Raw genomic sequence first — 115343 nt, 5'->3', positions numbered from 1 at the left:
AATCAGTTTACCCAAGATTTGGAGTGGGAGGCTGATAATTTCGCGTTGGAACAATTGCCCACATTGGGTCTAGAACCCAAGCTGTTTGCAGATGCTATGGAAAAATTTGCCGAAGAATATGGCAAAGGGGGCGGCAAATTGGAAGAGTTTTTGTCTAGCCACCCTTTGGTGCGACAACGCATAGAAAACGCCTTGAATGCTGAAGAGATTAAAGAATCCGCAGTTCAATCCCAAGACTAAAACGCTGTTGGTGGCGATTGTAATCAATCAATGAGTCACCATAGCCGTTGAAGTATTGAAATAAAACGTTGTATCTATCACTTATGGGATACAAGAAGTTGAGCGTTAAGCCACTTCTATTATTGTCAAAGGAAAGATTATTGCGAATTTGGGTCACTACTTTGATATCGTTCCAACGATAAATAAATCCTAGTTCAGCGCGCCCGTAATAATCGCTAATATCTGGGTTGTCGTCTCCTCTGGGATCTAATTCGTCAGCTTTGGCATCTTCCGGTACTCGCCACCAAGTCTTAAAATAATAGCCACTATTATTATCACTAAATAATATGGAGGCGAATATGCGGTTCCAACTTCTTGATTTTAAACCGTCTTGGCCGTTGGAGTGGTGATTAAACCCAAAGCGCGCCATATTAAATTCATAGCCTAAAACATCGAAATTCGGTGTCCATTGATAAAATATTTCAGGTTCGTAATTGGTTTCACGAAATGGTTTAGAAGCTTCAGAGTTATAAACTTGCCAATGGGATACAGTGGTAAATCCAAAAAATACGCCGCTAAGATCATCTTCTTGTAAAAACAAAGGCGTTTTGATGCTGATTTGAAATTTGGCTTCAAATTTGTCTATGTTTTCTTCGGTTAAACCGTCTACTGTAATGGTGTTAGGATTACTTGCTCGGCTAAACGGCAGTAGATAGTTTTGTCTGTGTTGTGTAATAGCAAACAGATTACGATTAGATTGTTTAGCCTCTTCTAGTCTTTCTTTGAACAAGGAGGGTTTATCTTGTTCTTTTTCTTCACTAGGGCTTTGTTCTTGAGACCACGCAAGGTTAGGCAAAGTAGATAAACTGAAAAATATTGTCAGAAGGGGAAGAATTCGTTTCATGATTTATTTTTGTTGTAGGTTAAATCTTAGCTAAAGGTTAGTTTAAACAATGATTTTTAAATTGGAAGTGTTAAACCTTCATATGCGGCTATGCAAATGGCCTGGTCTGCACCGCCGATGTGTAAAATGTCGTCAGCATGCTGAGTAATAGATTCGACGTCTTTGTCAGTGCGTTCTGGATCGTGACTGTATAATGCTAGAGTTTTCGTTTGCGCCGCCATTGCTAGTTTTACGGCTTCTTCAGCCACTGAGTGGCCCCATCCATGCTTCGCCGGCATGTCTTGCACTATGTATTGCGCATCATGAATCAATAAATCTGCATTCTTTACAAAGTTAACAAACTCCTGAAAATCTCCTTCTTTTTGATAAGGCGGATAGAGTTCATTATCTGTCACATAAGCCAGTTTACTGTTGCCTTCCTGAATACAATAGCAGCTACCGCCACCAGGATGATTCATCGGCATTCGACTGATTTTAGCCTCACCTATCATCCAATCTGATTTGTCATTGTCAGGAATATGAAATGAAATGTCGGCGCCAAGTGCTTCTCGTGGAACAGGGAAAAAAGACCCTGTCATTTGCTCTAAAATGGCTTCAGGACGGTTTTCTTTTGTCTGACCTGGCGTAATGATTATCTTGCGATCTTTTTGGTAAGCTGGGGCGAAAAAGGGAAATCCTTGAATGTGATCCCAATGATTGTGGGATAGCAAAAAGTAAATTGGAGTATCTTTGCCTAACAGCTTTTTTCCAAGCAGGCGAGCACCAGTACCAGAATCCAAGACGATATCCGTGCCGTCATTTAGCTCCACATGCACACATGCTGTGTTGCCGCCGATTTTGGAATATTCTGGTCCAGGGGTCGGGATCGACCCCCTTACACCATAAAACTTTACTTTCAATTCGCACCTGTAGCATTGGTAACGAAAGCAACTACTTCATCAATATTCAGCAACTGCTTTTCGCCAGTATTACGATTTTTATACTCTACTTGCTGATTATCTAAGTTTCTTTCGCCAATAACAATGCTGTGAGGTATGCCAATTAATTCCATGTCATTAAACATAACACCTGGACGTTCCTTTCTGTCATCAAACAATACTTCTACACCTGATGCTAAAAAGTCTGCGTGCAGTTTGTGCGCGACTTCAGAAATACGCGGAGATTTATGCATATTCATCGGAATTATTGCCACAGTGAAAGGCGCTATAGCTTCTGGCCATTTTATCCCGTAATCATCATGATTTTGTTCAATAGCCGCTGCAACAATACGGGTAACACCAATGCCGTAACAACCCATTTGCAAGACTTGATGTTTACCACTTTCGGTTAAAACGCCACAGTTCATTGCGCTGGAATATTTATCGCCTAATTGGAAAATATGACCAACTTCAATGCCTTTTCGAATTTCTAACGTGCCTTCGCCATCAGGAGATGGATCTCCTGCAACCACGTTTCGTAAATCTGCAACTTCGTATTCAGTAACATCTTTGTCCCAGTTTGCGCCAGTAAAATGCAGGTCGTTTTTATTCGCGCCACAGACAAAATCGGCGATTACTGCTGCACTACGATCGACTATGATGGGGCATTCTAAGTTGACCGGACCAATAGAACCGATAGAGACACCAAAGGTTTGCTCAATACTTTCTTCTGACGCCATTTCAAATGGTGAAGCAATTAACGGGTGCTTAGCAGCTTTAATTTCATTAAGTTGATGATCACCACGTAAAACAACTGCAACAAAATTAGCGTTTACATCTTCTGCTGCTTTAACAATTAAGGTCTTAACACATTGTTGTGCAGAAACGTCTAACAAATTAGCCACTTCCTCAATGGTTTTTGCGTTAAGGGTTTCTACCGTTTCTAAGCTTTGTGTGCCGGGTTGTTTTTCACCTACAGCAATAGCTTCAGCAGATTCAACGTTAGCTGCAAATCCAGAACTAGTAGAAAATGCGATGTCATCTTCACCTGAGGCTGCAAGTACATGGAACTCATGTGATACAGCACCACCGATGCTGCCTGAATCAGCAATAACAGGTCTAAATTCAAGCCCTATGCGCTCAAAGATATTGCAATATGCTTGATGCATGCGTTGATAAGTTTGTTCTAACGAAGACATATCCAAATGGAAAGAATAAGCATCTTTCATGATAAATTCACGGCTTCGCATGATGCCGAATCTTGGTCTTACTTCGTCTCTAAATTTAGTTTGAATTTGATACAAATTCAGGGGTAGCTGTTTATAGCTACTTACTTCATTTTTTACTAACGAGGTAATGACTTCTTCATGGGTTGGACCAAGTACAAAGTCACGTTTATGACGATCTTTGATTCGCAACAATTCTGGCCCATAGGCTTCCCAACGACCAGAGCTTTCCCATAAGTCTGCAGGTTGCACTACCGGCATGCTAATTTCGATTGCACCGGCTTTGTTCATTTCGTCGCGCACTATGGCTGCAACTTTGTTCAGCACTCGTAAACCCGTAGGTAACCATGTGTATAAGCCAGAAGCTAGTTTTCGCACAAGACCCGCACGGATCATTAATTTGTGACTAACAATTTCAGCCTCAGCTGGCGATTCTTTTTGTGTGGCAATTAAATATTCTGAAGTACGCATTCTTTCTTTTTGTCATTTGCACGAGATTAAAATTTGCCGCAATCATACCAGTCATATACTCGCGACCCAAGCATAAATAGTTTTGACAGGTTTTCCCGTGACATTTATTTAGCTTGTAAATCCAAGACGATGGCTTTGTCATCAACCACTTTCCATGAGATGTCGTTGTTATCTAATTGAATTTTATATATTTTATCGTCTTTCGTGTTACGTTTGTATGCGGGGCGGGGATCTTGAGATAATATTTCTATCAACAAAGGTAATTGCACATTTGCGGCCAATAACTTGCGCTCTGTTTGAGGGGATATCTCAACTGTTAAGCTATTTTCTGGGGGGAAGTTGGCATATCCAGCTTCTGAATGTTCAATTTTATCCGCATATGCCACATAGGGTTTTATATCAATGATGGGCGTATCGTTAAGCATATCCACGCCTTCAACCTGCAAGATGCCGTTACTGAATCCTAAATTTTTTACCACAGACATGCCAATATGATTAGGGCGGAAGCTAGAACGTGTTGCAAATACGCCCATCTTTGTATTTCCTCCAAGGCGAGGAGGTCGCACACTGGCTTTAATTTCAGAATGAATATGCTCGCTGAAAATAAAAAGTAACCAAAGATGACTAAATTGATCGATCCCAATACAGGCTTCTTCAGAATTGATATGATGGCAGAAATGAATTTCACCTCGAGCACTACTCAAACTTATCCCTTGTCGAGGGATCCCGAACTTTTGGTGAAAAGGCGTTTTAATGCTGCCTATCGGGGTTAAAGAAAATGATGAAGTCTGAGACATAAAATGATGTAAAAATCCTGTTGCATGTATTGAAAAATGAAGAGTCGTATCCATATATTTGCACAAATATAAAAAGACGACAATTACACATAATTGCATACTGTTAACACTTAATCCTGTAAGAGTTAAAACAAGGAAAAGCGATGATTAAGGTGGATAACTTATCCCGCGAATTTGGACACCAAAAAGCGGTAGATAACCTTTCTTTTGAAATAAATCCTGGGGATATTGTAGGGTTTTTAGGACCTAACGGTGCCGGTAAATCAACCACAATGAAAATGATTACCGGATTCTTGCCTGCAACTGCTGGTAAAATCCAAGTGGCAGGTCATGATATCGAAAATGCACCATTAGAGGCGAAAAAACGCATAGGGTACTTGCCTGAGGGCGCGCCAGCCTATCCGGATATGACGGTGTATCAATTTTTACACTTTATTGCAGCGGCGAGAAAAATCCCAAAATCTTCAAGAGAAGAAGCCATTAAACGTGTGGTTTCTCAAGTAGATTTAACCGCAGTACTGAATAAAACCATAGACAATCTGTCGAAAGGGTTTAAACGTCGCGTTGGTATTGCGCAAGCGCTAATCCATGATCCTGATATTTTGATTTTAGATGAGCCTACAGATGGCTTGGATCCTAATCAAAAACACCAAGTCAGAGAGCTTATCGCCAGTTTAGCTGAAAATAAAATCGTGATAGTTTCTACCCATATTTTGGAAGAAGTTACTGCGGTGTGTAACCGAGTAATTATCATTGCCAACGGGCAGAAAAAATTTGATGACACCCCTCAGGCATTACTTAGAAGATCCCGTTATTTTAATGCCATTACCATTGGTTTAAGTTATATCGCGGATATCTCTGGTTTGCTAGAACTCGAAGGTGTTGCGGATATGCAGCATGATAGAAGTAATAATCTTATTACTGTATTTCCTCGAGACCAACAAGATATCTCTGCTGTTTTGCATGAATATGTGCAAAAAAATAAGTTACCGATTGAATATATGTATCCTGAACAAGGACGATTAGATGATGTGTTTCGGGAAATAACCACTAGCACGGATAACAAGGAGGTAGCCTAATGCACGAGATTATGACTATCTTTAAGCGGGAATTCGCTAGTTTTTTCTCAACGCCAGTGGCTTATATTTTTATCACTATATTTTTAGTCATGTCAGGTGTGTTCACTTTTTTGATTGGTGATTTTTATGCTAGGGGACAAGCTGATTTACTGAGCTTTTTCAATTTTCACCCTTGGTTATATTTGTTCTTGGTGCCGGCAATTTCCATGCGTATATGGTCAGAGGAGCGAAAGTCGGGGACTATTGAACTACTTATGACACTTCCTATCACCACCTTTCACATCATGCTAGGCAAGTTCTTGGCGGCTTGGCTGGTGCTCGGTATATGTTTGGTCCTGACCTTTCCACTGTGGCTTACGGTAAATTATTTAGGAAATCCTGATAACGGCATCATAGTCGCTGCATACCTTGGCAGTTGGCTAATGGCTGGCGCTTTCCTTGCGGTAGGTATCTGCATGTCAGCCTTTACCAAGAATCAAGTAATCGCTTTTATGTTGGCGATAGTTTTATGCTTTTTGTTTGTGTTAGCGGGCTCTCCAGTGATCATAGATGTGGTTCAAGGTTGGGCGCCTAATATTGTCATTGATACTGTTGCTTCCTTGAGTTTTATGACGCATTTTCAAGATATGTCTAAGGGAGTTATTGCCCTTAATGATGTGTTGTTTTACGTGATTAGTATTCTAGTTTGGCTTTACGCTGGCTACCTAGTGATCGAACAAAAGAAGGCGAATTAAACAATGCAAAAATCATTATCAAACGCTTTATTTTTTATTCTTTTAGTAGCTTTGTTTTTTGCTGCAGTCTTGGTCAACAATTTATTGTTTAAAGGCGTCAACTTAGATCTAACGGAAAACCGTGTGTATTCTTTATCAGCGGGCACTGAATCTATACTGACCGACTTAGAAGAACCGATAAATCTGTACTTTTTCTTCTCCGACTCAAGCAGTAAAGGAATGACGAGCTTGCGCAATTACGCCGAACAAGTAGAAACTATTCTGCGAAAATATGAAGCGCGAGCTCAAGGTAAAATTAACCTTGAAGTGATAGATCCTGAACCATTTTCAGAAGCAGAAGATAGAGCTTCAACTTTTGGTTTAACTGGCGTATCAGCAGGCGCGGCAAATGACGCTATATATTTTGGCTTAGCCGGCACCAATGCTTTGGATGATACAAAAGTTATCGGTTTTTTTGACCCGTCAAAAGAGTCATTTTTAGAATACGATATTTCAAAATTAATTTATCAGTTGAGTAATCCTGCACCGGTAAAAGTGAGTGTGGTTACAGCTTTACCACTTGAAGGCGGGCAAAATCCACTCACTGGTCAGCCTGAGCCTGCAAACGTAGCTTATACGCAACTAACGCAGTTGTTCGATGTGCAATTAGTTGACGTATCCGCTGATAAATTACCAGAGGAAACTCAGGTATTGATTTTGTGGCATCCCCAAGGCTTAGGTCAGGATCTATTATATGCGGTTGACCAATATTTAATGGCAGGGGGCAAAGCCTTAGCTTTTGTTGATCCCCATTATGAATCTGATCAAATGGCCATGCTAGGAGGCGCGGGCGCTAACGCATCAAGTCTGCCCTTATTATCCTCTTATGGTATTCAGGTCAATTTGGACAAGGTAGTGTTGGATGCTCAATTAGGCTTAGAAATTCGCGGCCAGCAGGGTAATGTTATTCGACATCTAGGTTATTTGGGGCTTGGCGAAGCGCAAATTAATGATAAAGACATTACCACCGCGGATCTAGATTCAATCAACGGTGCTTCTTTTGCTGATATTACTGTGGATAAGCAGTCCGGTTTGAGAATGGTGCCCTTGCTAAGTTCTTCTGTTAATACAGCGACTATAGACAGTGAAGAATATGCGCTACAAAGAGATCCGCAAAGTTTGTCGAATAATATAGAAATTCAAGAACAGAAGCATACCTTGGCAGCAAGAGTTGTCGGTTCGGTTAAGTCTCACTTTGCACAAGATGAAGAAGTGCAAGGAGCAGATTTTAAAGAGTCTACTGATAGTTTGAATCTTGCGGTTTTTGCCGATGCTGATATTTTATCCGATCGATTTTGGGTACAGCAAAGTAACTTTTTTGGTCAAATGGTATTTAATCCTTTTGCCAATAACGGTGATTTGCTCACTAATTTAGTGGAAAACTATGGCGGTAGCGAAGGTCTTATTGGGATCAGAAGCCGCGGTACATTTGCACGCCCCTTTATTAAAGTGCAAGAGTTATCCGTTATTGCTGAAGAAAAGTTTCGAGAGCAAGAGCAACTGTTACAGCAACGTTTACAGGAAACTGAAGCACAGCTTGCACAATTGCAATCTCAACAAACTGAATCCTTGACCCTGACGCCTGAACAACAAGCCACTATTAATAATTTTGTTGAACAACGCGTAGAGATTCGAAAGGCATTGCGTGATGTGCAGTTTCAGTTAGATAAGGATATTGATTCTTTGGGTAATATCTTAGCTATTATCAATATTGTCGTTGCTCCCGTTAGCTTGGTATTACTTTTATTTGTAATTGCGCGGTTGAGTAGACGAAAAGCTCGTCTGGGGTAAAAGGATTAAGGCTTATGCAAAAACAATTATTTGCTGTTATCGCGGTACTCATTTTGCTCGCTGGTGCGGCGGTATACTTACTTTCTAACGAACAAAAAGAAAGCTCAGCGCAAACCATGGAGCCATTAATTTCAGTTGCTGGACAAGTTGAAATTGAGCAAGTGGTTATAGAAAATTCCGACGGTATATTGTTGTCCGCAATCAACACGCCAGAGGGTTGGATGGCAAATCAGTTGTCGAGTTTTCAGACCTATCCGGTAGATCAATTGGCCTTATCTGAGTTAGTTAGAGGCCTTGTGTCGGCGATAAAAATAGAAGCTAAGAGTGGACAAGCAAAAAATCACGCACGCTTGGGATTATTGCCGATTAGTGATTCAGCTTCTACTGCTACTCAAGTATCTTTGAGTATAGGTGGAAAAACTCAAAATATTCTGATTGGCAATACAGCCTCTAGTCAGCAAGGTCATTATGTGCGAGCGGCTACAGAAGACCAGATGTGGCTGGTGGATAAAACTTTTAATCTACCGGAAGACGAAAGCGATTGGTTGGCTCAAGGCATATTGGACTTATCTGAACAAACAGTGGTTGAAATATCCAATCAAGATCCAAAAAATGGCTTTTCAATTAGTAAACAGCAAGATCAAGGCGATGCTAACTGGCGTTTGAATGATGTAGACCTAGATAATCAACCATTGAAGTACGCCCAAGTGGTTGATGATTTTGTGAATACACTATTAAACCTGCGCTTTACTGAGGTCAATGAGTTTGACCCGATTCAGTGGGCGCAGTATGAACCTATCTCAGAAATTAGCATTACTGACGCCTCCGGGCTGGAGCATAGTATAACCTTAGTAAATGCAGACGGTCGCTATTTGTTGCATGTGAGTGGGCAAGGGGAGCAAGCATTTTACGCTTACTGGGTGTATCAAATTGAAGAATATCAAGGGCAAGAATTGCTTGCCGGTAAGGATGACTTTTTGGCGACAGCATCTGATGAGGAATAGGGTTGAGGGTTCAGTTTTCGCGCGGACGCTTAATCATTTTGGGGTAAAAACTGTTTAAAAAATGCAATGCCTAGTTGCTCAGCATGGGCAATATTGCGTTCAGGAATCATGTCAGGGTGTTTAAAGGTACTAAGCACCCTAGTAATACTATCTTCGCGAATAATATGAATGAGCGGAATTGGTGACCGATTGGTGTAGTGACTCGAGGACGACTCAGGCTCTCCAGCAAACAAATATTCTGGGTGAAAACTGGCTAATTGATAAGTACCTTCGTAATGGTGGTGACTAATACAGGCGTTCGCGCTTTCAACTAGGGCTAAATAGTCATCGAAGGATGTAAAACCTTCAGAAAAGCCTAAAAGTGTGGTGTCAATTTCAGGATGATTATCTAAAAATTCACATTCTGCCAAGACAGCATTTAATGCATCTATCTCGTCTTTTATTTCGGTAATATTCAGACGTATCTGTTGTTTCATTCGAACAAGTTTTGCAAATGGGCAGAAATTCTCGCCAATAATGACTTTATCTAACCAGGTCCAAACTTGGTCGGCTATGGTGTTATCTTGCATGATTACGACCTCTTTAGTCAGTAGTCACTATGATACTTCACATAAGCTTCTAACGTGTTCTCTATTAAACTTGCCACTGTCATTGGACCTACGCCACCAGGAACGGGTGTTATCCAGCCAGCGTGCTCTTTTGCCACTTCAAATTCGACGTCGCCAGTTAAGCTACCATCGCCTTGTCTGTTTATACCTACATCTATCACTATAGCGCCTGGTTTAATCCAATCACCGGGAATAAAATGCGGTTTCCCTACAGCGACTACCAATAAATCAGCTTGTTTTACATGAGAAGACAAGTTACGGGTAAATTTATGACAGGTAGTGACGGTACAACCTGCTAATAGTAATTCAAGTCCCATTGGACGACCAACAATGTTTGAAGCGCCGACGATCACAGCGTGCATGCCTTTGATCGGCTTTTTGGTTGACTCAATCATGGTCATGATGCCTTTCGGCGTGCAAGGGCGAAGCGCTGGAATACGTTGGGCAAGGCGACCAATATTATAAGGATGAAAGCCATCAACATCTTTATGCGGGTGGATTCTTTCGAGTATTGGCTCTGCGTCCAAATCTGCTGGCAGGGGCAGTTGTAATAAGATGCCGTCAACGTCTTTATCGTTATTTAATTCATCAACTAAATTTTCCAAGCTTTCTTGGCTAGTGTCAGCTGGCAATTTATATTCTTTGGACACAAAACCCACCTCTTCACAGGCTTTGGTTTTGTTGGCGACGTACACTTGAGACGCAGGGTTTGCACCTACTAAAATTACTGCCAGTCCAGGTACTCTGCGACCTGATTCTTTTATGGTATCAACCGAAGTTTTTACTGTCTGTCGTACATTTTTGGCTATTTGTTTGCCGTCAATTAGCTGTGCACTCATCGCTTTGAATCTTGTCCAATTCTAGAAAGCCGCTAGTTTACCGTCATGCTTGCTAAAAAGACAATTTAAATGCCAAAAGCTGAATTAGCAGGACGATTAAATAGCCGAATTTTGCACGTATTTTGAGCAGTTGAAAAAAATCACTCAGAAGATGCAAAAAAGGTTTGACGATAATCCCTCAACTCGGTAATATGCGCCCCCCGTAGCGATGCTACAAATGATAGTTTTTCGGTGAGTGGCGCAGCTTGGTAGCGCACTTGGTTTGGGTCCAAGGGGTCGTAGGTTCAAATCCTATCTCACCGACCACTTTTTGCTAGAGTTGATTCGATGAGCGTCCGTAGCTCAGCTGGATAGAGCAACGGCCTTCTAAGCCGTGGGTCGCAGGTTCGAATCCTGCCGGACGCGCCAGCAAAAAGTACATGTAAGCAAGAAGCAGTGGTGGGCGTAGCTCAGTTGGTAGAGCCCCGGATTGTGATTCCGGTTGTCGTGGGTTCAAATCCCATCGTCCACCCCATCTTCTTGACCAAATTTGCGGAAGTGGTGGAATTGGTAGACACGCTGGATTTAGGTTCCAGTGCTTCACGGCGTGAGAGTTCAAGTCTCTCCTTCCGCACCATCTATTTTTTCTTGTATCGGTGAGTGGCGCAGCTTGGTAGCGCACTTGGTTTGGGTCCAAGGGGTCGTAGGTTCAAATCCTATCTCACCGACCATTAGATCGTTTTGTGAAAATCAAAGAGAGATGCAATTAGACACGGTTCCCGATTCGAGTCCCGTGTATAAAGGTATAGTGATATCTTGTATTTGGCTAACCTATATTAGCGTCGAAATTCTACCACATTAGCGACATTATTCACCTCTCGATCGTTTTCAACCACCTGGGGTTGATAATCGAAATAGGCTTTTCTACCGCAGAATTCGCTGAGTTTGTAATTTAGGTTGTGAAATGACTCATGCATCATTTTGCTGATTTCCATACAACACATATAAGGTCTATCTTTGTAGACTTCTCGTTTGGCGTCTATTTGGAATTGTAAACCACGTAAGCGTTGTTGAGTTGCTTCCGGGGCGCTTTGAATAACCTTCTCAATTTCACGTTCTCTATAGGCTTCAAACGCTTCTGGATCGGTCTTTAGTAAGTTACAAATGTAGTCAAAATCTAAATTTTCTGACATATACATCTCCTTGTGGAACAACACTCCAAGGTATCGATTTCCTGTCATTTCCCTTTGTTAAATAACGAAAAACGGTCGTGACAGAACACTTTTGGATACAAGAGCTTATTTTTATTGTTTTTATTCAAAGCACAATATATGCCTAAAATATAATTTTAATATTTTCATAAGGTTATGCCATTTAAAATTGCTTAATTAGAAAAACTGTAAAAAAATCGGACTATATTTTTAATTCAATACTTAAACTTAAGTCTAGTGTTTTGGTTCTGCTGGGATTGGAATTCTTGTTATCCCATTGAATCTTCGCGTAGACTACAATCAATATTTACATTAAGTAGAGTGTCGTTAAATGATTTTATATGGTTCCACCACTTCCCCATATGTTCGCCGAATTCGGTTATTACTAACTGAAATTGAACATGAATTTGTGAACTTAGACATTTTTTCAGGGCCAGGACGAGACATCTTAAGAGCGAAAAACCCGACCTTAAAGGTCCCTATGCTCGAAGATGGGGAATTGATGATTTATGATTCCAGAGTCATCTTTCGTTACCTGTGTAAAAAGTTTCAACAGCCCTCCTTAACTTGGGAGCAAGAAAACTTACTCACCCTCATTGATGCTGCTAATGATTCTTTTGTGCAGTTGCTTATACTCAGTCGTTCAAATATTGAATTTGACCCAGAGGTACTGGTGTTTAGATTGCAAAGCGAAAGACTGGAAAACCTACTTTGGCTACTAAATGAAGAAGTTGAAAATGGAAGTTTTGAGGATTGGGATTATTTGTCCATAAGCTTATATTGTTTAGTCGATTGGGTCGATTTTAGGGAATTAGCAGATTTAGAGGCTTATCCAGCATTGGTAGATTTTTGGCATAAACATAAAAACACAATCAATGTCGAAGCGACCGACCCAAGAATGTAAAAAGGACTTTTTTACTGTTCACAGTAATTTATTGCCCTAATAATCGTAAAATTGAAAGAAAGTCAGCATTTCTCTGTTCTTTTTAAGGTAAACAATAAAATAGGAAAATACTGAAATGCTGGTTCTTAAAAAAATAATACTATTATCTTTGTGTCTTTACTCAATTCAACTTTTAGCGCTAGATCGCACCCAAATTCGTGAAAATGCTCAAGATGTTACGCCGTTGCTCAACGGTATGACAGTGCCAAATGTGGTGGTAAAAACTGCTGAAGGCGATCCTGTTTCATTGCATGGGCTCTTGTTACAAAAGCCAAGTGTGGTGGTGTTCTATCGCGGCGGTTGGTGTCCGTATTGCTCCAGACAATTGGCTGAACTCAAAGATATTGAGCAAGAGTTAGTGGACGAGGGCTATCAAATTATTGCTATTTCCCCAGAAACGCCTGAAAAATTACAAGCGCAAAAATTAAAAACTGAGTTTGCAGCACAATTGATATCTGATGCTGATCTTAATGCTATCCGTGAATTTGGAATAGGATTTTATGTTCCTGGCGAAACAGCAAAATTATATAAAGATCGCATGCAAATAGAATTAACTGCGGACAAAAATAATCGCGCAGTGTTACCAGCGCCGGCTGTATTTATTCTGGATACTAAAGGGCAGGTACGTTTTAGTTATGTAAACCCAGATTTTAAAGTGCGACCTTCAGCAGAACTTGTGCTTTCAGCGGCTAAGTTAGTTAAATAAGTACTAAAAATAAATTACACAGTTGGTTAATTAACCAATTAAACGAATTTGTGGCAACTATCTCAAAACATATTAGTATACACATGGTATGGACATTCGGATAAGGAACCTATATGAAATCGTTATTATTGGTATTAGTTGTTGGCACACTGCTAACCGGCTGTGCAAGTTCTCGTTTAAGCGATAGTGAAATGGAGTCATTGATTGAAAATTACATTAAGGAAAATGCAATTGAGCGCAAACATACAGTACCGAGCTTTAAATTAATAAGTTACTCGTTATTATCTGACCAATATCTGATGATTAGAAGTTCACTATCACGCTATCTAGTTGTGAAGCTCTTTACTAGCTGCGACTCATTAAACTCAGCCCCTGGGTTGGTAATCAAACGCCAATTTGGTTCTAGTTTAAGTGAGGGGACGGATTACGTCTTTACACCTGACTCTATTCCTTACAAATGTACTATTAGTCAGATTTATCCATTTACTAAGGAACAATATAAGGATTTGCAATCTGTTATTAAAACAGAAATAGAAGAAAAAGAACTACTTGAAGAGCAAGATGAGCAAACGCAGCCGCAATAGGTATTCGCAGTTGTTATCTCAGGTTTGAGCTTTAACTTGGATAAAATATTACATCTATAAACTTGGTTAGACCGGCTTCATCTTTATAGCTATGAGGTTGGTCTGCTTTTAACAAAAATTGTTCGTTTGCGTTAACTTCATGCCAAATATCGCCTTGCAAAATATTCAATTTTCCTTCGATTACATGGATGTGTTCCAACACGCCTAGTTGATGGGCACTGGATTCTTGCTCATGAAAATGGGTCAGTGTGATTTCAAAGATTTCGCTCTTTGTTATTGGATTAAATGGGAATAAAGTCAGGACCGCCATGTTAGGATCTTCAGTAAAATCAGCCGCCGTTGGCGTATTGTCTGTCATCGCAGACGAAGCCTGATGAGTGGCTATAAACGAAGAGAAAGAGCAATTTAATCCAGTCGCAATTTTCCATAATGTAGCTATCGTAGGACTAGATTCCTGGCGTTCAATTTGACCTAGCATTGCTTTTGATACGCCAGTTTCCTTGGCTGTACGATCCAAAGACCAGCCTTTTTGTTTACGTTGTAATTTCAGTTGATGTGCAATTTGCTCATTTAGCTGCTGTGTCGAGTCCATTTAACTTAATTCAAGGTTTTTACCAAATCTAACACAAATAGGTGCTACGTAGCTTATTTAATCTTATTTTTAAATATATTGTGCGTTATAACGCACGATGGTAAAGTGTTTTTATCCTAGTTCAATCTGCTGCATAAATTTTACATTATTTTTAGGACCGCCAATGTCGCAAAAGTGGGAAATCAGTCATTTAGCCGCAGGCCTTACCGCGGTAGTCGTTGGATACAGTAGCGCTGTGGTTATTGTGATTGAAGCTGCTAAAGCCGCTGGTGCTTCACCTGATATGGTGACGAGCTGGTTACTCACATTGGGTTTGGGGATGGGCACAACCTGTATTATCTTTTCTTGGTTGTATAAGGTTCCTGTGGTAACCGCTTGGTCTACGCCCGGCGCGGCTTTTTTAATTGGAAGCGTGCAAGGGTACAGTTTACAAGAAGTGATTGGCAGCTTTGTGCTTGCGGGAGTGTTTTCCCTGATAGCCGCTCAAAATCGCTTTTTGACAAAAAAAATTGAGAGTATTCCAAGTTCAATTTCGTCCGCGATGCTCGCTGGTATTTTGTTACCCATATGTGTCAAAGTCTTCGCAGACGCAAGTAGTTACCCATGGCTTGTATTTGGCTTTGTCGCTATTTATTTAATTGGCGGTCTGTGGTTTCCACGGTTTTTAATGCTGATTTTACTGGGCCTAGGTGTGATTGTCAGTTTAGTTAGTGGCAGTTTTACTGAAGTCGAGTGGGGTAATCTAATGCCAACATTGGTGTGGGTTACGCCCGACTTTTCAATTTCCGCTACTATTGGATTAGCGATTCCATTATTTCTAATCACAATGTTGTCCCAAAACTTACCAGGTATCGCGATTCTTAAAAGTTATGATTTTCATCCAAATTTAAAAGTTGTATTGACTAGCATAGGTGGTCTGCAAATATTAACCGCACCTTTTGGCGGCTTCGCGTATAACTTAGCAGCAATTACAGCCGCAATTTGTATGGGCGAAGAAGCTGGGAGTGACCGCCAGCAAAGGTATAGAGCCGCAATTTTTGCTGGCGTGGGTTATGTCATTTTTGGTTTGATGGCATCGATTGTAGTGGTGGTGTTCACCTATATGCCACAAGTCGTGGTGCATTTGCTGGCTGGTTTGGCTTTAGTCGCCACTTTACAAGCATCATTACTTAAAGCCATTGATGAGCACACTTATCGACATGCTGCCACCATTACCTTACTTTGCACTGCCTCGGGAATGATATTGTTGCATTTAGGAGCGCCTGTTTGGGGTTTATTCCTTGGTCTCTTGGTTGTAGGGCTACAAAAGTTTAAAGCAAATACTCAGACGGGGTAGAACTTTGTTAAGGTTTAGCTTCTATAACACCTGATTCCGTTACGGGCGTCACCCAATACCTCAAAGGATGATCACTTCCGATTTCGCTAAATGCGTTTAGCGTCTTCTCAAGTTGTTCGTTAGATATCAAAATATCCACGCTGTATAAGTTGCGATAGCCTGCTACTTGTTCGGCAACGTCATATTGCGCATGCTGACGGCTAAACCCTTGTACTTGATTAATAGTAAATCCAGCGATGTCTTCATTACTCATTAGACAATCTACAAGGTCGTCGTATAAATTTTTAGAAAAGAACAGGGTAAGAATAGAGCTATGGTTTTGGTTCATATTTTTTTACTGCCAAAAAGGTAATAAAACAAAGGGAGTAGGTAAAGAGTAATGAGGGTTGAACTGACTAACCCGCCTATAACCACAATGGCTAATGGTTTTTGAATTTCAGCGCCTGGACCACTGGCAAAAGCCAACGGAAACAAGCCGAAAATAGCTGTGGTTGCAGTCATTAAAATTGGTCGAAGTCTATCTCCGGCGCCTTCGATGATAAGTTGTTTTAGATTAAGTTTACTTCCTTCGAGGTGGTTAAAGTGTGAAATCATGACCACACCATTTAAAACAGCTACGCCAAGAAGGGCAATAAAGCCAATGGAAGCTGGAATGGAAACGTACTCACCAGTGACCCACAACGCTAAAATCCCCCCCATTAGTGCAAAGGGAACATTGGCCATAATTAGGCCTGCGGTTTTCAGGGATTTAAAAAGACTAAATAAAATGATCACTATAATCCCAATTACTATGGGTATTACCACTAATAAATTATTGGTCGCGCGGATTTGATTTTCAAATTCCCCGCCATAGGAGACTGCGTAGTTAGCAGGTAGGTTGACTTGTGTTTCTACTGCGTTTTGAATGTCTGTTACAAAGGTCAATAAGTCTCTTTCTTCAACATTCATCGATACTACCGCAAAGCGTTGGGCATTTTCTCTTTCGATGATAGATGGTCCTTGTGTCCATTGAATATCTGCTATTTTAGACAAAGGTACTTGTTCTCCATTTGGCAAATTAATTAACAATCCTTGTAAATCTGCAATTGAAGTGATGGGTGCAACACCCGCTCGTTGTCCCGAAAAAGTAATAGGCGTGCGTATTTTACCTTGAATCAATTGCCCAACTTGTTTACCTGTAACTTGCATACGAAGATATTCAGATAGTGTAGAAACAGACATTTGCATGCTAGCAGCCGCATTGGCACGCGGAATAATACTTAAAAAATCACCGCCTTCTATCAAGGTCATTTGAATATCTACGGCGCCAGGAAGTTTATGTATTTTATCAGCAATGTCCTGCGCTACGTCAGATAGTGTATCTATGTTGTCGCCAAACACTTTTACAGTAACAGTTCCTGTACTGCCAGTAAGCATTTCAGAAACGCGCATTTGAATTGGCTGAGTAAAACCAAAGTTTATTCCTGGAAATTGTGTCAGTACCTCTCGAATGGCGTTTTCAAGTTGGTTTTTATTCTCGAAACGCCATTGCGCCATAGGTTTTAATTGCATAAAAACATCGGTTTCGTTCAAACTCATTGGATCCAAACCTAGTTCATCCGAACCAGTACGAGCAACGATTTGTTCAATCTCTGGTACCTGCTCAAGGAGTACTTTTTCTATTTGTTTGTCCAATTCTAATGACGCAGCTAATGAAATAGTCGGCGATTTTTCAAGCTGAACGATAATGTCACCTTCATCTAAGGTAGGCATAAAGGTTTTGCCTAGCTGGGTATACAAAAACAGGGTAAATAAAAGAACAATCAGGGTTAACCCAATCAGTAATTTTGGAAAGTGCAACAGTTTGGCTAAGGACGCCTTGTATCCAGATTGGAGAGCGGCTAGGTATCTAGGCTGTTTTACGTTATTTTGTCCTACTAAATAAGATGTTAATACTGGTATAAGAGTGAAAGCCGTGACTAATGCCGCTGACATAGCAAAGACTATGGTTAAGGCTACCGGTGTAAATAATTTTCCTTCAAGACCAGACAAGGTTAACAGGGGCGCAAAAACCACTAAGACTATAATGGTTCCTGCAATGACGGGAGCTGCTATAGATTTTGTGGCGCGGTAAATAATGTGTAATTTGGGTAAGTTTACGCCTTTGGATAATTGACTTACTGAATTTTCAACAATGACTACAGAAGCATCAACCAACATGCCGATAGCAATAACTAATCCTCCTAAGCTCATCAAATTAGCGGTAATTAGCGCTTGTTGCATAAGTAAAAAAGTCAATAAAACCGCAACTGGAATCACACAAGCTACAACTATTGATGCACCTATTTGGCCTAAAAATAGCGCTAATAAAATGATAACGATAATTACAGCCTGGCCTAAGGCACTGGTAATAGTGGCTACTGCAGTATCAATCAGGGTTTTACGGTTATAAAAAACATTTAGCTTGGTGCCAAGTGGTAAACTAGATTCTAGAGAGGCCAGTTTTTGAGTTACACCTTCTACTACTTCAGCTGTGTTGCTATCTTTCAATGCAACTACTAATGCTTCTGTAGCTTCTTGACCATTACGCGTCACACCTCCGTAGCGCGCCAGACTTCCGTATTCAATACGCCCGAGATCTTTTAATTTGATCGCAATACCATTTTGGTAAGCAATGACAAAATTGGCCAAAGCATCCAAATCCATTGCTCGACCTTGGGTGCGTATTATTACTGAATCGTTCCCTATTTGCATACGACCAACACTGCCGTTCATATGGGTATCTGAGAGTTTTTGTTCGATGTCAGTCAAACTAATGTTGTATGCTAATAAGCGACTATTATCGGGTGCAAATTGGACTGTACGGGTGTATCCGCCGAGTACATTTACGTCAGCAACACCATTGACGGTGCGTAATGCTGGACGAATTTGCCAATCCAGTAAATGCTTACGTTCACTAAGCGACAAATTTGGATTTTCAATAGTGAACATAAACATTTCACTAAGGGGAGTACTCATGGGCGCTAACCCCCCTTGCGCGACTGCAGGCAGATTTGCCCAAATATTATTTAGTCTCTCAGTAACTTGCTGGCGTGCCCAATAGATATCTGTGCCTTCTTCAAAATCTAAAGTAATAGAAGTAATGGCGTATTTAGTTGTGGAGCGCAATATACTTTGATTGGGAATGCCTAAAAGTTCGGTTTCTATTGGTTGAGTTATTTGGGCTTCGATTTCTGATGCCGTCATGCCTGATGCTTTAATAATGACATTCACTTGCGTTGGCGAAATATCAGGAAATGCGTCTACAGGTAACTTTAGCCAAGCCATGACACCTGCACTTAATAAAATAAGAAATGCAACAATGACAAAAAGGCGTTGTGTTAAGGAAAACTGAATAATGTTATTGATCACTTACTCAGCTCCCAGACCTAGCAAAATTCCTTGCAACGCACTAACCGATTGACTAAGAATTTCTGCGTTATTTAATGTGGCATTTTGTTTAATAAGTAGCTTTGAAGTGCCGGATTTGCCTATTACATCTACCCTAACAGGCATTAATTGTTGCCCCTGTTTTTTGGCTATCCAGGTTATGCCTTGTATAGAAAAAATGCTGTCAGAGGGAACTTCAAGTGCTGATATGCTTAAAACCGGCGTTACTTCTATTAAATCCCCCAAAGTTAACGCACAGTTATCGGTCAAGGATTCTGACCACACATTGACATTGAATCCTAAGGATTTGGGTTCAACAGACTCTACCTTAATTGCGCATTGGGATGTTTTTAATTGAACGATGGATTGACGATAATTTGCAGGTAACTTGGTCAAGAGTCGTAACTCTTTTATCTCAATAATACTGCCAAGCTCCATTTCTTCGGTTTGAGTTTCTGCCGTAGGGTAAATGAAAATGCCTGTTTGTTGGGCAACTAGAAACCCTTCATCATCATGCTCACCTGACTGAAACATTTCTGCAAAGTGTTGCAAATGGCCGAAGCTTATTTTTATGTCATAATAATGAGTAAGAATTTGTTGCCATTTTTCTTGATTAATCGCTTGCCTTTCAAATAGTTTTTTACTTTCAAAATAGCGATTTTCAGCCTGCTGCATCAATGCTTGTTGCGCTTCGTACCTTTCCATAAAATGATGAACTTCGCTGCCTGATAGCTGAGCAATACGCTGGCCTTTTTTTACCTTACTGCCGTCAGAGACTAAAAATAGTATTTGTTGAGGCGAAAATGGAGCCACTATTTTCATAGCACTTTTAGGCAAATAAGAAACTTCTGCCAATTGGGGAGGCATCGTCATTTCTTGTACCTCAGTTGCGGCAACAAAAGATAACTGATATTTCCCCATGGCTGCTATATCTACAGGTTCTAAGGCAGACAAACCTAGACTGGCTGACAAAGTTAATGTAAGAAATAGCGCTCTCATAATGCTTGTCCTGATATTTGATTTAAGATTGAAATTTGTTGGGCTTGCAGTAATTGGTTTTTTGAAAATTGGTAACTTATTTCTCGCTGGTTGATTAATTCCAACAATAAACTGCCTTGCTCCACTTCATTATTTCTGGTCAACAGTTGCAAGTGCTGAGTGATTTTTTCAGCGATGCCTGCTTGCTGTTCAAGTAACTCATTTTTGTGTTGTAAAAATACCAATTGAGATTGGCTATCTAAATATTGTTGGCGTATCTGAGTGTAGGCTTGAGCAGTCATTTGCTCGATTTCTTGTATGGTTTGACGCCATTCAATATGATTTGACAACGTGTTTTGAGATCCCCAAGTCAAAGGAATATCTATGGCAACACCGAGCAAATTCTCTGTTTGAAATGGCCCCCGGAGTTGCCTAGCAAGAATTTGCAGAGTCCAAGGCGTTTGTTTGGCATCTGATAAAGCGTAAGCCAGATTAGCTTGTTGACGAGTAAGGCTAAGCATTTGAAGTTGTGGGTGTGAATGCCAGCGCTGATTGCTTTCAATAACCGAAGTTTCAACGTAATGCTCTGGTAGTTCAGTCGTGCCAGTGACTGATTGATAATAATTTATGGCAGCATCAAGTTCAGATTTGGCCTTAGCGTAACTAATTTGACTTTGAATATGTCTTTGTTGCCACAATAACAATGCGTATTCAGATAACTCGCCAGCGCGAGTTTGTGTTTGTAAATCGGCTAATATATCACTCATCCACTGGCGTTTATCCAAGGCTATTTTTTCCTCTTGTTGTGCCAAAAGTCGCTGCCATAATACTTGTCTTAGTAAGCCTGAATAAAACAGTCGTAGTTGTTGGTCTTGGATGTGTTGAATTTGGGAGTCAAGCTGTCTCTGTTTTTCTTGCAATTGCAGAGCAGAAGGCGAATTAAATGGTAAACTAATGCCAACTTCGTATTCATCAGATCCCAGTGCCATGTTACTCTTCATTGCTTGAAATTGAACGCTAGGTGGTCCAGATAACCATTTAAAAATAGAGGTTTGGTATTTTTGTCCAAGTGCAGGCTCGGATGTGACTAACTGAGTATTGCGTTCTTGTACTTTAGTGCGCAAGTCTGCTAATTCAATTGCCTGAGCTTGGGTCAAAAACGCTAAGCCGAAGACTAGGCTTAAGCGTTTGATAGTTATTACCATAGAATTGTGGTTTGGCTTAAAAAGACTAGAAAATAATAATGGCATTTTCATTGTTCAAATGATCGGTAATAGTTAACCTTATTATTGGTTATTTAACCGATTACTGTCATCGGACATATGTCCTAAAGCTCGCTAACACATTGATCTGTATCATAAAAGGTATAAAAATTTGAAAGACAAAATTCTTACCCTAAGTCTATTGGTCATCATGGCGCTTAATCTGCAAGATGTCATATTTGATACCATGTTAGGCATTCCCATAGAGCATATTATTCAAGAGTTTCTGTTAACCGTACTGGCGGGTGTGCTTGCGATATATTTGATATTTGATATGCACAAACGAACACGGAAATATTTGGAAATAACGACTAATTTGAAAGTGACAAAGCATCAATTGGCCAAAATGTCTGATCAGTTTAGAAATGCTCGCCATCAATTTTCATTAGCGATTGCAGAACAGTTTGAGCAATGGATGCTGAGTGAAAGTGAAAAAGAAATAGCTATTTTTATGTTAAAAGGGCTGAGTCTAAAAGAAATTGCAGTTTTGCGCGATACAAAAGAAAAGACAGTCCGACAACAAGCCTCTGCTATCTATGCTAAAGCGGGAATTGAGGGGCGGCATGCATTATCTGCATGGTTCTTCGAAGATTTACTTGGCGAATCCGAACAGCCATCTACACTGTCATAAATCGCGTTAATGATTGTTTTGGCACTATGTATCTATATCACTTTAAAAAAAATCGAAAACAACAGGCTAAACTCTTTATTAACATGGGGATTGCCTGTTGGATTTATATACTTGGAGTATTTATATACGATACCCAATTTAATGGTCAGCTCTCTTCAGATTTTAAACAGATTTGTTATTTTGTAATGACAATAGCTAGCTCTCTACTATTTTTTGTGGCTTGGCGCTTTTATCAGCGAGACGGTACATATGAAATGTCTATCACAAATACAACTTTTTGTATTTCATATCCGGGTTCCAAGAAATGGTCGTTTTCAATCAATATTCAAGACATCGATAGAATTGAGCGTCGAATTTCTCACTCTCATGCGGGTAAGGGGATTCCCAAAGTTGGAGTAGTAACTAAAGATGGAAATTTTTACGAAATTTGCCTTAATTTTTTCAATGGAGAATTTAAAGCAGGTTTAAATCCAATAAAAGATATACATCAGGCACTAAACAGAGTGTACCCAAATATTAGCTACAAAGTTAATAACACCTACAGCCCTTGGTAATTACCACCTTACGCTTTAGTCGCGTGTTTTGAAATGTTTACATCTACGTTTCTTGATACTCATTTTTGAGCGCTTGTTTCGATACCCATTATTTTCTGCATTTCATTTATTTAAGCTGAAGATGTCACTCGGTCTTCACCGCCACTCTTGTCCTATAAATTTATAAACACTTATAAAGTATACAGATCTGTATATATATCTTTTAATTTCATAAGCTTAGCTCAAGCTAACAATATTCAAGCTATTTTTTGTTTGCAAAAAGTAGACAGATTGGTATATTTAATAGTGTAAGGCGTGATTAGCGAAGTGAAATTATGCTATTCAAATCATTAAGTAAACCTCTAGGAGAGCATTTTGTGAATTCTTGTTTTACTCAAAGCAAACGAAAAAAGAGCCGGATGATTAGGCTTTTTCACATATATACATGCAGAGTTTTATTTAGAAGAAATACTTGTGAAGGTAGAAAAAGGAAAAGTAATAAATTTCCTCTTGTCTATCCGATTTAAACATATTTAACCAGATTAAAGAGGATATTTAAGTGAACATGATTAACGAAATTAGACAACCTGTGCCCCCGTTTACATTAGAAAAAGCAATTGAAAAAGTTCGCTTAGCTGAAGATGGTTGGAATAGCAGAGACCCCGAAACAGTTGCTCTAGCCTATAGCGTGGATACTCAATGGAGAAATCGGTCTGAATTTTTACAAGGTCGAGATCAAGCTAGAAACTTTTTACAGAGAAAGTGGGCAAAGGAACTTGAATACAGATTAATAAAAGAGCTTTGGGCATTTAGTGATAATCGCATTGCTGTTCGTTATGCCTACGAGTGGTGTGATGATTCAGGCAATTGGTTTCGTTCCTATGGTAACGAAAACTGGGAATTTAATGGAAGAGGATTAATGGTAAATCGCTATGCGTCACTCAATGATTTGCCAATTAGTGAAAGCGAAAGACTATTCCATTGGCCGTTAGGAAGAAGACCCGACAACCATCCAGGTTTGTCCGATTTGGGTTTGTAATAAATTAAAATAAATACACAATTAGTGCATTTAAAATCTGCTTGTATTTTTGGGTTTTATTGAAGATGGTTTTTTAATTTTAATCGAGAAATTTAAATATACGAAGTGTGTATATTTATAGAGTTGGTAGAGCCGGGTGAAATTGGCGTTGTATTCATCATTGAATATTAACTAGTAAAGCGAGAAAACACATGGATAATTTAGGTGGCATCCTCAATCAACATAGTTTTTCAACAGTTGTTAATCATAATGGGCACTTTAAAGGTGTTAAACATTTCACCCAAAAAGGTCAATTACACCTGTTAAGGTCAGGCAAAGTTCGCATTCATAGAAAAGGAAAGTCGGAAATTTTGCTGGATCGACCTTCCATTGTCTTATTGCCCATAGGTTGCCAGCATCATCTTGAATCTGTAGGACAAGAAGCTGCCAGTATCATTAGTGCCAGTCTGTCTTTTAACATTCATGAATCGTCGATTTTGATGAATGCGTTGCCAGAAATCGTTTATTTGCAAATCAGCCCAGCTTGTTCTCTATCCTGTACGGTCCAATGGTTATTTGAAGAAGTATTTGAGCAAAGGTTTGGTAAAGAACTGATCATAGATAAGCTTGGCGAAATTTTTATGTTGCTGATCCTTCGTCATGCTACTGAAAACGGTAGTTTGCATCAGGGTGCGCTAGCGGCAATAAACCATCCTCAAATGCGCAGAGTGATTGAAGCTATACACAAAACACCAGGTCATCAATGGACATTAAATAATCTTGCAAGTATTGCGGCAATGTCACGGTCTAAATTTGCTGAGCATTTTAAAATGCTGGTGGGACAGACACCAAATGGATACATCACAGATCTCAGACTTGCCTTAGCGCAAAAACTATTATCCAAAAACAAACCCATTGGATTTGTTGCAGGTGAGGTTGGCTATGAACATGGTTCCGCTTTGGTAAGGATTTTCAAAAAGAAATTGGGTGTTTCTCCTCGACAATGGTTACAACAGAATCGAAGTGCCCAAAATGAAATGGCAACTTGTGATAGATAGCCTTTTAATTTTAATCAATGAAAAAAGAGCATTTAATGGAAAATATAACAGATATAATTCGACGGATATCCCTCAAGGCAGATGTTTTCTTCAGCGGTAAACTTTGCGGTATTCAGTCTTTTTCATCTGACCAAAAAGGTCACCTGCATTTACTTAAATCGGGTTGCCTTACTATTTTGATGCAAGATGGAAACAAACAGGTCATTAATGTCCCTTCGGTTATATTCATTCCAGGTGCAATTGAACACAGAATTTTAGCAGAGCAATCAGAGGGAGCTGAAATGGTGTGCGCCACTGTAAGCATGGAATCTGCGAACCAGAAGTTGTTATTAGAGGCTTTACCACCTTTACTCATCTTACCTTTAGATCTAGAACCCTACATTGCGCAAACCGCGCAATGGTTATTTGACGAAGCTTTTAGTCGGTCAGTGACAAGAGCTGTGATGGTAGATAAGCTGAGTGAGATATTTTTATTCCAGATATTACGCTATGTTTTAGAAAATGAATTAGTGAAAGGCGGCATTTTAGCAGCACTTACACATCCTATGATGGCGAAGGTTATCAGTGCTATGCACAATCGCCCAGAAGAAAATTGGACAGTAGATTCCCTAGCTGAAATAGCGGCTATGTCCCGTTCAAGGTTTGCCGCTACCTTTAAATCTGTTGTAGGCGTTACTCCAAATGATTACTTGACTGACATTCGTATTGCTATTGCACAAGAAATGTTAGAAGCACATAAACCCGTCAATCTGGTAGCGAATATGGTGGGGTATGAACATGGTTCTGCGTTAGCGCGATTATTCAGGAAAAAGCTGGGAATATCGCCAAAACAGTGGTTAAAAAAACCAAAGAGAGATAAAAGTCAACCCTTACAATTAGATCCAGAACCTAATGGGAATAATCTATACGATCAGCTATAAATCCAAGACAATCGGGTTATTTTCGCTGATTAATTCAAAGTACCTTATAGCTAATGGCGAATTGCCAGAATACTGAGTTTAGAGCTGACATTTAATAAGGAATTGTATTGTGAAACCATTAAGTTTAATCATAGTTAGATTGCGCGAGCTTTCTGCTACACTTTTTTTACCATTGCAAAGCGTATTAGCCATAATAGGGCGCTTTTATGTAGCTTGGGTGTTTTTTGCTTCTGGCTTAACCAAAATTGATGACTGGGAAACCACATTATTTTTGTTTGAATACGAATATCATGTACCAGTGTTACCCTTTGTATTGTCTGCATATTTGGCTACCATCGCTGAACTTTTCTTACCTGTATTATTAGCCTTAGGATTTGTAAGCCGGATTAGTGCTCTTGGTTTAGGTATAGTCAATATTGTGGCTGTCATAAGTTTAGAAGATATTGCAGCTGCAGCCTTGTATGGTCACATTATTTGGGGATTAATCTTGCTACATATTACGGTATGGGGTGCAGGTAAACTTTCTCTTGATTATTTTACATTTGGTAGAGTGCATAGCCAGGATGCACAACCTAGGTTAGCAACTGCTTAGGTGCGAATGATTTATGGATTGGGACCCTATTATCGGTGAGAGCCCCCTGACAAATGCTCCTAAGGTGCATCTTGAAAGTGGGGCTCAATGTATTCCGCAACATTATTTATCCTACCGACATACTTTAGCGTCAGTTCAGCAAATCATATTAGATTGTGATTTCGATGACGATTACATCATTATGGCAGGAGAGGATGGATTTGGACTTTTCGTTCAAATCGGTATCGTTGGCTATGACACCTTTAAACCAATTCATTCCCAAACTAAGAAAAAAATTGTGTATGGGCGACGGTGGCGAATAGAACCCGAGTTCCCAACCTCTGAGCTTATTCAAACTATTTTTCTTGCTATTAAAAAGGCACGCGAACACGAAATAAGAGAAAGGTTTAAAATACAGGTAAACAATAAAAAAAGCGCGCCTTTTAGCACCCATCAAGATTTACCACTCATTGTGGCGCAAGCTGAGTTTATGTCTTATCAACAACCAGCTCAAACTTTTACTCAATTTAGACGGGCGTTAGTAAACTTGTTGCAGGGGGTAAGTTTTGATCATGCTAAAATAGCGGTTATGAATATCGAACAACGCTATAACAACGAAATATTACTCGATTTTCGCCTACTGCTTTCAGAACACTCAGAATTGCCTGAAAATAAAAAAAGTGAATTTTCTTTATTATTGCCTGAGCCTGATCTGAATTTTCTCTTGTATCTTCTTATGGAACATTTCATTGCAAGAAGCGATAGCTATGTAAATGAGAGGTTTTGTTATCGAAAGGTTGCGCGTTTTAGCCGTAATCTTTCTATTAGTAAAATAGCCCAACTATCAGTGCATACACGACAAAAACTCTCGGAAGCTATATCCGAAGGTTTTTACACCACTTTAAAAGAATACAATGATTGTATCGACCAAAAGCGCGCACCTAAAATTCTCACAGAAGAATTAGCGAATACTATTAAGTCTCGTCTCACTCTGTTTGGCCCGTTAGAAGGTTACGAGCCAGAATAATTCAGTATGCTGACAGTTTAGTGTTGAGGTTGCGTGTGCAGAACTAGCATTGATTGCGCTATTTCTTTTGCTACTTGCGCTGCATTTTTGTTGACTGTTGTATGAGCGTTAACTATGGCGCCATCGGTAAGTACAGCTAATTGAACTGCTATCCCATGTGGGTCAGCTAACGACAATGGACTCAAAAGCTCTTCTATATATTGGATTACCAGACGTTTATGCATAGCACAAATAACATGCACTGGATGGTCGTGACGCGGATATTCAGCAGATGCGTTTATAAACATACAACCAGAAAATTGCTTAGAGGTTGTCCATTCGTCAATGGCATCGAAAAACGCCAAGATGCGGGCAAAAGCAGGATCTCCTTGTTGCTCAGTTTCAAATTTTTTTACGCCTGTTTTTAGCATGTTCATGAATTCTTCATCGCGCCTCTGTAAGGTTGCAATGACAAGTTCATCTTTAGATTTAAAGTGATTATATAAGGTTCTTTTAGCAACGCCGGCGTGTTCAAGTACTGTGTCTATACCTGTGCCTTTGATACCTTCACGATAAAATAAGCGTTGCGCCGTCTCTACTAAATGTTCGCGCTTGCTTTTACGTCCTTTAGTCATATTAATACTCATTATTTGTATACAGGTTAGTATACATTAATATCTGACTATTAACATCTCTTTGGTTATTTTTTTAAGCAGGCGATTCGACTGTACAATGATACTAGAAAAGGTACACAGTAGCTAAGAGCTGCTTTACCTAAATGAAATTCAGCAGTACCGACGAAAATATCAAATTGGTTAATTAAAATAAGTAAGGATCCAACAAGCAAAGAGGTTTTAAGTGCACTTATCAGTATCCCTTGTGTGATTAGGCTTAACCAATTGTGATTAAGGTTGGTAATCATATTTTTCATGGCGTAGGTTGCAAGGCTTGTTCAATCCCTTCTGGATACACATGCCCTCTATATAGCATTTTGCCTTGATCTGATATAACCACAAATACTGGGGTTCCAAATACGTTGTAAGACTGACTAACCGAATTATCATGGTCAAACATGATTGGAAATTTGATGTCAAACTCTTCAATGTACGCTTGGGTTAGTTCTACCGAGTCATCAATTCCCACGTTAATGCCCAATACTTCTATAACGTCTGAGTAGTTGTTGTGTAGCTCAACGATTTTAGGGGTAGCTTTCTTACAGTATGGACACCAGGTCGCCCAAAAATACAACAAGGCAGGTTTGCCGCTAACCTTTTCACTTAGGGTATATTCTTCGCCCGATATTTCACTGAATGTGAAATCAGGAGCGATTAGGCTTTGCTGTTTACCTTGTTGTGCGTCTGCAAGACTGGCTACCGCATAACACAAAAGTGCGAACACTATATATAGCCTTACTAAAATATAATGTTTAGATTTCATATCGAATTCTCCAATAATTCTGATTTGCTATAACAAGACCTGCTTAAGCAGTATATTTACTTCAACCTTGGCAAGTTCTTGCATCAGGGATGTAGTAAACGCGATAACTTCTGTTTGGAGCATGCCAAATAAGAAGCTGACAATTAGCTTGATAAGCCATTTAAATTTTAAGAGTAGATTCCTCATGTCGTTACCTTAATAACCTGTTTAAATTTGCGCGAAATTTTATACAAGCATCAAATTAAGAGTTGTCAGTTAGTACTAAAAACTTATCCGATTCACCAAATCATTTTAGGTGTGAGAAAAGTTGAAGAAAAAAAAGCGGTGCAAGGAAACACCGCATAGACCGGGGGAGGGTCGAATAAACTATTTAATGCCAGTAATCCAGTGACTCTGCATGGCCTTTGTCAGCCAATGTGCAAAATCAATATTTTCAAAACTCTCTAATAAAGCAGCTACGCTTAAGCCTTCAGAGATACCTTGAATGAATTGATATTCATCCTCGCTAACTTGGGTAATTTGTGGACTAGAATCAGTTTGTCCAACGATATAAAGTCCTGTTTCTTCAGTATTCATTGCATTCTCCAGTGATTGGTTAGTTAATCCATCTAAACTTCCACTGTTACGATGTAACTGCCAAAGAATGTGAATTGGAAACACACTGGATACAAATCGTAATGAAGGTTGTAATTCGAAATATCTATTGGTTAAGTCGTCTTCACTTAACGCTTGTAAACTTCCGATATTTAAGTCCTCAAAAGCTGCTCGGGAGGACTGATGAAAGGCCCATTCTAATGCTGCGATATCGGTTAAATAGGGATGATCTTCATGCATTTCGCTTTGTGCAATTAAGCTAGGTAAATTCGCTCCCCAATCAGCCCAGTCCCCTGATTTAGGCAATTCAATGTCCAATAAGCGTCGCGTTAAAATAAAAAGCGCTTGGTCTCCAATCATTTTTTCTAACACTGGATAGCTAATGCTTAAACTGCGCAATGCAGTCATGTGTAAATTATGCTGGTATATTTGCAGCCCTTTATCTTTTTCTGGGTTGTTAAAAGTAAACACTTGGGTAAGTAAGCCAGATTGATATTGCAATGCTGATTTGGTTAACTTAGGCATACGCAGCCTCCAAAGATTTTGCTTTCATATGCTTTTTGTTTGCGACTTCTCTAGCATGCTTTGCTTCATTGGTTAGTTCAGTCCAGCTAGGAAGATTATTGTCTCTCTCTATCAAGACAGCTGCGTTAGGAAACATTGAAAGGGTTGTTTCATACAATTCCCAACATTCATCAGATACAGGTTGACCGTGGTCGTCCACAATGTATGCATCAGATTGCACCGGAGTGCTGCCAGCTAAATGCAGTTCTTGTACTAGGTGTGGCGGAATATGTTGTAGCCATTTCTTCGCTGCTTGCAAAGGGTTGGCATCGGAAAAGTTATGGTAATTGACCAATATATTGTTTAAGTCAACTAGCAAGCCGCATTGTGTTTTTTCCGCGACCTTAGCTAGAAACGCTGCTTCATAGAAGTCTTCATTTTCAAAATGTTTGTAGGTGACAATATTTTCAATCAATATTTGTCGACCTAGTGCTTGCTGTACTTGGTCAATGTTATTTACCAGTACATTCAGAGTTGCTTGGTCATATTTGAGCGGTAATAAATCGCCCGCATGAACAGGATTATTGCCTAGCGCTCCCCAAGTAAAACAAGCGTGGTCAGAAACCAATATTGGATTTACGCGGTTCACTAGCTGGACAAATTTTCGTAGATAATTTGCACTGATCCCTTGAGCTGATCCCAATCCCATTGCAGTGCCATGAATACTGACTGGGTAGGTATCTACTATTTGATCGAGCAATCGGCTGATTGCTCCACCTTTTGCAAAAAAATTTTCTGCGTGAATTTCAACAAAATCAACAGAGGGCGATGACTTCAATAACGCCGTTGAATAATGCTCGTGTCGCAAACCAACTCCCACGGGGGCGGGTTTACGTACTGCTTTATGTGTTTGGTGTATCTCGGTCATCTTTGTTCCTCCGCTGTTTAGGGTTCTCGCTTAGTCTTTCTTTTGTTGCTGCTCTTTGTAACGCTTTTTGGCTTCAGCTTTTAGCATTCCGCCCATAGACTCACAGCTGCCTTTTGGCACCAATTTCCATTCGCCAGGATCTTTATCCACTGTCGATTGACCTGCACATGAATGGGTTCCAGCTAGATTGCCACAGTCATTTTGGCCAGCGGCAGCAATGCCATAACACTTCTCTTTGCTGGCAGCTTGTGCTGGACCTGCGACTACGCCAGTTAGCGCTATAGCTAGGGCGGCGGCTGCAATAGTTTGCGTATTTTTCATCTTTATTACCTCGTTATGCGATTAATGTAATGTTGCTTTGGAGCCACTGAGATAACTCAGCGAAACTTCCAGCCCCGATATGCGTATCGAGGCGCTTGTTACGATCAAGTAGAATCATGGTCGGAACGGCACGCACACCCATTTGTTGCGCTAACTCGACTTCTTCATCTACGTCAATTTTGACTATCCGGACAGTGCCGGCATACGCCTGTTCAAGCATATTGATAACAGGCGTAATTTGTTTACAGGGACCGCACCATTGCGCGCTGAACCACAACATGGCAATGGGTTCTGGAAATAAATGTCCAGTTTGCGAAATTCCCTGAATACCCGAACTCATTCGTGCTTACTCCTCTGCGTTAGTTTCAGCTACAGAAAGACCTTCGATGCCATCCCAAACGCGGTAAGCGGTTTTTAAGTTCGCAGGAACGTCTTCAAGCCATTTTTTCTGAACAGCTTTATTCAAGTTGAGGTATAGTTTGTCGTCTTCGATATAGAATGCGCTTGGGTCAACATCAAGTTTCTTATTTAACGCAACACCCATTGCACAGTAACCACCAAACTGAGGTGCATACTTGTCCGAATTGGCTTTAAATAAATCGCGATTTTCTGCACTTGCAAAACGATAAATTGCACCTTCATGAGTCGCTGTGAATTTTGCATTACCTTCGACGGCCATATTCTTAACGAAATACGCCACTGGGTCGTAACCATGAATTGCAACGTCGTTTTCACCTAAGTTCACTGAAGAAGCAAAAGTGAAGCTACTGAATAAAATTGAGCTGGCTAGTCCAGCAACTTTAATAAATTTAGAAATTCTCATTTTCATATTTCCTTTGGTTTAATTAATAACTAATGTGAACAACAATCTCGTAAGGGAATTTAGTGCGATTGCTTTCCCTGATGCATAAGGTAAGAAAAATTTGGTGGGCAAAGGAAACAGATACACCACAAATTAACGCTATTCGTCCAAAGGTGATAAAAAAGAGGTTTTTTTTGGTTGATCATCGTGCAAAGCGCAGTGGAGAAAGGCAATTCTTGCGATAAAACGCCTATTTTTTCTTCAGAATCAAAGGGAGCATTAAAAATAAGCAGAGTTTTTTAACCAAACTGCTCGACTCAGTTATAGTGTCTCTGTATAATCTGGCGTCCTTTTTTAACACAGGGCAAGAAATGCCCTCAGATGTAGCCTTGGCTACTGAGATAAATGATAAACAAAGCGCAGCGATAGCGCATAGTTGAGGTAGAAGAATGCAAGTGTCTGTAGAGACTACTCAAGGATTAGAACGCCGTATGACTATTACGGTGCCTGCCGAGTCAGTAGATTCAGCGGTTAAAGCTAGACTGCAACAGTTAGCTAAAACGCAACGTATCAATGGTTTCCGCCCTGGTAAAGTGCCGGTAAAAGTGATTAAGCAGCGCTTTGGTGCAGCTGTTAGGCAGGAGATTGCTGGTGATGTCATGCAGCAAAACTTCTACCAAGCAATTATGAAAGAAAAGATCAATCCAGCGGGCATGCCAGCGTTTTCTTTGATTAAAGATGAAGATGGTCAAGATTTCGAATTCGCTGCAACTTTTGAAGTTTACCCAGAAGTAGAAGTTAAAGGGTTAGACGAGATAGAAATCGAAAAGCCAGTTGTTGATATCAAAGCGAAAGATCTTGACGAAATGATGAAGACGTTGCAAAAGCAACACTCTTCGTACAGTGAAGTTAAGCGTAAAGCGAAAAATGGCGATAAAGTGGTTATTGACTTTGTTGGTACCATTGACGGTGAAGAATTCGAAGGCGGTAAAGCTGAAGATTTCCCATTAGAACTAGGTAAAGGTCAAATGATCCCTGGTTTTGAAGAGCCATTAGTAGGCGCGAAGACTGGTGATGAAGTTGTTGCAGAAGTTACCTTTCCTGAAGACTATCACGCAGAAACCCTTAAAGGTAAAGACGCTAAGTTCGCGATTACCGTGAAAAAAGTAGATGGTCTGAAGCTGCCTAAAGTTGACGAAGAATTCGCCAAATTATTCGGCGTAGAAGAAGGTGGTGTTGACGCGTTGAAAGAAGAAGTTAAAAAGAACATGCAACGTGAGCTTGATCAGACTCTTAAGAATGCTGTGAAAGAAGACGTTATTGCTAAGTTACTTGAAAAGAACGACTTAAATGTTCCTCAAGCACTTCTTGATCAAGAAATTAACGCGTTGAGAGAACAAGCTAAACAGCGTTTTGCTCAACAAGGCAATGGCGCTAACGTTCCTGAATTACCGGCTGAATTATTCGCTGATAATGCAAAACGTCGTGTTTCTGTAGGTCTTTTGTTAGGTGAAGTTATCAAACAAGAGAAATTAGAGGTTGAAGAATCTCGAATTGACGCCATTATAGAATCAACAGCGTCTGCTTATGAAGATCCAGCTGAAGTTATCGAGTATTACAAAAGCAACCAGGAATTAATGCAGCAAGTTCAAAACCTTGCCCTTGAAGAGCAAGCGATTGACGCCATTCTTGGTAAAGCGAAAGTAAAAGAAGTTAAAAAGTCTTTCGACGAAGTAATGAACAAAAAAGCGTAAATTACAAAGCAGTCATTGACTTTTAGTTCTTGAAACTGATTAAATGCTCGGAGATTCCGAGCATTTTTTTTATCTGACAGTAACAAGTTTACCGGTCACGCATTTTTAAAAAGAGACATAATGAATAAAGAAATCTTCGATCCGACAAATGCCCTAGTTCCTATGGTTATTGAACAAACGTCAAGAGGTGAGCGCTCTTTTGACATTTATTCTAGGTTGTTAAAAGAAAACGTTATATTTTTAGTAGGGCAAGTTGAAGACCACATGGCGAACTTAATCGTCGCCCAGATGTTATTTTTAGAAGCAGAAAATCCAGAAAAAGATATTTATCTTTATATCAACTCACCCGGTGGCTCTGTGACCGCTGGTATGGCAATTTATGACACCATGAACTTTATTAAACCGGATATCAGTACGGTTTGTATTGGTCAGGCAGCAAGTATGGGCGCTTTTTTACTTTCAGGTGGCACTAAAGGCAAACGTTATTGTCTACCTAATTCAAGAGTAATGATTCACCAGCCGTTAGGTGGTTTCCAGGGGCAGGCGTCTGATTTTGAAATACATGCAAAAGAAATCCTGTCAATTAAAGAGAAAATGAACAGATTAATGGCAGAGCATACTGGTCAAGATTATGAAAAAGTAGCTAAAGATACTGATAGAGATAACTTTCTTAGTGCCCAAGAAGCGGTAGACTATGGACTTGTCGACAGTGTGTTAACAAGTCGAGCAGAAGTCGGTAAAAACGACAAGTAATGTAAATCCATATAGGATAGGCAATAATTATGAGTGATGATCATACCAAGGACAGTAGCAATAAATTATTATATTGTTCTTTCTGTGGTAAGAGCCAGCATGAAGTGAGAAAGCTGATTGCGGGTCCTTCAGTATTTATTTGCGATGAGTGCGTTGAATTATGTAACGACATTATTCGTGAAGAAATAAAAGAAATTTCGCCTAAGGGCAAGGTTGACGCTTTGCCTACACCAAATGAAATTCATAACCATCTAGACGATTACGTCATTGGTCAAGAACACGCGAAAAAAGTGTTATCGGTTGCTGTATACAACCATTATAAGCGCCTCCGAAATGGAGACGTACATAATGGCGTTGAACTCGGTAAAAGTAATATCTTGTTAATTGGGCCTACAGGTAGTGGTAAAACCTTACTTGCAGAAACCTTAGCTCGATTTCTGGATGTGCCATTTACAATGGCTGATGCGACTACTCTTACGGAAGCCGGGTATGTGGGCGAAGATGTAGAAAACATCATTCAGAAACTTTTGCAGAAATGTGATTATGACCCGGAAAAAGCACAGCGCGGCATTGTTTACATAGACGAAATCGATAAAATTTCGAGAAAGTCAGACAATCCATCGATTACCCGCGATGTGTCGGGGGAAGGTGTGCAACAAGCACTACTTAAATTGGTTGAAGGTACTATCGCTTCGGTGCCTCCTCAAGGTGGACGTAAGCATCCGCAGCAAGAGTTTTTGCAAGTAGATACCAGTAAGATTCTATTTATTTGTGGTGGTGCTTTTGCGGGGCTGGATAAGATCATCGAGCAACGTTCTGCTAAAAGTGCTGGTATAGGCTTTGGTGCCGAAGTGAAAACAGCTGAAGAGAAGAAAAACCTTTCTACTTTGTTTAAAGAAGTGGAGCCAGAAGATCTGGTTAAATATGGTTTGATTCCCGAATTCATTGGCCGTTTACCTGTAGTCACTAGTTTGGAAGAGTTAAGTGAAGATGCATTAATTCAGATTTTAACTGAGCCAAAAAATGCCATTACTAAACAGTTTGCGGCGCTATTCTCACTAGAAGATGTTGAACTAGAATTTAGAGAAGACGCACTTCAAGCTATAGCTAGAAAGGCTATGCATCGTAAAACCGGTGCGAGAGGACTGCGCTCTATTGTAGAAGGTGTATTACTTGATACTATGTATGAATTACCTTCAAACAAAGAAGTTGCTAAGGTTGTCATTGATGAAACTGTCATCAAGGGTGAGTCTAAACCTATCCTTATATACGAGAGTGGAAGCGAGAAAAAAGCAGCGTCTGAGTGACGCGATCGTCTAAAATAAAAAAAAGGGTCAAACATGACCCTTTTTTTCGCTTTACTACTTTGAACTTTGTTTTCCCGTCCCCATATAAAAAGACAAAATGAGAGATAAGAGAGAATAATGGCCGAGAAAAACTTGCTCACAAACATGCCTGTTTTGGCGTTGCGAGACGTCGTAGTTTATCCACACATGGTAATTCCACTTTTCGTGGGAAGAGAAAAGTCGATTCAATGCTTAGAAGCAGCGATGGATCAGGACAAAAAAGTATTTTTGGTCGCACAAAAAGAGGCCAGTGTAGATGATCCTGAAACATCAGATGTTTTTTCCATAGGAACTGTGGCAACCATATTACAACTACTTAAATTGCCCGATGGTACCGTGAAAGTATTGGTTGAAGGGACTGTAAGAGCGAGTATCCAAGAATTTACTGAAATCGATCCGTTTTTCGTTGCTGATATTAGTTTAATTGAAGACGAAGAAATCGAAGAATCCGAACAAGAAGTATTGATTCGCTCAGCTGTCTCTCAATTTGAAGGCTACGTAAAGCTAAATAAGAAAATTCCACCTGAAGTATTAACTTCGTTAAATGGTATTGAAGATGCTGCCCGCTTAGCTGATACCATGGCCGCTCACATGCCATTGAAACTTTCCGAGAAGCAAAAAGTACTTGAAATGAAAAGTGTCAATGAGCGAATCGAGTTCTTGATGGCGCTGATGGAAGGTGAAATTGACTTATTGCAGGTTGAAAAGAAAATTCGTACCCGCGTTAAAAAACAAATGGAAAAAAGCCAGCGCGAATATTATCTGAATGAACAGATGAAAGCGATTCAAAAAGAGCTTGGCGAATTAGACGATGCGCCGGACGAATTTGAAGCATTAAGTAAAAAAATTGAAGAAGCACGTATGCCTAAAGAAGCTTTGGAGAAGGCGCATGCAGAACTCAATAAATTGAAAATGATGTCGCCAATGTCGGCTGAAGCAACAGTCGTACGTTCGTATATTGATTGGTTGGTATCTGTTCCTTGGCATAAGCGAAGCGCAGTAAAACGTGACTTGGTTAAAGCTGAAGAAGTTCTAGATAATGACCATTATGGGTTAGAAAAAGTTAAAGAGCGCATACTTGAATACCTTGCGGTTCAACAACGAGTGAAAAAGCTCAAAGGACCCATTTTGTGTTTGGTTGGTCCTCCAGGGGTAGGTAAAACTTCTTTAGGTCAGTCTGTCGCGAAGGCGACTGGACGTAAATATGTTCGTATGGCCTTGGGTGGCGTTAGAGACGAAGCTGAGATTCGAGGTCACAGACGAACTTATATAGGATCATTACCGGGTAAATTAATCCAAAAAATGTCCAAAGTGGGCGTTAAAAATCCTCTGTTTTTATTAGATGAAATCGACAAAATGAGTTCTGACATGCGCGGGGATCCATCTTCGGCGCTATTAGAGGTATTAGATCCAGAACAAAATTCATCGTTTAGTGATCATTACCTTGAAGTGGATTATGACTTGTCTGACGTTATGTTCGTGGCAACTTCAAACAGTATGAATATTCCTGGACCTTTATTGGATCGCATGGAAGTCATTCGATTGTCTGGTTATACCGAAGATGAAAAACTCAATATTGCCAAACGTCATCTTATTTCAAAACAAATGGCGCGTAATGGTCTTAAAGACAAAGAGTTGAAAATTGAAGAGTCTGCAATTATCGGCGCAATAAGGTATTACACTAGAGAAGCTGGTGTGCGTAATCTAGAACGAGAGATTTCCAAAATTTGTCGCAAAGCAGTAAAAAATATTTTATTGAAAAAGTCGAAAAAACCTGTGGTTGTTAATCAAGATAATCTAAAAGAATATCTTGGGGTGCAAAGATTCGATTATGGTAAAGCGGATAAGAATAATCAGATTGGTCAAGTAACTGGCTTAGCTTGGACTCAGGTAGGTGGCGATCTCCTTACCATAGAGACAACTTCGGTGCCTGGCAAAGGTAAAACCACAGCAACAGGCTCTTTAGGTGATGTTATGCAAGAGTCAATTAAAGCAGCTATGACAGTGGTTCGTTCACGTGCTGAAAAGCTCAGAATAAATTCAGACTTTTATGAAAAACGTGATATCCATATTCACGTACCTGAAGGAGCAACACCAAAAGATGGTCCTAGTGCTGGTATTGGCATGTGTACAGCTTTGGTTTCATCCTTGACTGGAAACCCTGTTCGATGCGATGTCGCCATGACAGGGGAAATCACTTTACGTGGAGAAGTTCTGGCAATTGGTGGTTTAAAAGAAAAATTACTGGCTGCCCATAGAGGAGGAATTAAGACTGTGATTATTCCTCATGAGAATGAGCGAGATTTGGAAGAGATTCCAGACAACGTCAAAGGTGATCTTAATATTCATCCGGTAAAATGGATAGATGAAGTGCTGGATATTGCATTGGAAAATCCAGTTGAGGCCTTTAAATCTGCATCCTAATCAGATTTAGCGGTTAAAAATTAACCTGTTTAGTAAAGTTTATATACAAAAAGACGTTTTTTTTTAACTTTTTTACGTTTTAGGTATTCACATCGTCGGCAGTTGTGCTACCTTAACGGGGTGGAGCTGAGAGCCTGATTTAATAAGGCTCTGAGCCATAAGAATACTAACAGTGTAAAGTCGTAGGCAGTTGATAAACTGTTCGTGATTGTGCTGCGACTTAACAATAATTTTTTTTTAAATAAGCAATATAATAACAATGAAGGGGATCATATTGTGAACAAGTCTCAACTTATTGATAAAATCGCAGCGGGTGCGGACATTTCTAAAGCAGCAGCAGGCAGAGCGCTAGACGCACTAACTGATTCTGTAACAGAAGCACTTAAAGACGGTGATCAAGTTGTTTTAGTTGGTTTCGGTACTTTCAGCGTACGTGAGCGTGCTGCTCGTACGGGCCGTAACCCACAAACTGGCGCAACTATCCAAATTTCAGCTGCTAAAGTACCATCTTTTAAAGCTGGTAAAGCGCTTAAAGACGCTTGTAACTAAGCATTTTTGTTTTTTCAAAAAGGCGACAGCAAAAACTGTCGCCTTTTTGGTTTTAAACCCCTATATTTCTCGCCTCAACATATATCTCGCGGTATAATCCATTCGGTGGATTGTAAAGAATCAATAGAAAGGTAGTTCTGAACTATGTTAGAAAGAATTAGAGAAGGCTTAAACGGACCTTGGGCGATTGCTATAGTCGCATTGATCGTCGTAAGCTTTGTATTTACAGGAGTTGGTGGATATCTTAACTCTAGTGCGTCAACTGCAATTGCGGTAGTAAATGAAGAAGAAATTTCTTTAAACAGCTTAGAAATTGCAATGCAAAATGAACGCATAGCTATGGAAAGACGCTTTGGCGAAGCTGTTTCCAGTTTGTTTGCAAACGAACAATATCTAGCTGATTTTCGAGCTGGCATACTCGACCGTTTAATTGCTGATGCACTAATTGCACAAAAAGCAAAAGAATTGGGTCTGAGAGTAAGTGATGAGCAAATAAAAGAAGCCATTGTTCAGATGCCTGAATTCCAAATCGCGGGGCAGTTTTCAAATGAGTCCTATCAAATGTCTATTCAGCGCGCGGGTTATACACCAAGCGAGTTTGCTGAATACATGCGAGTCCAATTGACGCGCAGTCAATTAAGACAAGCGATAAACGGATCTACTATAAGTATCAATAAGGCGGTTGAAGATTTATTAAAACTTCAAAAGCAAACAAGAGATGCCAGTTATATAGAAGTATCATCAAGCAATTACATTGATGAAGTCACTGTCACTGACGAAGAAATTCAGGCTTATTATGATGCTAATATTTCGCAATACGATACTGAAGAAAAAGTAAGGCTAGCCTTTATCAGTCTTTCTGTTGATAACTTGCTTCCACGAGTAGAGGTGAGTGAAGACGAAATTCAAGCTTACTACCAAGAGAATATCGGCTATTTCCAAACACCAGAAGAAAGAGCTGTCGCTCATATACTATTTGAAACTAGCGAAGATGCCCAAAGTCGCGCAGAAGCTGCTCTTGAAAGACTCAACAATGGTGAAGATTTTGCCACTCTTGCTGAAGAGCTGTCAGACGATTTTGTTAGCGCTGAAGAAGGTGGTTTACTTGGCGTTGTAGAGGAAGGTGACTATGAAGATTCCTTTATGGAAGCTGTATTTGCATTAGAAGCTGAGGGCGATTACAGCGGTATTGTAGAAACTGAATTCGGATATCACATTATTCAAATGACCTCGTATCAACCGCTTGAAACTGATCCTCTAGAACAAGTTCGAGAGCAAATCTTTACTGATTTAAAACGCGATAAGGCAATAGAAGAATTTTATGCCTTACAGTCTGAGATAGAGCGAATTGCGTTTGAATCTTCAGATGATTTAGCGCCAATAGCTGAGCTAATAGATCGACCTGTTTTAGAAACCAATTTGTTTGGCAAAAATAACCTTCCGGCTTCTGTTAATTTCCCTCAAGTAGAAAATGTTGCGTTTTCACCGGAATTAACTGAAGATAAGGTTAACAGTGAATTACTTTCCATTAGCGAAAACGAAGTAATGGTTGTAAGAGTTGTTGAGCATCAGCCTCAAAGAACTATGTCATTAGATGAAGTGAGTGCTGATATTCGTATTGGTTTGACAAACGAGAAAGCACAACAAGCTGCATATCAGTGGGCACAGGAAGTCCAAAATAGCTTGATGGAAAATGACAATGCTGATGATTTGTTGGCAGAAAAATCCTTATCATGGAAAGTCCTTCCTGGATTAGCTAGAAATAACGCAGAAGTATCTAGAAATGTTACTGAAGCATTATTTGCGCTTTCCACTATTGAAGGTAACAAGAGTGCGGTTGTAAACCTGAATAATGGAAACGTCGGCGTGATTAAACTTGATAAGATCAATCCGGTGGAAGCGTTAACTGAAGAAGAAATCACACAATACAAGGGACGTTATGCTAGCCAACAAGCTCAACGCACCTTTGAAAATTTCGTTGAAGCATTAAAAGCTGATGCGGATATAAGTATCACAAATTAGTATTGTCAAAGTAGCTATAAAAAGACGTCGCTTAAAGCGGCGTTTTTTTTAGAAAAAGACTGCAGTAACGGCAAAAAACAAAAATATCACCCCAGATAAAACAGTGATGTAAATAAAGCCCTGTTTACCCTGTTGAATCGTATAGTCATTGTTTCGCAGATACATGTACCAAGCAAAATACAGTATCACAGGTATTAAAAATAAAAATTTAAGCATTTTAGTCTTTTAGATTTCTGTTCTTTGTGAATATACGAATTTGCCAAAAAGTTGGATTGAAATACTAAAAAGCCGGTCAATATAAAATATTAACCGGCTTTTCAAATTCTTGCAGTAAAAACGCGTTCTAGCTAAAGCTTAAGCAATCGCTTTTATTTGTGCATTTAAACGTGACTTGTGACGTGCAGCTTTGTTTTTATGAATTAGACCTTTAGTCGCCATTCTATCTAAAACAGGTACTGCAGCTGCAAATGCATTTTGAGCAGCTTCTTTGTCACCAGCATCAATAGCGGCAACCACTTTCTTTATGCAAGTACGCGTCATTGAACGACGGCTTGCATTGTGCTTACGGCGCTTTTCCGCTTGAATCGCACGTTTCTTAGCAGACTTAATGTTAGCCAAGGTGTACTCCTAAAAAATTTGTTCTATGTAAAATTAAGGGCGCAGATTATCTTAGTTCTGAAGCTAGATGTCAAATGTATCAGTGCATTTAATGTAAAAAAATCGGTTTATTCCAAAAGATTTATTCCCTACAATGCAATTTTATCGTTTTGGAGGGTTAAAATGCGAACTGTAGCAGAACTTATGACGCAAAGTCTGGTTACCTTAAAACCCCATCACACTATGAAAAATGCCCATGATTTGATTAGTAAGAAGGGAATTCGCCATATTCCAGTCATGGATGATGACAATCAAAAAATGCTAGGGTTGGTAACTCAAAAAGCAATGATGAGCAGAGTTATTAAAATTTTAACAGAGCATGGTGCTGATGAGCTATTAAAGCAGGAAATGCAAACCTCCGTTAGCGAAATATGGATAGAAGATTTTGAAACTGTCTCAACTGATCAATCATTAGCGGAAGTAGCAAACTATTTTATCAAGAACAAACATGGCTGCGTGGTTGTCTTTAATGCAGAACAAAAGCTAGTGGGTATCTTAACGTCGTCCGATTTTGTTAAACTTTCAGCACATTTACTATCTCAATAATAAGAACGATAAAATAAGGAAGTTGAGTGGCTAAAAAATTATTTCGTGCTGGCTTAATTGTCAGTACCATGACGCTATTATCTCGCGTCCTTGGTCTTGTTAGAGATGTCGTGGTAGCTAAAATCGTTGGCGCTGAAGCTGCTGCTGATGTGTTCTTTTTTGCCAATAAAATTCCTAATTTTTTACGTCGTTTATTTGCTGAAGGTGCTTTTGCGCAGGCCTTTATCCCTGTTTTGACCGAAGTAGTGGAAAATGAAGACGAAAAAAGGCAAAAAGAGTTTGTCGCTAAAGTCTCAGGAACCTTGGGGATTATTCTTTTTTTCACCGCTATTATAGGGGTAGTGTTATCGCCAGTTATTACCGCACTTTTCGGTTTTGGTTGGTTTCTAGATTATTATAACGATGAACCAGACGGTGAAAAGTTTGTTCTCGCTGCAACCCTGTTAAAAATCACCTTTCCTTACATATTATTTATTTCGCTGACAGGCTTTGCTGGGGCGATATTAAATACGCTGAATAAATTTGCTGTTTCCTCATTCACCCCTGTTCTGTTGAATGTATCTATTATTGGGTGTGCTTATGCGATAACACCTTATGTGGAAGAGCCAGCATTCGCACTAGCTTGGGGAGTATTTGTGGGAGGTGTCGTTCAACTCTCATTTCAAATTCCTTTCTTATACAGAAGTGGAATGCTCGTTCGACCAAAATGGGGCTGGAGTGATAACTACGTTACCAAAGTTAGAAAGCTGATGATACCAGCACTCTTTGGTGTGTCGGTAAGTCAAATAAACCTTTTGTTGGATACCTTAATTGCGAGTTTTTTAGTCACAGGATCTATCAGTTGGTTATATTATTCAGATCGGCTATTAGAATTTCCGCTGGGACTGTTTGGGATTGCAATAGCGACGGTGATTTTACCTTCGCTGGCAAAAAATCACGTGCAAAATGATGCCAAAACCTTTTCCTCCACAATGGACTGGGCGCTAAAGTTCATTTCTTTGCTCGGAATTCCTGCCGCTGCAGGCCTATGTGTTCTCGCGTTTCCATTGTTATTGGTCATATTCCAAAGAGGCGCTTTTGAAGTTTCAGATGCCAGTATGGCTACTTTCAGTCTTATGGCTTATGGATGTGGGCTCTATAGCTTTATGCTGGTTAAAATATTCGCGCCGGCTTTTTATAGCCGCCAAGATACAAAGACCCCAGTAAAATATGGAATTATTACCATGGTCGTCAATATGGTATTTAATCTTATTCTCGCTGTTCCTTTTGGCTACGTCGGTTTAGCTATGGCAACTGCAATTTCAGGCTCATTAAACGCATTATTGTTGTATTTACGACTGAATAAATTAGGTGTTTATACTATTTCAAAATCGACTTGGGTTTTTATTGTCAAGGTGGCTTTTGCAACAGTGATAATGAGTGCGCTGGTGTTGTGGTGGAATGCTCGTATTGATTGGGCGTTGTTAACCTTTGTACAAAGGGTTGAAAATCTCTCTGTTGCCATAGGCTTGGGAGTTGTTGCTTATTTGATTTCCCTATTGATTTTAGGAATAAAACCTTGGCACTTAATGCGTAATCAGAGCGCCAATAACTGATGCTGCTTAGCCCTCCTTTAATCCTTGGCAGAGATAAAGGCTGCTTGACTACTATTTGAGGGACAAATTTCCCCTTAAACCCTTGGTTAAATAGCTGGATTACGTTTATAATCTGGCGTTTTGTTTGAGGCTGTAAAATATTCAGGCCTTAGCAGTTCGAAGATTTAATTGGGGCATAAAACTTTCAGTGTTACTGATCCGCGGTATTCAAAATATTAAACCTGAACATCATGGCTGTGTACTTACTATAGGTAAGTTCGACGGCGTTCATTTTGGGCATCGTGCAGTGCTAGATAGTTTAGTAAAGAAAGCGCGAGAGCTAGGGGTGCCTGCGGCGGTAATGGTGTTTGAACCTCAACCCGAGGAGTATTTTGCGCCAGAACTTGCGCCTGCGCGATTATCTACTCTAAGAGATAAATTTGTGTTGCTTGATCAAATAGGGATAGAACGCCTGATATGTGTACGTTTTGACGAAACATTTTCAAAACAATCCCCTACAGAATTTGTGCAACATTTATTGGTTGAAAAACTAGGTGTGCAGTTCTTGGTTGTCGGAGATGATTTTAAATTTGGATACAAGCGAAAGGGAGACTTTGCTTTTTTACAATCTTCTGGTGAAAACTCTGGATTTAAAGTTGTCAGCACACAAAGTTATCGTTTAGATGATTGTCGAATTTCGTCAACTGAGATTCGAAGAGCTTTAGCGAACGATGATTTTGCCTACGCTAAATCTATGCTAGGTCGCCCTTATGCACTTTCTGGGAAAGTTGTGCACGGTGAAAAAAACGGAAGAACCATCGGTTTTCCTACAGCTAATATTGTCATCAAAAAACAAAAAGCTCCGGTCTCAGGAGTTTTCGCTGTTACCGCTAGAATTGACGGGAATCGGTATCAAGGGGTTGCGAATTTGGGGGTGAGACCCACATTGTTAGGCCAGAGATTGCAATTAGAAACCCATATATTTGATTTTTCTGGGGATCTGTATGGCAAACATATGACGGTAGAATTTTGGGGCAAACTACGAGACGAAATGAAGTTCGACAGTTTTGAACAGTTAAAAACACAAATCGAATTAGATGCGAAACAAGCGAGAGACTTGTTTCAACATAAATATAATAACGGAAACCAATATGAGTGATTATAAATCAACACTTAATTTACCTGAAACAGCGTTTCCTATGCGCGGGAATCTCGCGCAGCGCGAACCAGAAATGCTGAAAAGTTGGCAGAAAAAAGATCTGTATGAAGTTATTCGCCAATCTCGCAAAGGTAAAAAACCTTTCATTTTGCATGATGGACCTCCCTATGCAAATGGCAGTATTCATATTGGTCACGCGGTTAATAAAATTCTAAAAGATATCATTGTTAAATCTAAAACTTTGTCTGGGTTTGATTCTCCTTATGTTCCTGGCTGGGATTGTCACGGTCTTCCTATCGAATTAATGGTAGAGAAGAAAGTCGGTAAACCCGGTGTCAAAGTAAGTGTCGCTGAGTTTAGACAAAAATGTCGCGCTTACGCGGAACAACAGATTGATGGTCAACGTAACGATTTTATCCGTTTGGGTGTGCTAGGTAATTGGCAAAATCCGTATAAGACCATGGATTTTAAATCGGAAGCTGACATAGTACGAGCGCTTGCAAAAATTGTCACTTCTGGTCATTTAGAAAAAGGTTTTAAACCTGTACATTGGTGTACCGATTGTGGCTCTGCACTGGCTGAAGCTGAAGTTGAATATAAAGATAAAGAGTCTCCTGCAATCGATGTAGCATTTGCTTTTGCTGATGTCGCAGGTGCGGCTAAAGCATTTGATAATCATCCAGAAGTGGCTGATGCAGCTGTAGTCATTTGGACGACAACACCATGGACAATTCCTGCAAATAGAGCGGTAAGTATACATCCTGAATTGAGCTACAGCCTAGTCGAAATGACCTTGTCAGCAGGTAAGCGAACCTTCGTACTTGCTACTGACTTGGTTGACTCCTGTGCAAAAAGATACGCAGCATCAGATGTCAACATAGTGGCGGAAACGCTGGGCAAAAATCTTGAGCTCGTTAAACTACAACATCCATTACTTGATATTCAGGTGCCGTTAATCTTAGGAGCACACGTTACTACTGAATCGGGTACGGGCTGTGTGCATACAGCGCCTGCGCATGGTGTTGATGACTTTAATGTAGGTAAAGAATATAACATTGAGGTCTATAACCCAGTGGGAAGTAACGGGGTGTACTTGGATAATACGCCATTATTTGCCGGGCAACATGTATTTAAAGCTAACGCGAATATTGTCAGCAAATTAGACGAAGTGGGCGCACTAGTATTAAATGAAAAATACTTACACAGTTACCCACATTGTTGGCGCCATAAAACGCCTATTATTTTCCGTGCAACACCGCAATGGTTCGTGAGTATGGATAAAAAAGGACTACGCCAAGCTTCCTTAGATGAGATTGGGAAAACTCAATGGATCCCTGAGTGGGGCGAAAACCGCATAAGAAGCATGGTTGAGCAACGTCCAGATTGGTGTATTTCACGCCAAAGAACTTGGGGCGTTCCTATAGCATTATTGATTCATAAAGAAACCGGTGAGATTCATCCGGACAGTTCTGAAATAATGGAAAAGGTCGCTCAAGCTATTGAGAAAGAGGGGATTCAGGCATGGTTTGATATGTCTGTTGAATCTCTCCTAGGTAGCGATGCGCAAGATTACGAAAAAGTCCCTGATACCCTAGATGTTTGGTTTGATTCTGGTGTAACTCACTTTTTTGTGGTTGATCAAAGAGCTGATATTCCTGCCAGTGCAGATTTATATTTAGAAGGTTCAGATCAGCACCGAGGTTGGTTTATGTCATCCCTAATGTCTTCAGTCGCAATGCACGGACGTGCCCCTTACAAACAAGTGTTGACCCATGGATTTACCGTGGATGCAGAAGGGCGCAAAATGTCTAAATCTTTAGGTAATGTCATTGCGCCACAAGAAGTTACCAATAAACTGGGTGCTGATATTTTGCGTTTATGGACGGCCTCAACCGACTATAGAGGCGAAATGACCGTAAGTGATGAAATACTTAAACGGGCAGCAGATGCTTATCGTAGAATTCGAAATACTTGTCGTTTCTTGTTGGCGAACTTGAATGGATTCGATCCTGCAAAAGATCTTGTACCAGTTGAGGAGTTAGTCGCACTTGATGCCTGGATCATTGAAAGAACAAAATTAGTTCAGGAAGAGATTCTACAAGCTTATGAAGCATATGACATGCTAGGTGTGAGTCAAAAACTCACGCAATTTTGTTCTATAGAGCTGGGTAGTTTTTATTTGGATATCATCAAAGATAGACAATACACAGCAAAAGGCGACAGTTTAGCCCGAAGAAGCTGCCAAACGGCTCTTTATCACATTGTGGAAGCCCTTGTACGATGGATGGCGCCAGTTATGAGCTTTACTGCTCAAGAAGTGTGGGAAGTGATGCCTGGGCAAAGAGACGAATTTGTTTTCACCAGTCAATGGTACGATGGATTCCCACAAGTTTCTCCAGCCTTACCAAATGCGTACTGGCAACGTATTTTGCAAGTTAAAACCCTCGTCAATAGCGCATTGGAACAGGCAAGAAACCAAAAAGTGATTGGTGGTTCATTGGCAGCCCGCGTCCACTTGTTTGTAAATGATGAGCTAATGTCAGAACTTGCAAAATTAGAAGATGAACTAAGGTTTGTACTGATTACCTCTGAAGTGCAAATTAGTCCTTTATCAGCGAAACCTGAAGATTTAGCTGAAGACCCTGAACTCAAAGCCGCTGTACTAGTAGAAAAAGCTGAAGGTACTAAATGCGCACGTTGTTGGCATTTTACGACTGATGTTGGCAACGAACCTGAGCATCCAGAATTGTGTCATCGTTGTGTGGTAAACGTCGACGGAGATGGGGAAACTAGACTATATGCTTAAGGTATTTCAAGACACTGGATTGCGTTATCTTTGGATCAGTCTGATTGCATTAGTATTAGACCAGTGGTCCAAACATGCAGTGGTAGCACAGATGGAGCTGTCTCAATCGATTCAAATTTTGCCATTTTTCAATTTAACATACGTGCATAACTATGGTGCAGCTTTTAGTATTTTGTACGATGCGGGCGGCTGGCAACGTTACTTTTTAGGCGGAATTGCCTTAGCGGTTAGTATTCTGATTGTTTGGTGGTTGAAGAAAACGCCTAAAGAGCAAAATCTATTACCCATTGCTTTTTCCTTTATTTTGGGAGGAGCATTAGGAAACTTTATTGACCGTGTTTTGCATGGGTATGTGATCGATTTCTTGGATTTTTATATAGGTAATTCTCATTGGCCGGCATTTAATGTGGCAGATTCAGTAATTTTTATTGGAGCAGTACTGTTGATCATTGATATGTTTACAAACAAAGAGGATACACAAAGTGAGTAGTGAGCCTGTGATTGGCGATGCCAGTGAAGTGATTTTGCATTTTGATCTCAAACTAAAAGATGGTTCAGCTGTCGATAGTACCAGAGTGGGTAAAAAGCCTGCTAAGATGGTAATGGGGGATGGAAGCCTGACGGTCAACTTCGAAAATTGCTTGCGCGGTTTGAAGAAAGGTGAATCAAAATCTTTCGAAATAGCGGCAAATGATGCGTTTGGCATGCCAAATCCCGATAATATCTATCATGTAGATAGAACTAAATTTCCAGCGGATGCTGACTTACAAGAAGGTATGATTATGGGCTTTGCTCAACCTGATGGTTCTGAACTACCGGGTATCATTCGAAGCGTTGCTGGGCATTCCGTAACGGTTGATTTTAATCATCCGTTAGCTGGGCAAGATGTAATATTTGATGTTGAAATCATCGACGTAAGGTAATAATTGTGGATATTCATTTAGCAAATCCGAGAGGCTTCTGTGCAGGCGTAGACCGCGCCATTACTATAGTGGAACGAGCGTTAGAAATTTTCGAACCACCGATTTATGTGCGTCATGAAGTGGTGCATAACCGCTTTGTGGTAGAAGGCTTAAAACAAAGAGGTGCTATCTTTGTCGATCAACTGAATGAAATTCCTGACGATAATATCGTGATTTTCTCTGCTCACGGCGTTTCTCAAGCGGTTCGACAAGAAGCTGAAGCAAGAGGACTTAAAATTTTCGATGCCACCTGTCCGTTAGTCACTAAAGTGCATATGGAAGTTATGCGCGCCAGTAAAAAAGGGACTGAGTGCGTATTAATTGGGCATCATGGTCATCCTGAAGTCGAGGGGACCATGGGACAATATGACAATCCTGAGGGTGGCATTTATCTGGTTGAATCTACCAGTGACGTTGCAACCTTGGAAGTAAAAAATCCTAAAGAACTTTATTACTGTAGCCAAACAACTTTGTCAGTTGACGATACTGCGGAAGTTATCGAAGCTCTAAGAGAAAAATTTCCTGCTATAGATGGTCCGCGCAAGGATGACATTTGTTACGCTACCCAAAATCGTCAAGATGCCATAAGAGAGCTGGCAAAGGATTGTGATGTAATTTTGGTAGTGGGCGCGCAAAACAGTTCCAATTCAAACCGATTGCGAGAGCTTGCAGAGAAGATGGGATCAACTGCTTATCTGATTGCCGATAAAGACTGCATAAAACAGGACTGGTTTACAGAAAATTCTAATGTGGGGGTCACTGCGGGAGCTTCTGCGCCAGAGGTGCTAGTGCAAGGCGTGGTTGATAAATTACTTGAATGGGGAGCCAGCAAGGCTACTGAACGTCAAGGTCGCGAAGAAAGTATCGAATTTGCAGTGCCAAAAGAATTACGTATAAAACAAGTTTCCTAAATATCTCATATAAAGTCAGATAGATATCTCATCTATCTGATTTTATTACCTATTGTTATTTTTCAATCTATTCTTCAGTACAGTATTTTTTCCAAATATATACGTTAGACTCATACTGAATAACCAAATCTTGCCGATTCCATAATAAAGTGGTTTCGTGGCAATAGTAATTGGTATCAGCATGAAAATAGCAAAAAGAAAATTGGTACAGCATCAAAAAGGCATCACCATGATAGAAGTCTTGGTGACATTGTTTGTGCTTTCGATTGGATTGTTGGGTGTTGTATCAATGCAATTTATTGGATCCTTTTCAAATAAGAATGCAATGTCGAGAACTCAGGCTGTTATGGTAACCCAGCAAATGGCTGAACGCTTGAGAGCTAGTGTTAGTGCATCAGACGTAACTGATGGCTTTATCGTTGACAATGCTTACTACAATGCGAATAACTACAACTTCAATAACTTAAGTTGTGGTTCCAGCGCTTCTGATTACAACTGTTTCTGTTTATCTATTCCCGCTGATGTCCCAAATTGTTTAACTGGTGAATGCAGTGCTAGCGACTTTGCCGTGTTCGATGCCTATCAAATGTCTTGCGCTACCGTTGCTTCTAATCCAGCGGCAACAATTTCTGTTAATTGTTCTGACAAAGATGATACTGATGCTGATAGCTGTACTGCCGGTTCTATTCAACAAATTATGGTGAAATGGCCAGCACCAAGTTGGCAAAATCAAGACCGAATTGCCAATAGTGCATGTAATTCAGATGGTTCTGACGACTACGACTGTGTGGTGGTGGAGATTTTATTATGAGGATGTACTCTTCCATATCCAAACAGCGAGGTGTGACCTTAGTTGAATTAATGATAGCGCTTGCTCTAGGGCTTATGATCGCATCTGCGATTGTGAAAATTTTGGTCAGTAATAGCGTGACTGATAAGTTAAATAAAGCAGTCGCCAGTGCTCAAGAGAATGGCCGTTTCATAATATCGCGTATTCGCCAAGACGTACTTATGACGGGGTTCTATGATCCGCTCGATCCCAATCTAAGTCGCCTTGTAGATATTGCCGAAGAGGGCGTGTTTATTCGCAATCATGCTGTGGCGATTCCCAATGATTTTGCAAATCGCCCAGCGCTAGGTTCTATCCAAGGAGCCGATGGTGCAAATGATACCCTAGTCATTGCAAAGCAAGGTTTACGCGATTGTCGAGGTTATAAACTTGGTTACTTAGCCGAGCAAGAATTTTTTGTGGTAAATGAATATTTTGTAGACGATGGAAAACTAAAATGCAGAGGCTTCGACGGTCGTGTTCTGCGTGGACAAAAAGTCGCAGTAGGTAACAATGGTGATGCTGCTTTTACGCTAGTCGACGATGTTTTGAGCTTTCAAGTCATGTATGGCATTACAATTCCAAACAACACAGACGGTGTGACTCGACCGGTCCAATACATAGATGCGAGTGATTTGGAAGATGCACTGGATAACAATGCTTTTGTGGTGGCGATAAGAATTGCCATTGTTGTAAAAGGAGAAGGCGATGGCTTCGTTGACCAACCCGCCAAATTTACATTACTTAACGAAGATACAATCACTGCGCCCGATAAGGGATTGTACAAGGCGTTTGAAACAACAATTACATTAAGAAACGCAAAAAACTTTGCTAAGGGGAGTGCATGAATAAGCAACATGGGTTGGTTATGGTGTTCGCACTATTGGTTCTGCTTTCTATTACTATTTTAGGTATCAGCTCGGTATCAAGTAGTGTGCTACAAACTAAAATGGCAACGTCTTTAGAAAAACGTTCATTTGCATTTGATGCAGCTGAAGCTGCCATCGCAGGTGTTGTGTTTGAATCGGAAGACGAGGGTTTATTGAGTGATCCTGCATTATTGGATCCCTTGTCTGAAGCTAGACAAGCAAATGCGATTGATCTTGCGACCGAAGATTTAAGTTGTTTCGATGACAATCGAGTCACTCGCAATACTACCGCAAGCGGTATGACTTTCAATACTCGACATACGACGATATCAAGGTATAGCGATAGCCCAGCAATAAACTCTTGGTCAAAGACTGTGTTTGTTAGAGAGCAAGCTTGTCGAGGATCAAGTAATGTAATTGGCGGTTCAAATATTAACTGTCATGTATTTTTAGTGCGCGGATGCGGTCAAGCCGATGGTAGTGGTTATGCTGTGGCAAACACATTATCTGCCGCTGTTTTCGCACCTGCGTCTAACTAAGTGGGGGTTTTTATGAATATGAAACGTTCATTTTCATTTGTTGTAGCCTTATTTCTATCTAGCATGATTTCGTTCACCGTTTTGGCCGATGATCTCGAAATCTATACAGGTTCAGGGTCAGCCGCTGTTACCTACAATCCAAATGTACTTTTTATTATGGATACCTCTGGTTCTATGGGAACTAAAGACGATGGTATTGAATCACGAATGCAGAAAGTGCAAAACGCACTGCGAACCGCTTTAGGTAATGCTACTAACATTAACGCAGGATTAATGCGTTTTTCAGACTACGGTGGGCCTATATTATTTCCGATCAATGGTATTGATGCATCGATTTCCCCGGAACTTATAGTACCCGTTACCGCGGGCAGTGATGATGCCTTTGAAGTCGGTGGTAATGTGTATCGAAATGATAGTCAGTTAGAACTAACAAATGGCACAGATACCGTGTGGACAGGTTTACGCTTTCAGGAACTTAATATTCCAAGAGGCGCCACCATTACCAGTGCTGTTATAAGATTTACAAGCGCTGGGATAAATACTGGCGTAAGCCAAATTAGAATTTTTGGTGAGTCGGTCGGAAATTCAAATACCTTTGATAGCACAACTAATAACATCAGTAGTCGAACTAAAACAGGCGCCGTGATCAATTGGAATGCTGACAATAGTTTTCCTTTAACGGATGAAGTTATTGCAACGCCTGATATTTCAGCCGTGGTACAGGAAATCGTAAACCGTGGCGACTGGTGCGGTAACAACAATATGAGCTTTTTATTGGAAGGCACAAGTGCCGACGTAAGTAGTTCTAGACGCGCTTTTTCAAACGAGGATGGAAATAGTCGAGCGCCACAACTTATTATTACTTATGACGATACAACTGCCACTGGCTGTGTCAGCGAAAGACTCATTTATCAAGTTGACCAGCAGGATGAAAATGCTGAAGAACGTTCAAATGGTTATCAATCCACAGGAAGTGAACTTACCTTTGATGCAGGGAATAACGCCTATATTGGTACTCGTTTTAAAAAAATTGCGGTACCTCAAGGTGCAACTATTACCAATGCCTATTTAGAATTTACTGCCTATCAAAATGCCACTAGCAATGGCGCTCAGATGACAATACGTGGCGCAGCAGAAGATGATCCAAAAGATTTCCACCCATATAAGCGTTATATGTTGGCCAATATAGCTAAAACAGCAGCTTCGGTCTCTTGGAGTAATATTCCCAATTGGTATCGTAATAATGATTACCAAAGTCCGCCTGTTACAAGCATAGTGCAAGAGATTGTCAATCGTCCAGGCTGGCAGCCCAACAACGATATGATGTTTGTGATGTCGAACTTCAGTTATGCTAAGCGGGGTGCGTATTCGTATAATGGTAAGCCATCAGGTGCAGTAAGATTGGTCATAGAATACGAAGGAAATGCAACCCCTGGCACTACCTCTACCGTAAGGCAACATTTGATCGGCAAAGTTGATGAGCTAAGTGCAAATGGTTACACGCCAATAGTGGATACTTTATACGAAGCTACTATGTATTATGGTGGTAGAGACGTGTATTACGGTCGCAAACGCGGTGAAAGTAGTACTTCATATTCCGTACGGCGCGCAACTCGCGTAAGTCATAGATCTTCCTACATCGGCGCGGATTCCGTACGTCCCACCGGTTGTACAGATGATAATCTAAACTCTAATGATTGTGTGAATGAATACATCCCTGCGGGAGCAACCTACATCTCACCCATTCAAGATTTACAGTGTCAGGTCAATAATCATATTGTTTTACTGTCTGATGGTGAAGCCAACAACAACCATAGTGTGTCAGAAATTGAAGCTCTGTTAGGTGAAAGTTGTTCTGGTAGCGGTGGTGAAAAATGCGGACTTGATTTAGTGCGTAATATCGCCGATGCCGGAGAGTCAGTTATAGATGCTAGAATTATAACCCACACCATTGGATTTGCTGCCAATGCGACGGCCAATAATTTCTTGAATCAAATAGCGTTACAAAGTGGTGGTGGTTTTTACACCGCGAGTGACAGTGCTGCTTTACTTGAAGCTTTTGAGACGATTTTACGACAAGTTAAAGATGTTAATACTACCTTTGTTTCTCCGGGAGTTGCGGTAAACCAGTTAAACCGACTAACCCATAGAGATGAATTGTATTTTGCGTTATTTAAACCTTCTGAAGGCACAGTATGGCCGGGTAATTTGAAAAAATATCGCATTGAAGGCGATGTGGTGAAAGACAAAAACAACCTCAATGCGGTAGATTCTGGTACTGGATTCTTCTCAGAGAATTCTCATAGTTTTTGGTCTCCTCTTGCCGATGGCAACGATGTAAGACAAGGGGGCGCGATCAGTCGTCTTGATCTGGTACGTAATGTGTATACCTTTGGCGACTCCGCTGGCACTATTTTTACCACACTTAACAAAGTTGAGGAAGGGAACACTACTATCACAGCTGAAGATTTAGCGGTTGATACTTTACCTGATTCGGCTACTTTGCGCTCAGAAGTCTTAAAATGGGCAAGAGGCGTTGATGTGCATGATGAAGATAATGATGGTTTAACGACTGACATCAATATGATGATGGGAGATCCCATTCATTCTCAGCCTATCATAGTCAACTATTCGGCGAATGACAGTGCGATTTTTGTGGCAACTAACCATGGATTCTTACATTCGTTCGATGCGGCTACAGGGGAAGAGAATTTTGCCATTATTCCGCGAGAACTATTAGCTAACTTATACGATTTTTACAGAGATAGTTCATCATTCACCCATTTGTATGGCTTGGATGGAGATATGGTACTTCGCCATTTCGACGACAAGGTTTGGCTATATATAGGTCAGCGTCGAGGCGGTAATAATTATTATGTGTTTGACGTAACCGAAAAACTAAATCCAAAATTTGTTTATAAAATTGATGGCGGGGTAGGTGATTTCGCAAATCTAGGTCAAACATGGTCACGACCAATCATTACCAAAATAAACATTGGTGGCACTGTAAAAGATGTCATGATCATAGGCGGAGGTTATGATGAAAATCAGGACGCCAAGGCTGTTCGCTCCGATGACACTATCGGTAATAGTGTATTCATTGTTGATGCAAATAATGGTGATTTATTATGGTCAGCAAGCAATGCCGCGGCTACCTTAACGCTGCCCCACATGGAATATAGCATCCCTGCTCGAATAGCGGTAATTGATAGAGATTTTGATGGTTTAGCTGATCATCTATATGCTGCTGATATGGGGGGGCAATTGTTTCGCTTCGACATATACAACGGTGAGTCGACCACTGATCTCGTCAAAGGCGGATTAGTAGCTCAATTGGGTGGAGACAGTGCCGAAGAAAACAGACGTTTTTATTATGCGCCAGACGTGTCTGAGATCAGCTTAGGCGACGAACGATACTATGCAGTGGCGTTGGGTTCTGGTTTTAGAGCGGGTCCTCTGAACTCTACAATTCAAGATTATTTCTTCATGATCAAGGATGAAGGTGTTTACCAGCAAGATGAGTATGGTAAGTTTGTATTCCCAAGCACACCTTATGTTGTTGATGATTTATACGATGCGACTGCTCACTTACTCACCTCTTCAGATGAAACGGAAAGAGATCTAGCTGCCAGTACTTTTGCATCAAAGAATGGTTGGCGAATTAAACTGTCTAGTGGAGGAGAGAAAGTATTGTCGTCCCCACTGATCATAGACTACAAGGTATTTTTTACTACCTATTTACCAGCATCAGCCAGCGATAGTTTATGTGCACCGCCAACAGGTAACAGTAGAGCTTATTTAGTTAACTTGTTTAATGCGAATTCTGTCACAGATTTAAATCAAAATGGTGTAGAAGAGCATCAAGATAGATCTGCACAATTAGCGCAAACTGGTATAGCCCCAGACACCAAAATTCTGATCGAAAATATCATCAAACCTGTGGTGTGTTTAGGCGCAGAATGTGTCAGTGCAGTTATCACAGTAGATGAAGATGGCAATGAGGAGGCTTGCGGGACAGCCTTTGAATGTCTGGCTCAAAACATTTATGGGCGGTTCGAACGAGTGCAAAAAGACACTTGGCAAACTGAAGTCGAAAATCAATAAATTATAGTAAGGAAGGCATTTGATGAACACTAAAAAACATACTGTAGGCTTTACGCTCATTGAGCTTATGATAGTGGTCGCCATAATCGGTATTATTGCCGCAGTGGCGTATCCAAGTTACAAAAGTTCAATGGCTTCAAGTTCTAGAAGTACGGTGCAGTCTGATTTGATGGCGTTTGCCAGTGCCATGGAAAGGCATAATGCTTCAACCTTTACCTACAAAGGCGCGGCCTCAGCTGGGGCAAATACGGGAACACCTGCTATTTTTGCCTCCCATTCACCTTCATCTGAACCTGCGGCAAACAAAGCTTATACATTGACGATAAACGCTGTGGACACAGCCGGACAAACATTCCAGTTAAAAGCAACCCCAGTAGATGATACTGTTGTGGAAGATTCTGGCGCCCTTTATTATTTTAGTGATGGCAGAAAAGCTTGGGATAAGAACAACAATGGCACCATTGAAAGTACGGAATATTGCTGGAGTTGTTAAGTGCGCCTAAGGTTGAGTTAAGGGCTAGGCTTGAAGTAGAATAAACAAAAGGACGGATCTACTTTAAGACAGATCGCCAACCCCTAGGAACAAATTTCGGAATTAATGAATGGACTCTTATACACTTCTTGTGTGCAATGGACTTGTCAGTTTTATTATGACACTGACAATGGTGGCTACCTTTCTTACAACGCCAGATGAGAGGTGTCTTGTTGACTGGTCCTTCGCCGGGTTATGTTTTACCTTGTCCAATTTTATGGGCATTGTTTTTATTTACCTCATTGAAACGCCCACCATCTTCTTTCCTAGTATAGGTAACGTGCTTTTTGTCGCAGCATTCGGCTTTATTTACAGCGGGATTCGGCGCCATGTTAAACATAGGTCGGCAATACTGTCAGTGGCTGCCGTGGTGCTAAGTGTTTTGTTTATAAGTTGGATTCCCTCTATCAATCAATCATACGACTACAGAGTACTATTAACTTTTCCGATTGTTATAGGGTTTAATGTATTGAGTATTTTTACCCTGTACAAAGCGAAGAATACTGAATTAAAAAAAGCCTATTGGCCGTTAATTAGTGTGCTTAGCATATTCTCTCTTCTCATCCTTATTCGACCACTGTCAACTTTCATAAACATCGATTTATTGAGTTTGCTGGGACAGGATTTTATGCAAACTTCTGGAAGCTTATCAGTAATTGGTTTTATTTTTTTAATGACTATCGGATTCGTAACTCTCATTCAATGGGAAAAAGAAATCGCATTACAACAGTTATCTATTACCGATAATCTGACTGGCTGGTTGAATCGTCATGCTCTGCATAAGATTGCTAAAGCTGAATTCGAGAGAGCCCGTAGAGAGCACAATGAATTAGTTTTCGTGTGTATTGATATTGATAATTTCAAAAATGTGAATGACAGTAAGGGGCATTTAGTAGGAGATAAAGTTATTCAAAAAATGTGTCATAAAATAAGTGAGTTAACTAGAGATTATGATAATCACTTTAGAATAGGCGGTGATGAATTTGTGATTATTTTTGGTAACACCACAGTGCTAGAAGTGCAAAGGATTGTAAATCGAATTACTGAATTAGTTTCCTCTACTGAAGTAAACTTTAAGAACGAGCAGGTGACAATCACTGTCAGTATTGGCCTCGCCAAAATGCAACACTCTGATCATGATTGGCTAGAAATTTACGATAGGGCGGACGAGGCGCTTTATAAGGCTAAGCGCAATGGTCGAAATCAAAGCGTGTTTGTAGACTAACTAACCGCAGTTGATTATTTGGTTGCCATTTTCATGTATCCCATCTTTATTCGCATCTGTGCTCAATCGTACGCGCCCTTGTAGACTTAAATAAATTCCTCTAGACATAGTTTGCTGATCTTTAGAGGTACAAATTCTGATACTTGAAGGCGAAGATAAGTCGCCAATACTATGAAATCTTATGGCTCTGCTGGGTCCTGTTCTAATTAATTGATCATCAGATGCTTGAATAACTCTCAGTAAATCTTCATCGTCATCTCTATAGCCATCAAAATCTTTATCAGGAAACGTCATTATCATCGATGTCCAATCATTATATTGACAGTCTTTAAGGTTAATTGTGGGACAGACAACAGAGTTGATATTGTTATTAATGGCACTAAATCGAGCAAATTGTAAAAGACCACTCATTTGGTTTACTGCACTAATGATTTTTGCTTTTAAAATTATTGTTTGAATGCCAGGAATAGCAAAAAAATAGAGGCTACTGGCAATTGAAATTACCATTACTAGTTCTAATAAAGTCACACCACGTTGATGCCGCAAAGTTTTTCTCCATTCTTAAGCGTAAACCTAAGTATGAAGTGATGGAGTAATGTAAAATACTGTTCGTTAGATCAGAATTTAACTACAGCTTAGGGGATCGCCAGAGCTATCCTCGTGAACATCATCGTTATCGCTGTCTTCACTTAGTTTGATTCTACCTTGAAAACTGATACGTAACTCTCTAGCTAAGGTTGCATCATTATCTTCTGTACACAAAAGAAGATTGGTAGCTAGACTCGCTGAACCTGATGCATCAAAGGCAATAGTTATATTTGGACCTGTTAAATTGTTCGATGTATCTACTGCATCTGTGGTAAATAGCAATGCTTCTGTAGAATCACGATTGCCGTTCAAATTGCTATCAATAAACACAATTTTTGGTAAATCCCAATTCGTATTGTCACAAGTCGCAAAATCAGAAGAGGGGCAAATAACACTAACAGCTTGTTGATCTATGGCAGAGAAACGCGCGAATTGAAAGGCGCCACTGGTTTGGTTGATAGTTGCGGCGATACGGTTTTTCTTGACAATCAGCTGCGCATTAGGAGCTACAACAGTCAATAATATTGCGGCAATAGCTAAAGTAATTAGCATTTCCAGCAATGTTACACCTAATTGTCGTTTTTCTGTTCTTAACTCACTTAACACTTCAAACCCCTTCTGCTAGCGAGTACACTATAACTAAGTTATCGGACAACTTGGGTATATCTTCAACCTGCCTATTAGCAGAATTTATACCCTCATCTAATAAGACATTGATAAGAAAAAATAATGAAAGATAAAATTATTGCTGAGATGAAGGTGCTTCCTTCTATTGATCCTGCCCATGAAGTTGAAAAGCGCGTGGCGTTTATAAAAAAACAGTTAATCGCTTCAGGATTAAAAACGCTAGTGTTAGGCATTAGCGGTGGAATCGACTCTTGTACTTTGGGCAAATTAGCACAATTAGCGATTGAACAACTTAACCAAGAAAAAGCGACTGAAGAATATCAATTTATTGCGGTTCGTTTGCCTTACGATACACAAGCGGATGAGGAGGATGCGCAATTAAGTCTTGATTTTATTCAGCCTAGCATGAGTTTAACCACTAATGTAAAACCAGGCGCCGACGCTATTCACCAAGTGGCTGTTGATGCTTTAAAACAAGCTGGTGGCTATAATGTGTCACCACACGCTGATGATTTTGTAAAAGGCAATACCAAGGCGAGAACTCGCATGGCTATTCAATTTGATATTGCAGGATTGACTAAAGGTTTGGTCTTAGGCACAGATCATTCGGCTGAAAATATCACGGGTTTTTACACTAAATTTGGCGACGGAGCCTGTGATCTTGCTCCCTTGTTTGGTCTTAGCAAAAGGCAGGTACGCCAAGTAGCATTATTCTTAGGTGCGCCTGCGAAAATTGTCCACAAAGCGCCTACAGCAGATTTGGAGAGCTTAAATCCGCAATTAGCTGATGAAGATTCATTGGGCTTAACATACGAGCAAATAGATGACTTCTTAGAAGGCAAAAACTTCGATAAGCAAGTTGATAAAAAATTAATTGATATCTACACTCGTACTCAACATAAACGCTTACCTATACCAACAATTTACGATTAGTTATGAAAAAAATAGAAGCAATAATAAAACCATTTAAACTAGACGACGTGAGAGAAGGTTTATCCGCCGCGCATATTACGGGTATGACAGTTACTGAAGTGCGTGGTTTTGGAAGACAAAAAGGGCATACAGAGCTTTACCGTGGTGCTGAATACCAAGTCGATTTTATTCCTAAGTTAAAGATTGAGCTTGTAGTTGCAGATGAGCAAGTTGAACGCATTATTGAAATCATAAAAGATTGTGCAAACACTGGGCAAATCGGTGATGGAAAAATCTTTGTCGTTGATGTACAGCGAGCCATTCGTATCCGTACAGGTGAAGAAAATGACGAGGCTTTAGATTGATTGGAAAACAGCGATTGGACGATGCCAATCGCTGTTTTTAATTGTCGTTGGGCTTAATGGTTACAGCCACCAACACCATGGACGTGTCCATGTGCTAATTCTTCTTCAGTTGCAGGCCTAACGTCCTCGATTTTTACATCGAACACCAAGGTTTTGTCCGCTAAAGGATGGTTACCGTCTACAGTAACTGACTCGGCATCCTTATCAACAATAGTCACAGATTGTTCACCATGATCTGTCGTTGCTCTGAAGCTCATTCCTACTTCTACGTCCATTCCTTCAAACATACTGATAGGAACTCTTTGCACTAAATTTTCGTTTCTATTTCCGTATGCTTTATCTGGCGCTATAGTCACTGAAAACTCGTCTCCAGCAACTTTGTCATAAAGCGCTTCTTCTAAACCAGGAATCATATAATTACTGCCTTGAATAAAGGCGAGTGGTTCTTGATTCACAGACGAATCGATTTCTTCACCTTTATCAGTCTTTACTGAGTAATGGATGATAACAACATGATTGTTCGCTATTTGCATTAAAAATCCTATACCTTAGGCGTTGTTGGAAAATTCGTATGGATGAGGTAATACAGTGAAGGTTACCTCGCTATCTTTTAAGCGTAACACATCTGAATACTCAGTGTCATTTGGCAAGACTGCCAGCACCCTTGTTGTGCTGTCATCTACGGCAGACCTTATAAGTGTACCACTGCGTCGCCAGTTATCGCCTATTTGCTTTTCTAATGTATCGCCAGCATTAAGATTCTCTAGTACCTGATCAGCCTCTAATAGAAATAATGCTCGTTTGTTTTTACCAAGGAACTTAGTTCGTGCAACTACCTCTTGCCCCATATAACAACCTTTATTGAAATCAATGCCATTGAGTAGCTGCAAATTAAACATTTGAGGTACATATTCATTGCAAGTGGCTTGTTGCACATTACCAATGCAATCTGATATTTCTAAATAATCGAAATAGGCTTCAGGGGCATAGGCAGTAGACATAGCATCATCTATCACTTGCTTACCTTGATGTGTGAATACACAAAGGTAGCGGGCTTGAGAAATGTCTATTAGGGTGATAGAGCCTACAGATTCTTCAACTGTTTCTAGATGTTTTGTTGGTAATTTGGAAAACAGGTTTCTTAATGTTTTCTCAGCTTGTTCTCCCGAAGCGCCCACCAAAAAAAGATCCTCGGCGATGGTGATATCAACCTTGGCAAATACACCATACTTTTTGAGTTGTTCTATGGATGCATCTGCACCTTGATGATGACCAATCATTAGAAAATCATTTTGAAATTTTTGCAGATAACTTTGCTGCCACATTTTTCCTTTAAAATCGCAATGGGCAGTCAACCTGCTTTGTCTAGGTTCCCATTGTTCAGTATTCACCGTAAGTTGACCATGCAGGTATTTGGCACTTTCTTCACCACTGACTCGAATTGCGCGTAATGACGTCAATTCAGCAATAAAATCTCGCATTAATGTTTCCATAGTCGATGTTTATATTATTTCTATAGTGTGGGGGTAAAGCGTTAGATTACAATAGTTCCTGTAAATTTGAATTTTTTTGCCAGCTATTCCCAAGTACAGTGTGGAATATATTTTGATGTGATAAAATATTGTCTGTTTTTACGTGGAGGATGATTGTGGAAGAAATCTTTGAAGCTAAACGCTTAGCTCGTCTTAAATGGGCATGTAGACGTGGTATGTTGGAGTTAGACGTACTGTTGATGCCTTTTGTTGAGCAGGCTTTTGATGATTTGAGCTATCAACAAAAAGTAGTCTTTGAGAAATTACTGACCAGTGATGATCCTGATTTGTTCGCGTGGTTCATGGGGCATCAAAAGTGTCCGCAGCCAGATTTTGCACAAATGATTGAAACGGTTAAAACATCAATTAAAATCGAATAAATCATGTTCTCCGATAAGGTGGTAATTAAACAACCAGCCTATTTAGAAATTGTTATTATTTTCATTATGGCTGTTCTCTTCGATGTTTACTTGGCCGCCGATATGACTGATTGGGCACTAGTTGTATTCCACCTTTTGACCTTTGCTATTGTGTTACGGCTTGCAACTGCCTATGATGTGTGTGAGCTTTGCTTAAGTTTACAAACCAAACAAATGAAAGTTCGATGGCAAGACGTTAATGCATTCAAGGATGCACAAATTGGTGCGAAAAGCTTGGTTAGCCCATTTGCAGTGCTTATATGGTTAGAATGTGAAGAAAAACGAAAACCAATTCTTTTATTTCGACGTAAAATAAATGAGCGGCTATTCCGGTCTATTTGTCGACATATTATTTGGTTATCACAAGTCAGGGAGAAATAAATGATAGGGTTGTATGCGAAAGCGTTAGTGTATACTCCTAAGGATTTTATCCAGCCTATCGCTTTACCTGAGATAAAGTTGTCCACATCTGTATTACCTACCACCAAGCAAATTAATGCCTATAACAGCCTGACTGGTTGGAATCAGTTACAAACTACGCTAATTCATCCTAATTTTGTACAGGTACTCTCTTTACCTATGCAATTACGCATGATGGTAAGTAAACCTTTTCCTTTTAAACCTTTAGGTTTGGTGCATATCGCGAACCAAATCGAGGTCTATAATTTGCCCAATATCGACAATTCGATGCATATCACTACGCATTTTGGACAGTTGTTTTCGCATAAGCGCGGGGTGGTTTTTGAAGTAATTACCACAGCTCGGAAAAATGACAACATATCGATAAGAGGAACAAGTTATTATCTTGCTCGGATCACAGAAAAAAATGAGAGTGATACTCAATCACTACCTACATTTAAAGCGTTAAGCGCAGCGTCCGGTAAAAACCAAAGTGAGGTGGTAGATATAGACGCTTTTGGATTTAGTGAAGACTGCGGTAGGCGTTACGCTAGAGTCTCTGGAGATTACAATCCAATCCATTTGTGGCCGATTACTGCAAGTTTGTTCGGCTTTAGACAAGCAATCGCTCATGGCATGATGACAAAAGCGAAAGCCTTTTCTTCCCTATACCAAGCCAACCCTTCGTTTTTTACATCGCCAGAGGCAGCGAAAGGGTATCAAATAAACTGCGATTTTATGACGCCAATAATGTTGCCCAGTCAATTAAACCTGCGTCAACAGCAGGAGGCCAAGTTTCTGACGTTTGATGTAACGTCAATTGTCAGAAATAAAGCAAGATCTCACATGAAAGGCAACATTAGTCTATTGGATTAACAAAGTTATTGTGGGTATCTTTTCGGATTACTGTGGGACCTGATTCATCTAGTTGATTCGGATAATCTACATTATAGTGCAGTCCGCGACTTTCTTTTCGTTGCATAGCACAAGTCACAATAAGTTGAGCAATGCAAACAAGGTTTCTTAGTTCCAGCATATTATTGCTAACCTTAAAATTAGAATAATATTCATCAATTTCTTGTTTCAACAACATTATTCTACGCATAGCCCTTTCAAGTCTCTTATTAGTGCGAACTATGCCCACATAATCCCACATGAAAAGACGCAATTCATGCCAGTTGTGTTGAATAATAACCACTTCGTCAGAGTTAATTACTCGGCTCTCGTCCCAAGGTTTTATTTCGCAAGGTGCATGAGGGATATCGAAGTGTTCGAGCATGTGCTTGGCACAAGCATGGGCAAACACCACACATTCAAGCAAGCTATTGCTTGCCATCCGATTGGCCCCATGTAAACCGGTGTAGGCAACTTCACCTATGGCATACACATTATCTAAATTGGTTCTAGCATCTAGATCAGTAACAACACCACCGCAGGTATAGTGAGCGGCTGGAACAACTGGGATAGGTTGGCGTGTGATATCAATTCCCAAAGAGCGGCACTTGCGGTAAATGTTTGGAAAGTGTTTGACAATAAAGTCGCTAGGTTTGTGACTAATGTCCAGATACATACAGTCTTCACCCAAGCGTTTCATTTCAAAATCGATAGCTCTTGCGACTATGTCTCTAGGGGCCAAATCAGCTCGTTCATCGAATTTATGCATAAACTTTGTGCCATCAGCATGGCATAAAAATGCGCCTTCTCCACGCAAAGCTTCAGTAATCAAAAAGTTTGCAGCATCAGGGTGATATAAACAGGTTGGATGAAATTGATTAAATTCCATATTGGCAATTTCACAACCAGCACGCCAAGCCATAGCTATACCATCGCCTGAAGACACATCTGGATTTGACGTGTATTGATAGACTTTACTAGCGCCCCCAGTGGCAAGTGCAATAAAACGAGCTCGAATGATTTCTACTTGCTCTTTCTTGCGATTCCAAACATAGGCACCAATGCATTTTTTGTCTTCTTTATGTTGCTTGATTAAATCAATAGCGTTGTAACGCTCGAATAAATGAATGTTAGGATGATGAGCAACATTCTCTGAGAGGGTATTTTGTACTGCCATTCCTGTAGCATCGGCAGCATGCAGTATACGTCTATGGCTATGACCACCTTCACGGGTTAGATGGAATTTAGCATTACCTTCAGCATCTTTCTCTTGGTCAAAAGGAACGCCTCGACCAATTAACCATTGCATGCTAGTTTTCGCATTTTCCGCTGTAAAGCGTACGACGTCCGGGTTACAGATTCCACCGCCGGCAATCAAAGTATCTTCAATATGGCTCTCGATAGAATCGTCATGGTCAAACACTGCCGCTATGCCGCCTTGGGCATAACGCGTACTGCCTTCATCTAAATCGCTTTTACTTAACACTATGACGTTACAGTGGTCTGCCATTTTTAATGCTAAGCTTAAACCGGCTGCGCCACTGCCTATTACTAAAAGATCGCAACGATGTTCAACTGTGGTCGACATAAAATTTTACTTGTTTTTTTATAAGAGAACCCTTATTTCCACTATTTGGATTAGGTGTTTGAAAATAAAAAAGTCTACAATTTTCAAGACGTCTAATTTGTTAAATGTAAAAATAGCGATAAAAGTTCACTACAGCAGAAAATAAAATCGAACTTTATACAAAACTATCGGTCAATACTAGAGTCTAGTCGATATACGAAGTTATTATTTATGTAAAAGGCTACTCTTAATACTTGCCGAAGCCATAAAATAGAAAATAGGAGTCATGGCTTTACATGAGCGAGCAAAAAACAGACCACGAGTTGGTTAAATTAGTACAGCAAGGAAATAAGAACGCTTTTAACTTGCTAGTGGTGAGACATCAGAACAAGGTAATGAATATTGTTGCTCGCTATGTAAAAAATTCTGGGGATGTGGCGGATGTTACCCAAGAGGCGTTTATTAAGGCGTACAGAGCGTTGCCCAATTTCCGCGGAGAAAGCGCGTTTTATACCTGGCTGTATAGAATTGCAGTAAATAGCGCAAAGAATTATCTGACGTCAATTGGTAGAAAGCCGCCTGCTAGCGATGTTGATGCTCAGGAAGCTGATTATTATGACGGAAGCGATGCACTCAAAGAAAACGCATCGCCTGAACGAAATCTTCTGTCAGAAGAGTTAAGACAGAAAATGTTCGAGACGATTGATAAGTTACCTGAAGATTTGCGTGTGGCTATTACCTTGCGTGAATTGGAAGGCTTAAGTTATGAAGAAATTGCGGCTGTGATGGAGTGCCCAGTAGGTACTGTAAGGTCGAGAATTTTTAGAGCTAGAGAAGCTTTAGATTCTGTTATCGAACCTTTGGTAAGACAATAGGTCATAACAGTGAAAGACGAAGAATTTATAATAAAATGTTGAAGTTTTGATTTAGACTAAAGAGTGTTTGCTCAACGGTTGTAAAATTTAGCAACAACTGACAAAATAAGAGCTCAACAGTGATTGTTGAGACACAGGAAACAGTGTATGTCACAAAAGTTTGAAAATTTGTCTGCAGTAATGGATGGTGAAGTTGAAGAGTCATCTGTAATAAAGACTATCTCGCAAGACTCAGAAATGAGCCAAAAATGGAAGAGTTACCACCTTTCTCGGGATCTGCTTAGAGGCGACGCGTCAGAAGATTTTGGTTTTGACATTAGCGCAAGAGTGGCTGAAGCCTTGGAAAGCGAGTTACCCATAGTAGCGCCCAAACCTAGCTGGAAAGAAAGCCCGTTAATGGCGTCAGTTATTCCGTTATTCAAACAAAGTTCTCAGTTTTTAGCCGCTGCCTGTGTTACTGCTGTCGTGATTTTTGGTTTCCAGTCATACAATCAGCCTGAAGAAGCACAGCCTTTCATAGCTGCTCCATCGCCTTTTGGACCTATTGGTGGATTGACGCCTGTTAGTCTCTCTGAAACCTCTAGCAATGTTCAAAACCAAGAAGCGAAAAGAAGAGAATTGCAAATTAAACAAATGACAGCATTGTTGAATGATCACGATTTGCAATTGCGCTTAAAGCAATCTTCTACCGAAGATGAAGAAACGGTTGAAGAACAAGAGCAGCCTAATCCAGAACAGTAATTTTCATGTCGTTATTAAAAAATATCTTAAATAAACGCACCATTTTGAGTGCGTTTATTATTTTCACTAGTTGTGTCTGTTCAGCTTTCCAAGCGACAGAGCCCACCAACGAACCTTCAGATGTTCAGCCAGAAGTGAGTGATACTAGAAATTTCACGTCAGCTGACGATTGGCTTAAATATATGTCACTAAGCATCGATGATGCGTCATTTGAAGCATTTTTTGTTGTTAACACAGATAAAAAAGAAACACAGCCTTATTTATGGCGCAAAGGTAAAACCCAAGACGGTATTCCTATAGAACAATTGAGTTTGTTGAATGGGCCAGGGTCTGAACAGTTCGCTTATCAGGGTAAGGTCAGTATTATTGAACCAGGATATCCCGCTTATAGCATTGCTGGCGATTATGTTCGCAGTCCGATTCCAGACGCCTTGATGCGATCTTCTGAGCTGTTAGAAAAGGGGTACGATAGTATCATAATGGCGCGCAATCGCATTGCGGGTAGAATGGCGCAACAAGTGCGAGTAGTCAGTAAAGATAAAACACGCTTTGGTTATCATTTATGGATTGATGAAACCACAGGCATGTTATTAAAGCTAAATACTTATAATCTTGAAGGTCAGTTGATTGAACAGATTCAGATGACTCAGATTAAATTTGGTGATGAAGTTGATCAGGTATTTGCTAATTTTAATCCTGATTACTTACCCGAAGTCAGGACTGTTTACGCCAATCAAGAAATCCCCTTTTCGTGGGATGTAAGTTACATGCCCGTGGGGATGGAAGTGGTCAAAAGAAGTCAGCATAGAATACAAGGCACAGGCCAGCTAACTGAGTATATTATGCTATCTGATGGATTAATTGATGTGTCCATTTATTTGATTAAAGCCAATTTGGCCTTTGATGAAAAACAATCTTGGCATTCTGGTTTAAATGCCGTGGTAACAAAGTCTGATGGCCAATATCAAGTGACAGTATTAGGCCGACTACCAAGTCAAACTGCATATAAAATTGCTAATTCTATTATTTTGGTAGATCAAAAATGATTGAAGAGATTGCGGTTGTAGTTAAATCTCTTGGCTCCAAAGCCTTAGTAGAAACTCAAGTTAAAACAACCTGTGGTCATTGCCAAGTCAAAGACAATTGCGGCACCAGCACGATAGCAAAGGCGTTTAGCAATAAAACACAACAATTTTATGTGGAAACACCAGAACCATTAGCAATGGGGCAACAGGTAAAAATTGGAATTCCTGAGCAAAATCTTTTAATTGCCTCCATGTTGGTTTATCTATTGCCACTTTTGTCACTTATTTTAGTGGCATTTGTTGGTCAGGTACTGCTAAGCGATGTGCATGAACTTATTGTGGTTGTGGCAAGTTTTTTTGCGGCATTTTTAACTTTTGTTTGGGTTAGCAGATTGCTTAAGTCAGCCAAGATGCAAGGGAAATTTGATCCAATCTTTATATCTCAGTTGTCAGGCAAAAGCGAGAGAATTGAACATTCCATATTTACCAAGCAAATTGATGACTGATTAAGGCACTTGGCAAATTAATATGCCTTCAATAACTCAGCTTCACCCAATTTGTAACTATCCAAATTTGCCGCTTATAGCATGTTAAACAAATTCGAGAACTAAAAGGCGTGAATTCCCCTTTTTTTCTTTGCTATGTGGCAACATTTGTCGCAATTTAGCCCAGAAAATTGTAATATTCGCGCTCTTTGAAATTACAAAACGAATTAGGTAGCAGCTTTACAGGGAGCAATGCACTCAGTTAAAGACTAATTATCTGATTTGGCACTCTAATTGCTGCAATGATTAACATTTTAAAACCTGTGCAGATAGGGTGTTAGTACCCAACAAATGGCTGGAATATAAGTCTTATATGAAATTTGAAAACATCCGTAACTTTAGCATCATTGCCCACATCGACCATGGAAAATCTACACTTTCAGATCGTCTTATACAATTTTGTGGTGGATTGACCGATCGTGAAATGGCGGAGCAGGTGCTCGACTCAATGGATATCGAGAGAGAACGTGGTATCACTATCAAAGCGCAAAGCGTTACTCTTCATTATAAGGCAAAAGACGGAGAAACTTACCAGCTAAACTTTATCGATACTCCCGGACACGTTGATTTTACCTATGAAGTATCCCGTTCTCTAGCAGCTTGTGAAGGTGCTTTGCTGGTGGTTGATGCTGGGCAAGGCGTTGAAGCTCAGACATTAGCGAATTGTTACACAGCCATAGATTTGGATATGGAAGTGGTCCCAATACTGAATAAAATTGATTTGCCCCAAGCAGAACCAGATCGCGTTGCTGAAGAAATAGAAGATATAGTTGGCATAGATGCCATAGACGCTGTTCGTTGCTCAGCAAAAACTGGTGTAGGTATCGAAGATGTGTTGGAAGAAATTGTAAAACGCATTCCTCCCCCAGTTGGAAAAGCAGATGAGCCATTGCAGGCCCTTATTATTGATTCTTGGTTTGACAATTACCAAGGGGTCGTTTCTTTGGTACGTATTGTAAATGGCGAATTGAATAGTAAAGACAAAATTAAAATCATGTCTACTGGCCAGGTTTATCAAGCGGATAAAATCGGTATCTTTACCCCAAAGCAGACTGAAACTAAGGTACTTAAAACCGGCGAAGTAGGGTTTATCATTGCAGGCATCAAAGAAATACATGGTGCGCCTGTTGGGGATACCATAACCTTATCTCGGCAGCCTTGTGAGAAACAATTGCCCGGATTTAAGAAAATCAAACCTCAGGTCTATGCGGGCTTGTTCCCAGTAAGTTCAGACGATTATGAAGATTTTAGAGACGCATTGTCTAAATTAAGCTTAAACGATGCATCCTTATTTTATGAGCCAGAAAGTTCTACTGCATTAGGGTTTGGTTTCCGTATCGGTTTCTTGGGCATGCTGCACATGGAAATTATTCAGGAGCGTCTAGAACGAGAATACGATCTTGATTTGATTACCACTGCACCAACGGTTATTTACGAAGTAAAAACCACAAAAGGTGAAATAGTAAAAGTTGATAATCCATCGAACTTTCCGGCAGTAAATGATATCGAAGAGATACGCGAGCCAATAGTTGTGGCTAACATTCTTGTTCCCCAAGATTACCTAGGTAATGTTATTACGCTCTGCGTTGAAAAGCGCGGTGTACAAACACATATGACTTATCACGGTAAGCAAGTTGCGGTGACTTATGAATTACCTATGGCCGAAGTGGTCTTAGATTTCTTTGACCGTTTGAAAAGCACAAGTAGAGGCTTTGCATCATTGGACTATAATTTTAGCCATTTTAATGCTGCCGATATGGTGCGATTAGACATTTTAATTAACGGCGAAAGAGTAGATGCCCTTGCGGTTATAACACACCGCAGTAATGCACAATATCGTGGTCGTGATCTGGTTGAAAAACTACGAGAACTTATACCGCGTCAGATGTTTGATATTGCGATACAGGCTGCAATTGGCAACCATGTAATTGCAAGAAGCACTGTCAAACAACTGCGTAAAAACGTAATTGCTAAATGTTATGGTGGCGATGTCAGTCGTAAGAAAAAGCTATTGCAAAAGCAGAAGGAAGGTAAGAAACGTATGAAACAAGTGGGTAACGTTGAATTGCCACAGGATGCGTTTTTAGCAATATTAAAGGTAGATAATTAATGGCAAATTATTTTTCAATATTTTTAGTCGCTATCAGTGCTATTACTGGCTTAGTTTGGCTTGTTTATGCCAAGTTTCTAGCGCCGCAACCGGCTGAAAATGGTCCTAATGAAAATGCTAATGAGGCCCTTGGGACTAAAGATGAGGAGTTACCTCCATTTGTCGACTTCTGCAAACAGATGTTTCCCATATTTTTCGGTGTTATGGTGTTTCGTTCTTTCATTTACGAACCTTTTCAAATCCCCTCTGGCTCCATGATGCCTACCTTGCTAACAGGCGATTTTATTTTAGTAGAGAAGTTTTCATATGGTTTAAAGGATCCTGTTACGCGAACAGAATTTTTGGAAACCGGAGAGGTAAAACGCGGTGATGTTGTGGTTTTTAAATATCCAGTGGATCCAAATGTAGACTTCATCAAACGAGTGGTAGGCTTGCCTGGTGATAAAATCCTATACCGCAATAAGCAAGTGTTTATCACACCGCGTTGTGAAACCGGGACAAACTGCCCTGAAACTATTATTGCAGAGCAAAAGTCTTTAGGCACTGGGCTATACAGTTTGCGTGGATTTCCGTTGTCATTGTTTTCTGAAAACTTAGATGGTGTAGAACATCACATCCTTAAAAATAATCAAGCGCCCAACGCTTCTTATAGCGTAACAGTGCCTGAAAATAGCTATTTTGTAATGGGTGATAACCGTGACCACAGTGATGACTCAAGAGGTTGGGGCTTTGTACCTGAAGAGAATTTAGTCGGTAAAGCCGTATTCATCTGGATAAGTTTTGAATTTGAACGTCAAGAAGAGGACTTTTTACCTACTTGGATTCCTACAGGTGTAAGATTCAACCGTATAGGTTCAATAGGCTAGTGAATAGTACCAAATTAGCTCAGTTGCAAACTTCAATTGGTTATCAATTCAATGACCAAGATTTATTGCTCTTGGCCTTAACCCATAGAAGTGCGGCGAAACAGCATAATGAGCGGTTAGAGTTTTTAGGTGACTCTGTTTTAGGTATGGTTATTGCCGATACTTTGTTCGCCAAGTTCCCTGAGGAACCAGAGGGAACTTTAACCCGCATGCGTGCGTCCTTGGTGAATCGCACGACACTCGCTAAAATCGCTAGGGAATTAGCGCTTGGAGAGCTAATAATTCTAGGATCTGGTGAGTTAAAAAGCGGAGGAAGAAGGCGCGATTCTATTCTTTCAGACACTGTAGAGGCTATTATTGGTGCTATATTCTTGGATGCAGGCTTTTTTGAAGCGCAAAAATCTATCACAAATTTGTTTAAGCAACGGGTTGAAAAACTAGATCCTTCAGCACAAATTAAAGATAGTAAAACCCAATTACAAGAGTTCTTACAGTCAAGAAAGATCGCTTTGCCTGAATACAAAGTAATTGAAGTAAGTGGTATGGATCATGCCCAGACTTTCGAAGTTAGCTGTGAAATTGAGGGTGCAGACATAGTCACAACAGCAACGGGAAAAAGCCGTCGAATAGCCGAGCAAAAAGCAGCTGAAGCGGCGTTAGAGAAATTAGTGAAATGACAAAAACAAAATGCGGCATGGTGTCTATCATTGGCCGACCAAATGTAGGTAAATCAACCATACTCAATCGAATTTTGGGTCAGAAAGTAAGTATTACCTCACGCAAACCACAAACCACTCGGCATCGTATCATTGGCATCGATACTCAAGACAACGCACAGGCAATATACGTGGATACGCCTGGCCTGCATAAAGAAGAAAAAAGAGCTATCAATAAACTGATGAATCGGGCCGCGAGTAGTTCTTTTGGTGATGTGTTTTTAGTGTTATTTGTTGTTGAGGGTACACGCTGGCTACCAGACGACGAAATGGTTCTGCAGAAAGTGAAGGATGCAGGTTTACCCTGTTGGTTAATCGTCAACAAGATCGATAAGGTGGCTGAACAGGGTGATCTTATGGAAACCCTAGAACGATTGAATAAGTTGCATGATTTTGAACAAGTATTGCCTGTGTCGGCAAAACAGGGAAAACAGATCGAAAAACTACGCCAGCTCATACTCTCTAAGCTACCAGAATCAGAATTTTTCTTTCCAGAGGATTATGTGACCGATCGCTCTAGTCGCTTTATGGCGGGAGAAATTATCCGTGAAAAGCTGATGCGTTTTACCGGAGATGAATTGCCATACTCTGTCACAGTAGAGATTGAACAGTTTAAACTTGCACCCAACGGCGTCTATCATATCAACGGTTTAATTTTGGTAGAGCGTGCCAGTCAAAAGCCTATGGTAATAGGTAAAAATGGTAGCCATATTAAAACCATAGGTGCTGAAGCTCGCAAGGACATGGAAAAGTTGTTTGATAACAAAGTATTTCTTGAATTGTGGGTTAAAGTGAAGTCCGGTTGGGCTGATGATGAGAGAGCGCTTCGTTCGTTAGGGTATGACGAAGATTTTCGTTAGAATGTTGGAGCAGTCATGAAACCGCTACAGGATTTTCGTAAAGAATATAAACTTGGGCGCTTACAAGAATCTGAATTAACAGATGACCCCATTGATTTATTTAAACAGTGGCTACATCAGGCTATTGAATCAGAGTTACCAGATCCCAATGCAATGACAGTAGCTACTGTAGATGCGGATGGACAGCCAAGCCAAAGAATTGTGTTGCTTAAAGATGTATCCGAACAAGGCTTTGTTTTTTATACCAACCTAGGCTCAAAAAAAGCGCAAGATCTGAAATCAAACGCTAAAATATCTTTGCATTTCCCTTGGTACATTCTGGAGCGCCAAGTAAAGGTATGCGGTACTGCAGAAAAGTTATCCCGTAGCCAAGTCTTAAAATATTTTCTATCTCGCCCTAGAGACTCGCAATTAGGTGCATGGGCCAGTCAGCAGAGCCAACCTATTTCAACGCGAGAGTTATTAATGACGCAATTTTTTCAAATGAAAGAAAAATTTGCTAAGGGTGAAATTCCACTGCCTGATTTTTGGGGCGGATACTTGGTTAAACCTCATCAAATCGAGTTTTGGCAAGGCGGAGAGCATCGTTTGCATGATAGATTTGAATACAATTTGCAAACAGACGGAAACTGGCGTTATCATCGATTAATGCCCTAAAAACTCAATGTTCTGTTGTCTAAAATGGAATTAACTCACTTCATCGAATATATAAAAGAAAAACCCGAGGTAGTAGAGGACTATCCATTCGGCCCTGAGGTAAAGGTGTTCAAAGTACAGGGTAAAATGTTTGCGCTAGTATCTCGTAGAGAAGGTAAATACTTTATTAATCTAAAATGCGATCCTCTTGAAGCGATCCAACTTCGAGATATTTTTGCCGCAATCAAGCCTGGCTACCATATGAATAAGAAGCATTGGAACACTGTGGAGTTAGATGCTAGTTTGCCGCCAGGTGAGATTGAGCGAATGATTGATAACTCTTTTTTGCTTGTAGCAAAAACACTTAAAAAAGAGTTACGAGATTACATATTGCGGCAATGCGACTAGTCTACAATATGATAGATAGCCATTGCCACATAGATTTACCTGCATTTGATACCGATAGAGCCGAAGTGCTCAACAAAGCTAAAAGCTTGGCAGTCAGTAAGCTTTTGGTGCCTGGCTTACACCTCTGGCAATTCGATACGTTACTTGACCTACAAGCAATTTATCCAGAGCTTGATATTTGTTTTGGTTTACACCCTTACTTTCTTCGTCAGCATGCACCCGTGGATAGCAAAAACAAAATAACCTCGTTAGCAGAGAAAGTAAGCCAACATGTAAATCAAATAGTGGCTATAGGTGAAACAGGTTTAGATGCGGTAATTGATGTGCCCATGGTCGAACAAATTGAATTGTTGGAAGCGCAAATTGCTATTGCAAAAACCTTCAATAAGCCTCTTGTACTTCATCATAGGCAAAGCCATAACGAACTAATTCAAGTATTAAAATCAACTCGATTTAGCCTCGGCGGCAGTATTCATGCATTTTCGGGAAGTTACGAAATAGCAAAAACTTACCTTGATTTAGGCTTTGTTTTAGGGGTTGGTGGGACTATTACTTATGCGCGGGCAAAAAAAACCAGACAAGCGATAGCTAAGGTCGGCATCCAACATTTGGTATTAGAAACCGATGCGCCTGATATGCCCATTTTTGGTTTTCAGGGGCAGCGTAATACGCCAGAAAGATTACCCTTAATTGTTGATGCATTATCTGACCTGCTACACATTGATAGCAAAACCATTAAAAACATCAGCACGGAAAATTATCAGAGAACTTTTTCATCCCCAATTAAATGACGATAGCGAAATTTGTAAAACAAGCGGGTTAATAATATAGATAAAATGACCGTTAGCACTATGATCACAGCTGTTTGCGAAAGCTGTCCCTGACTGAAGTTTCTGTGGTGCTGAGTAACTTCTTCCCGATTCAAAATCAGTTTGATATAGCCGATTACTTGATTATTACTATCAACAATGTCTTCAACAAACACTAACGGAGCCGTGTTTTTCTTACTGATAATATCAACCACCGACATCATGCCTAATGGTTGATTAATGCGTTCGCCTAATTTGTTAAAGATGACCGCGCCTTCTACAAAGCGACCTTGATTAATCACTTCAACATAGTAAGTCAATAGATCGTCTTGTTTGTTTTCCATGGGAACAGCGACCATTTTTGCAGCCTGCCGAGTTAAACCTCGACCTAATTGTTCGGATTCTATCTGATACCATTGCTGGGCATTTACGCTGTGCATCAACCATAAATTTACCGCTAAAATCCCTGCGCAGATAAAAATAATCGCGGTAGATATGCGTTTAAAAATGGCAAAATTTTGTTGTTTTTGATGCTGCATACAGATGTTTTATAACATTTACGTCCAGTTTCTTCTCATGACATTAGAGGAAAACAGCATATTTGCCAAGTCTTTTGGTTTACACTTAAGACGAATTAGGTAATATGGCGGTAATTTAAATCCTAGTCATTTTATTTTTATTATGGAATCTGTATTTTCCTTGTCAGACTTAGATCTTCCCGATGTAACCTCAAGCTTGGCCTCATGTGATTTTTTGAACAATAAGCAAAGCCTTCATGTGGAATTTGATGGCGCTAGTTTTCATAGCTCTGAAGAATTGCTTCCGGCGCCGAAATCCGAACACCAAGTACTCGTATTGGTCGGTCAAGGTATTAATCTATGGGTTATCTGCCAGCTGATGCGTGATCTCAAAATAGACAATGTGAGACTCTTCCATCATCCATTTAATATGCAATTTGGACAGCAGGTGGTTTTGTGTGAACTTCTAACTGAAGTGAATGAGTTGAGTAATATTCGGCTCATTGGGTTAGGGGCTAAGTATCATATGGATATTTTTAACCAATCAGAGGTCTGTTTAACCAGCCCAGGTATTTTGGTGATGGATATGGATTCCACCATTATTGAAATTGAATGTATAGATGAAATTGCGGGCTTGGCAGGTGTCAAAGATAAAGTGGCTGAAGTTACTGAACAAGCTATGCGAGGGGAAATTGCTTTTACTGATTCCCTTAAATATAGGGTTGCTTGTTTGCAAGGGGTAGAACTCAACAAACTAAATCTCATTCGCCATCGTTTGCCCATAAATCAGAATTTTTTGGCGACTATGCAAATACTCAAACAGCACGGTTGGAAGCTTGTTTTAGCCTCTGGCGGTTTTACCTTCTTTGCCGATTATGTGAGAGATGTTGCAAACCTTGATCATGCGTTCAGTAATCTGTTAGAAGTTGAAGATGGTAAACTTACCGGTAAGGTTATTGGTCAAATTGTCGATGCTCAGCGCAAAGCAGATATTCTGGTTAACCTGACACAAGAATATGATTTTCCAAAACGACAAAGTGTGGCAATTGGAGATGGCGCAAACGATCTAGTCATGATGGGTGAAGCTGGTCTTGGCGTCGCATTTAGAGCCAAACCTGCGGTGCAAGAGGCCGCTGATGCAGCTATCAATGTGACGAATTTTGAAAGCCTGCTCTATATGATGAAGTAAGAGGTTTCATTCAACCCAATTTATATCTGAATTCTACTTCATTGGTTATATCGGTAATAAATATAGTCGCCGCTATATCCCACATGCGCTCTTCAAAATGTGTTGCTTTGTGGATCGCATGTTGAGACAAATAAAATAATTCTTGTTCCAACATTTCCATGTCAGGACGAAGGGCTTTATTTACTGTGATAGAAAAGCAAAAAAACCTGCCGCTCTGTTGTGCTTGTTTTATAAAAGACCGTTTTGCTCTATGGGTACTTAATTGGTAAGACCATTTGGCGCTTACCTGCAATTCTTTGCGCTTTTCTTCAGGATCAAAAGCAACATAAAGTTCGGTAGTAACGGGTCTAGGATCTATCGCCATCATTTTTATAGACTGTCGAATAAAGGCCGTACTTTGGTCGTCATCTTGAAATAGAAAAGACAAATTAAGCGATACCAAATTGGCATTATGATGTAAAAAAGTCATCCATTCGGCACGCACTTGGTTTGTTGTGGCCATGGCCGGTACAAAACCATTTTGCTTTTTCTCCACGTAGACACATACTTGAGGTGTTGATTTCATGTGAAGATTACGCAGCGCTATGCTCATCCCTGGGACTTTTTCTTCATCTTGCAATGCTTGTAGTTTCTTTTGATTAGCGCTAATTAACTGACTAAAAAACTCTTCCGCATCATTGGTTTCATCATCAGACTCAGCGTGTAAATGTAAAACCAATTTTTCTGAATTTACATGTTTCACTCGATAAGTTAAATCATGCAAATTAAACCCTTCTGGAACCGCAGTTAAGTTTGGAAAACTCACATTTACCTTGCTATGCACTCGCTGTTGGAATTCCGCATCCAATTCAATGCGTAAACCACTAACGGAAAAATCTTCAGTAAATCCTTTAAAGGTGCCATGCTGGGTTTTTACAATAACAGGTGTCCTCAAAACGTAACGGGTTTGACGACGAAGCTCTTGCTGCTTATGGCGGAAAGTTTCAACGGGATAGGGAGGTTTATTACGGGCGTGCCCAAAATATTTAAGTAAACGAATACTTTTTTCATCCAAATCCCGACGCTGGTAAATTTCTTGAGCATGCTGGTGAGTGATATCCGTAATTAACACCATTCCGGAGATGTCTTTAACCTTTCCTACCAAACGCGGTGCTAGAGGTTTGTTAAGTTTGTCAACTTGTTTACTTATGCCATCAGGGATAGAAGTTGGGCAATAAGCATGTTGACTGTTAACGTCGCTGTAACTGAGATGAAAAACACGCCAGCTCACACGTCTAGACGCATAACTTAAAAAGGTTTCTGCCAGTTTGGGTTGCTCTTTCAGCTCTTGAAGTGAAGCTGAATAAAAATAAATCTTGTCATTTTTGATATGGTGAAAGCTATACACTATGGTCTGTGGCAAAGCTGCATTTGACTGCATTAATCGTTGAATACGCTCTGGATTCACCAAATAACCTAGCATTTGCTGCTGGTTCTCATCTAACCAATAGTCTGATATTTTTTTTGAACAACCGTTTGAACTAATATAACAGGCTTGCAAAAGCCCCAAATCATCTTTTTTAACGAACACAGGTAATGCAGTCAGGTTACTGCCAAAGCTCTGTTCATATACCTTGCTCGAAAGGGCCATTTCAACATTGTCTAAATTTACTTTATAACGGCGCTTTTGCAATTTAATCAAGGTGTGCACAAAGTCATTAAACAGATTATTATTGTTGATATTAGGACGCATAAGATGCACACAGGTTTTAGCGCCATTGTCTGATAAGCCTAAAATTTGGTATTCAACACTGTCTTTTGCGATACCAGTGGATCTATCTAATCCTCTGAAAACCACGAACACTGGTGCGGACACTTTCACTTTTTCCAGTGCCAATGGATCTTTAAATCGAATTTTTAGTCCGTTTATGGAAATATCTAAGGTGCTGGCCATTGCACTGCTGTTGTCGTCAAAGAAAACTTCTACAGCAACAACGTAATTTAAACGTTCTTCTTTACGTACAGGGTAATTCAATAATTCCTGACAAGGTGTAATGTATTTGTCATCTGGAATTTCAAGCTGTGTATCATTTAACATGACAGGCTGCATTTTGACTAATTCTTGACGACGTTTTTCATCTTCTGCAAAATTTATAACGCCTTCATAAACACCAAAGGTGTATTCACCGTATCGTTTTACCAGTTTCTCAAACTCTAAAATTCCGTTAACATGAAGATAATGAGGAATGCCTTGGTAATTAAAATTTCTGCATTCATCATTGACCTTTGAGCGTAAATCAATAGATCTTATGCATGGTTTCGCAAGACGCTTAATTTCCATTTTTAATAGAAATTTCAGCTCGTTTGCTACATTGTGCGTGCGCTCTTTGAACGCCTTGTTAAAAGAGCTGTGGTTTACTAGAGGCGCTAAAGAGTTAATAATTTCACGATAAGGTGATAGGTCTGGTGTCATTTTTGTCTGCAGCTTGATTAACACAATTTTCCATTCTTCTTTATATATCGGAAAAACTACTGATAACTTTGATCATTGTGGTTCGCAACGCAACAAATAATGCAACAAACAGCAGGTTTTGCTGAATTATTGAGTCAACTTACAATAAGATTGGTCTGAAAAACAAATTAAAAGAAAAATAATGGCAAAGAAAAAAATCGCTTATGTATGTAATCAATGCGGTGCTGAGCACGTGCGTTGGCAAGGACAATGTAAAGATTGTGGGGAATGGAATACCCTAAATGAATTTGTGGTGCAAACAGCCAAAGAAGCGCGTTCTGCTGGTTATTCCGGATTTGCAGGGGCGACAACTGCAAAAGTTGAAATTCTTCAAGATATTGATCTCGCTGCGCTACCTAGGTTTACCTCTGGTTTTAAGGAGTTAGATCGTGTCCTAGGAGGTGGCATAGTGCCGGGAGCTGCAATGTTGATTGGTGGGTCTCCAGGCGCAGGTAAATCGACGCTTTTATTACAAGTTATGTGCTTTTTAGCCGAACAAGGTTCTGTTCTTTATGTCACAGGGGAAGAATCGCTGCAACAAGTCGCTATGCGAGCAAAACGCTTACAATTACCTGACGACAAGCTGAAACTGTTAGCTGAAACTAATGTTGATACCATCTGCCATTTGGCCTTAGAGCATAAACCCAAAGTAATGGTTATCGACTCTATTCAAGTTATGAACATGGCTGATATTCCCTCAGCTCCGGGAGGAGTTACACAAGTACGTGAATGCGCAGCTACGCTAACACGTTTTGCCAAACAACATCATATTGCGATGTTTATTGTTGGCCATGTTACCAAAGACGGCAGTTTGGCAGGCCCTAAAGTACTAGAGCACTGCATCGATTGTTCCATGATGCTAGAGGGGGAAAGTGACGGACGTTTCCGTACTCTTAGGGGGACTAAAAATCGCTTCGGGGCAATCAATGAACTCGGGGTATTCGGCATGACCGAAAAAGGGATGAAGGAAGTCTCCAATCCTTCAGCCATCTTTTTAAATCGCCAACAACAGCCATCTGCTGGCAGTATTGTAATGTCAGTATGGGAAGGTACGCGACCACTACTAGTAGAAATTCAAGCCTTGGTAGACCATTCGCAGTTATCAAATCCCAGACGAGTGGCAGTCGGGCTCGACCATAATCGTTTGGCGATGCTGCTGGCCGTGGTGCATAGACATGGTGGTATTCAAATGCACGATCAAGATGTGTTTGTGAATGTCGTTGGGGGCGTTAAAGTGACAGAAACCAGTGCTGACTTGGCACTGCTACTGGCAATGCTTTCAAGTTTTCGCAACAACGTACTGCCACAAGGGTTAATAGCTTTTGGAGAAGTAGGCTTGTCAGGTGAAATAAGACCTGTACCTCATGGTTCAGATCGAATTAGCGAAGCGGCAAAGCATGGTTTTACTAAAGCAATAGTGCCGAAAGCTAATGCACCGAAAAAGCCTATCGAGGGGATTGAGGTAATCCCCGTGGTTAGGCTAGTTGATGCTTTGGAAGCTATTTAGTCGGACATTTTTTTATATTTTAAACGATGAGGTTCTACAACGTCTTGACCAAAGTTTTCTTTTAACCAGCTTTCGTATTCGTTGTAGTTACCTTCATAGAAGTTGATTTTACCTTCATCGCGATAATCCATAATGTGTGTCGCTACTCGGTCTAGGAACCAACGGTCGTGGGATATAACCATGGCGCATCCAGGGAATTCAAGTAGAGCATTTTCAAGAGCACGCAAGGTTTCAACATCTAGGTCGTTGGTCGGTTCATCCAGCAGTAATACGTTGCCTCCCGCTTTCAATAACTTAGCCAAGTGCACACGGTTACGCTCCCCGCCGGACAGATCTTTGATGAATTTTTGCTGATCGGTTCCTTTAAAGTTAAATCGACTGCAATAAGCTCGGCTGTTTAACTCAAAATTACCAATCTTGACTAAATCTAAACCATCAGACAATTCTTGCCATACGGTTTTGTTGCCATCCATATGATCTCTAAATTGATCAACACTGGCAATTTTTACGGTATCGCCGATGTCAATTTTACCGCTGTCGGGCTGTTCAATACCGGTAAGCATTCTAAACAGCGTTGATTTACCCGCACCGTTTGGTCCGATGATACCTACGATAGCTCCCTTGGGTACTTTGAATGATAAATCATCAATGAGTAGTCTATCGCCGTATGATTTACAAAGATTTTCAACTTCAATTACTTTGTCACCTAAGCGTTCACCTGGTGGAATGAATAACTCGTTTGTTTCATTACGTTTTTGATAATCAGAAGTATTGAGCTCTTCAAATCTGGCCATACGCGCTTTACTTTTTGCTTGACGACCTTTGGGATTTGAACGTACCCATTCTAATTCTTGCTTAATCGACTTTTGACGAGCGTTTTCTGAGCGTTCTTCTTGCTCTAAACGTTTATCTTTTTGTTCTAGCCAGCTAGAGTAGTTACCTTCCCAAGGGATACCTTCACCTCTGTCTAGTTCCAAGATCCAACCAGCTACATTATCCAAGAAATATCTATCATGGGTAATGGCGACCACAGTGCCTTCATAGTCGTGTAAGAAACGTTCTAACCAAGCTACTGACTCTGCGTCAAGGTGGTTGGTCGGCTCATCCAGTAAAAGCATTTCTGGCTTTTCTAACAATAGTTTGCACAAAGCCACCCGTCTTCTTTCGCCACCCGATAACTTAGTAACATCCGCATCCCAAGGCGGCAATCTTAACGCATCTGCAGCCCGCTCAAGTGCATTGTCTAAGTTATGACCGTCTTTACTTTGGATAATGGCTTCTAATTCACCTTGTTCTTTGGCCAAAGCATCAAAATCTGCATCAGGTTCTGCATAGGCTGCATAAACTTGATCGATTCTGGCTAACGCATCAACAACATCTGCCACCGCCTCTTCTATGTTGCCTCGTACATCTTTGCTTTCATCCAATTTAGGCTCTTGGGGCAAATAACCAATTTTAAGTCCGGGCTGGGGCCTAGCTTCACCCTCTATTTCAGTATCAACGCCAGCCATAATTCGAAGTAAGGTTGATTTACCAGCACCGTTTAAACCAAGAACACCGATTTTCGCACCTGGGAAAAAGCTTAAGCTGATATTTTTTAAAATTTGACGATTCGGTGGGACAATTTTACCCACTCTATGCATTGAATAAACGTATTGGGCCATGTGAAATCTTTTGATAGCTAAAAATTACTGCGTATTGTAAACAGTTAGGCAAAATTAGTCATAGAAAATTGTGCTAATATCCCCATATTAACCGTATAAAAATTCGAATTTTTTAATCTAAGGGTTGTTGAATGACATATACCATTAATCAGATTGCCGAAAAAATAGGCGGCGACGTAGATGGCGATGGATCTAAACAAATTACAAGCATGGCGACCTTAGCCAGTGCTAATGAAAATCAAATGTCTTTTTTATCAAACAGTAAATATACCAGTGATCTAAAAGACAGTGCAGCAGGATGTGTCATACTTTCTGCAAAAGACGCTCAGAACTTTGCTGGCAACAAGATAGTGCATCAAAACCCTTATGTTGGATTTGCTCTTGCTGCGCAATTATTAGATACCACACCTGTGCCTAATGGTGGTATATCTGACTTGGCCGATATTTCACCCTTAGCGACAATTGGTGAGAATGTCCATATTGGACCTCATGTAACCGTTAGTGACGGTGCTGTGATTGGCGACAATAGTGTGATTAGCGCAGGTTGTTACATTGGTAAAAATTCTATATTGGGTAAAGCTGTATCTCTAAAACCTAATGTGACCATCTACCACGGAGTACACCTTGGGAACAACGTATCCGTGCACAGTGGCACTAATATAGGTTCAGACGGTTTTGGATACGCGAATGACAAAGGTGTTTGGGTCAAAATTCCACAAACCGGTGGTGTGAGAATTGGTGATGATACTGAAATAGGCGCTGGTACTTGTATTGACAGAGGAGCGTTAGACGATACCGTTATCGGTAAAAACTGTATTATTGATAACCATGTTCAAATTGCCCATAACGTGGTAGTTGGTAATCATTCTTGTATTTGCGGCAGTGTGGGCATTGCAGGAAGTGTCACCATCGGCAATTATGTGGTTATTGGCGGCCATTGCGGCATTGCTGGGCATTTAAGCATTACAGATAAAGTGCAAATAACCGGCTTTACCATGGTAACAAAAAGTATTACCCAGTCTGGGAGCTATTCTTCGGGCATGCCGGCTTTGCCAAGTAAGGACTGGCAGAGAAACACCGTAAGAATGAGAAATATCGACAAATTATTTGATCGCGTAAAAAATCTCGAAAAGGGCGAGTAAAAGAATGTATTTAAGACTGAACAATTTTGCTTAAGTTATTCAGTTCTGACTCTATACAATTATCTTATTTGGGCTACAATACCCGCGATTTTTTAGTATGAAGTATGCCCAAAAAGCCGTTTGTTTCGAGGAGACCCTATGTTATCAAGTAAAATGACCATCGAAGAGTTCGATCCAGAACTAGCCAGTGCAATGGAAAAAGAAAAGCAACGTCAAGAACACCACATCGAATTGATAGCGTCTGAAAACTATTGTAGTCCTCGTGTTCTTGAAGCTCAGGGGTCTCAATTAACGAATAAATATGCTGAAGGTTACCCAGGTAAACGCTACTATGGCGGTTGTGAACATGTAGATGTTGCTGAAGAGTTGGCGATAGAACGTGCAAAAAAATTATTTGGGGCTGACTATGCTAATGTTCAACCGCATTCAGGTTCTCAGGCCAATGCAGCAGTTTTCATGGCTCTATTAGATGCTAATGATACAGTCCTAGGCATGAGCTTGGCAGACGGTGGTCATTTGACCCACGGTTCTCACGTGAACTTTTCTGGTAAGACATATCACGCAGTTCAATATGGCATTCACCCAGAAACTGGCATTATTGATTACGACCAAGTGGAAGCATTGGCACTTGAACATAAGCCTAAAATGATAATAGGCGGTTTTTCAGCTTATTCGGGCATTGTTGATTGGGCAAAGTTTAGAGAAATAGCGGACAAAGTTGGAGCTTATTTGCTGGTGGACATGGCACACGTTGCTGGCTTAGTTGCTGCTGGTTTATATCCAAGCCCTGTACCACACGCGCATGTAGTAACTACCACTACCCATAAAACATTAGCAGGTCCACGCGGCGGTTTAATTATCAGCGCATGTGGCGATGAAACTATTTACAAAAAATTGAATAGTTCTGTATTCCCAGGTAACCAAGGTGGACCATTGTGTCACGTTATTGCTGCAAAAGCGGTAGCATTTAAAGAAGCTCTGTCTGATGACTTTAAAGTGTATCAGGCTCAGGTACTAAAAAATGCCAAAGCTATGGTGTCGATTATTCAAGAAAGAGGCTATAAAGTCGTATCAAATGGTACTGAAAACCATCTTTTCTTACTTGACCTCATCGATAAAGACATAACAGGTAAAGATGCAGACGCGGCACTTGGCAGTGCTAATATTACCGTTAACAAAAACTCAGTGCCTAATGATCCTCGTTCTCCATTTGTCACAAGTGGGTTACGTATAGGTACGCCAGCGATTACTCGTCGCGGCTTCGGTGAAACAGAAGCTAAACAAGTTGCTAGTTGGATCTGTGATATTTTAGATAACATGGGTGACGAAAGTGTTATCGAGCGAGTAAAGGGTGAAGTTGTAAGCCTTTGCGCATCATTCCCAGTATATGGATAACTTATTTTGGTTAAGATTAACCTAATAAAGTTAACAAGAAAAAGCTGGATCCAATCCAGCTTTTTGTTCTCAGGGCTTAAATAGCCAAGGAGATGAAATGTTTTGCCCATTCTGTAGAAAACAAGAAACTAAAGTGATTGATTCCAGATTGGTGTCAGATGGCGCTCAAGTAAGGCGTCGACGACAATGTACATTTTGCAATGAAAGATTTACTACTTTTGAAATTGCAGAATTAGTCATGCCATGGATTATAAAACGAGATAAAAGTCGAGAGCCTTTTAACGAAGATAAACTAAGGGCCGGACTACGCCGTTCATTGGAAAAACGTCCTGTCAGTACCGAAGCAATTGAACAAAGCATTGATAAGATCAAATCTTCCCTAAGAGCCACAGGTGAAAGGGAAGTGACCAGTGAGTTGGTCGGTGAATTGATAATGCAGCACTTAAAAACCTTGGATAAGGTTGCTTATGTTAGATTTGCTTCTGTATATCGGTCATTTGAAGATATTAAAGAATTTGGCGAAGAAATAGCTAAACTAGGCGATGATTAAAAACTATGTTAGGGCAAGATGAGAGCTTCATGGCGAAAGCCATAAAACTTGCGTCAAAAGGGTGTTTTTCTACTACACCAAATCCCAATGTTGGTTGTGTTATTGTGAATGCACAAGGGGAAGTAGTAGGGCAAGGATACCATCAAAAATCGGGTGAAGCCCATGCCGAAATCCACGCTCTAAAACAGGCTGGTAGTGAGGCCGAAGGTAGCACTGCTTATGTCACATTAGAGCCTTGTTCTCATATTGGTCGTACAGGGGCGTGCGCAACCGCCTTAATAAAAGCCAAAATAAAACGCGTAGTTATTGCTTGCCAAGATCCAAATCCTTTGGTTGCCGGCAATGGTATCAGTATGCTTAAAAGCGCTGGTATTGAAGTCACTTTGGGCGTTTTAGAACAAGACGCAAACCTGCTAAATCTTGGTTTCTTTAAGCGCATGCAAGGTCAAAGACCATATGTAACCGTCAAATTGGCTTGTAGTTTAGACGGTAAAACAGCATTAGCGAATGGTAAAAGTAAATGGATCACATCCGCCCAATCAAGACGAGATGTGCAAATTGAACGTGCTAAAGCCTGTGCAATTCTAACGGGCTCGGGCACTGTAATCTCTGATAACCCTCGTTTAAACGTGCGAACCGAAGAGCTCCCCCAAGCTATCCAAAGCAGTTTCGAATATAGGCAACAACAGCCTCTTAGAGTCATCATTGACGGTAAAAATCAATTGACGGACCAGTTTGGATTGTTTCTCGATGGGCATCCTAATCTGGTGTATAATTTGACAAGAAATCTTCAACTAAATCAATCAACTACTCGACAAATACAAGTAGAAAAAGATGGGCAATATGTTGATCTTAAAGCCGTACTTAAAAACCTGTGTTGTGAACAGCAAATAAATCACCTTTGGGTCGAAGCTGGTGCAAATTTGTGTGGGGCTCTGATTCAACAGCAGTTAGTTGATCGATTGATCATTTATCAAGCGCCAATGATATTAGGTGATAAAGGGCATGATTTGCTGATAATGGATGAAATAACCGATTTGCAAAATGCTGTAAACGCCCCAATATCGAATATCAGCCGCATTGGTAATGATGTTAAATTAGAAATTCTTTTTTCGCAGGATAAAGCATAATGTTTACCGGTATTATAGAAGCTAAAGGTACTATTAAAACGCTAGCACAAAAAGGTCAGGACATTAGGTTGGAAGTAGAGTCCAACACATTGGATTTTTCTGATGTAAAATTGGGCGATAGTATAGCCACCAATGGTGTTTGTTTAACCGTGGTAAACTTGGGTAAAAATGTTTATGCGGCAGATGTTTCTGAAGAAACCATTCGCCATACCGGCTTTGCAAACTATACAACCGGAAGCTCAGTCAATCTTGAAAAAGCAATGCGTGCTGATACTCGATTTGGTGGGCATATAGTTTCCGGTCACGTTGATGGGGTGGGCGAGGTTATTTCAGTCACTAATCATACTCGCTACGTGGAAATTTGGGTAAAGGCGCCAGATGATTTAGCAAAATATATAGCGCACAAAGGATCTATTACTGTGGACGGCGTTAGCCTCACGGTTAATCAGGTTAAAGGTGCGAGTTTTATGCTGTGGTTGATTCCGCATACATTACAAGAAACAATAATCGGTAGTTATAAATCCGGTACTAAAGTGAATTTAGAAGTAGATTTAATCGCGCGATATTTAGAGCGTTTAATGCTAGGTGATAAAGCGGCAGAAGAGACAAAACAGGATATTAGTCTTAGCTTTTTGGCAGAACATGGGTATTTAAAATAAGAGAAAAAAATGAGCATACATTCAACCGCTGAAATAATCGAAGACATCAAACAAGGCAAAATGGTCATCCTTATGGATGACGAGGATCGTGAAAATGAAGGTGATATTATTATGGCCGCTGAATTTGTCACGCCAGAAGATATTAACTTTATGGTTACTCATGCTAAAGGCTTAGTCTGTTTGCCAATGACTAGGGAAAAATGCCAGCGATTAAATCTTCCCTTAATGGTGGATAAAAATGGTGCGCAGTTTTCAACTGCTTTTACTGTATCAATTGAAGCTGCTAAAGGTGTATCCACAGGTATTTCTGCTGCCGATAGAGCTACCACTATATTAGCAGCAGTGAATAAAGATGCGGTGGCTGAAGATATTGTGCAACCTGGTCATATTTTCCCCCTAGTAGCTAAAGATGGTGGCGTTTTAAATCGCGCAGGTCATACAGAGGCTGGAATTGACCTTGCCCGCTTAGCGGGATGCGAGCCGGCAGCGGTTATCGTAGAGGTTTTGAACGAAGACGGCACTATGGCTCGTCGTCCCGAGTTAGAAAAGTTCGCTGAAAAGCACGGTATTAAACTTGGAACTATCGCAGATCTCATCGAATATCGTAATTTAAACGAAACGACTATAGAAAAGGTTGCAACCTGTGCATTGCCAACCACTTTCGGTGAGTTTGAGCTCATTACTTACAAAGATGTCATCGATAATCAAATCCATTTTGCATTGAAGAAAGGGGATATCGACCCCGAACAACCCACACTAGTGCGCGTACATTTGCAAAATACCTTAAGTGACCTATTGGGTTCTACCCGTTCTATTAATCGTTCTATGTCGTTACAGAATGCCATGCAACGCATTAATGATGAAGGCGGGGTTTTAGTTCTTCTTGGCAAACAAGAAGATATTGAATCGCGAGTAAAACAATTTGAAGCTGAAGATAAAGGCATTTCCTCTATCGGAAAAGAATGGCAAGGATCTTCACGAACCGTGGGGGTTGGTAGTCAAATCTTGGCGTCACTTGGCATTAAAAAAATGCGCTTGTTAAGTAAACCAGTAAAATACAGTGCACTATCAGGCTTTGGCTTGGAAGTGGTTGAATACGTAAGCGAGTAAACCTAGTACTTAACAAGGTTTTGGACATCTTCGAGCTAAGTAGATTTTGTGGTTATAGAAGGCGCTTCTCAATTGAAAGCTTCGAAATCATGGATGATTTCGTAGAGCGCCCATGGATGGGTTCACAGCGTCTTTCAATTGAGAAGCGCCTTCTATAATTTTGCAATGTCGGATTAAAGTAGGCATGAAATCATAAGCCGTGAAAAAACATCTTAAAAATTACTTGTTTGTGCTATACTTCGCGCCGATTTTCACTAGGAGTCAAATAAATGAATGTAATCGAAGGTAATATTCGTGCCACGGGCAAAAAATTTGCCGTCGTTGTAGCACGTTTCAACAGTTTTGTGGTTGAAAGTTTGGTTGATGGTGCGCTTGATACTCTTGAGCGTCACGGAGAAGTAAATCCAGACGATATCACTTTGGTACGCGTGCCTGGCGCTTACGAATTACCTGTAGTGGCTAAAAAATTAGTGGCAACTGGAAAATTTGATGCGGTGATTGCATTAGGCGCTGTCATTCGTGGTGGGACTCCGCATTTCGACTTCGTTGCCGGAGAGTGTAATAAAGGCCTAGCGCAAGTAGCTATGGAAGCAACTATTCCTGTTGCTTTTGGTGTGATCACTACTGATAGCATTGAACAAGCGATTGAGCGTTCGGGAACAAAAGCCGGTAATAAAGGTGCAGAAGCTGCTCATACAGCACTTGAGATGGTTAACGTAATGTCAGCAATAGATGAGGCATTTTAGTGAAGCCTAGCGCTAGAAAAAAAGCTAGAGAGTTAGCTGTACAGGCGTTGTACAGCTGGCTAATGTCTGGCAATGATATAAAGCAAATCGAGCTTTATACCGCAACATCTAATGACATGACAAAAGTGGATATGGAATATTTCCAAGAGCTTTTACAAGGTGTGTCAAAAAACGTTACTGAATTAGACACAGTAATGAAACCTTATCTTGGTAGATTACCAGAAGAACTTGATCCTATTGAAAAAACAATTTTACGCATCTCAATTTATGAATTGCAATCTCGTGTCGATATTCCTTTCAAGGTTGTGATCAACGAAGCAATAGAGTTGGCCAAAACTTTTGGAGCGGAAGAGAGTCATAAGTTTATTAATGGCGCTCTTGATAAAGCAGTTAAAACGTTAAGAAAACACGAAAGAAACTAGTTTTGAATGAATTTAGTTTGATCCGAGATTTTTTTAAATCTCCTTCTTATTCACGTAAAGATGTTATTGTCGGTATTGGCGACGATGCGGCAGTGACCCAAATTCCAGAAGGTCAGTATTTAGTAACCACCACTGATACACTGCTGGAAAGCGTGCATTTTTTACCCGGTTCTAGTCCTGAAGCAATAGCGCATAAATCCTTAGCTACGAATTTGAGTGACCTTGCTGCTATGGGGGCCGAGCCATCATGGATAAATTTGTCTCTATCTATACCTGAAGCTGATGAAGTATGGTTAGATAAGTTCTCCAATAAGCTGAAACAGCTGTGCGAATATTTTTCTGTACAACTTATTGGTGGCGATACTGTTAAAGGTAAACTAGCCATTACAATTACCGCTCAAGGGTTCGTTCCACCTGATAGTATCTTGAGGCGGTCGGGTGCGCAAAAAGGTGATTGGGTGTTTGTTACTGGTACACTCGGTGATGCAGCTGCGGGTTTGGATGTGCTGACAAACAAAATCAATATAGAAAACCAAGGGCACCGAGAGTTTCTAATTAATCGACACCTTTTTCCAACGCCGAGAGTGCTTGCAGGTACGGCGTTACGAAGATTAGCGACTTCTTGTTTGGATGTCTCAGATGGCTTGTTACAAGACATGCAACATATTATTACAGCGTCAGAAGCGGGCGTGGTTATAGAATTAGACCAGTTGCCAATATCTCCAGCACTAGGAACATCTATTGATAACCTAGATGAAGCATTGAAATATGCTTGCACAGGTGGTGACGATTATGAACTCTTGTTTACGGTATCTGAAGAGCATAGAGTAAGTATAGAAACGGCTATGGCTAGCTACAATATTCCTTGTACTTGTATTGGACAAGTAACTGGTGCTAAAGAGCGAATGGAATTACGCCTAAATGGCCAAGCTTACGAATTGCCATCAAAATCCGGATACAATCATTTTTAAAAGTGCATTATGGACAAATTATTACGTCAAAAAGTGTCTTTAAAAAATCCTCAGCACTTTTTTGCATTGGGTATGGGCTCTGGTTTAATCCCTTTAATGCCAGGCACCTTCGGATCACTAGCAGCGATTCCTTTTCTAATTGCCATGGCATTTATGCCAGTAAGTATTTTTGTAGTAGTAACCCTACTATCTATTGTGATTGGTATCTATATTTGCGATAAAACAGCTGTGGATATGGGCGTTCATGACCATGGTTCAATTGTCTGGGATGAAATTGCGGGTATGTTTGTTACCTTTTTGTTTGTTCCTATCAATTGGAAATCACTGTTAATTGGCTTCATACTTTTTCGCCTTTTTGACATTTTAAAACCCTGGCCCATTCGTTTATTCGACAAAAAAGTCGATGGTGGTTTAGGGATAATGTTAGATGATGTAGTCGCGGGCTTGCTTGCTTGTGTCATTATGCAAGGCCTTATTCAAAGCCCCATTACAGAAAAGTTCTTTGTGTAATCAAGTGAGATTAAAAGGCCTTAACAGCCGCGATTATTCCCGCAGCATCAATACCTAATTCAGCGTACATTTCTTGTTGCGTTCCCTGCATAATAAATTCATCGGGTAAGCCCAAACGAAGCACATGACAAAGCACTTTATGCTGTTGAAAGCATTCTTGCACTGCAGAACCAGCGCCACCTGCAATTGCGCCATCTTCAAGCGTTACTATGAGTTCGTGTTGTTTCGCGGCATCTAACACGGCTTGCTCATCTAGAGGTTTGACAAATCGCATATCAACCAAGGTAGCGTCAAGGGCTTCAGCTGCTTTTTGAGCTTCAGGTAATAGAGCACCAAAATTCAAAATAGCCGTTTTGACACCATTGCGCAATTGACGCGATTTTCCTATTTCTAACGCTGTCATTTCGCTGTCAGGTGCCACGCCTGTACCCGCACCTCTTGGATACCTTACTGCTGCCGGTTGTTTTGCTAGGTGACCAGTGTACAACATATTACGACATTCAGCTTCGTCTCCAGGTGCCATAATAATCATATTTGGGATACAGCGTAAAAATGGAATATCAAATGCACCCTGGTGAGTTGGTCCGTCAGCCCCAACAATGCCAGCTCTGTCGATGGCAAATAATACGGGGAGATTTTGTAAGGCAACATCATGAATTAACTGATCATAGGCTCGTTGTAAAAAAGTAGAATAGATAGCAACTACAGGGCGCTTATTTTCAATCGCTAAGCCAGCGGCAAGTGTTACCGCATGTTGTTCGGCAATTGCCACGTCAAAATACTGCTCTGGAAAACGCTGTGAAAACCTGACCATGCCTGAACCTTCACGCATAGCCGGCGTTATGGCCATCAAATCTTTATCTTGTTCTGCCATGTCACATAACCAATTCCCAAAAATGGCAGAGTAAGTAGGTTTTCCTGGTTTACTTTCTGGGAACTTTTCAGTGGTATGATCAAATTTAGGTACCGCATGCCATTTAATTGGATCTTGCTCTGCTACCTCATACCCTTTGCCTTTTTTAGTTACCACATGAAGAAGCTTGGGCCCCTGCATTTTTCGCATATTGGTTAAGGTATCAACCATGGCATTCACATCATGACCATCGATGGGGCCAATATAATGAAAACCCAATTCTTCAAAAATAGTGCCAGGAACAACCATTCCTTTTAGATGCTCTTCTGCTCGACTTGCTAACGCCTTGATTGGCGGTACGTTACTTAAAATACGTTTGCCTTCATCTCGAATCGAATTGAAAAAAGAACCTGTCATTAGTCGGGCTAAATGTGAGTTCAATGCACCTACGTTTTCTGAAATGGACATTTCGTTGTCATTGAGCACTACGGTAAAATCTTTGTTTAAATCTCCACCATGATTTAGAGCTTCAAATGCAAGGCCAGCGGTCATTGCGCCGTCCCCAATAACGGCCACCACTTTTCTGCCCTTATTTTCTTTTTCTGCCGCGATAGCCATACCTAAAGCCGCGCTTATAGAGGTGGATGAGTGTCCGACTGCAAAAGTATCGTATTCACTTTCAGGGGGCCATGGGAAGGGATGTAGCCCGTTTTTTTGCCGAATACTGGTCATTCGGTCTCTTCGATTGGTCAGAATTTTGTGTGGATAGGCTTGATGACCTACATCCCAAATGAGTCGATCAAACGGCGTATTATAAACATAATGAAGCGCCACCGTTAACTCAACTGTGCCTAAACCTGAAGCAAAATGACCACTGCTTTGGCTGACGCAATTTAGCAAGAATAATCGAAGTTCACTGGCTAAATCTCTCAATTTACTTTTCGGTAGCAGGCGTAACTCTTCCGGTGTGTTCGCTTTTGCCAAATTAGGGTATTGTGAGAGATCTAACGTCATTGTAATTCTTTTCTTTTGGTTTTAAATGATATTCAAGTCAATAATGCCGCAACTTATTAATAGGTGCGGGTTACCATGTACTGCGTAAATGCTTGCAAATCTTGGGTATTGTACTCAAGTTGTTCTAATGACTGTATAGCAAGATGATATTTTTTTTGTAATTCGTTTTTGGCTCCTTCCAAACCAAAATGCGTCACAAAAGTCGATTTATTGCTTTGTTGGTCAGAACCTTGTGGTTTACCTAAGGTTTCAGTATCGGAGATGACATCCAGAATGTCATCTTGAATCTGAAACGCTAATCCTATGTTATCAGCAAATTGAACGAGTAAATTCTCAGTTTTAGGAGAATAGGGTTTGGTACCCAAACAAGCGCCCATTTGCACAGATGCTTTTAGCAATGCACCGGTTTTAAGTTGATGTAATTGTTGCAAACTTGCTAAATCAATTGCTGTATTTGTAGCGAGTAAATCTAAGCTTTGACCTAAGCACATCCCCCGTAACCCGGACGCTTTGGCTAGAATAGCTACTAGTTGTAATCGTTTGGTTTCAGATGCTTCCATGGTAAAACTACTCAGGCATTCAAAGGCCAGAGTTTGCAGAGCATCACCAGCTAGAATAGCTGTGGCCTCATCAAATTGAATATGACAAGTGGGTTTGCCCCGACGTAAATCATCGTTATCCATAGAGGGGAGGTCGTCATGGATAAGAGAATAAGCATGAATACATTCAAGTGCTAAACTAGCGACTTTAATATCTTGTTGATTGGCTTCAAACACTTGCCCAACAAGGCTCAATAATAGCGGTCGCATACGCTTACCGCCATTGAGCAGGGCATACTCCATTGCTGATAGTAAACGAGACTCTTGTAAATTTAGGCTAGCCTTAACATGCTCGAAAGTTTCGCTGAGTTCGGCGTTTATTTGTTGCTGAAGTCGTGTGAGTTGCTGGTTCATTCGCTTAGTGGGGGTTCAATAAAATTCTCTAAAGATTCTTCACCGGCTTGTTCGGTCAGTTGTTTTACTTTTTGTTCTGCTTTAGTTAACAATGCTTGTGAATGACGAGCTAGTGATACACCGCGCTCGAAAGATTTTAAAGATTCTTCAAGCGTAATGTCACCTTGTTCCATTTGATTTACTAAGCTTTCTAACTCTTCCATAGCTTGCTCAAAACTTAAATCAGCAGTGCTCATATTCGCTCCTCAAGAAATCTTATAATTGGCATGCAAGATACCGAAACAACAGTACAAATTCAATGTAATTCTATTGACTTAACAAAGTTCCTGTTTGATTGCGGTAAATCATAAAGATTTATTCGCTACTGCCGTTAAATAAGACATTCAGATTTGGCTAATAAAAAGACTCATTTCGAGGAGTAACCTGTGGATTTAGCAACCCTTGTCGGATTTTTAGGCGCTTTGGGCTTCGTTGTAATGGCGATGGTCATGGGGGGAGACATTATGATCTTCTTCAACGTGCCTTCTTTACTTATCGTTTTCGGCGGGTCGATTTTCGTTGTTCTTATGCAATACCCTATGTCGCAATTTTTGGGCGCTGGTAAAGTCATGGGAAAGGCTTTTTCTTTCAAATTGCAAACCCCTGAGGAGTTGATTGAAAAGATCGTACAAATGGCAGATGAAGCTCGCAAAGGGGGCTTTCTAGCGCTGGAAGAACAAGAAATTGAAAATGCCTTTATGCAGAAAGGGGTCAACATGTTGGTGGATGGACATGATGTAGATGTTGTTCGTGACACTATGTACAAAGACATCGTTAACACAACTGAAAGACACGAATCAGGTGCCGTTATTTTCAAATCTATGGGTGATGTTGCGCCGGCAATGGGGATGATAGGAACGCTGATCGGTTTGGTTGCCATGTTATCCAACATGGATGATCCTAAAGCCATTGGGCCTGCCATGGCTGTTGCATTGTTAACCACACTGTACGGCGCCATGATGGCCAACTTATTTTGCTTGCCGGTATCATTTAAACTGAATGTTAGAAGCTCTGAGGAAAAACTCAATCAGAGCCTAATTCTAGATGGCATTCTAGGTATTGCAGATGGACAAAACCCTCGTGTTATCGAAGGTGTATTAAAAGGTTACATTGCTGAAGGTAAGCGTGGCTCAGAAGAAGAGGCCGCCTAATGGCTGAGCAACAAGAATGTCCTAAATGCCCGCCCGAAGGGCTACCTGCATGGATGGGTACATTTGCTGACTTAATGTCTTTGCTTATGTGCTTTTTCGTATTGCTATTGTCTTTTTCTGAAATGGATGTGAAAAAGTTTAAGCAAATAGCAGGTTCAATGAAATTTGCCTTTGGTGTGCAAAATAAAATTGAATTAAAGGATATTCCTAAAGGGACCAGTGTTGTTGCATTAGAATTTAGACCTGGCAAACCAGATCCTACTCCCATTGAGAGCATTCAACAGATTACCCAAGACATTACTCGTCCAATGCTCAACTTCCAAGATGGGGAAGAAGACTCCGCAGGTGGTCGTCAGAAGCAGAGAGGCACCTTTAGAGGTGGTCAGTCTCCTCAAACAGCAAATCAAACAGCAGCTGCAGGTGCGGCGTCAGCAGACAAAGAGCAAGTCGAAAAGAATAAAAAGAAAATTGAAGACTTACTACAAAAAGAAATAAAAGATGGTGCGGTAGATGTAGAAAACCTTGGCCAACAAATTGTAATCCGCATAAGAGAAAACGGTTCTTTTTCTGCAGGTTCTGCATTTTTGCAACCACAATTTGTGCCCGTTATTCGAAGGCTAGGCACTATCTTAAATGATATGCCTGGTAAAGTAGAAATTACCGGTCACAGTGATGGTATTCAAATTTCAAACGAATTATATACTTCAAATTGGGATCTTAGTGCACAGCGAGCAGTGGCAGTTGCTGAACAATTACGTAGAGCGCCTGGATTTGATGAACAGCGCATGCGGGTGATTGGTAAAGCCGCGACTCAGCCAATAGCCATGGGGGATACACCTGAAGATAATGCCCAAAATCGTCGTGTGGAAATCGCCATTATTCAAGGTGAGCCTAAGTTCTCAGATCCTATTTCAGTTATACAAGAATAGAAACAAGCGCCAGCGCATATACCGAGCAGGGATTCAATAATCCGCTGGCGTTTTACTTATCGATGTAGATCAGCTCTGAATCCAGGTTTTGCAATCACTACTTGCACGGTACTAATAACCCGCTCTAAAAAACCACCTTCGCAATAATTTAAATAATATTGCCACATACGCATAAATCGCTCATCGTAACCATCTTCATTCAACGCGGATTTTTGTTGCATAAAGGCATTGAACCAATCTTGCAAGGTACGAGCATAATCCAAGCCTATATCATGTACATCTCGAATGCTCATATTGGTGTATTTTTTAACGTGCTGATTAATCGAAAATTGCGACGGTAAGAATCCACCGGGGAAAATATGCTTTTGGATAAAGTCAACGTTGTTGGTATAGCTGTCGTAGCGTCTATCATCAATTATGATCGACTGTAGTAGCATAAGCCCGTCTTCCTTTAGCAATGAAGCGCATTTTTGAAAAAAGTTAGGGAGATACTCTTTACCAACGGCTTCAATCATCTCAATGGAAACAAGTTTATCGTATTGACCTTCGAGTAATCGATAATCTTGCTTGAGTAAGGTAATTTTATTTTCTAAGCCCTTTGATTTGATTAAGTCTTCGGCAAAAGCGTATTGTTCTTCAGAGATCGTAGTGGTTGTGACTTTACAGCCAAAATGCTCAGCGGCATAAACAGCTAAACCTCCCCAACCTGTGCCAATCTCTAATAAATGATCATTAGGGGTCAATTTGAGTTTACGACAAATTGTATCTAACTTGTGGGTCTGAGCCTGGGCTAACGTAGCCTGGGGATCAGGGTAAATCGCAGCCGAGTACATCATGCTCTGATCTAGGAATTTGCTATAAAGTTTATTACCTAAATCGTAATGTGCACAGATATTGCGTTTTGCTTGGCTTTTGGAGTTCTTGTTCAAAAAGTGACGCAGTTTCACGGAAGGCATGGTTATCCATTTAAACTTCTTTTCCCAATTGTCTAAAGTCGGCAGGTTTCTAGCAAATATACGAATAACATTAGTTAAATTTGGACTTTCCCAAAGCTTGTCAGTAAAAGTTTCACCCGAGGCAATGCTTCCTCCTAACAGAAGTTTAGGATAGGCGCTTGGGTTTAATATGTTCACTTCCGCCTTTAAATCTGAGTGAGGATCTCCTAGCTGAGCAATCACATTCTGCTGTTCTTTTATAACAAGAAAGCCCTCGGGCATTCGTTTAAGTGCACTGATAAACAATGAACGGCAGGTTTTTTCCCAAACAGAACTGGTATCGGTAGATAAATAGGTTTGTTCATTATGCGACATCTTTTGTTCCTTCTATCTTTCGTACATCACGAATGTGTGTAGACGGGTACACGTTTAAAAAATAGTTTTAGTGCTTGCCAGTAAATTCCAGCCATTGTTTTTACGGTCATGCTAGGAATACTCGAGACACATTGTTTAAGCGTTTTATTACTTAATTCAGAGCGCTGCATTGCGATAGCGGCTTCAAAATGTTTATTTTGTTTAAAACAGCTCAAGCGTAAGTTAATTTGCTGCCCAGGCATTTGAATTTGCCATTTGTAAATCATATCCATGGGATTAAAAGGCGAAACGTGAAAAGCTTTCTCAGTGTCTTGCTGATTCTGTAGATCAACTAGGTAATGATGGCGCTCGTTCCAAGGTGTATTAGAAACTTCAGCCAACATATGAGTGTATTCACCATTATGGTCGCGTAAGAACCAAAAGTTAACTGGGCTAAAATACAGATTAAACGTTCGCACCTGTCCGAAGAAGAATATATCGCCTTCTAAACGCTCATCTGTTAACTTGTTCATGCAATTTAATGCCCTTTCTTTTAGCGGGGTCGAACAGTCTTCATCCTTTTTTAGGTAATCGCTTGAAGAAAAGCTAACAGGGTATCTATAGGATTTTTTAAGATGGAAGTGTTTTATTTCCTTTTCGATTGCAACAAGCTCGTCTAGCTTTAACCACCACATGTATAACGAATAGGTAAATTCATGTTGCTTGGGTTCAAATCGATGATGAAAAACCTTTCCTTTGTATATTGCACTTTCAAATGTCTGCATCAGAGGTGCGCTCCAAAGCGTTTGCAAACATCCAAGGCACTTCTAACGCCATCTTCGTGGAAACCGTTGTACCAATACGCACCGCAATAATGTATACCTTGGACACCACAAATCTGAGCTCGTTGTTGCTGAGCTGCCACCATTTTTGGACTAAACTGTGGGTGGGCATATTCGTACTGTCCTAGAATTTTCTCAGGGTCTATATTTTCCCTATCATTCAAGGTAACAATAAAGGTACGGTTAGCCTGTAGACGTTGTAAAATATTCATGTTGTAGGACACTTTTGCTGGTGCCTCGCGTTCGTTTTTTGTGCCTTGAAGTTGATAATTCCAGCTAGCCCATGCCAATCTTCGTTTAGGAAGTACTTTGACGTCTGTGTGTAGAATTACATCGTTTAACGCATAGGGGATAGCACCAAGTATATTTGTTGTTTGTTTACTTAATGCTTGGTCTAGAGAACTGACATCCAGCAGTTGCAGAGCTTGATCGCTATGGCAAGCAAAAATAACATCATCAAATAACTCATCCCCCGAGTCTGTGGTAACAATTAAACCAGATGACGTTTTTGTGACTTTCTTTACTGGGGTTGAAAGTTTAATTTTATTCGAAAATTCTTTTGCTAGTGGTCCTACATACTCCCTTGAACCTCCAACAATAGTGTACCATTGAGGTCTATCGTTGACATTTAATAGTCCATGGTTATTAAAAAATTTCAGGAAGAATGCCAATGGAAAATTTCCAGCTGTTTCTAAGCTTGCACTCCATATTGCCGCGCACATTGGCAAGATATAATTAACCGCAAAATAATCTGAAAACCCATGCTTTTGTAAAAACTCTGTTAGCGTTATTTCAGACAGATTGAGATCACTATTGAGCGTTTGTTTACACAAATCATTAAACCTAAGAATCTCTCGAATGAGTCGATAAAAACGTGGAGATAAAAGATTTCTTCTCTGAGCAAAAAGAGTATTAAGACTATGGCCATTGTATTCTAGTTCAGAGCTATTATTTCTGACACTAAAACTCATTTCGGTGGCTTGTTTTTTAACCCCAATTTTATCTAACAGTTTAATAAAGTTAGGGTAAGTCCAGTCGTTGAAAACGATAAAACCAGTATCAATGGCGTACTCTTGACCATCAATCTCGATGTCTTTTGTTGCTGTGTGGCCGCCCAGATAATCGCCAGCTTCATATAGGGTTATGTCAGCTCTATCATTTAACAGGTAGCCGCACGTAAGACCTGAAATACCTGAACCAATTATTGCTATTCGTTGCTTTTGCATATTGACTACTTCCCTTTCATTCCGCGACTTAAACGAATACATAATTTATGTTGTAAAAACGCAGGAAGTAAATTTAGAAAACGGATCATTAAACTGAATCGCAGAGGAAAATAAATTGAACGCCGAGAACTAAATATGCCTTTGTACATATAATCTGCGGCTGCATCGGCGCTGATACGCATTGGCATATCAAAATCGTTTTTATCAGTTAACGGCGTTTCTACAAAACCCGGTGAAATTGTTTTTACTTTTACCCCTTTTCTGTCTAGATCTACAGCAAAACTTTTGGCCATGTAATGCAATGCTGCTTTGCTGCCACCGTAGGCTTGGCTTCTTGGAAAAGGCAATAAACGGGCAAGGCTATCAACAAATACCACAGTGTCTTGTTTGCGACAACGAGGCAAAATTGCCGCCATCACGTTGGCTGCACCAAACACATTTGTGGTAAATACGCGTTTAAACATATCGGCTTCAACCTGATCAATGTCCACATATTCGCAGGTACCAGCGTTCAATACATAGTAATCAGCAATAACATCGCTAAGTGCGGATTTCGTTTCTGTTTCGTCGGTAACATCAAATTGCAATGCTTCGATATTCGGAGACTGAGAAAGCTGTTGTAGTTTTTCTTTATTTCGACCACAAGCAATAACATTATGCCCTTCTTGTGCTAATTTCTTGACAAAGGCTTCGCCAATACCTGATGTTGCTCCGGTAACTAACACTTTAGCCATTAGCCAATTCTCCTTTTCACACTTTTAACGAAATAGCCCAAGATCGGCACGTGTTCGTAAGCCATTTGTCCAAGATCGTAATAGTCTCTGTGCAATGTAATTTTATTGTCTTGAGTTTCTAGCCAAGTGATTCCGTCAACACTTACCGGCTTTCCATTATTGATTCGTGATGAAATGTACTTCATCGTCCATGTTATGACGTGGTGGCCATCCGTGGTGGACAATTTGTCGTGAATATCAAATTCACAATACTTTGCGTTTTTTAACAACTTAGTAAAATAATTTTCAACTGCAGAGATACCTTCGTACCTACCTACAGGGTCGGCAAAGACCACATTCTGACTGTAGATTTCAGATAATTTATCGACTTTCATCGACGCCAAATCAGAATAAAATGTAGAAAACTTGTCTAATAAATGCATAAGGTCTGGTAAAAGTTTTTATTCAGATACAGGCTGATTTTCAGACCAGATCAACCATTAATAATTTTTAATTAATAGTCGAACTAATCCAACTCAGACAATTTCTTGTACTTATGAGATAAGTTAATCATCACGGTCAAAATAAAAATGAAGTTGCCACTGTTTCCTTTATCTTCACATTTGTTACCCGAAGGTAGATTGGCACTAAGAATATTCGAACCAAGATACACACGAATGGTGAAAGAGGTTTGTGCGAATAACGGTGGTTTTGTTGTTTGCATGTTAAATACCTCGGGTAACAAACAATCAAATTCACACATATTTCCCCTAGGGACTTACTGCAATGTAATCGATTTTGACATTTTGAAGGACGGCCTGTTGGGTATTACGGTTGAAGGCCAATATTGTGTAAAGATTCACAACATAGCGACCGAACCGGATGGTCTGCGGATAGGTGAGTGCGAACCTTGCGAAATATGGTCATCATCTGGCAATACATATGATTTGCAATCCGCAACCAACAGACTCAAGGAAATATACGACAAATATCCAGAAGTTGCGAAGTTGTATTCGGAGTTGAAGTTTGACGAACCAGAGTGGGTAATTAATCGCTGGATTGAATTGTTACCCGTGAATGCAGAGCAAAAACAACATTTTTTACATCATGGCGATACGAACAGAGTCGTTGCCTATTTAAATCAACTTATTGATTAATAGAACTTTCTGTTGGATTTTTAATGGTTTCGAAAAAACTGACCTGTATATTAAATTTATTTCACTTTTTGTTCATAAATCTTTGCGTATACTGAAGTTCTACGCAAGTTGAAAAACGAAAAGGGTAAAAATCATGTTGATCGGAATTCCACTGGAAAATCAAAAGCGAGAAGATTGTAAGCCTAAAGAATGTGCAGTAGAAATGGCTCAGTATTTAGACACTGTAGCAAACAAGCGATGTAAAATAGCCTTTTCCAAGGTGTTCAGTTATTTTGCACCAAGATTGCGCTCTTATGCGTTGAAACAAATGGGTAATGAGGCGCTTGCAATGGAGCTAGTGCAAGACACAATGTCTAATGTTTGGCAGAAAGCGCACCTATTTAATTCGGAGAAAGGAAGTCCATCTACTTGGATTTTCACCATTGCTAGAAACATACGTTTTGATATGTTGCGAAAGTTACAAAACAGAAAAGAAGATGTGTGTTCTGATGATATTTGGCCAATTTTGTGTGAGCAAACAGCTGACACTAAAATTGCACCGCTGGACCAACAAATTACGTTGGAGGAAGTGGGGCAGTTTTTTGAAGGATTGCCTAAAAAGCAAAAAGCCGTTGTAGAGGCAATTTACATTGATGGCAAATCTCAACAAGAAGTTGCTGATGACTTAGATATTCCTTTAGGTACGGTTAAGTCTAGAACACGATTAGCGTTACAACGTTTGAAGGATATGCTTAAAGAGTATGATTAGATTTCACCCTAGCGCTCAACAACTGAGTCAATTTGCTGAGGGTAATATGTCCCCTGCGCTATCACTGATGATAGCGTCGCACATGGATATGTGCAAAAAATGCATGGAATCATTCGATTTATTACAAGAGCGCGCGGTGAATTCGTTTGAAAGCAGCCACAACAGTTTTGCTGACAATGTTGATTTTTCTCAAATGTTTAAAGACATAACTGAAGACAAGCCGTTTTGCGACGGCTATTACTGTCCAGTCCCACAATCTGTAGTTACCACAACCTTACAACTTGAAGGTAAGGTATTTAATATCCCCCAACCATTACAACGCTTTGCAGAGAAAGCGAGAAATCAAGGCTGGTCAAAACATCTTGGTAAAATCTGGCAAGCAGGGGTAACCATAGGCGGTAAAAATCTTGCCCAGTTCATTTATATGGAGCAAGGTTGTGTGGTGCCGGAACACAGCCATACGGGAAACGAAATTACCTTGGTCATTGATGGGCAATTTTCAGATGGAATGTCTAGCTACGATAGTGGGGATTTGATATTTTTAAACGATTCCCATACCCATTCCCCTTACACAGCAAATCATAACGGGTGTTTGGTTTTCAGCATTGTGGACAGTCCACTGCATTTCACTGATGGTTGGGCAAAGCTAATTAATCCGCTTAGCAATTTATATTTTAAAGCTAATACGGATTAATCTACTGCCCGAGTGTTAGCGGATAAAATCGCTGTCTGGATAATTTAGTTTCAATGTTTTTAGAGCGTTTTGCTTTAATTGCTCTAATCCAATTTGATCATAGCTTTCTACCATGATCTCAAGGGCGGGCTGCACTTGTGCAGTATCAGCAAAATATTCTAAAACATATCGACCACGGTTTGCTGCCGCAACCCATGCTTCTCTACGCATGTAAAAACGAGCAACTGAGATTTCGTGGCGAGCGAGTCTATCTTTAATTGCAACCATGCGTTGCTTAGCATCGTCGGCATATTTAGAGTCTGGTAGCTTTTCAAGTAAACGTCGAAAATCTTCAAAGGCTTCACGGGATGCGCTGGGATCGCGGTCACCACGATCTACGTTAAACAAATCTTGGAACAGGTTGTTATCACTTTCCATATTGACCAAGCCACGCATATACATAGCGTAATCTACATCAGAATGATTTGGATTTAGGCGAATAAATCGGTCGATAGTCGCTAATGTTTGTTCTCTATTGCCGGTTTTATAGTAAGCATAAATTAGATCAAGTTGTACTTGGTGAGATAATTGTCCAAACGGAAATCTTGAATCAATGGTACTTAAAATTTCAGCAGCAGCGGTAAAATTACCAAGATCCATATTTCTTTTTGCTTGCTGATATAAAGCGCTAGCTCCTTGATTGGCTACTAATTCTCGTTCTTCTTCTTCTGAGCTGGTACAGCCAGCTAAACCAAATGCTGCGATACACAAGGTCGCAACCAAAACTTTTTTCATTTGAATATTGCTCTTTTTAAATTTCAAAATAATTCCCGATATTCTACACTATTATTTTGCAATAGCAGTAGCTTAAAGCCTGCTATTTCTTCTTTGTGCTTGCTATAATCCATTCACACTCAATTTTGCGCGTTATTATGTCAGAACAAACAACGAAAATCATGCTTAGTGGAATCATACCTGAGCAAAGTTTTAACAAAAGACTTGACCAATGTCTGGCGGAAATGTTCCCCGATTATTCAAGAACTAAAATAAAAGAATGGATTGAATCTGGCTGTGTTGAAATAGACAACAGTGTTTTAACCATCCCTCGAACTAAGATGAAAGGTGAAGAAGTCGTTAATATTGCGGCTTTCCAAGAGGTTCAAGTCCGTAATCAGGCCGAAGATATTGATATCAATATTGTGTATGAAGACGATGAAATCCTTATCATTAATAAACCCGCTGGTTTAGTCGTGCATCCAGGGGCAGGTAATTCTACTGGGACTTTGCTCAATGCTCTATTAGCACATTGTCCAAACATCGATAAAATTCCAAGAGCAGGCATTGTACATCGGTTAGACAAAGATACTACAGGTCTAATGGTGGTGGCGAAAACCATTGAATCTCAGCGTCATTTAGTCGAGCAGTTACAGTCTAGAAGCATGGGGCGAGAATACGAAGCAGTCGTCATGGGGAATCTTATTGGTGGTGGTTTCGTGGATGAAAATATCGGCAGACATCCAAGTAAACGCACGCTTATGGCGGTTAGAGAAACAGGAAAACCTGCGGTTACTCACTATAGGATTATTGAAAAGTTTCGTGCGCATACCCATCTCAGGTTGAAGTTGGAGACAGGGCGAACTCACCAAATAAGAGTGCATATGGCTCATATCAAACATCCTTTGGTTGGTGATACTCAGTATGGAGGCCGTCCTCGACCGCCTAAAAAGGCCAGTGAAGCTTTAGCGAGTTGTTTACGGAACTTTAAAAGACAAGCCCTTCATGCTGCTCAAATCACCTTACAGCATCCAAGTACAAATGAATTAATGACATGGCAGGCGGAAATTCCTCAGGATATGGTGCAGTTAATCAATGTGCTTAAACAAGATGTTCAAGAAAACCCGGATTTGATGGACTATTGAAAACTATCTCGCCAACTTATTTGCTAGCTCCCAATGTAGTTTGTTTTAGTTGTACACGGGAGCAAGGGGAAAGCTTAGTACCCTATGATAGTTTGAACATGGGACTGCATGTTGGCGATAATAGAGACGCTGTGTTGCAAAACAGAGGATATTTATTTGAATATTGTCAACAACTTACCGGCAATACATGTAATTTCCCTGTGTTTATGAATCAACAGCATTCGAATCAGATTATTGACGTTGATAAAAATACTATGGAGCCCTCTACCATAGCAGACGGTATTTTTACTAGCCAAAAACACTTACCTTTATGTGTGATGACTGCAGACTGTTTACCCATTGTCATGACTGATGGAATCGAAGTAGCAGCTGTGCATGCAGGCTGGCGCGGACTTGCAGAAGGAATTGTTGAAAAAGCTGTTGCTAATTTTGCTGATCCAACTCGTTTAGCCGTCTGGATCGGACCTAGTATTAGCCAAGAAAAGTTTGAAGTTGGTCTGGACGTGATTAAATATTTTACTCAGTATTCAAGCTGCATCCGGCCTTCTTCTTTAAATAATAAGTATTTATTAGACTTACCCGCTATCTGCCAACAAATATTAAATAATGCGGGAGTAGAAAATATACAACTGAGCAACATTTGTAGCTATCGGGATGAGCGCTTTTTTTCGCACCGTCAAGCGACCCACTCGGACATTCAACAAACCGGTAGAAATGTCACTGTAATTATCAAAACTTGATAAATTTTTAATCGTTTTGTCTTGAAATGACCCCCTGTAATACCCATATCCTGTGTAGGGTAATTTTGGAGAAATTAAGATATGCGATTAGATAAATTCACAAACAAGTTTCAAATCGCTATTTCTGATGCACAATCCTTGGCATTAGGAAGAGATAACCAATACATAGAACCAGTACATTTGATGTCTGCATTGTTAAATCAACAAGGCGGGACAGTTCGTCCTTTATTGGATCTCATAGGGGTGAACGTAAACGCGCTTCGTTCTTCACTTAGTGAAGCGGTAGAAAAACTACCTAAGATTCAGGGTATAGCAGGTGATGTTCAACTTGGCAGAGATACCGGTCGACTTTTAAATATTTGCGACAAGTTAGCGCAAAAACGCAAAGATGAATATATCACTTCTGAATTATTTGTTCTTGCAGCTTTAGAAGATACTGGTGCTTTAGGCTCTATGTTGAAACAGCAAGGCTTAGACGCGAATAAAGTTGAAGCTGGAATCGATAAAATGCGCGGTGGTCAAAAAGTAACAGACCAAAGTGCTGAAGATGTTAGACAGGCATTGGAAAAATTTACCACTGATCTCACTGAACGAGCTGAACAGGGGAAATTAGATCCTGTTATTGGGCGTGATGAAGAAATTAGACGCACAGTCCAGGTGTTACAACGACGAACTAAAAATAACCCAGTGTTAATTGGTGAGCCCGGTGTAGGTAAAACAGCAATTGTCGAGGGGCTAGCACAACGGATCATCAACGGTGAGGTGCCTGAAGGATTAAAAAACAAAAGAGTACTTTCTTTAGACATGGGAGCACTTTTAGCTGGTGCCAAATATAGAGGGGAATTTGAGGAAAGGCTCAAAGCCGTTTTGACTGAGCTTGCCAAAGAAGAGGGTAGAGTCATTCTCTTTATTGATGAATTGCATACCATGGTAGGGGCTGGTAAGACAGATGGCGCAATGGATGCTGGAAACATGCTAAAACCCGCCTTAGCTAGAGGAGAATTGCATTGTGTAGGAGCAACTACTTTAGATGAATATCGCCAGTACATTGAAAAAGACGCAGCGTTAGAAAGACGTTTCCAAAAGGTGCAAGTGGATCAACCAACTGTTGAAGACACAATTGCTATTTTAAGGGGCTTAAAAGAACGTTACGAACTGCACCACTCAGTTGATATTACCGATCCTGCGATTGTTGCAGCCGCTACCTTATCCCATCGATACATTAGCGACAGACAATTGCCCGACAAGGCCATAGATTTGATCGATGAGGCGGCTTCTAGTATTCGTATGCAAATTGATTCTAAACCAGAAGAAATGGATCGACTTGAAAGACGTATTATTCAATTGAAACTGGAAGAGCAGGCACTTGCAAAAGAAACCGACGATGCTAGTCACAAGCGTTTAGAGGTGATTGAATTAGAGAGAGAGCAAGCTGAAGTGAAATTTGCCGAGCTAGAAAAAGTTTGGAACTCTGAGAAAGATGCAATGCAGGGCACGCAGGGTATTAAAGCGGAGCTTGAACAAGCTAAGCTAGATCTTGAAATTGCCAGAAGGGCATCGGATTTAAACCGAATGTCTGAACTTCAATATGGCAGAATTCCAGAACTAGAACAAAGACTGGAAAAAGCGTCTGAAATGGAATCTTCAGAAAATCAATTACTTAAAAATAAAGTTACCGATGTAGAAATTGCTGATGTCCTTTCCAGGTGGACAGGAATCCCTGTATCTAAAATGCTTGAAAGTGAGAAAGAAAAATTAGTCAATATGGAACAAGTGCTAACCAAACGTGTTGTAGGACAGGCCGAAGCTGTGAAGGCAGTGTCTAGTGCCATCAGACGATCTCGTGCAGGTTTGGCAGATCCTGATAAACCTACAGGTTCGTTCTTGTTTCTAGGACCTACGGGGGTTGGTAAAACTGAACTTTGTAAAGCCTTGGCCAATTTTATGTTCGATACCGAAAGTGCCTTGATACGTATTGATATGTCGGAATTCATGGAGAAGCATTCAGTATCGCGTCTTGTAGGTGCTCCTCCTGGATACGTTGGCTACGAAGAGGGCGGGTATTTAACCGAAGCCGTGCGACGTAAGCCCTATTCGGTAATATTACTGGACGAGGTAGAGAAAGCGCATCCAGATGTATTTAACATTTTGCTACAAGTGTTAGATGACGGTAGGTTGACCGACGGGCAAGGACGAACAGTCGATTTTAAAAATACCTTAATCATTATGACCTCTAACCTAGGCTCCGATATCATTCAGGCCCAAGCTGGGGAAGAGAACTACGAACAGATGAAATCAAGCGTTATGCAAGTGTTAGGACAGCACTTTAGACCTGAATTCATTAACCGTGTTGACGATATAGTAGTATTCCATCCTCTTGCAAAAGAGCAGATTAAAGCTATCGCTAAGATTCAGTTAGCGGGTTTACGTCAACGCTTAAATGAAATGAATCTTAAACTAGAAATATCTGCAGGGGCCTTAGATAAACTCGCTGAGGCAGGCTTTGACCCAGTTTTTGGGGCGAGACCGCTAAAAAGAGCTATTCAAACTCAGATTGAAAATCCATTGGCAGAAACCTTGCTTGCAGGTCAGCTCAAAGATAAGGATACGGTCAGAATTGATGTGGAAAATGATGCTTTAACCATTATTTAGCATAAGCTGTTAGGTGAAAAGCGAGCTGTAAAGCTCGCTTTTTTATATGTTTTGCATTAACTCTTCAGCTTTCTGCCTTTTTTCAAATTCGCCGAAATCAGAGAGTAAAACCTTCAACTCTCTTTTCGCTTCATTTATTCTGCCAAGTTTTTCTAAGGTATAGGCGATATGAAAGCGATTATTTGGATCTTGAGCATTTATTGAATACGAACGACGTAAATAATCTAGCCCTTGAGTAAAGTCACCTTGCAAACTTAATACCCAACCTAAAGTATCTAAAATCGCAAAATTCTGTTGATTGGTTTCATAAGCTTGTTGGATATATCCATAGGCAACATCAAGGCGATTTTCTTGAATATATAAATTTGCTAAGTTGTTCAACACTCTGTGGTTAGCCGGATATTCATTTATGTTCACTATAGACATATATTTTGCTTTCGCTTTTTCCAGTTCATCTTTTTCCATGTAATAATCGGCTAAAAGATGGGTTGCAAAAACATTGTTCACTGGATCTTTGGCTAGGTTTTCGAACTTCTTCTCGAAGCTCTTTGCTTTGATGCCTTGTCGCGATAGCTGATAAGCACCAATGATAGCAGGCGTTAAAATTGGACTTATGTCCAGCGCTTTAATATAACAATCCATAGCTTTACTTGGATTGTTCTTTGCTAAAGCAATATCGCCCCTTAATAACTCCACGTCTGGATTGCGGATATAGTTTGTTGCTAATTCATCAAATTGTGTTTGCGCTTCAGTTAATTTCCCTCTGAATAGATATACTCGTATCAAATTACGTCTATAAAGAAAATTATCCTTGTCTAATTCAAGGGCTCTTGCGAGAGATTTTTCGGCGCCAGAAAATTCTTCTATATTGATAAACCTCTCGCTTAAATCATATAAAGCTTGATGATCTTCAATAAAAATTCCATACAGGGTATTCAAGTCTTCAATCGCACTAGTTTTCTGTCCGAGTGCTTTTAAAATTTCGAATCTTGTCAATAGTAGGTCTGATGACAAAAACTGGCGTTTCAGTAACCAATTTACTGTTTGCAGCGCTTTTTCATAATCTTCTACAGTGACTTCCAGCGCCAAAATTGTTCGCTTCAGCGCTTCATTTTCTTTACTTCTCGCTTCTGCTTCTAACAGAATTTCTCGCGCTTGTTCAGTATTTCCCAACCCTATAAAAATTCGACTAAGCAATATTTTAGCAGGAATGTTTTCGGGAGCGAGGTTGCTGACTCGTACGGCTAAATCTTTTGCTTCTTTAAATCTTTTTTGCTCAAACAAAAACAGTGCAAAATTATAATTCGCTGAAAAGTGAGAGGGATCATTCTTAAGTATTTTTCGGTAAAGCTCTTCAGCAATAGACTTTTCTCCAGACTTTACTAAATATGAAGCTTTTAAGTTTTGCACATTTGGACTGTCTGGGCGAGCTTCAAATAAAGCATCAATTAACTTGCCTGCAACCTCTAAATTATCAGACTGAAGCGCCATAACGGCTCGTTGAACACTTAGTTCAAAACTGTCAGTCGTTATTTTATTTAAACTTTCAAATGCTAGCTGAGGCTTACCTCTAGCCATCATTAATCTAGCTTTAGTTGCTAAAAAAATCGGATCGTCGGTAAATTTGGACTCAGTGGCATTAATCAAAAAGTTACATTTGTGATTCCGATTTGAGCGAATATACAATTCACAAATCTCTTTAATCATTAATGGATCTTTGTCTACTTCATTTTGATATTGCTCTAGTATCTCGGCCGCCGCTATATAATTGCCTTCGTTTTTATACACTTCTACCAACATTTTTGCTGCGTTAAAGTCACCATTGTTTCGTTGTAAATAGCGACTGAGCATAGTGCGAGCTTTTTCAAAATTTCCATTTGCTAAATTAGCGATACCACTGATATACAGGAGTTCGTCACTTTCATTTGCAGTTTGATCGTCGACCAGACTTAATTTATTTACCAATTCATCTAGTTCAGCGGACGCTTCTTGCTGTCTATCTAATCTAGACAACACCCAGCTTTTAAGGAGTTTAGCCATTGGATCATCAGGCGATAATTCTAATGCGCGATCCAATTGCGCCAATGCATCTTGGAAACGTTTTTGCGATATGTAAGCAGCGACCAAATCTCTAAGGATTAGTGGGTGTTTTTCGAATAATTTTAGCGCTGTTTCAAGATAGGTAATTTGAGTTTCCTTTCTGCCGAGTTTTTTATTTGCCTCTGCAAGCAAACGATATGTTTCGGCGTTTCTATCATCGATATTTAGAGAGGTTTTAAGTAGCGCCATGGCTCTATCATTTTCACCTGACTGAATGTTGATGTTAGCCGCAGCATTTAATACTTGTACTTCGGATGCTCCCGTTTCAAGTGCTTGTTCTGCTCTTAAAAGTGCTTGTTGTGTATCCTTTAAAATAAAATAAGCACCAGCTTTTGCAATTAGGAGTCTTGCTTTTTTTACTGGGGTAAGCTGATTGGTTTCTAATTCTGTAATTGCTTGGTACTTTTGTAGGGAAAACAACACATTAATAAGCGGTTCTACAATGAGGTTGGGATCGCCGTTTTCGTCTAATGCGTCTAATAAAATCTCTTCTGCATCTTCATAATAACCGGATAGACCTAATACTTCACCCATCAATATTTTACTTGGCAGGTGGTTAGGATTTTCGTCTAAGCTACGTTTTAAATAAATATAACTTTCATCAATAGCACCTTTGTCAAAGGCGATATATGCTGACTCGAAATCACCGTTCAAGTCACCTTGTTGCTCTTGTTGAGCCACTACACTATGTGAAAAAAGACTTAGTAAAAGAAATAAGCGTCGCATCTACACCCTCTAAAAACAAAAAAAGCCGATTATATAATCGGCTTCTTATTCAAATAGTTTTGTTATTTTCGCCTTCTCAGGAATAATAACGCTCCGCCTATCAGCATTGCAAGCATTCCAGGTGCGCTAGCTTCAGTTACGGTTCCTGTGTCAGGCTTGGTGTGAGTAGTTAAGCCAGCAAGTTTAATTGCGTCATTTCCAGTTGACCAACTTTCAGGATGACCAAAAATACCATTATATGCACCAATCAACCAATACTGAGAATATGTAGGGTCAGAGGCCGTAGTTACAGATGAGCCAACAGAAACGTTTGAGTAATGATTAATGTGATCCCAACCAGAAGACATTAGATCTTCCCATGTGCTTGTTCCATCGAAGAAATTACCATTAGTTGCTCCGCCTGTGTAAGCGAGCACGCTCATGTCACTATCATTGCTCCACCAACCAATATTAAATGATGCAACATCAACTTCTTTGTTAAATGATAGTAACACCATTTCGTACTCTATATCATCAGGCGAATCACCGCCGTTATATATATTGTCGATGGCATGGTTTGGAGAAGAAGTGTAGTTGTTATTAATTTCGTCTTGGTTAGAAATACCTAAATGACTACCCCAGCGATTTAGTTGTGCTGGTGCAACACAAGGATCAGGATCCGTTCCTGGATTTGGTGACCCGCCATAAGGATAACCACATTCTGACGAGCTAGCCCATGCTGTTACCTGCATGTTAACACCACCAGAGCTTATATTTAAGGTGTTTCCTACACCGTAAGAACCAAATGAACCAGAGCCAAAATCCCAAGTTTGTTCTCCAGCCTGTGCCATTGATGTCATCAATGTTAGCGTTGCCGCTAATCCTAGCAATTTTATTTTCATGATCATCTCTATATGTCTACATCTAACGGTATCTTTAGCAACAACTGTGCCTAAAGAATAAACTCTTTAAAAAACAATAGAATAAAAAAACTTTCCCTGTTTTCTATCGGCGCATTGTATAAAATCCTGACACAAAAGAACAGTGAAATTTGATTGTTTTTTAAACTTTTCTCAAGTGGCTTGTTCTAATGCGTTACAAACAAAAGGCTATATGTCATTGAAATCCAATGCTATAGTTAGACCTAAGCAAATCGCTTCTTTTTAAAATGTAAAATAGTGGAAAAACGAAAAATATGACAAAAAGACGAGGCATTTATTTATTGCCAAATTTATTGACAACGGCTGGCCTTTTCAGTGGCTTTTACGCGGTTGTAATGTCTATGAATGGAATGTTTGAACATGCGTCAGTGGCTATTTTTGTCGCTATGATATTTGATGGTTTAGATGGCAGAGTCGCTAGAATTACCAATACTCAATCTGCTTTTGGAGCGGAATACGATTCAATGGCCGACATGGTATCTTTTGGTATTGCGCCGGCGTTGGTGGCTTACAATTTCGGAATGACAGATTTAGGTAAAATTGGTTGGTTGGCTGCATTTATGTATGTAGCTGGGGCCGCCTTAAGACTCGCAAGATTTAATACACAAATTGAAACTGCCGATAAGCGCTTTTTTCAAGGTCTAGCAAGTCCGGCAGCAGCTGCTGTGGTTTCAGGTACGGTTTGGGTAAGTTACGATTACAACATAGACGGAAACAGCATCGGCTTTTTAGTCGCCATAGTTACCGGTTTAGCTGGTTTATTGATGGTGAGTAATTTCAAGTACAATTCATTCAAAGAATTAAATTGGCATGGCAAAGTCCCCTTTGTGGCACTTTTAATTGTAATGCTTATTTTTATCATTGTAGCAACTGCACCATCCCTTGTTTTGGTAACGGTGTTCGCCCTATACGCTATTGCTGGGCCAGTTAATACCTTCCGAACAGTTGATAAGTTTACTTTAGAGGATGTCATTGGCGATACTGAGCCCGATGCAGATTTTGAAGAAACCTCTTTTCAAACATCAAGTCAAGAAAAAGAGTCTTCTAGTGAACAAGAAGACTCTAAAGAAAATAAGCAATAACTTAATCGTGCAGGTTGGAGTCTAATGTCCAGCCTGCTTCATCTCTCGAATACAATACTGTCGGCCAATAGTAATTTTCTTCTCTAACGCGATATTCTTCTATTTGAAAATTTTTATCTAAGCGTACGGCTAATATCTTTGTAAAGTCGCCGGTTTGTTTTTCCTTTAAAATAGAAAATAGTTGCCCAACATCATCAATAGGTTGGTTATCGAGAGCAATAATGCAAACTGGATCACCGCCTATTGCAGAGTATACTGACGCACCATAATATCGATATCCAAGTCTGATACAGGTTTTTTGCGGACCGAAAGGTGTATTTATAGCCAACGGCATCGAGTGAATAATGCCTCCTCCCCAAATAAGCACTTTATTTATATTCAGATAATCCCAGTTGCTCGGCTTAACTACAATTTCCTTAATGCCGCCATTACGTAATACTTTTACTTTATGAGAGGCGGCGTTTAAGGATAAATAAACCTCATTCAAGGTGGTTACTTTTTCACTGTTTACTTCAAGAATTATGTCTCCAGAAGCTAAACCACTATTTTCAAGTTCAGCAGCTTTTTGAACGAACACTTTTCGCGCTATGTCTTGGGCGAACTTCCTTTCAAGTCCAAGTTCAAGGGCTTCAGCGTAACTGACGTAGGTTAATTGATCTTTAATTTGATATCTGCCCGTTTTCCCTTCTGTCACGCTGTGTACAAAGTCCAAAACTAAAGCCAAGGGGATCACTACATCGAAGGGTTCCTTTTCAGAATATCCTGGCGCCAAAGCGAGAAGCCGATTGTCTTCCGAGGTATAAATAGAAAAATCTCCGGTAATATAGGAAAAGTCATAAGAATCAAAATTTATCTGTGCTTGATTTAATACTGGCCAACCTTTAGACACTTCAGTTTCAAAATCTATATGGGTTGTGCGTCCTTTTAGTAAAACGGATTCGTACTCATTTACCCTTGATAATTCTAGTGAGGGAATTTTAGCGTTATCAATATTAATCGAAGATAAGTCTGCAGATAGTAATACCAGATTTAAATAAGGATGAATTGCGCTAACTGAGGCTGCTAAAGTGGTGCCATTGTTAAAATACAAATTTACTTGGGATAAACTTGAATCTATGATGCCTTTGCCAGTTAAAATTAGGCCAGCATCAACATCCAAAATTAGACCCATACCTTTTTGAATTACTGATCCATTTACATTAACTTCAAGTGGCCGAATTACTTCTATATCTACGAACGGACTGGAAACCTCATTTTCTGATTTTTTGCTAAAACCATTCATAGAATCTGTGGAGGGGGGAAGTTTATTACATTGCCAAAATTGTTTGCCAATTACATTTTTACAATGTCGATTGATGTAGAAATTAGCTAAATTTCTAACTTTTGTGTAGCGTTGTTCTTTTTGATCGTATAAATACCGATAACGAATACTAAATTTTTGGTTATTCGGAATCGACGTCAGTGTAGTTTTTAAGTCGTCGAGCGAATTTATCGGATTTTCATTAATACTGTCGACCTTTACAAAACTTCGTATTGATTGACCACCAAACACTCTTCCTTCTGAGGTTATAAGCACTCCAGATATAGGTACGTTAAAAAGTCTCGCGGCACCGATTCCAATAGGGGTAAATACGGTTTTTCCGTATTCTATATATTCTGTTGGGACTAATGAAAATAAGTCCGTGACTTGAATCTTTGCTTGCTTAATTTCATTTTCCCGTTCAAATATTATTTTTACATTTTGGTTTACGCGATTATTAAGCTTACTTTCCAATGTATAAAAGTCGTCGAGTACAACATCATCGATGCTATGGATTAAATCCCCAATTTTTAAATGCGTTTCAGCTGGGCTCTGTTTTACAATGTGTGTAACTAGTAATCTTCCGTTAGCTCCAGGCAATGCTTGTTTCAGTTCTTTTATCCGTTCAGCCTTTATTCCAAGTCTTGTCATTTGATTGAAAGGAACATGTTCAAAAACAACTTGTAAACTACCGCGGTTAACGGGTTTTTCATTTATGACGTTATCGATAATAGGCTTTATCATTTTCATGGGTAGAAAAAAGGCTGTCGCTGTATCAACCCTCCCCCCAGCATTTATTGCGATGGCCTCATTATTATCATTTAATATTGGGGAGCCAGATGAGCCACCACTTGTCCCTAAGGCTTCTTGCATATAATAGGTGTTGTGATCGTTATTGGTGTTATTGTAGACAGGAGGCTCTCGATCTAAACGAGAAAGTACACCCTCTATAATAGACAGTGCTTCACCACCGTCATTACCATACAATCTAATTTTTTGTCCCACACTGGCGTCAGTAGATAATTTAATAGGGATGATAGATAAATCGTTAATCTCATTTACGTTATATTTAAAAATGCCAAAATCGTGTATTGGATCTCTATAAATTGGCGTGATACTTAGTTTACGTTTGTTGGCGAACTCAGCATAAGCAACAATAGGCCCTACATTTACAATGTGCTTATTAGTGAGTATTAAACCTTTTTCACTATCTATAACGAACCCTGTACCAAATCCGGATGCGTTAAATCCTTCATCCCAGGGAACTACTTTATTCAATTCGATATTAACGACAGCATTAATTATTTGATCTTGATTTGAAGCTGAACTGGTTGACGAAAAAAGGGCCAAACAAATACTAGATAATAAAATAAATAATAAAGACTTCATGTCAGATATATTCCAATAAAACAGCGTGAATTTAACGGTAACATTTTCGACTCTGAAATAGCAAAATGATTTCATTTTAAAAAAACACTTGCACTAATTTTTTTGCTGTGTAGAATGCGCGCTCGCTGTTGAGGAGTATCGCTTTGCGGTCATAATTTGACCACTGCTGAGGCTTTTCACAGACAAGCTAAAACGAGGTAAAAAAAGCTATCTTTTTTCACTAAAACAGCTTGACAAAATTTTGGGTTAGCGTAGTATTCGCATCCCGCTTGAGAGGGACTTGAAAGAGACCGCTTGAGCAAAGATTAACCTCATAGGTATTTATATCACGAGGCTTAATCCACAAGAGGTCTTGTCCTACTCTTTGTGAGTACGAAACATCTCTTGCGCAAATAACATTTTTCGCGATGCGAAAAACAACATTTGCACTTTGTTCTTTAAAAATTAGAAACAAGACAATCTGTGTGGGCACTCGTTAAGAGTGTCACAACGACAATTTATTTGTAATTCGATATTTAA

The 115343-nt window shown here is 40.2% G+C and carries 112 protein-coding genes and 5 tRNA genes (1 of these 117 running past the window's edge); 77 read left to right on the top strand and 40 right to left on the bottom strand.

Annotated features, from left to right (window positions below):
• Positions 1-240, top strand: the final stretch of a protein-coding gene (locus ACNKW3_RS07715) for a M48 family metallopeptidase (protein ID WP_427398708.1). Its footprint begins 813 nt before the window's first position; only the last 240 of its 1053 coding nucleotides appear in the window; its start codon lies off the left edge, out of view; it ends in the stop codon at positions 238-240.
• On the opposite strand, the gene ACNKW3_RS07710 is transcribed toward ACNKW3_RS07715, so the two are convergent.
• The 4 genes from ACNKW3_RS07710 to tsaA all read right to left on the bottom strand — a co-directional run bounded on the left by ACNKW3_RS07710 (position 209) and on the right by tsaA (position 4534).
• The gene (locus tag ACNKW3_RS07710; RefSeq protein ID WP_427398707.1) at positions 209-1123 is read right to left on the bottom strand and encodes a phospholipase A; all 915 of its coding nucleotides are present in this window, start codon (positions 1121-1123) and stop codon (positions 209-211) included. The genes ACNKW3_RS07715 and ACNKW3_RS07710 overlap by 32 nt on opposite strands.
• A gap of 56 nt (positions 1124-1179) precedes the next feature.
• On the bottom strand, positions 1180-2022 hold the full coding sequence (locus tag ACNKW3_RS07705) for an MBL fold metallo-hydrolase (protein WP_427398706.1): 843 nt from the start codon (positions 2020-2022) through the stop codon (positions 1180-1182).
• Positions 2019-3737, bottom strand: a complete 1719-nt coding sequence (locus ACNKW3_RS07700) for a proline--tRNA ligase (protein ID WP_427398705.1) — start codon at positions 3735-3737, stop codon at positions 2019-2021. Before ACNKW3_RS07700 ends, ACNKW3_RS07705 begins: the two co-directional genes overlap by 4 nt.
• 104 nt (positions 3738-3841) lie before the next feature.
• Entirely contained in the window at positions 3842-4534 is a 693-nt protein-coding gene (gene tsaA / locus ACNKW3_RS07695; RefSeq protein WP_427398704.1) for a tRNA (N6-threonylcarbamoyladenosine(37)-N6)-methyltransferase TrmO, read from the bottom strand.
• Positions 4535-4677: 143 nt separating this feature from the next.
• Here tsaA and ACNKW3_RS07690 point away from each other — a divergent pair, with 143 nt between their 5' ends.
• The 4 genes from ACNKW3_RS07690 to ACNKW3_RS07675 are packed head-to-tail and all read left to right on the top strand — an operon-like array spanning position 4678 to position 9181.
• Positions 4678-5613: an ABC transporter ATP-binding protein gene (locus ACNKW3_RS07690; protein ID WP_427398703.1), complete on the top strand. Its 936-nt coding sequence runs from the start codon at positions 4678-4680 to the stop codon at positions 5611-5613.
• Positions 5613-6347 carry an ABC transporter permease subunit gene (locus ACNKW3_RS07685; RefSeq protein ID WP_427398702.1) on the top strand — a complete coding sequence of 245 codons (735 nt, stop codon included), beginning with the start codon at positions 5613-5615 and terminating at the stop codon, positions 6345-6347. The genes ACNKW3_RS07690 and ACNKW3_RS07685 overlap by 1 nt, the downstream gene beginning before the upstream one ends.
• Before the next feature lie 3 nt (positions 6348-6350).
• Entirely contained in the window at positions 6351-8177 is a 1827-nt protein-coding gene (locus ACNKW3_RS07680; protein ID WP_427398701.1) for a Gldg family protein, read from the top strand.
• 14 nt (positions 8178-8191) lie between these two features.
• Positions 8192-9181: a DUF4340 domain-containing protein gene (locus ACNKW3_RS07675; RefSeq protein ID WP_427398700.1), complete on the top strand. Its 990-nt coding sequence runs from the start codon at positions 8192-8194 to the stop codon at positions 9179-9181.
• Between the two features lie 29 nt (positions 9182-9210).
• On the opposite strand, the gene ACNKW3_RS07670 is transcribed toward ACNKW3_RS07675, so the two are convergent.
• Together ACNKW3_RS07670 and folD are read right to left on the bottom strand one after the other, a co-directional pair.
• Complete coding sequence (locus tag ACNKW3_RS07670; protein WP_427398699.1) at positions 9211-9750, bottom strand: DUF1415 domain-containing protein; 540 nt, start codon at positions 9748-9750, stop codon at positions 9211-9213.
• Positions 9751-9767: 17 nt separating this feature from the next.
• Entirely contained in the window at positions 9768-10628 is an 861-nt protein-coding gene (folD, locus tag ACNKW3_RS07665; protein WP_427398698.1) for a bifunctional methylenetetrahydrofolate dehydrogenase/methenyltetrahydrofolate cyclohydrolase FolD, read from the bottom strand.
• A 229-nt stretch (positions 10629-10857) separates the two neighbouring features.
• Between folD and ACNKW3_RS07660 the strand changes: the two genes are divergently transcribed.
• The 5 genes from ACNKW3_RS07660 (at position 10858) to ACNKW3_RS07640 (ending at position 11338) form a co-directional block, all read left to right on the top strand.
• Positions 10858-10934: transfer RNA gene (locus ACNKW3_RS07660), tRNA-Pro, on the top strand.
• Between the two features lie 25 nt (positions 10935-10959).
• Positions 10960-11036 (top strand) — tRNA-Arg (locus ACNKW3_RS07655).
• 30 nt (positions 11037-11066) lie between these two features.
• Positions 11067-11142, top strand: a tRNA-His gene (locus tag ACNKW3_RS07650).
• Positions 11143-11159: 17 nt separating this feature from the next.
• Positions 11160-11244, top strand: a tRNA-Leu gene (locus ACNKW3_RS07645).
• A gap of 17 nt (positions 11245-11261) precedes the next feature.
• Positions 11262-11338: transfer RNA gene (locus ACNKW3_RS07640), tRNA-Pro, on the top strand.
• A 105-nt stretch (positions 11339-11443) separates the two neighbouring features.
• Here the strand turns inward: ACNKW3_RS07640 and ACNKW3_RS07635 are convergent.
• On the bottom strand, positions 11444-11800 hold the full coding sequence (locus ACNKW3_RS07635; protein ID WP_427398697.1) for a DUF3135 domain-containing protein: 357 nt from the start codon (positions 11798-11800) through the stop codon (positions 11444-11446).
• Between the two features lie 349 nt (positions 11801-12149).
• Between ACNKW3_RS07635 and ACNKW3_RS07630 the strand changes: the two genes are divergently transcribed.
• The 3 genes from ACNKW3_RS07630 (at position 12150) to ACNKW3_RS07620 (ending at position 14051) form a co-directional block, all read left to right on the top strand.
• A complete protein-coding gene (locus ACNKW3_RS07630; protein ID WP_427398696.1) occupies positions 12150-12722 on the top strand; it encodes a glutathione S-transferase family protein in 573 nt (190 codons plus the stop codon).
• A 115-nt stretch (positions 12723-12837) separates the two neighbouring features.
• Positions 12838-13467, top strand: coding sequence for a peroxiredoxin-like family protein (locus tag ACNKW3_RS07625; RefSeq protein ID WP_427398695.1), 630 nt, complete (start codon positions 12838-12840; stop codon positions 13465-13467).
• Between the two features lie 113 nt (positions 13468-13580).
• On the top strand, positions 13581-14051 hold the full coding sequence (locus ACNKW3_RS07620) for a DUF6491 family protein (RefSeq protein ID WP_427398694.1): 471 nt from the start codon (positions 13581-13583) through the stop codon (positions 14049-14051).
• 31 nt (positions 14052-14082) lie between these two features.
• Here ACNKW3_RS07620 and ACNKW3_RS07615 read toward each other — a convergent pair whose 3' ends face one another.
• The gene (locus ACNKW3_RS07615) at positions 14083-14643 is read right to left on the bottom strand and encodes a helix-turn-helix domain-containing protein (protein ID WP_427398693.1); all 561 of its coding nucleotides are present in this window, start codon (positions 14641-14643) and stop codon (positions 14083-14085) included.
• A gap of 163 nt (positions 14644-14806) precedes the next feature.
• On the opposite strand from ACNKW3_RS07615, the gene ACNKW3_RS07610 reads away from it, so the two are divergent.
• Positions 14807-15979 carry a benzoate/H(+) symporter BenE family transporter gene (locus ACNKW3_RS07610; RefSeq protein WP_427398692.1) on the top strand — a complete coding sequence of 391 codons (1173 nt, stop codon included), beginning with the start codon at positions 14807-14809 and terminating at the stop codon, positions 15977-15979.
• A gap of 7 nt (positions 15980-15986) precedes the next feature.
• Here the strand turns inward: ACNKW3_RS07610 and ACNKW3_RS07605 are convergent, their stop codons facing one another.
• From ACNKW3_RS07605 to ACNKW3_RS07590, 4 genes are read right to left on the bottom strand one after another with little or no spacing between them, the layout of a single operon-like run.
• Positions 15987-16307, bottom strand: coding sequence for a DUF3240 family protein (locus ACNKW3_RS07605; protein ID WP_427398691.1), 321 nt, complete (start codon positions 16305-16307; stop codon positions 15987-15989).
• Positions 16304-19369 carry an efflux RND transporter permease subunit gene (locus ACNKW3_RS07600; RefSeq protein ID WP_427398690.1) on the bottom strand — a complete coding sequence of 1022 codons (3066 nt, stop codon included), beginning with the start codon at positions 19367-19369 and terminating at the stop codon, positions 16304-16306. The genes ACNKW3_RS07605 and ACNKW3_RS07600 overlap by 4 nt, the downstream gene beginning before the upstream one ends.
• Positions 19370-20386, bottom strand: a complete 1017-nt coding sequence (locus ACNKW3_RS07595) for a hypothetical protein (RefSeq protein WP_427398689.1) — start codon at positions 20384-20386, stop codon at positions 19370-19372.
• Positions 20383-21570: a hypothetical protein gene (locus ACNKW3_RS07590; protein ID WP_427398688.1), complete on the bottom strand. Its 1188-nt coding sequence runs from the start codon at positions 21568-21570 to the stop codon at positions 20383-20385. The genes ACNKW3_RS07595 and ACNKW3_RS07590 overlap by 4 nt, the downstream gene beginning before the upstream one ends.
• 169 nt (positions 21571-21739) lie before the next feature.
• On the opposite strand from ACNKW3_RS07590, the gene ACNKW3_RS07585 reads away from it, so the two are divergent.
• From ACNKW3_RS07585 to ACNKW3_RS07555, 7 genes are all read left to right on the top strand, one after another.
• Entirely contained in the window at positions 21740-22258 is a 519-nt protein-coding gene (locus tag ACNKW3_RS07585; RefSeq protein WP_427398687.1) for a helix-turn-helix transcriptional regulator, read from the top strand.
• A 26-nt stretch (positions 22259-22284) separates the two neighbouring features.
• Positions 22285-22812 (top strand): hypothetical protein, encoded by a 528-nt coding sequence (locus ACNKW3_RS07580; RefSeq protein ID WP_427398686.1) that lies wholly within the window; start codon positions 22285-22287, stop codon positions 22810-22812.
• Positions 22813-23356: 544 nt separating this feature from the next.
• Positions 23357-23830, top strand: coding sequence for a DUF1348 family protein (locus ACNKW3_RS07575; RefSeq protein ID WP_427398891.1), 474 nt, complete (start codon positions 23357-23359; stop codon positions 23828-23830).
• Between the two features lie 191 nt (positions 23831-24021).
• Positions 24022-24867 (top strand): helix-turn-helix domain-containing protein, encoded by an 846-nt coding sequence (locus ACNKW3_RS07570; RefSeq protein WP_427398685.1) that lies wholly within the window; start codon positions 24022-24024, stop codon positions 24865-24867.
• Positions 24868-24902: 35 nt separating this feature from the next.
• Complete coding sequence (locus ACNKW3_RS07565) at positions 24903-25787, top strand: cupin domain-containing protein (protein WP_427398684.1); 885 nt, start codon at positions 24903-24905, stop codon at positions 25785-25787.
• A 109-nt stretch (positions 25788-25896) separates the two neighbouring features.
• Positions 25897-26379: a DoxX family protein gene (locus ACNKW3_RS07560; RefSeq protein ID WP_427398683.1), complete on the top strand. Its 483-nt coding sequence runs from the start codon at positions 25897-25899 to the stop codon at positions 26377-26379.
• A 13-nt stretch (positions 26380-26392) separates the two neighbouring features.
• Positions 26393-27385, top strand: a complete 993-nt coding sequence (locus tag ACNKW3_RS07555) for a hypothetical protein (RefSeq protein ID WP_427398682.1) — start codon at positions 26393-26395, stop codon at positions 27383-27385.
• A gap of 17 nt (positions 27386-27402) precedes the next feature.
• On the opposite strand, the gene ACNKW3_RS07550 is transcribed toward ACNKW3_RS07555, so the two are convergent.
• The 7 genes from ACNKW3_RS07550 to ACNKW3_RS07520 form a co-directional block, all read right to left on the bottom strand.
• Entirely contained in the window at positions 27403-27999 is a 597-nt protein-coding gene (locus ACNKW3_RS07550; RefSeq protein WP_427398681.1) for a TetR/AcrR family transcriptional regulator, read from the bottom strand.
• Between the two features lie 292 nt (positions 28000-28291).
• Entirely contained in the window at positions 28292-28801 is a 510-nt protein-coding gene (locus tag ACNKW3_RS07545; protein ID WP_427398680.1) for a TlpA family protein disulfide reductase, read from the bottom strand.
• 366 nt (positions 28802-29167) lie between these two features.
• Positions 29168-29920 carry a putative DNA-binding domain-containing protein gene (locus ACNKW3_RS07540; RefSeq protein ID WP_427398679.1) on the bottom strand — a complete coding sequence of 251 codons (753 nt, stop codon included), beginning with the start codon at positions 29918-29920 and terminating at the stop codon, positions 29168-29170.
• Positions 29913-30827: a DUF692 domain-containing protein gene (locus ACNKW3_RS07535; RefSeq protein WP_427398678.1), complete on the bottom strand. Its 915-nt coding sequence runs from the start codon at positions 30825-30827 to the stop codon at positions 29913-29915. Before ACNKW3_RS07535 ends, ACNKW3_RS07540 begins: the two co-directional genes overlap by 8 nt.
• A gap of 30 nt (positions 30828-30857) precedes the next feature.
• Complete coding sequence (locus ACNKW3_RS07530; protein ID WP_427398677.1) at positions 30858-31148, bottom strand: DUF2282 domain-containing protein; 291 nt, start codon at positions 31146-31148, stop codon at positions 30858-30860.
• Between the two features lie 13 nt (positions 31149-31161).
• Complete coding sequence (locus tag ACNKW3_RS07525) at positions 31162-31488, bottom strand: thioredoxin family protein (RefSeq protein ID WP_427398676.1); 327 nt, start codon at positions 31486-31488, stop codon at positions 31162-31164.
• Between the two features lie 6 nt (positions 31489-31494).
• Positions 31495-31971 carry a YHS domain-containing (seleno)protein gene (locus ACNKW3_RS07520; RefSeq protein ID WP_427398675.1) on the bottom strand — a complete coding sequence of 159 codons (477 nt, stop codon included), beginning with the start codon at positions 31969-31971 and terminating at the stop codon, positions 31495-31497.
• 428 nt (positions 31972-32399) lie between these two features.
• On the opposite strand from ACNKW3_RS07520, the gene tig reads away from it, so the two are divergent.
• The 6 genes from tig (at position 32400) to ACNKW3_RS07490 (ending at position 40798) form a co-directional block, all read left to right on the top strand.
• The gene (tig, locus tag ACNKW3_RS07515; protein WP_427398674.1) at positions 32400-33704 is read left to right on the top strand and encodes a trigger factor; all 1305 of its coding nucleotides are present in this window, start codon (positions 32400-32402) and stop codon (positions 33702-33704) included.
• 120 nt (positions 33705-33824) lie between these two features.
• A complete protein-coding gene (gene clpP / locus ACNKW3_RS07510; RefSeq protein WP_427398673.1) occupies positions 33825-34457 on the top strand; it encodes an ATP-dependent Clp endopeptidase proteolytic subunit ClpP in 633 nt (210 codons plus the stop codon).
• Positions 34458-34486: 29 nt separating this feature from the next.
• The gene (clpX, locus tag ACNKW3_RS07505; RefSeq protein ID WP_427398672.1) at positions 34487-35764 is read left to right on the top strand and encodes an ATP-dependent protease ATP-binding subunit ClpX; all 1278 of its coding nucleotides are present in this window, start codon (positions 34487-34489) and stop codon (positions 35762-35764) included.
• A 117-nt stretch (positions 35765-35881) separates the two neighbouring features.
• Positions 35882-38227 (top strand): endopeptidase La, encoded by a 2346-nt coding sequence (gene lon / locus ACNKW3_RS07500; RefSeq protein ID WP_427398671.1) that lies wholly within the window; start codon positions 35882-35884, stop codon positions 38225-38227.
• 276 nt (positions 38228-38503) lie between these two features.
• Positions 38504-38776 (top strand): nucleoid-associated protein HU-beta, encoded by a 273-nt coding sequence (gene hupB / locus ACNKW3_RS07495; RefSeq protein WP_427398670.1) that lies wholly within the window; start codon positions 38504-38506, stop codon positions 38774-38776.
• A gap of 144 nt (positions 38777-38920) precedes the next feature.
• A complete protein-coding gene (locus ACNKW3_RS07490) occupies positions 38921-40798 on the top strand; it encodes a SurA N-terminal domain-containing protein (protein ID WP_427398669.1) in 1878 nt (625 codons plus the stop codon).
• 354 nt (positions 40799-41152) lie between these two features.
• Here the strand turns inward: ACNKW3_RS07490 and rpsT are convergent, their stop codons facing one another.
• Positions 41153-41416, bottom strand: a complete 264-nt coding sequence (gene rpsT, locus ACNKW3_RS07485; RefSeq protein WP_427398668.1) for a 30S ribosomal protein S20 — start codon at positions 41414-41416, stop codon at positions 41153-41155.
• Between the two features lie 162 nt (positions 41417-41578).
• On the opposite strand from rpsT, the gene ACNKW3_RS07480 reads away from it, so the two are divergent.
• The 13 genes from ACNKW3_RS07480 (at position 41579) to ACNKW3_RS07420 (ending at position 57511) form a co-directional block, all read left to right on the top strand.
• Positions 41579-42001, top strand: a complete 423-nt coding sequence (locus ACNKW3_RS07480; protein WP_427398667.1) for a CBS domain-containing protein — start codon at positions 41579-41581, stop codon at positions 41999-42001.
• A gap of 26 nt (positions 42002-42027) precedes the next feature.
• Positions 42028-43596 (top strand): murein biosynthesis integral membrane protein MurJ, encoded by a 1569-nt coding sequence (gene murJ, locus ACNKW3_RS07475; RefSeq protein WP_427398666.1) that lies wholly within the window; start codon positions 42028-42030, stop codon positions 43594-43596.
• Between the two features lie 187 nt (positions 43597-43783).
• On the top strand, positions 43784-44734 hold the full coding sequence (gene ribF, locus ACNKW3_RS07470) for a bifunctional riboflavin kinase/FAD synthetase (RefSeq protein ID WP_427398665.1): 951 nt from the start codon (positions 43784-43786) through the stop codon (positions 44732-44734).
• Positions 44727-47540: an isoleucine--tRNA ligase gene (ileS, locus tag ACNKW3_RS07465; protein WP_427398664.1), complete on the top strand. Its 2814-nt coding sequence runs from the start codon at positions 44727-44729 to the stop codon at positions 47538-47540. Before ribF ends, ileS begins: the two co-directional genes overlap by 8 nt.
• Positions 47533-48030, top strand: a complete 498-nt coding sequence (lspA, locus tag ACNKW3_RS07460) for a signal peptidase II (RefSeq protein WP_427398663.1) — start codon at positions 47533-47535, stop codon at positions 48028-48030. The genes ileS and lspA overlap by 8 nt, the downstream gene beginning before the upstream one ends.
• Entirely contained in the window at positions 48023-48463 is a 441-nt protein-coding gene (gene fkpB / locus ACNKW3_RS07455; protein ID WP_427398662.1) for an FKBP-type peptidyl-prolyl cis-trans isomerase, read from the top strand. Before lspA ends, fkpB begins: the two co-directional genes overlap by 8 nt.
• A gap of 5 nt (positions 48464-48468) precedes the next feature.
• Complete coding sequence (gene ispH, locus ACNKW3_RS07450) at positions 48469-49413, top strand: 4-hydroxy-3-methylbut-2-enyl diphosphate reductase (RefSeq protein ID WP_427398661.1); 945 nt, start codon at positions 48469-48471, stop codon at positions 49411-49413.
• A gap of 181 nt (positions 49414-49594) precedes the next feature.
• Positions 49595-50224 (top strand): type IV pilus modification protein PilV, encoded by a 630-nt coding sequence (pilV, locus tag ACNKW3_RS07445; protein WP_427398660.1) that lies wholly within the window; start codon positions 49595-49597, stop codon positions 50222-50224.
• Positions 50221-51090, top strand: a complete 870-nt coding sequence (locus tag ACNKW3_RS07440) for a PilW family protein (RefSeq protein ID WP_427398659.1) — start codon at positions 50221-50223, stop codon at positions 51088-51090. The genes pilV and ACNKW3_RS07440 overlap by 4 nt, the downstream gene beginning before the upstream one ends.
• On the top strand, positions 51087-51650 hold the full coding sequence (locus tag ACNKW3_RS07435; RefSeq protein ID WP_427398658.1) for a pilus assembly protein PilZ: 564 nt from the start codon (positions 51087-51089) through the stop codon (positions 51648-51650). Before ACNKW3_RS07440 ends, ACNKW3_RS07435 begins: the two co-directional genes overlap by 4 nt.
• An 18-nt stretch (positions 51651-51668) precedes the next feature.
• Entirely contained in the window at positions 51669-55754 is a 4086-nt protein-coding gene (locus tag ACNKW3_RS07430; RefSeq protein ID WP_427398890.1) for a PilC/PilY family type IV pilus protein, read from the top strand.
• Between the two features lie 22 nt (positions 55755-55776).
• Complete coding sequence (locus ACNKW3_RS07425) at positions 55777-56247, top strand: type IV pilin protein (RefSeq protein ID WP_427398657.1); 471 nt, start codon at positions 55777-55779, stop codon at positions 56245-56247.
• 109 nt (positions 56248-56356) lie between these two features.
• Positions 56357-57511, top strand: coding sequence for a GGDEF domain-containing protein (locus ACNKW3_RS07420; protein ID WP_427398656.1), 1155 nt, complete (start codon positions 56357-56359; stop codon positions 57509-57511).
• Here ACNKW3_RS07420 and ACNKW3_RS07415 read toward each other — a convergent pair whose 3' ends face one another.
• Positions 57512-58057: a GspH/FimT family pseudopilin gene (locus ACNKW3_RS07415; RefSeq protein ID WP_427398655.1), complete on the bottom strand. Its 546-nt coding sequence runs from the start codon at positions 58055-58057 to the stop codon at positions 57512-57514.
• 78 nt (positions 58058-58135) lie between these two features.
• Positions 58136-58705, bottom strand: a complete 570-nt coding sequence (locus ACNKW3_RS07410) for a GspH/FimT family pseudopilin (RefSeq protein WP_427398654.1) — start codon at positions 58703-58705, stop codon at positions 58136-58138.
• A 120-nt stretch (positions 58706-58825) separates the two neighbouring features.
• On the opposite strand from ACNKW3_RS07410, the gene nadE reads away from it, so the two are divergent.
• Positions 58826-59659, top strand: a complete 834-nt coding sequence (nadE, locus tag ACNKW3_RS07405) for an ammonia-dependent NAD(+) synthetase (RefSeq protein WP_427398889.1) — start codon at positions 58826-58828, stop codon at positions 59657-59659.
• 2 nt (positions 59660-59661) lie between these two features.
• A complete protein-coding gene (locus ACNKW3_RS07400; RefSeq protein WP_427398653.1) occupies positions 59662-60003 on the top strand; it encodes a P-II family nitrogen regulator in 342 nt (113 codons plus the stop codon).
• A 53-nt stretch (positions 60004-60056) separates the two neighbouring features.
• On the opposite strand, the gene ACNKW3_RS07395 is transcribed toward ACNKW3_RS07400, so the two are convergent.
• Positions 60057-60536 (bottom strand): FKBP-type peptidyl-prolyl cis-trans isomerase, encoded by a 480-nt coding sequence (locus ACNKW3_RS07395; protein ID WP_427398652.1) that lies wholly within the window; start codon positions 60534-60536, stop codon positions 60057-60059.
• Positions 60537-60551: 15 nt separating this feature from the next.
• Entirely contained in the window at positions 60552-61484 is a 933-nt protein-coding gene (ygfZ, locus tag ACNKW3_RS07390) for a tRNA-modifying protein YgfZ (RefSeq protein WP_427398651.1), read from the bottom strand.
• A 176-nt stretch (positions 61485-61660) separates the two neighbouring features.
• On the opposite strand from ygfZ, the gene ACNKW3_RS07385 reads away from it, so the two are divergent.
• Genes ACNKW3_RS07385 through ACNKW3_RS07375 form a run of 3 tightly spaced genes read left to right on the top strand, consistent with a single transcriptional unit; the run spans position 61661 to position 63229 of the window.
• Positions 61661-61915 (top strand): succinate dehydrogenase assembly factor 2, encoded by a 255-nt coding sequence (locus ACNKW3_RS07385; protein ID WP_427398888.1) that lies wholly within the window; start codon positions 61661-61663, stop codon positions 61913-61915.
• A 3-nt stretch (positions 61916-61918) separates the two neighbouring features.
• The gene (locus tag ACNKW3_RS07380) at positions 61919-62335 is read left to right on the top strand and encodes a hypothetical protein (RefSeq protein WP_427398650.1); all 417 of its coding nucleotides are present in this window, start codon (positions 61919-61921) and stop codon (positions 62333-62335) included.
• On the top strand, positions 62336-63229 hold the full coding sequence (locus ACNKW3_RS07375) for a MaoC/PaaZ C-terminal domain-containing protein (protein WP_427398649.1): 894 nt from the start codon (positions 62336-62338) through the stop codon (positions 63227-63229).
• Here ACNKW3_RS07375 and nadB read toward each other — a convergent pair.
• On the bottom strand, positions 63213-64835 hold the full coding sequence (gene nadB / locus ACNKW3_RS07370; RefSeq protein WP_427398648.1) for an L-aspartate oxidase: 1623 nt from the start codon (positions 64833-64835) through the stop codon (positions 63213-63215). The genes ACNKW3_RS07375 and nadB overlap by 17 nt on opposite strands.
• A 275-nt stretch (positions 64836-65110) precedes the next feature.
• Here nadB and rpoE point away from each other — a divergent pair, with 275 nt between their 5' ends.
• From rpoE to ACNKW3_RS07315, 11 genes are all read left to right on the top strand, one after another.
• The gene (rpoE, locus tag ACNKW3_RS07365) at positions 65111-65689 is read left to right on the top strand and encodes an RNA polymerase sigma factor RpoE (RefSeq protein WP_427398647.1); all 579 of its coding nucleotides are present in this window, start codon (positions 65111-65113) and stop codon (positions 65687-65689) included.
• A gap of 147 nt (positions 65690-65836) precedes the next feature.
• The gene (locus ACNKW3_RS07360; RefSeq protein ID WP_427398646.1) at positions 65837-66430 is read left to right on the top strand and encodes an RseA family anti-sigma factor; all 594 of its coding nucleotides are present in this window, start codon (positions 65837-65839) and stop codon (positions 66428-66430) included.
• A 5-nt stretch (positions 66431-66435) separates the two neighbouring features.
• The gene (locus ACNKW3_RS07355; protein WP_427398645.1) at positions 66436-67476 is read left to right on the top strand and encodes a MucB/RseB C-terminal domain-containing protein; all 1041 of its coding nucleotides are present in this window, start codon (positions 66436-66438) and stop codon (positions 67474-67476) included.
• Complete coding sequence (locus tag ACNKW3_RS07350) at positions 67473-67961, top strand: SoxR reducing system RseC family protein (protein WP_427398644.1); 489 nt, start codon at positions 67473-67475, stop codon at positions 67959-67961. The genes ACNKW3_RS07355 and ACNKW3_RS07350 overlap by 4 nt, the downstream gene beginning before the upstream one ends.
• Positions 67962-68313: 352 nt before the next feature.
• A complete protein-coding gene (gene lepA, locus ACNKW3_RS07345; protein WP_427398643.1) occupies positions 68314-70110 on the top strand; it encodes a translation elongation factor 4 in 1797 nt (598 codons plus the stop codon).
• Positions 70110-70976 (top strand): signal peptidase I, encoded by an 867-nt coding sequence (lepB, locus tag ACNKW3_RS07340; RefSeq protein WP_427398642.1) that lies wholly within the window; start codon positions 70110-70112, stop codon positions 70974-70976. Before lepA ends, lepB begins: the two co-directional genes overlap by 1 nt.
• A complete protein-coding gene (rnc, locus tag ACNKW3_RS07335) occupies positions 70976-71653 on the top strand; it encodes a ribonuclease III (RefSeq protein ID WP_427398641.1) in 678 nt (225 codons plus the stop codon). Before lepB ends, rnc begins: the two co-directional genes overlap by 1 nt.
• Complete coding sequence (era, locus tag ACNKW3_RS07330; protein WP_427398640.1) at positions 71650-72552, top strand: GTPase Era; 903 nt, start codon at positions 71650-71652, stop codon at positions 72550-72552. Before rnc ends, era begins: the two co-directional genes overlap by 4 nt.
• Positions 72553-72567: 15 nt before the next feature.
• Positions 72568-73209 carry a pyridoxamine 5'-phosphate oxidase gene (gene pdxH, locus ACNKW3_RS07325; protein ID WP_427398639.1) on the top strand — a complete coding sequence of 214 codons (642 nt, stop codon included), beginning with the start codon at positions 72568-72570 and terminating at the stop codon, positions 73207-73209.
• A 24-nt stretch (positions 73210-73233) separates the two neighbouring features.
• Complete coding sequence (locus ACNKW3_RS07320; protein ID WP_427398638.1) at positions 73234-73596, top strand: MmcQ/YjbR family DNA-binding protein; 363 nt, start codon at positions 73234-73236, stop codon at positions 73594-73596.
• Positions 73597-73604: 8 nt separating this feature from the next.
• On the top strand, positions 73605-74387 hold the full coding sequence (locus ACNKW3_RS07315) for a TatD family hydrolase (RefSeq protein WP_427398637.1): 783 nt from the start codon (positions 73605-73607) through the stop codon (positions 74385-74387).
• Here ACNKW3_RS07315 and ACNKW3_RS07310 read toward each other — a convergent pair.
• Positions 74357-74944 carry an AhpA/YtjB family protein gene (locus ACNKW3_RS07310; protein ID WP_427398636.1) on the bottom strand — a complete coding sequence of 196 codons (588 nt, stop codon included), beginning with the start codon at positions 74942-74944 and terminating at the stop codon, positions 74357-74359. The genes ACNKW3_RS07315 and ACNKW3_RS07310 overlap by 31 nt on opposite strands.
• 142 nt (positions 74945-75086) lie before the next feature.
• Between ACNKW3_RS07310 and serB the strand changes: the two genes are divergently transcribed.
• Entirely contained in the window at positions 75087-76112 is a 1026-nt protein-coding gene (gene serB, locus ACNKW3_RS07305) for a phosphoserine phosphatase SerB (protein WP_427398635.1), read from the top strand.
• Positions 76113-76122: 10 nt separating this feature from the next.
• Here the strand turns inward: serB and ACNKW3_RS07300 are convergent, their stop codons facing one another.
• Positions 76123-78564 (bottom strand): PilZ domain-containing protein, encoded by a 2442-nt coding sequence (locus ACNKW3_RS07300; protein WP_427398634.1) that lies wholly within the window; start codon positions 78562-78564, stop codon positions 76123-76125.
• A 181-nt stretch (positions 78565-78745) separates the two neighbouring features.
• On the opposite strand from ACNKW3_RS07300, the gene radA reads away from it, so the two are divergent.
• Complete coding sequence (gene radA, locus ACNKW3_RS07295; protein ID WP_427398633.1) at positions 78746-80110, top strand: DNA repair protein RadA; 1365 nt, start codon at positions 78746-78748, stop codon at positions 80108-80110.
• On the opposite strand, the gene ettA is transcribed toward radA, so the two are convergent.
• On the bottom strand, positions 80107-81774 hold the full coding sequence (gene ettA, locus ACNKW3_RS07290; RefSeq protein ID WP_427398632.1) for an energy-dependent translational throttle protein EttA: 1668 nt from the start codon (positions 81772-81774) through the stop codon (positions 80107-80109). The genes radA and ettA overlap by 4 nt on opposite strands.
• 131 nt (positions 81775-81905) lie before the next feature.
• On the opposite strand from ettA, the gene lpxD reads away from it, so the two are divergent.
• The 10 genes from lpxD (at position 81906) to ACNKW3_RS07240 (ending at position 90409) form a co-directional block, all read left to right on the top strand.
• Positions 81906-82916 (top strand): UDP-3-O-(3-hydroxymyristoyl)glucosamine N-acyltransferase, encoded by a 1011-nt coding sequence (gene lpxD, locus ACNKW3_RS07285; protein ID WP_427398631.1) that lies wholly within the window; start codon positions 81906-81908, stop codon positions 82914-82916.
• Between the two features lie 138 nt (positions 82917-83054).
• Positions 83055-84311, top strand: coding sequence for a serine hydroxymethyltransferase (gene glyA / locus ACNKW3_RS07280; protein WP_427398630.1), 1257 nt, complete (start codon positions 83055-83057; stop codon positions 84309-84311).
• Between the two features lie 97 nt (positions 84312-84408).
• Positions 84409-84861: a transcriptional regulator NrdR gene (gene nrdR / locus ACNKW3_RS07275; RefSeq protein ID WP_427398629.1), complete on the top strand. Its 453-nt coding sequence runs from the start codon at positions 84409-84411 to the stop codon at positions 84859-84861.
• Between the two features lie 5 nt (positions 84862-84866).
• The gene (gene ribD, locus ACNKW3_RS07270) at positions 84867-85991 is read left to right on the top strand and encodes a bifunctional diaminohydroxyphosphoribosylaminopyrimidine deaminase/5-amino-6-(5-phosphoribosylamino)uracil reductase RibD (RefSeq protein WP_427398628.1); all 1125 of its coding nucleotides are present in this window, start codon (positions 84867-84869) and stop codon (positions 85989-85991) included.
• Positions 85991-86650, top strand: a complete 660-nt coding sequence (locus ACNKW3_RS07265; protein ID WP_427398627.1) for a riboflavin synthase — start codon at positions 85991-85993, stop codon at positions 86648-86650. The genes ribD and ACNKW3_RS07265 overlap by 1 nt, the downstream gene beginning before the upstream one ends.
• Before the next feature lie 9 nt (positions 86651-86659).
• Positions 86660-87760, top strand: a complete 1101-nt coding sequence (gene ribBA / locus ACNKW3_RS07260) for a bifunctional 3,4-dihydroxy-2-butanone-4-phosphate synthase/GTP cyclohydrolase II (RefSeq protein WP_427398626.1) — start codon at positions 86660-86662, stop codon at positions 87758-87760.
• A 269-nt stretch (positions 87761-88029) separates the two neighbouring features.
• Positions 88030-88506, top strand: a complete 477-nt coding sequence (gene ribH, locus ACNKW3_RS07255) for a 6,7-dimethyl-8-ribityllumazine synthase (RefSeq protein WP_427398625.1) — start codon at positions 88030-88032, stop codon at positions 88504-88506.
• Positions 88506-88928: a transcription antitermination factor NusB gene (nusB, locus tag ACNKW3_RS07250; RefSeq protein ID WP_427398624.1), complete on the top strand. Its 423-nt coding sequence runs from the start codon at positions 88506-88508 to the stop codon at positions 88926-88928. Before ribH ends, nusB begins: the two co-directional genes overlap by 1 nt.
• 2 nt (positions 88929-88930) lie before the next feature.
• Positions 88931-89899, top strand: a complete 969-nt coding sequence (gene thiL / locus ACNKW3_RS07245) for a thiamine-phosphate kinase (protein WP_427398623.1) — start codon at positions 88931-88933, stop codon at positions 89897-89899.
• A gap of 9 nt (positions 89900-89908) precedes the next feature.
• Complete coding sequence (locus ACNKW3_RS07240) at positions 89909-90409, top strand: phosphatidylglycerophosphatase A family protein (RefSeq protein ID WP_427398622.1); 501 nt, start codon at positions 89909-89911, stop codon at positions 90407-90409.
• Positions 90410-90419: 10 nt separating this feature from the next.
• On the opposite strand, the gene dxs is transcribed toward ACNKW3_RS07240, so the two are convergent.
• Genes dxs through ACNKW3_RS07225 form a run of 3 tightly spaced genes read right to left on the bottom strand, consistent with a single transcriptional unit; the run spans position 90420 to position 93465 of the window.
• A complete protein-coding gene (dxs, locus tag ACNKW3_RS07235) occupies positions 90420-92276 on the bottom strand; it encodes a 1-deoxy-D-xylulose-5-phosphate synthase (protein WP_427398621.1) in 1857 nt (618 codons plus the stop codon).
• A 56-nt stretch (positions 92277-92332) separates the two neighbouring features.
• Positions 92333-93229 carry a farnesyl diphosphate synthase gene (locus ACNKW3_RS07230; RefSeq protein WP_427398620.1) on the bottom strand — a complete coding sequence of 299 codons (897 nt, stop codon included), beginning with the start codon at positions 93227-93229 and terminating at the stop codon, positions 92333-92335.
• Complete coding sequence (locus ACNKW3_RS07225; protein ID WP_427398619.1) at positions 93226-93465, bottom strand: exodeoxyribonuclease VII small subunit; 240 nt, start codon at positions 93463-93465, stop codon at positions 93226-93228. The genes ACNKW3_RS07230 and ACNKW3_RS07225 overlap by 4 nt, the downstream gene beginning before the upstream one ends.
• 189 nt (positions 93466-93654) lie before the next feature.
• Between ACNKW3_RS07225 and pomA the strand changes: the two genes are divergently transcribed.
• Both pomA and ACNKW3_RS07215 read left to right on the top strand, forming a co-directional pair.
• Entirely contained in the window at positions 93655-94419 is a 765-nt protein-coding gene (gene pomA / locus ACNKW3_RS07220; protein WP_427398618.1) for a flagellar motor protein PomA, read from the top strand.
• Positions 94419-95348 carry a flagellar motor protein MotB gene (locus tag ACNKW3_RS07215; RefSeq protein ID WP_427398617.1) on the top strand — a complete coding sequence of 310 codons (930 nt, stop codon included), beginning with the start codon at positions 94419-94421 and terminating at the stop codon, positions 95346-95348. The genes pomA and ACNKW3_RS07215 overlap by 1 nt, the downstream gene beginning before the upstream one ends.
• Before the next feature lie 56 nt (positions 95349-95404).
• Here the strand turns inward: ACNKW3_RS07215 and ACNKW3_RS07210 are convergent, their stop codons facing one another.
• The 5 genes from ACNKW3_RS07210 to ACNKW3_RS07190 are packed head-to-tail and all read right to left on the bottom strand — an operon-like array spanning position 95405 to position 99861.
• On the bottom strand, positions 95405-96658 hold the full coding sequence (locus ACNKW3_RS07210) for a class I SAM-dependent methyltransferase (protein WP_427398616.1): 1254 nt from the start codon (positions 96656-96658) through the stop codon (positions 95405-95407).
• Between the two features lie 26 nt (positions 96659-96684).
• On the bottom strand, positions 96685-97422 hold the full coding sequence (locus ACNKW3_RS07205; protein ID WP_427398615.1) for a DUF1365 domain-containing protein: 738 nt from the start codon (positions 97420-97422) through the stop codon (positions 96685-96687).
• Entirely contained in the window at positions 97422-98705 is a 1284-nt protein-coding gene (locus tag ACNKW3_RS07200) for an NAD(P)/FAD-dependent oxidoreductase (RefSeq protein ID WP_427398614.1), read from the bottom strand. Before ACNKW3_RS07200 ends, ACNKW3_RS07205 begins: the two co-directional genes overlap by 1 nt.
• Positions 98706-98710: 5 nt before the next feature.
• Positions 98711-99439: an SDR family NAD(P)-dependent oxidoreductase gene (locus ACNKW3_RS07195; protein ID WP_427398613.1), complete on the bottom strand. Its 729-nt coding sequence runs from the start codon at positions 99437-99439 to the stop codon at positions 98711-98713.
• A complete protein-coding gene (locus ACNKW3_RS07190; RefSeq protein ID WP_427398612.1) occupies positions 99439-99861 on the bottom strand; it encodes a nuclear transport factor 2 family protein in 423 nt (140 codons plus the stop codon). The genes ACNKW3_RS07195 and ACNKW3_RS07190 overlap by 1 nt, the downstream gene beginning before the upstream one ends.
• Positions 99862-100008: 147 nt before the next feature.
• Here ACNKW3_RS07190 and ACNKW3_RS07185 point away from each other — a divergent pair, with 147 nt between their 5' ends.
• From ACNKW3_RS07185 to ACNKW3_RS07175, 3 genes are all read left to right on the top strand, one after another.
• Positions 100009-100575, top strand: a complete 567-nt coding sequence (locus ACNKW3_RS07185; protein ID WP_427398611.1) for an LON peptidase substrate-binding domain-containing protein — start codon at positions 100009-100011, stop codon at positions 100573-100575.
• A gap of 133 nt (positions 100576-100708) precedes the next feature.
• Positions 100709-101323, top strand: a complete 615-nt coding sequence (locus ACNKW3_RS07180; protein ID WP_427398610.1) for a sigma-70 family RNA polymerase sigma factor — start codon at positions 100709-100711, stop codon at positions 101321-101323.
• Entirely contained in the window at positions 101316-102017 is a 702-nt protein-coding gene (locus ACNKW3_RS07175; protein ID WP_427398609.1) for a ChrR family anti-sigma-E factor, read from the top strand. Before ACNKW3_RS07180 ends, ACNKW3_RS07175 begins: the two co-directional genes overlap by 8 nt.
• A gap of 15 nt (positions 102018-102032) precedes the next feature.
• On the opposite strand, the gene ACNKW3_RS07170 is transcribed toward ACNKW3_RS07175, so the two are convergent.
• Complete coding sequence (locus ACNKW3_RS07170; RefSeq protein ID WP_427398608.1) at positions 102033-102791, bottom strand: outer membrane protein assembly factor BamD; 759 nt, start codon at positions 102789-102791, stop codon at positions 102033-102035.
• A 137-nt stretch (positions 102792-102928) separates the two neighbouring features.
• On the opposite strand from ACNKW3_RS07170, the gene rluD reads away from it, so the two are divergent.
• The 3 genes from rluD (at position 102929) to clpB (ending at position 107307) form a co-directional block, all read left to right on the top strand.
• Positions 102929-103915: a 23S rRNA pseudouridine(1911/1915/1917) synthase RluD gene (gene rluD / locus ACNKW3_RS07165; protein WP_427398607.1), complete on the top strand. Its 987-nt coding sequence runs from the start codon at positions 102929-102931 to the stop codon at positions 103913-103915.
• Complete coding sequence (pgeF, locus tag ACNKW3_RS07160) at positions 103912-104655, top strand: peptidoglycan editing factor PgeF (protein ID WP_427398606.1); 744 nt, start codon at positions 103912-103914, stop codon at positions 104653-104655. Before rluD ends, pgeF begins: the two co-directional genes overlap by 4 nt.
• Before the next feature lie 81 nt (positions 104656-104736).
• The gene (clpB, locus tag ACNKW3_RS07155; RefSeq protein ID WP_427398605.1) at positions 104737-107307 is read left to right on the top strand and encodes an ATP-dependent chaperone ClpB; all 2571 of its coding nucleotides are present in this window, start codon (positions 104737-104739) and stop codon (positions 107305-107307) included.
• Positions 107308-107349: 42 nt separating this feature from the next.
• Here clpB and prsT read toward each other — a convergent pair whose 3' ends face one another.
• Positions 107350-110133, bottom strand: coding sequence for an XrtA/PEP-CTERM system TPR-repeat protein PrsT (gene prsT, locus ACNKW3_RS07150; protein ID WP_427398604.1), 2784 nt, complete (start codon positions 110131-110133; stop codon positions 107350-107352).
• A 62-nt stretch (positions 110134-110195) separates the two neighbouring features.
• A complete protein-coding gene (xdp1, locus tag ACNKW3_RS07145) occupies positions 110196-111014 on the bottom strand; it encodes an exosortase-dependent surface protein XDP1 (protein WP_427398603.1) in 819 nt (272 codons plus the stop codon).
• A gap of 293 nt (positions 111015-111307) precedes the next feature.
• On the opposite strand from xdp1, the gene pssA reads away from it, so the two are divergent.
• Positions 111308-112135, top strand: a complete 828-nt coding sequence (gene pssA, locus ACNKW3_RS07140; RefSeq protein WP_427398602.1) for a CDP-diacylglycerol--serine O-phosphatidyltransferase — start codon at positions 111308-111310, stop codon at positions 112133-112135.
• A gap of 1 nt (position 112136) precedes the next feature.
• Here pssA and ACNKW3_RS07135 read toward each other — a convergent pair whose 3' ends face one another.
• The gene (locus tag ACNKW3_RS07135) at positions 112137-114824 is read right to left on the bottom strand and encodes a trypsin-like peptidase domain-containing protein (RefSeq protein WP_427398601.1); all 2688 of its coding nucleotides are present in this window, start codon (positions 114822-114824) and stop codon (positions 112137-112139) included.
• Positions 114825-115343: the final 519 nt, after the last annotated feature.

The sequence above is a fragment of the Glaciecola sp. 1036 genome (genome assembly GCF_050306235.1).
Taxonomy (GTDB): domain Bacteria; phylum Pseudomonadota; class Gammaproteobacteria; order Enterobacterales; family Alteromonadaceae; genus Glaciecola.
The sequence above is the reverse complement of the archived record's forward strand: the minus strand, read 5'-3'. Positions and strand labels throughout refer to the sequence as shown.

Bases quoted from the DNA above. Each gene is read 5' to 3' on its own strand.
- ACNKW3_RS07625 (WP_427398695.1), top strand. From the start codon at position 12,838: ATGCTGGTTCTTAAAAAAATAATACTATTATCTTTGTGTCTTTACTCA.
- clpX (WP_427398672.1), top strand. From the start codon at position 34,487: ATGAGTGATGATCATACCAAGGACAGTAGCAATAAATTATTATATTGT.
- ACNKW3_RS07355 (WP_427398645.1), top strand. From the start codon at position 66,436: ATGTCGTTATTAAAAAATATCTTAAATAAACGCACCATTTTGAGTGCG.
- ACNKW3_RS07265 (WP_427398627.1), top strand. From the start codon at position 85,991: ATGTTTACCGGTATTATAGAAGCTAAAGGTACTATTAAAACGCTAGCA.
- lepB (WP_427398642.1), top strand. From the start codon at position 70,110: ATGGCAAATTATTTTTCAATATTTTTAGTCGCTATCAGTGCTATTACT.
- ACNKW3_RS07360 (WP_427398646.1), top strand. From the start codon at position 65,837: ATGTCACAAAAGTTTGAAAATTTGTCTGCAGTAATGGATGGTGAAGTT.
- ACNKW3_RS07520 (WP_427398675.1), bottom strand. From the start codon at position 31,971: ATGAGAATTTCTAAATTTATTAAAGTTGCTGGACTAGCCAGCTCAATT.
- prsT (WP_427398604.1), bottom strand. From the start codon at position 110,133: ATGCGACGCTTATTTCTTTTACTAAGTCTTTTTTCACATAGTGTAGTG.
- ACNKW3_RS07635 (WP_427398697.1), bottom strand. From the start codon at position 11,800: ATGTCAGAAAATTTAGATTTTGACTACATTTGTAACTTACTAAAGACC.
- lepA (WP_427398643.1), top strand. From the start codon at position 68,314: ATGAAATTTGAAAACATCCGTAACTTTAGCATCATTGCCCACATCGAC.
- ACNKW3_RS07200 (WP_427398614.1), bottom strand. From the start codon at position 98,705: ATGCAAAAGCAACGAATAGCAATAATTGGTTCAGGTATTTCAGGTCTT.
- ACNKW3_RS07380 (WP_427398650.1), top strand. From the start codon at position 61,919: ATGTTCTCCGATAAGGTGGTAATTAAACAACCAGCCTATTTAGAAATT.
- tsaA (WP_427398704.1), bottom strand. From the start codon at position 4,534: ATGTCTCAGACTTCATCATTTTCTTTAACCCCGATAGGCAGCATTAAA.
- ACNKW3_RS07670 (WP_427398699.1), bottom strand. From the start codon at position 9,750: ATGCAAGATAACACCATAGCCGACCAAGTTTGGACCTGGTTAGATAAA.
- ACNKW3_RS07525 (WP_427398676.1), bottom strand. From the start codon at position 31,488: ATGAGTTCGGGTATTCAGGGAATTTCGCAAACTGGACATTTATTTCCA.
- ACNKW3_RS07535 (WP_427398678.1), bottom strand. From the start codon at position 30,827: ATGACCGAGATACACCAAACACATAAAGCAGTACGTAAACCCGCCCCC.
- ACNKW3_RS07230 (WP_427398620.1), bottom strand. From the start codon at position 93,229: ATGAACCAGCAACTCACACGACTTCAGCAACAAATAAACGCCGAACTC.
- ACNKW3_RS07175 (WP_427398609.1), top strand. From the start codon at position 101,316: ATGATTAGATTTCACCCTAGCGCTCAACAACTGAGTCAATTTGCTGAG.
- pdxH (WP_427398639.1), top strand. From the start codon at position 72,568: ATGAAACCGCTACAGGATTTTCGTAAAGAATATAAACTTGGGCGCTTA.
- ACNKW3_RS07435 (WP_427398658.1), top strand. From the start codon at position 51,087: ATGAATAAGCAACATGGGTTGGTTATGGTGTTCGCACTATTGGTTCTG.
- radA (WP_427398633.1), top strand. From the start codon at position 78,746: ATGGCAAAGAAAAAAATCGCTTATGTATGTAATCAATGCGGTGCTGAG.
- ACNKW3_RS07555 (WP_427398682.1), top strand. From the start codon at position 26,393: ATGGATTGGGACCCTATTATCGGTGAGAGCCCCCTGACAAATGCTCCT.
- ACNKW3_RS07690 (WP_427398703.1), top strand. From the start codon at position 4,678: ATGATTAAGGTGGATAACTTATCCCGCGAATTTGGACACCAAAAAGCG.
- ACNKW3_RS07680 (WP_427398701.1), top strand. From the start codon at position 6,351: ATGCAAAAATCATTATCAAACGCTTTATTTTTTATTCTTTTAGTAGCT.
- ACNKW3_RS07610 (WP_427398692.1), top strand. From the start codon at position 14,807: ATGTCGCAAAAGTGGGAAATCAGTCATTTAGCCGCAGGCCTTACCGCG.
- ACNKW3_RS07215 (WP_427398617.1), top strand. From the start codon at position 94,419: ATGGCTGAGCAACAAGAATGTCCTAAATGCCCGCCCGAAGGGCTACCT.
- ileS (WP_427398664.1), top strand. From the start codon at position 44,727: ATGAGTGATTATAAATCAACACTTAATTTACCTGAAACAGCGTTTCCT.
- serB (WP_427398635.1), top strand. From the start codon at position 75,087: ATGGAATCTGTATTTTCCTTGTCAGACTTAGATCTTCCCGATGTAACC.
- ACNKW3_RS07630 (WP_427398696.1), top strand. From the start codon at position 12,150: ATGATTTTATATGGTTCCACCACTTCCCCATATGTTCGCCGAATTCGG.
- ACNKW3_RS07350 (WP_427398644.1), top strand. From the start codon at position 67,473: ATGATTGAAGAGATTGCGGTTGTAGTTAAATCTCTTGGCTCCAAAGCC.
- ACNKW3_RS07550 (WP_427398681.1), bottom strand. From the start codon at position 27,999: ATGACTAAAGGACGTAAAAGCAAGCGCGAACATTTAGTAGAGACGGCG.
- ACNKW3_RS07440 (WP_427398659.1), top strand. From the start codon at position 50,221: ATGAGGATGTACTCTTCCATATCCAAACAGCGAGGTGTGACCTTAGTT.
- lpxD (WP_427398631.1), top strand. From the start codon at position 81,906: ATGACATATACCATTAATCAGATTGCCGAAAAAATAGGCGGCGACGTA.
- ACNKW3_RS07675 (WP_427398700.1), top strand. From the start codon at position 8,192: ATGCAAAAACAATTATTTGCTGTTATCGCGGTACTCATTTTGCTCGCT.
- ACNKW3_RS07240 (WP_427398622.1), top strand. From the start codon at position 89,909: ATGGACAAATTATTACGTCAAAAAGTGTCTTTAAAAAATCCTCAGCAC.
- folD (WP_427398698.1), bottom strand. From the start codon at position 10,628: ATGAGTGCACAGCTAATTGACGGCAAACAAATAGCCAAAAATGTACGA.
- ACNKW3_RS07420 (WP_427398656.1), top strand. From the start codon at position 56,357: ATGGACTCTTATACACTTCTTGTGTGCAATGGACTTGTCAGTTTTATT.
- ACNKW3_RS07480 (WP_427398667.1), top strand. From the start codon at position 41,579: ATGCGAACTGTAGCAGAACTTATGACGCAAAGTCTGGTTACCTTAAAA.
- ACNKW3_RS07570 (WP_427398685.1), top strand. From the start codon at position 24,022: ATGGATAATTTAGGTGGCATCCTCAATCAACATAGTTTTTCAACAGTT.
- ACNKW3_RS07225 (WP_427398619.1), bottom strand. From the start codon at position 93,465: ATGAGCACTGCTGATTTAAGTTTTGAGCAAGCTATGGAAGAGTTAGAA.
- ACNKW3_RS07490 (WP_427398669.1), top strand. From the start codon at position 38,921: ATGTTAGAAAGAATTAGAGAAGGCTTAAACGGACCTTGGGCGATTGCT.
- pilV (WP_427398660.1), top strand. From the start codon at position 49,595: ATGAAAATAGCAAAAAGAAAATTGGTACAGCATCAAAAAGGCATCACC.
- ACNKW3_RS07565 (WP_427398684.1), top strand. From the start codon at position 24,903: ATGGAAAATATAACAGATATAATTCGACGGATATCCCTCAAGGCAGAT.
- ACNKW3_RS07530 (WP_427398677.1), bottom strand. From the start codon at position 31,148: ATGAAAAATACGCAAACTATTGCAGCCGCCGCCCTAGCTATAGCGCTA.
- ACNKW3_RS07135 (WP_427398601.1), bottom strand. From the start codon at position 114,824: ATGAAGTCTTTATTATTTATTTTATTATCTAGTATTTGTTTGGCCCTT.
- ACNKW3_RS07620 (WP_427398694.1), top strand. From the start codon at position 13,581: ATGAAATCGTTATTATTGGTATTAGTTGTTGGCACACTGCTAACCGGC.
- ACNKW3_RS07310 (WP_427398636.1), bottom strand. From the start codon at position 74,944: ATGCAGCATCAAAAACAACAAAATTTTGCCATTTTTAAACGCATATCT.
- ribBA (WP_427398626.1), top strand. From the start codon at position 86,660: ATGAGCATACATTCAACCGCTGAAATAATCGAAGACATCAAACAAGGC.
- ACNKW3_RS07395 (WP_427398652.1), bottom strand. From the start codon at position 60,536: ATGCAAATAGCGAACAATCATGTTGTTATCATCCATTACTCAGTAAAG.
- ACNKW3_RS07685 (WP_427398702.1), top strand. From the start codon at position 5,613: ATGCACGAGATTATGACTATCTTTAAGCGGGAATTCGCTAGTTTTTTC.
- ygfZ (WP_427398651.1), bottom strand. From the start codon at position 61,484: ATGCGAGATTTTATTGCTGAATTGACGTCATTACGCGCAATTCGAGTC.
- ACNKW3_RS07320 (WP_427398638.1), top strand. From the start codon at position 73,234: ATGGAATTAACTCACTTCATCGAATATATAAAAGAAAAACCCGAGGTA.
- ACNKW3_RS07315 (WP_427398637.1), top strand. From the start codon at position 73,605: ATGATAGATAGCCATTGCCACATAGATTTACCTGCATTTGATACCGAT.
- lspA (WP_427398663.1), top strand. From the start codon at position 47,533: ATGCTTAAGGTATTTCAAGACACTGGATTGCGTTATCTTTGGATCAGT.
- ACNKW3_RS07170 (WP_427398608.1), bottom strand. From the start codon at position 102,791: ATGAAAAAAGTTTTGGTTGCGACCTTGTGTATCGCAGCATTTGGTTTA.
- ACNKW3_RS07375 (WP_427398649.1), top strand. From the start codon at position 62,336: ATGATAGGGTTGTATGCGAAAGCGTTAGTGTATACTCCTAAGGATTTT.
- ACNKW3_RS07185 (WP_427398611.1), top strand. From the start codon at position 100,009: ATGAAGTTGCCACTGTTTCCTTTATCTTCACATTTGTTACCCGAAGGT.
- pssA (WP_427398602.1), top strand. From the start codon at position 111,308: ATGACAAAAAGACGAGGCATTTATTTATTGCCAAATTTATTGACAACG.
- tig (WP_427398674.1), top strand. From the start codon at position 32,400: ATGCAAGTGTCTGTAGAGACTACTCAAGGATTAGAACGCCGTATGACT.
- ACNKW3_RS07580 (WP_427398686.1), top strand. From the start codon at position 22,285: ATGTATCTATATCACTTTAAAAAAAATCGAAAACAACAGGCTAAACTC.
- ACNKW3_RS07210 (WP_427398616.1), bottom strand. From the start codon at position 96,658: ATGTCGCATAATGAACAAACCTATTTATCTACCGATACCAGTTCTGTT.
- rpoE (WP_427398647.1), top strand. From the start codon at position 65,111: ATGAGCGAGCAAAAAACAGACCACGAGTTGGTTAAATTAGTACAGCAA.
- ACNKW3_RS07205 (WP_427398615.1), bottom strand. From the start codon at position 97,422: ATGCAGACATTTGAAAGTGCAATATACAAAGGAAAGGTTTTTCATCAT.
- ACNKW3_RS07400 (WP_427398653.1), top strand. From the start codon at position 59,662: ATGAAAAAAATAGAAGCAATAATAAAACCATTTAAACTAGACGACGTG.
- glyA (WP_427398630.1), top strand. From the start codon at position 83,055: ATGTTATCAAGTAAAATGACCATCGAAGAGTTCGATCCAGAACTAGCC.
- xdp1 (WP_427398603.1), bottom strand. From the start codon at position 111,014: ATGAAAATAAAATTGCTAGGATTAGCGGCAACGCTAACATTGATGACA.
- ACNKW3_RS07180 (WP_427398610.1), top strand. From the start codon at position 100,709: ATGTTGATCGGAATTCCACTGGAAAATCAAAAGCGAGAAGATTGTAAG.
- clpB (WP_427398605.1), top strand. From the start codon at position 104,737: ATGCGATTAGATAAATTCACAAACAAGTTTCAAATCGCTATTTCTGAT.
- ACNKW3_RS07575 (WP_427398891.1), top strand. From the start codon at position 23,357: ATGATTAACGAAATTAGACAACCTGTGCCCCCGTTTACATTAGAAAAA.
- ACNKW3_RS07190 (WP_427398612.1), bottom strand. From the start codon at position 99,861: ATGCATTTATTAGACAAGTTTTCTACATTTTATTCTGATTTGGCGTCG.
- ettA (WP_427398632.1), bottom strand. From the start codon at position 81,774: ATGGCCCAATACGTTTATTCAATGCATAGAGTGGGTAAAATTGTCCCA.
- clpP (WP_427398673.1), top strand. From the start codon at position 33,825: ATGAATAAAGAAATCTTCGATCCGACAAATGCCCTAGTTCCTATGGTT.
- ACNKW3_RS07615 (WP_427398693.1), bottom strand. From the start codon at position 14,643: ATGGACTCGACACAGCAGCTAAATGAGCAAATTGCACATCAACTGAAA.
- ACNKW3_RS07545 (WP_427398680.1), bottom strand. From the start codon at position 28,801: ATGAAATCTAAACATTATATTTTAGTAAGGCTATATATAGTGTTCGCA.
- ribD (WP_427398628.1), top strand. From the start codon at position 84,867: ATGTTAGGGCAAGATGAGAGCTTCATGGCGAAAGCCATAAAACTTGCG.
- nrdR (WP_427398629.1), top strand. From the start codon at position 84,409: ATGTTTTGCCCATTCTGTAGAAAACAAGAAACTAAAGTGATTGATTCC.
- ACNKW3_RS07430 (WP_427398890.1), top strand. From the start codon at position 51,669: ATGAAACGTTCATTTTCATTTGTTGTAGCCTTATTTCTATCTAGCATG.
- ACNKW3_RS07710 (WP_427398707.1), bottom strand. From the start codon at position 1,123: ATGAAACGAATTCTTCCCCTTCTGACAATATTTTTCAGTTTATCTACT.
- era (WP_427398640.1), top strand. From the start codon at position 71,650: ATGACAAAAACAAAATGCGGCATGGTGTCTATCATTGGCCGACCAAAT.
- rluD (WP_427398607.1), top strand. From the start codon at position 102,929: ATGTCAGAACAAACAACGAAAATCATGCTTAGTGGAATCATACCTGAG.
- ACNKW3_RS07595 (WP_427398689.1), bottom strand. From the start codon at position 20,386: ATGAGAGCGCTATTTCTTACATTAACTTTGTCAGCCAGTCTAGGTTTG.
- dxs (WP_427398621.1), bottom strand. From the start codon at position 92,276: ATGACGTTAGATCTCTCACAATACCCTAATTTGGCAAAAGCGAACACA.
- ACNKW3_RS07425 (WP_427398657.1), top strand. From the start codon at position 55,777: ATGAACACTAAAAAACATACTGTAGGCTTTACGCTCATTGAGCTTATG.
- ribH (WP_427398625.1), top strand. From the start codon at position 88,030: ATGAATGTAATCGAAGGTAATATTCGTGCCACGGGCAAAAAATTTGCC.
- ACNKW3_RS07540 (WP_427398679.1), bottom strand. From the start codon at position 29,920: ATGCCTAAGTTAACCAAATCAGCATTGCAATATCAATCTGGCTTACTT.
- ACNKW3_RS07590 (WP_427398688.1), bottom strand. From the start codon at position 21,570: ATGGTAATAACTATCAAACGCTTAAGCCTAGTCTTCGGCTTAGCGTTT.
- ACNKW3_RS07700 (WP_427398705.1), bottom strand. From the start codon at position 3,737: ATGCGTACTTCAGAATATTTAATTGCCACACAAAAAGAATCGCCAGCT.
- ACNKW3_RS07605 (WP_427398691.1), bottom strand. From the start codon at position 16,307: ATGAACCAAAACCATAGCTCTATTCTTACCCTGTTCTTTTCTAAAAAT.
- ACNKW3_RS07195 (WP_427398613.1), bottom strand. From the start codon at position 99,439: ATGGCTAAAGTGTTAGTTACCGGAGCAACATCAGGTATTGGCGAAGCC.
- lon (WP_427398671.1), top strand. From the start codon at position 35,882: ATGGCCGAGAAAAACTTGCTCACAAACATGCCTGTTTTGGCGTTGCGA.
- ACNKW3_RS07300 (WP_427398634.1), bottom strand. From the start codon at position 78,564: ATGACACCAGACCTATCACCTTATCGTGAAATTATTAACTCTTTAGCG.
- nadB (WP_427398648.1), bottom strand. From the start codon at position 64,835: ATGTCGACCACAGTTGAACATCGTTGCGATCTTTTAGTAATAGGCAGT.